This is a genomic window from Rhodospirillales bacterium (genome assembly GCA_014323865.1).
Taxonomy (GTDB): Bacteria; Pseudomonadota; Alphaproteobacteria; order SP197; family SP197; genus SP197.
Genome location: JACONG010000013.1, coordinates 57,672 through 168,572, shown reverse-complemented (window position 1 = coordinate 168,572; position 110,901 = coordinate 57,672). Strand labels below are relative to the sequence as shown.

Annotated in this window: 117 protein-coding genes, 1 tRNA gene, 1 other RNA gene and 3 pseudogenes (1 of these 122 cut by a window edge); 56 read left to right on the top strand and 66 right to left on the bottom strand. The window is 64.1% G+C overall.

The window, feature by feature from the left end; all coding sequences use genetic code 11:
- Nucleotides 1–162, top strand: the 3' end of a protein-coding gene (locus GDA49_07585; GenBank protein ID MBC6440258.1) for a quinone-dependent dihydroorotate dehydrogenase. 903 nt of this gene lie to the left of the window's left edge; 162 of the gene's 1,065 nt are visible here — the last part of the coding sequence; its start codon lies off the left edge, out of view; the stop codon is at nt 160–162.
- A 185-nt stretch (nt 163–347) separates the two neighbouring features.
- On the top strand, nt 348–989 hold the full coding sequence (locus GDA49_07580; protein ID MBC6440257.1) for a LysE family translocator: 642 nt from the start codon (nt 348–350) through the stop codon (nt 987–989).
- A gap of 13 nt (nt 990–1,002) precedes the next feature.
- Here GDA49_07580 and GDA49_07575 read toward each other — a convergent pair whose 3' ends face one another.
- Nucleotides 1,003–1,578: a uracil-DNA glycosylase family protein gene (locus GDA49_07575; protein MBC6440256.1), complete on the bottom strand. Its 576-nt coding sequence runs from the start codon at nt 1,576–1,578 to the stop codon at nt 1,003–1,005.
- 83 nt (nt 1,579–1,661) lie between these two features.
- Here GDA49_07575 and GDA49_07570 point away from each other — a divergent pair, with 83 nt between their 5' ends.
- From GDA49_07570 to fghA, 4 genes are all read left to right on the top strand, one after another.
- On the top strand, nt 1,662–2,537 hold the full coding sequence (locus tag GDA49_07570; GenBank protein MBC6440255.1) for a phosphotransferase: 876 nt from the start codon (nt 1,662–1,664) through the stop codon (nt 2,535–2,537).
- A 33-nt stretch (nt 2,538–2,570) separates the two neighbouring features.
- Entirely contained in the window at nt 2,571–3,305 is a 735-nt protein-coding gene (locus tag GDA49_07565; protein MBC6440254.1) for an HAD family hydrolase, read from the top strand.
- A 203-nt stretch (nt 3,306–3,508) separates the two neighbouring features.
- Nucleotides 3,509–4,618: an S-(hydroxymethyl)glutathione dehydrogenase/class III alcohol dehydrogenase gene (locus GDA49_07560; GenBank protein MBC6440253.1), complete on the top strand. Its 1,110-nt coding sequence runs from the start codon at nt 3,509–3,511 to the stop codon at nt 4,616–4,618.
- A gap of 5 nt (nt 4,619–4,623) precedes the next feature.
- Entirely contained in the window at nt 4,624–5,463 is an 840-nt protein-coding gene (fghA, locus tag GDA49_07555) for an S-formylglutathione hydrolase (protein MBC6440252.1), read from the top strand.
- On the opposite strand, the gene GDA49_07550 is transcribed toward fghA, so the two are convergent.
- From GDA49_07550 to GDA49_07540, 3 genes are all read right to left on the bottom strand, one after another.
- Entirely contained in the window at nt 5,460–5,834 is a 375-nt protein-coding gene (locus GDA49_07550; GenBank protein MBC6440251.1) for a hypothetical protein, read from the bottom strand. The two genes, fghA and GDA49_07550, sit on opposite strands and share 4 nt — an antisense overlap.
- A gap of 225 nt (nt 5,835–6,059) precedes the next feature.
- Nucleotides 6,060–7,808, bottom strand: a complete 1,749-nt coding sequence (locus tag GDA49_07545) for a stimulus-sensing domain-containing protein (GenBank protein MBC6440250.1) — start codon at nt 7,806–7,808, stop codon at nt 6,060–6,062.
- Nucleotides 7,777–8,481 carry a response regulator transcription factor gene (locus GDA49_07540; GenBank protein MBC6440249.1) on the bottom strand — a complete coding sequence of 235 codons (705 nt, stop codon included), beginning with the start codon at nt 8,479–8,481 and terminating at the stop codon, nt 7,777–7,779. Before GDA49_07540 ends, GDA49_07545 begins: the two co-directional genes overlap by 32 nt.
- 128 nt (nt 8,482–8,609) lie before the next feature.
- Between GDA49_07540 and GDA49_07535 the strand changes: the two genes are divergently transcribed.
- The 3 genes from GDA49_07535 (at nt 8,610) to GDA49_07525 (ending at nt 11,441) form a co-directional block, all read left to right on the top strand.
- Nucleotides 8,610–9,308 carry a pyridoxamine 5'-phosphate oxidase family protein gene (locus GDA49_07535; GenBank protein ID MBC6440248.1) on the top strand — a complete coding sequence of 233 codons (699 nt, stop codon included), beginning with the start codon at nt 8,610–8,612 and terminating at the stop codon, nt 9,306–9,308.
- A 134-nt stretch (nt 9,309–9,442) separates the two neighbouring features.
- Nucleotides 9,443–11,053, top strand: a complete 1,611-nt coding sequence (locus GDA49_07530) for a phosphoenolpyruvate carboxykinase (protein ID MBC6440247.1) — start codon at nt 9,443–9,445, stop codon at nt 11,051–11,053.
- 73 nt (nt 11,054–11,126) lie between these two features.
- Nucleotides 11,127–11,441 carry an enoyl-CoA hydratase/isomerase family protein gene (locus GDA49_07525; GenBank protein MBC6440246.1) on the top strand — a complete coding sequence of 105 codons (315 nt, stop codon included), beginning with the start codon at nt 11,127–11,129 and terminating at the stop codon, nt 11,439–11,441.
- Nucleotides 11,442–11,517: 76 nt separating this feature from the next.
- Here the strand turns inward: GDA49_07525 and GDA49_07520 are convergent, their stop codons facing one another.
- The 3 genes from GDA49_07520 to GDA49_07510 form a co-directional block, all read right to left on the bottom strand.
- Entirely contained in the window at nt 11,518–11,724 is a 207-nt protein-coding gene (locus tag GDA49_07520) for a cold-shock protein (GenBank protein MBC6440245.1), read from the bottom strand.
- Between the two features lie 203 nt (nt 11,725–11,927).
- Nucleotides 11,928–14,663: a DNA polymerase I gene (gene polA, locus GDA49_07515; GenBank protein MBC6440244.1), complete on the bottom strand. Its 2,736-nt coding sequence runs from the start codon at nt 14,661–14,663 to the stop codon at nt 11,928–11,930.
- 46 nt (nt 14,664–14,709) lie between these two features.
- Nucleotides 14,710–14,952 carry a zinc-finger domain-containing protein gene (locus tag GDA49_07510; GenBank protein ID MBC6440243.1) on the bottom strand — a complete coding sequence of 81 codons (243 nt, stop codon included), beginning with the start codon at nt 14,950–14,952 and terminating at the stop codon, nt 14,710–14,712.
- Nucleotides 14,953–14,997: 45 nt separating this feature from the next.
- Between GDA49_07510 and GDA49_07505 the strand changes: the two genes are divergently transcribed.
- From GDA49_07505 to GDA49_07480, 6 genes are all read left to right on the top strand, one after another.
- On the top strand, nt 14,998–15,945 hold the full coding sequence (locus GDA49_07505) for an ABC transporter ATP-binding protein (GenBank protein ID MBC6440242.1): 948 nt from the start codon (nt 14,998–15,000) through the stop codon (nt 15,943–15,945).
- A gap of 20 nt (nt 15,946–15,965) precedes the next feature.
- On the top strand, nt 15,966–16,463 hold the full coding sequence (locus GDA49_07500) for a methylated-DNA--[protein]-cysteine S-methyltransferase (GenBank protein MBC6440241.1): 498 nt from the start codon (nt 15,966–15,968) through the stop codon (nt 16,461–16,463).
- Between the two features lie 102 nt (nt 16,464–16,565).
- A tRNA-Arg gene (locus GDA49_07495) sits at nt 16,566–16,642 on the top strand.
- 276 nt (nt 16,643–16,918) lie between these two features.
- On the top strand, nt 16,919–17,407 hold the full coding sequence (locus GDA49_07490) for a cytochrome c (protein ID MBC6440240.1): 489 nt from the start codon (nt 16,919–16,921) through the stop codon (nt 17,405–17,407).
- Between the two features lie 55 nt (nt 17,408–17,462).
- Nucleotides 17,463–18,401, top strand: coding sequence for a cytochrome c (locus GDA49_07485; protein MBC6440239.1), 939 nt, complete (start codon nt 17,463–17,465; stop codon nt 18,399–18,401).
- A gap of 583 nt (nt 18,402–18,984) precedes the next feature.
- On the top strand, nt 18,985–20,193 hold the full coding sequence (locus GDA49_07480; GenBank protein MBC6440238.1) for an aminopeptidase P family protein: 1,209 nt from the start codon (nt 18,985–18,987) through the stop codon (nt 20,191–20,193).
- Between the two features lie 324 nt (nt 20,194–20,517).
- Here the strand turns inward: GDA49_07480 and GDA49_07475 are convergent, their stop codons facing one another.
- Together GDA49_07475 and GDA49_07470 are read right to left on the bottom strand one after the other, a co-directional pair.
- Entirely contained in the window at nt 20,518–21,057 is a 540-nt protein-coding gene (locus GDA49_07475; GenBank protein MBC6440237.1) for a MunI family type II restriction endonuclease, read from the bottom strand.
- Entirely contained in the window at nt 21,047–21,694 is a 648-nt protein-coding gene (locus GDA49_07470; GenBank protein ID MBC6440236.1) for a transcriptional regulator, read from the bottom strand. The genes GDA49_07475 and GDA49_07470 overlap by 11 nt, the downstream gene beginning before the upstream one ends.
- A 478-nt stretch (nt 21,695–22,172) precedes the next feature.
- Here GDA49_07470 and GDA49_07465 point away from each other — a divergent pair, with 478 nt between their 5' ends.
- The gene (locus GDA49_07465) at nt 22,173–23,669 is read left to right on the top strand and encodes a pentapeptide repeat-containing protein (protein ID MBC6440235.1); all 1,497 of its coding nucleotides are present in this window, start codon (nt 22,173–22,175) and stop codon (nt 23,667–23,669) included.
- Nucleotides 23,670–23,725: 56 nt separating this feature from the next.
- On the top strand, nt 23,726–24,925 hold the full coding sequence (locus tag GDA49_07460; protein MBC6440234.1) for a pentapeptide repeat-containing protein: 1,200 nt from the start codon (nt 23,726–23,728) through the stop codon (nt 24,923–24,925).
- A gap of 268 nt (nt 24,926–25,193) precedes the next feature.
- Here the strand turns inward: GDA49_07460 and caiD are convergent, their stop codons facing one another.
- The 3 genes from caiD to GDA49_07445 are packed head-to-tail and all read right to left on the bottom strand — an operon-like array spanning nt 25,194 to nt 28,358.
- Complete coding sequence (gene caiD, locus GDA49_07455; protein MBC6440233.1) at nt 25,194–25,994, bottom strand: crotonobetainyl-CoA hydratase; 801 nt, start codon at nt 25,992–25,994, stop codon at nt 25,194–25,196.
- Nucleotides 25,979–27,148: an acyl-CoA dehydrogenase family protein gene (locus GDA49_07450; GenBank protein MBC6440232.1), complete on the bottom strand. Its 1,170-nt coding sequence runs from the start codon at nt 27,146–27,148 to the stop codon at nt 25,979–25,981. Before GDA49_07450 ends, caiD begins: the two co-directional genes overlap by 16 nt.
- Nucleotides 27,149–27,155: 7 nt before the next feature.
- Nucleotides 27,156–28,358 carry an acyl-CoA dehydrogenase family protein gene (locus GDA49_07445; protein MBC6440231.1) on the bottom strand — a complete coding sequence of 401 codons (1,203 nt, stop codon included), beginning with the start codon at nt 28,356–28,358 and terminating at the stop codon, nt 27,156–27,158.
- A gap of 256 nt (nt 28,359–28,614) precedes the next feature.
- Here GDA49_07445 and GDA49_07440 point away from each other — a divergent pair, with 256 nt between their 5' ends.
- Nucleotides 28,615–30,729, top strand: a complete 2,115-nt coding sequence (locus tag GDA49_07440) for an acetate--CoA ligase family protein (protein ID MBC6440230.1) — start codon at nt 28,615–28,617, stop codon at nt 30,727–30,729.
- A gap of 60 nt (nt 30,730–30,789) precedes the next feature.
- Here GDA49_07440 and GDA49_07435 read toward each other — a convergent pair whose 3' ends face one another.
- On the bottom strand, nt 30,790–30,978 hold the full coding sequence (locus tag GDA49_07435; protein MBC6440229.1) for a hypothetical protein: 189 nt from the start codon (nt 30,976–30,978) through the stop codon (nt 30,790–30,792).
- 117 nt (nt 30,979–31,095) lie between these two features.
- On the opposite strand from GDA49_07435, the gene GDA49_07430 reads away from it, so the two are divergent.
- Both GDA49_07430 and GDA49_07425 read left to right on the top strand, forming a co-directional pair.
- Complete coding sequence (locus GDA49_07430; GenBank protein MBC6440228.1) at nt 31,096–32,217, top strand: cell division protein ZapE; 1,122 nt, start codon at nt 31,096–31,098, stop codon at nt 32,215–32,217.
- On the top strand, nt 32,214–32,375 hold the full coding sequence (locus tag GDA49_07425) for a hypothetical protein (GenBank protein MBC6440227.1): 162 nt from the start codon (nt 32,214–32,216) through the stop codon (nt 32,373–32,375). Before GDA49_07430 ends, GDA49_07425 begins: the two co-directional genes overlap by 4 nt.
- Before the next feature lie 37 nt (nt 32,376–32,412).
- Here the strand turns inward: GDA49_07425 and GDA49_07420 are convergent, their stop codons facing one another.
- Together GDA49_07420 and GDA49_07415 are read right to left on the bottom strand one after the other, a co-directional pair.
- The gene (locus GDA49_07420; protein MBC6440226.1) at nt 32,413–33,306 is read right to left on the bottom strand and encodes a bifunctional 5,10-methylenetetrahydrofolate dehydrogenase/5,10-methenyltetrahydrofolate cyclohydrolase; all 894 of its coding nucleotides are present in this window, start codon (nt 33,304–33,306) and stop codon (nt 32,413–32,415) included.
- Between the two features lie 106 nt (nt 33,307–33,412).
- Nucleotides 33,413–34,510, bottom strand: a complete 1,098-nt coding sequence (locus GDA49_07415; GenBank protein MBC6440225.1) for a c-type cytochrome — start codon at nt 34,508–34,510, stop codon at nt 33,413–33,415.
- Nucleotides 34,511–34,622: 112 nt separating this feature from the next.
- Here GDA49_07415 and GDA49_07410 point away from each other — a divergent pair, with 112 nt between their 5' ends.
- Nucleotides 34,623–35,357 carry a 3-deoxy-manno-octulosonate cytidylyltransferase gene (locus tag GDA49_07410; protein ID MBC6440224.1) on the top strand — a complete coding sequence of 245 codons (735 nt, stop codon included), beginning with the start codon at nt 34,623–34,625 and terminating at the stop codon, nt 35,355–35,357.
- A gap of 28 nt (nt 35,358–35,385) precedes the next feature.
- Nucleotides 35,386–36,255 (top strand): prephenate dehydratase, encoded by an 870-nt coding sequence (locus tag GDA49_07405; GenBank protein ID MBC6440223.1) that lies wholly within the window; start codon nt 35,386–35,388, stop codon nt 36,253–36,255.
- A gap of 196 nt (nt 36,256–36,451) precedes the next feature.
- Here GDA49_07405 and gloB read toward each other — a convergent pair whose 3' ends face one another.
- Together gloB and GDA49_07395 are read right to left on the bottom strand one after the other, a co-directional pair.
- Complete coding sequence (gloB, locus tag GDA49_07400; protein MBC6440222.1) at nt 36,452–37,222, bottom strand: hydroxyacylglutathione hydrolase; 771 nt, start codon at nt 37,220–37,222, stop codon at nt 36,452–36,454.
- Nucleotides 37,223–37,287: 65 nt separating this feature from the next.
- Nucleotides 37,288–37,446: a hypothetical protein gene (locus tag GDA49_07395; protein MBC6440221.1), complete on the bottom strand. Its 159-nt coding sequence runs from the start codon at nt 37,444–37,446 to the stop codon at nt 37,288–37,290.
- Between the two features lie 300 nt (nt 37,447–37,746).
- Here GDA49_07395 and ffs point away from each other — a divergent pair.
- The 4 genes and pseudogenes from ffs (at nt 37,747) to recR (ending at nt 40,509) form a co-directional block, all read left to right on the top strand.
- Nucleotides 37,747–37,842, top strand: an RNA gene (ffs, locus tag GDA49_07390) — signal recognition particle sRNA small type.
- 39 nt (nt 37,843–37,881) lie between these two features.
- A pseudogene (locus tag GDA49_07385) lies at nt 37,882–39,594 on the top strand (DNA polymerase III subunit gamma/tau).
- The gene (locus GDA49_07380) at nt 39,591–39,911 is read left to right on the top strand and encodes a YbaB/EbfC family nucleoid-associated protein (protein MBC6440220.1); all 321 of its coding nucleotides are present in this window, start codon (nt 39,591–39,593) and stop codon (nt 39,909–39,911) included. Before GDA49_07385 ends, GDA49_07380 begins: the two are co-directional and overlap by 4 nt.
- Before the next feature lie 4 nt (nt 39,912–39,915).
- Nucleotides 39,916–40,509: a recombination protein RecR gene (recR, locus tag GDA49_07375; GenBank protein ID MBC6440219.1), complete on the top strand. Its 594-nt coding sequence runs from the start codon at nt 39,916–39,918 to the stop codon at nt 40,507–40,509.
- 12 nt (nt 40,510–40,521) lie between these two features.
- Here recR and GDA49_07370 read toward each other — a convergent pair whose 3' ends face one another.
- The 4 genes from GDA49_07370 to rmuC form a co-directional block, all read right to left on the bottom strand.
- On the bottom strand, nt 40,522–40,971 hold the full coding sequence (locus GDA49_07370; protein MBC6440218.1) for an NfeD family protein: 450 nt from the start codon (nt 40,969–40,971) through the stop codon (nt 40,522–40,524).
- 17 nt (nt 40,972–40,988) lie between these two features.
- A complete protein-coding gene (locus GDA49_07365) occupies nt 40,989–42,044 on the bottom strand; it encodes an SPFH/Band 7/PHB domain protein (GenBank protein ID MBC6440217.1) in 1,056 nt (351 codons plus the stop codon).
- 3 nt (nt 42,045–42,047) lie between these two features.
- On the bottom strand, nt 42,048–42,938 hold the full coding sequence (locus GDA49_07360) for an SPFH/Band 7/PHB domain protein (protein MBC6440216.1): 891 nt from the start codon (nt 42,936–42,938) through the stop codon (nt 42,048–42,050).
- Between the two features lie 237 nt (nt 42,939–43,175).
- Entirely contained in the window at nt 43,176–44,264 is a 1,089-nt protein-coding gene (gene rmuC, locus GDA49_07355) for a DNA recombination protein RmuC (GenBank protein MBC6440215.1), read from the bottom strand.
- A gap of 177 nt (nt 44,265–44,441) precedes the next feature.
- Between rmuC and GDA49_07350 the strand changes: the two genes are divergently transcribed.
- Genes GDA49_07350 through truA form a run of 3 tightly spaced genes read left to right on the top strand, consistent with a single transcriptional unit; the run spans nt 44,442 to nt 46,634 of the window.
- On the top strand, nt 44,442–44,966 hold the full coding sequence (locus GDA49_07350) for a peptide deformylase (protein ID MBC6440214.1): 525 nt from the start codon (nt 44,442–44,444) through the stop codon (nt 44,964–44,966).
- Nucleotides 44,963–45,886, top strand: coding sequence for a methionyl-tRNA formyltransferase (locus GDA49_07345; protein MBC6440213.1), 924 nt, complete (start codon nt 44,963–44,965; stop codon nt 45,884–45,886). The genes GDA49_07350 and GDA49_07345 overlap by 4 nt, the downstream gene beginning before the upstream one ends.
- 4 nt (nt 45,887–45,890) lie before the next feature.
- Entirely contained in the window at nt 45,891–46,634 is a 744-nt protein-coding gene (gene truA, locus GDA49_07340) for a tRNA pseudouridine(38-40) synthase TruA (GenBank protein ID MBC6440212.1), read from the top strand.
- A gap of 109 nt (nt 46,635–46,743) precedes the next feature.
- On the opposite strand, the gene GDA49_07335 is transcribed toward truA, so the two are convergent.
- The 19 genes and pseudogenes from GDA49_07335 to GDA49_07245 all read right to left on the bottom strand — a co-directional run bounded on the left by GDA49_07335 (nt 46,744) and on the right by GDA49_07245 (nt 64,896).
- Complete coding sequence (locus tag GDA49_07335; GenBank protein MBC6440211.1) at nt 46,744–47,502, bottom strand: class II aldolase/adducin family protein; 759 nt, start codon at nt 47,500–47,502, stop codon at nt 46,744–46,746.
- Between the two features lie 63 nt (nt 47,503–47,565).
- The gene (locus GDA49_07330; GenBank protein ID MBC6440210.1) at nt 47,566–48,108 is read right to left on the bottom strand and encodes a hypothetical protein; all 543 of its coding nucleotides are present in this window, start codon (nt 48,106–48,108) and stop codon (nt 47,566–47,568) included.
- Nucleotides 48,109–48,131: 23 nt separating this feature from the next.
- Nucleotides 48,132–49,280, bottom strand: a complete 1,149-nt coding sequence (dapE, locus tag GDA49_07325; protein MBC6440209.1) for a succinyl-diaminopimelate desuccinylase — start codon at nt 49,278–49,280, stop codon at nt 48,132–48,134.
- Nucleotides 49,280–50,107 carry a 2,3,4,5-tetrahydropyridine-2,6-dicarboxylate N-succinyltransferase gene (dapD, locus tag GDA49_07320; GenBank protein MBC6440208.1) on the bottom strand — a complete coding sequence of 276 codons (828 nt, stop codon included), beginning with the start codon at nt 50,105–50,107 and terminating at the stop codon, nt 49,280–49,282. Before dapD ends, dapE begins: the two co-directional genes overlap by 1 nt.
- Before the next feature lie 153 nt (nt 50,108–50,260).
- Entirely contained in the window at nt 50,261–50,959 is a 699-nt protein-coding gene (locus GDA49_07315; protein ID MBC6440207.1) for a pyrimidine 5'-nucleotidase, read from the bottom strand.
- The gene (argB, locus tag GDA49_07310) at nt 50,956–51,876 is read right to left on the bottom strand and encodes an acetylglutamate kinase (GenBank protein ID MBC6440206.1); all 921 of its coding nucleotides are present in this window, start codon (nt 51,874–51,876) and stop codon (nt 50,956–50,958) included. Before argB ends, GDA49_07315 begins: the two co-directional genes overlap by 4 nt.
- Nucleotides 51,877–51,886: 10 nt before the next feature.
- Nucleotides 51,887–52,540: a YihA family ribosome biogenesis GTP-binding protein gene (locus tag GDA49_07305; GenBank protein MBC6440205.1), complete on the bottom strand. Its 654-nt coding sequence runs from the start codon at nt 52,538–52,540 to the stop codon at nt 51,887–51,889.
- 173 nt (nt 52,541–52,713) lie between these two features.
- Nucleotides 52,714–53,450, bottom strand: a pseudogene (locus tag GDA49_07300) (restriction endonuclease).
- On the bottom strand, nt 53,450–55,174 hold the full coding sequence (locus GDA49_07295; protein ID MBC6440204.1) for an Eco57I restriction-modification methylase domain-containing protein: 1,725 nt from the start codon (nt 55,172–55,174) through the stop codon (nt 53,450–53,452). Before GDA49_07295 ends, GDA49_07300 begins: the two are co-directional and overlap by 1 nt.
- A 595-nt stretch (nt 55,175–55,769) precedes the next feature.
- On the bottom strand, nt 55,770–57,398 hold the full coding sequence (locus GDA49_07290) for a dihydroxyacetone kinase subunit DhaK (GenBank protein ID MBC6440203.1): 1,629 nt from the start codon (nt 57,396–57,398) through the stop codon (nt 55,770–55,772).
- 11 nt (nt 57,399–57,409) lie between these two features.
- On the bottom strand, nt 57,410–58,405 hold the full coding sequence (locus GDA49_07285; GenBank protein MBC6440202.1) for an ABC transporter ATP-binding protein: 996 nt from the start codon (nt 58,403–58,405) through the stop codon (nt 57,410–57,412).
- Entirely contained in the window at nt 58,398–59,495 is a 1,098-nt protein-coding gene (locus tag GDA49_07280; GenBank protein MBC6440201.1) for an ABC transporter ATP-binding protein, read from the bottom strand. The genes GDA49_07285 and GDA49_07280 overlap by 8 nt, the downstream gene beginning before the upstream one ends.
- The gene (locus GDA49_07275; GenBank protein MBC6440200.1) at nt 59,488–59,901 is read right to left on the bottom strand and encodes a methylglyoxal synthase; all 414 of its coding nucleotides are present in this window, start codon (nt 59,899–59,901) and stop codon (nt 59,488–59,490) included. The genes GDA49_07280 and GDA49_07275 overlap by 8 nt, the downstream gene beginning before the upstream one ends.
- A 31-nt stretch (nt 59,902–59,932) precedes the next feature.
- The gene (locus tag GDA49_07270; GenBank protein MBC6440199.1) at nt 59,933–60,121 is read right to left on the bottom strand and encodes a hypothetical protein; all 189 of its coding nucleotides are present in this window, start codon (nt 60,119–60,121) and stop codon (nt 59,933–59,935) included.
- On the bottom strand, nt 60,118–61,056 hold the full coding sequence (locus GDA49_07265; GenBank protein MBC6440198.1) for a carbohydrate ABC transporter permease: 939 nt from the start codon (nt 61,054–61,056) through the stop codon (nt 60,118–60,120). Before GDA49_07265 ends, GDA49_07270 begins: the two co-directional genes overlap by 4 nt.
- Nucleotides 61,053–62,000 carry a sugar ABC transporter permease gene (locus tag GDA49_07260; GenBank protein MBC6440197.1) on the bottom strand — a complete coding sequence of 316 codons (948 nt, stop codon included), beginning with the start codon at nt 61,998–62,000 and terminating at the stop codon, nt 61,053–61,055. Before GDA49_07260 ends, GDA49_07265 begins: the two co-directional genes overlap by 4 nt.
- Nucleotides 62,001–62,112: 112 nt before the next feature.
- Nucleotides 62,113–63,435, bottom strand: coding sequence for a carbohydrate ABC transporter substrate-binding protein (locus GDA49_07255; GenBank protein ID MBC6440196.1), 1,323 nt, complete (start codon nt 63,433–63,435; stop codon nt 62,113–62,115).
- Between the two features lie 189 nt (nt 63,436–63,624).
- Nucleotides 63,625–64,656: a LacI family DNA-binding transcriptional regulator gene (locus GDA49_07250; GenBank protein ID MBC6440195.1), complete on the bottom strand. Its 1,032-nt coding sequence runs from the start codon at nt 64,654–64,656 to the stop codon at nt 63,625–63,627.
- A 42-nt stretch (nt 64,657–64,698) separates the two neighbouring features.
- Nucleotides 64,699–64,896, bottom strand: a complete 198-nt coding sequence (locus GDA49_07245) for a hypothetical protein (protein ID MBC6440194.1) — start codon at nt 64,894–64,896, stop codon at nt 64,699–64,701.
- 481 nt (nt 64,897–65,377) lie between these two features.
- Between GDA49_07245 and GDA49_07240 the strand changes: the two genes are divergently transcribed.
- The gene (locus GDA49_07240; protein MBC6440193.1) at nt 65,378–68,977 is read left to right on the top strand and encodes an ABC transporter ATP-binding protein; all 3,600 of its coding nucleotides are present in this window, start codon (nt 65,378–65,380) and stop codon (nt 68,975–68,977) included.
- Here the strand turns inward: GDA49_07240 and GDA49_07235 are convergent.
- Together GDA49_07235 and GDA49_07230 are read right to left on the bottom strand one after the other, a co-directional pair.
- Complete coding sequence (locus tag GDA49_07235; protein ID MBC6440192.1) at nt 68,974–69,129, bottom strand: hypothetical protein; 156 nt, start codon at nt 69,127–69,129, stop codon at nt 68,974–68,976. The two genes, GDA49_07240 and GDA49_07235, sit on opposite strands and share 4 nt — an antisense overlap.
- Nucleotides 69,130–69,158: 29 nt before the next feature.
- Nucleotides 69,159–69,428: a hypothetical protein gene (locus GDA49_07230; protein MBC6440191.1), complete on the bottom strand. Its 270-nt coding sequence runs from the start codon at nt 69,426–69,428 to the stop codon at nt 69,159–69,161.
- A gap of 161 nt (nt 69,429–69,589) precedes the next feature.
- Here GDA49_07230 and GDA49_07225 point away from each other — a divergent pair, with 161 nt between their 5' ends.
- Nucleotides 69,590–70,363: an MBL fold metallo-hydrolase gene (locus GDA49_07225; GenBank protein ID MBC6440190.1), complete on the top strand. Its 774-nt coding sequence runs from the start codon at nt 69,590–69,592 to the stop codon at nt 70,361–70,363.
- Nucleotides 70,364–70,373: 10 nt separating this feature from the next.
- Complete coding sequence (locus tag GDA49_07220) at nt 70,374–72,023, top strand: tetratricopeptide repeat protein (protein ID MBC6440189.1); 1,650 nt, start codon at nt 70,374–70,376, stop codon at nt 72,021–72,023.
- Nucleotides 72,024–72,025: 2 nt separating this feature from the next.
- Here the strand turns inward: GDA49_07220 and GDA49_07215 are convergent, their stop codons facing one another.
- A complete protein-coding gene (locus GDA49_07215) occupies nt 72,026–72,727 on the bottom strand; it encodes a ribonuclease activity regulator RraA (protein ID MBC6440188.1) in 702 nt (233 codons plus the stop codon).
- An 82-nt stretch (nt 72,728–72,809) separates the two neighbouring features.
- On the opposite strand from GDA49_07215, the gene GDA49_07210 reads away from it, so the two are divergent.
- The 4 genes from GDA49_07210 to GDA49_07195 are packed head-to-tail and all read left to right on the top strand — an operon-like array spanning nt 72,810 to nt 75,107.
- Nucleotides 72,810–73,244: a hypothetical protein gene (locus tag GDA49_07210; protein MBC6440187.1), complete on the top strand. Its 435-nt coding sequence runs from the start codon at nt 72,810–72,812 to the stop codon at nt 73,242–73,244.
- A complete protein-coding gene (locus GDA49_07205) occupies nt 73,244–73,390 on the top strand; it encodes a hypothetical protein (protein MBC6440186.1) in 147 nt (48 codons plus the stop codon). The genes GDA49_07210 and GDA49_07205 overlap by 1 nt, the downstream gene beginning before the upstream one ends.
- Nucleotides 73,387–74,250 carry a MaoC family dehydratase N-terminal domain-containing protein gene (locus GDA49_07200; protein ID MBC6440185.1) on the top strand — a complete coding sequence of 288 codons (864 nt, stop codon included), beginning with the start codon at nt 73,387–73,389 and terminating at the stop codon, nt 74,248–74,250. Before GDA49_07205 ends, GDA49_07200 begins: the two co-directional genes overlap by 4 nt.
- A complete protein-coding gene (locus tag GDA49_07195) occupies nt 74,250–75,107 on the top strand; it encodes a MaoC family dehydratase N-terminal domain-containing protein (protein ID MBC6440184.1) in 858 nt (285 codons plus the stop codon). Before GDA49_07200 ends, GDA49_07195 begins: the two co-directional genes overlap by 1 nt.
- 462 nt (nt 75,108–75,569) lie before the next feature.
- On the opposite strand, the gene GDA49_07190 is transcribed toward GDA49_07195, so the two are convergent.
- From GDA49_07190 to GDA49_07175, 4 genes are read right to left on the bottom strand one after another with little or no spacing between them, the layout of a single operon-like run.
- Nucleotides 75,570–76,580, bottom strand: coding sequence for an alpha/beta fold hydrolase (locus tag GDA49_07190; protein MBC6440183.1), 1,011 nt, complete (start codon nt 76,578–76,580; stop codon nt 75,570–75,572).
- Nucleotides 76,580–78,004, bottom strand: a complete 1,425-nt coding sequence (locus tag GDA49_07185) for a glutamine synthetase (protein ID MBC6440182.1) — start codon at nt 78,002–78,004, stop codon at nt 76,580–76,582. The genes GDA49_07190 and GDA49_07185 overlap by 1 nt, the downstream gene beginning before the upstream one ends.
- Before the next feature lie 22 nt (nt 78,005–78,026).
- Entirely contained in the window at nt 78,027–79,043 is a 1,017-nt protein-coding gene (locus GDA49_07180; GenBank protein MBC6440181.1) for a D-2-hydroxyacid dehydrogenase, read from the bottom strand.
- Nucleotides 79,040–80,386, bottom strand: a complete 1,347-nt coding sequence (locus GDA49_07175) for an aromatic ring-hydroxylating dioxygenase subunit alpha (GenBank protein MBC6440180.1) — start codon at nt 80,384–80,386, stop codon at nt 79,040–79,042. Before GDA49_07175 ends, GDA49_07180 begins: the two co-directional genes overlap by 4 nt.
- A gap of 84 nt (nt 80,387–80,470) precedes the next feature.
- Here GDA49_07175 and GDA49_07170 point away from each other — a divergent pair, with 84 nt between their 5' ends.
- Both GDA49_07170 and GDA49_07165 read left to right on the top strand, forming a co-directional pair.
- Complete coding sequence (locus tag GDA49_07170; GenBank protein ID MBC6440179.1) at nt 80,471–81,364, top strand: LysR family transcriptional regulator; 894 nt, start codon at nt 80,471–80,473, stop codon at nt 81,362–81,364.
- A gap of 65 nt (nt 81,365–81,429) precedes the next feature.
- A complete protein-coding gene (locus tag GDA49_07165; protein ID MBC6440178.1) occupies nt 81,430–83,505 on the top strand; it encodes an FAD-dependent oxidoreductase in 2,076 nt (691 codons plus the stop codon).
- Nucleotides 83,506–83,694: 189 nt separating this feature from the next.
- On the opposite strand, the gene GDA49_07160 is transcribed toward GDA49_07165, so the two are convergent.
- Nucleotides 83,695–84,657 (bottom strand): ABC transporter substrate-binding protein, encoded by a 963-nt coding sequence (locus GDA49_07160; GenBank protein MBC6440177.1) that lies wholly within the window; start codon nt 84,655–84,657, stop codon nt 83,695–83,697.
- Nucleotides 84,658–84,797: 140 nt separating this feature from the next.
- Here GDA49_07160 and GDA49_07155 point away from each other — a divergent pair, with 140 nt between their 5' ends.
- Genes GDA49_07155 through GDA49_07145 form a run of 3 tightly spaced genes read left to right on the top strand, consistent with a single transcriptional unit; the run spans nt 84,798 to nt 87,441 of the window.
- Nucleotides 84,798–85,166 (top strand): hypothetical protein, encoded by a 369-nt coding sequence (locus GDA49_07155; GenBank protein ID MBC6440176.1) that lies wholly within the window; start codon nt 84,798–84,800, stop codon nt 85,164–85,166.
- A 7-nt stretch (nt 85,167–85,173) separates the two neighbouring features.
- Entirely contained in the window at nt 85,174–86,310 is a 1,137-nt protein-coding gene (locus GDA49_07150; protein MBC6440175.1) for a mandelate racemase/muconate lactonizing enzyme family protein, read from the top strand.
- Between the two features lie 3 nt (nt 86,311–86,313).
- A complete protein-coding gene (locus tag GDA49_07145) occupies nt 86,314–87,441 on the top strand; it encodes a mandelate racemase/muconate lactonizing enzyme family protein (GenBank protein MBC6440174.1) in 1,128 nt (375 codons plus the stop codon).
- Between the two features lie 52 nt (nt 87,442–87,493).
- Here the strand turns inward: GDA49_07145 and GDA49_07140 are convergent, their stop codons facing one another.
- From GDA49_07140 to GDA49_07120, 5 genes are all read right to left on the bottom strand, one after another.
- Nucleotides 87,494–87,679 (bottom strand): hypothetical protein, encoded by a 186-nt coding sequence (locus tag GDA49_07140; protein MBC6440173.1) that lies wholly within the window; start codon nt 87,677–87,679, stop codon nt 87,494–87,496.
- Entirely contained in the window at nt 87,676–87,909 is a 234-nt protein-coding gene (locus GDA49_07135; protein MBC6440172.1) for a hypothetical protein, read from the bottom strand. The genes GDA49_07140 and GDA49_07135 overlap by 4 nt, the downstream gene beginning before the upstream one ends.
- A gap of 87 nt (nt 87,910–87,996) precedes the next feature.
- Nucleotides 87,997–88,419, bottom strand: coding sequence for a hypothetical protein (locus GDA49_07130; GenBank protein MBC6440171.1), 423 nt, complete (start codon nt 88,417–88,419; stop codon nt 87,997–87,999).
- 9 nt (nt 88,420–88,428) lie between these two features.
- Entirely contained in the window at nt 88,429–88,653 is a 225-nt protein-coding gene (locus GDA49_07125) for a hypothetical protein (GenBank protein MBC6440170.1), read from the bottom strand.
- The gene (locus GDA49_07120) at nt 88,608–88,802 is read right to left on the bottom strand and encodes a hypothetical protein (protein MBC6440169.1); all 195 of its coding nucleotides are present in this window, start codon (nt 88,800–88,802) and stop codon (nt 88,608–88,610) included. The genes GDA49_07125 and GDA49_07120 overlap by 46 nt, the downstream gene beginning before the upstream one ends.
- A 97-nt stretch (nt 88,803–88,899) precedes the next feature.
- On the opposite strand from GDA49_07120, the gene GDA49_07115 reads away from it, so the two are divergent.
- Nucleotides 88,900–89,688: a DUF861 domain-containing protein gene (locus GDA49_07115; protein ID MBC6440168.1), complete on the top strand. Its 789-nt coding sequence runs from the start codon at nt 88,900–88,902 to the stop codon at nt 89,686–89,688.
- 64 nt (nt 89,689–89,752) lie between these two features.
- On the opposite strand, the gene GDA49_07110 is transcribed toward GDA49_07115, so the two are convergent.
- Nucleotides 89,753–90,022 carry a YbaN family protein gene (locus GDA49_07110; GenBank protein ID MBC6440167.1) on the bottom strand — a complete coding sequence of 90 codons (270 nt, stop codon included), beginning with the start codon at nt 90,020–90,022 and terminating at the stop codon, nt 89,753–89,755.
- 63 nt (nt 90,023–90,085) lie between these two features.
- Nucleotides 90,086–90,430 carry a DUF1989 domain-containing protein gene (locus GDA49_07105; protein ID MBC6440166.1) on the bottom strand — a complete coding sequence of 115 codons (345 nt, stop codon included), beginning with the start codon at nt 90,428–90,430 and terminating at the stop codon, nt 90,086–90,088.
- Nucleotides 90,431–90,518: 88 nt separating this feature from the next.
- On the opposite strand from GDA49_07105, the gene GDA49_07100 reads away from it, so the two are divergent.
- From GDA49_07100 to GDA49_07090, 3 genes are read left to right on the top strand one after another with little or no spacing between them, the layout of a single operon-like run.
- Complete coding sequence (locus GDA49_07100) at nt 90,519–91,151, top strand: DNA-3-methyladenine glycosylase 2 family protein (GenBank protein ID MBC6440165.1); 633 nt, start codon at nt 90,519–90,521, stop codon at nt 91,149–91,151.
- Nucleotides 91,152–91,154: 3 nt separating this feature from the next.
- A complete protein-coding gene (locus tag GDA49_07095; GenBank protein ID MBC6440164.1) occupies nt 91,155–91,832 on the top strand; it encodes a hypothetical protein in 678 nt (225 codons plus the stop codon).
- Entirely contained in the window at nt 91,754–92,224 is a 471-nt protein-coding gene (locus GDA49_07090; GenBank protein ID MBC6440163.1) for a hypothetical protein, read from the top strand. The genes GDA49_07095 and GDA49_07090 overlap by 79 nt, the downstream gene beginning before the upstream one ends.
- A gap of 22 nt (nt 92,225–92,246) precedes the next feature.
- Here GDA49_07090 and GDA49_07085 read toward each other — a convergent pair whose 3' ends face one another.
- The 4 genes from GDA49_07085 to GDA49_07070 form a co-directional block, all read right to left on the bottom strand.
- Nucleotides 92,247–92,525, bottom strand: a complete 279-nt coding sequence (locus tag GDA49_07085) for a hypothetical protein (GenBank protein ID MBC6440162.1) — start codon at nt 92,523–92,525, stop codon at nt 92,247–92,249.
- Nucleotides 92,526–92,702: 177 nt separating this feature from the next.
- Nucleotides 92,703–94,082 carry an MATE family efflux transporter gene (locus tag GDA49_07080; GenBank protein MBC6440161.1) on the bottom strand — a complete coding sequence of 460 codons (1,380 nt, stop codon included), beginning with the start codon at nt 94,080–94,082 and terminating at the stop codon, nt 92,703–92,705.
- A gap of 67 nt (nt 94,083–94,149) precedes the next feature.
- On the bottom strand, nt 94,150–94,299 hold the full coding sequence (locus tag GDA49_07075; protein MBC6440160.1) for a hypothetical protein: 150 nt from the start codon (nt 94,297–94,299) through the stop codon (nt 94,150–94,152).
- A 280-nt stretch (nt 94,300–94,579) separates the two neighbouring features.
- Nucleotides 94,580–94,984 carry a hypothetical protein gene (locus GDA49_07070; protein ID MBC6440159.1) on the bottom strand — a complete coding sequence of 135 codons (405 nt, stop codon included), beginning with the start codon at nt 94,982–94,984 and terminating at the stop codon, nt 94,580–94,582.
- Between the two features lie 170 nt (nt 94,985–95,154).
- Between GDA49_07070 and GDA49_07065 the strand changes: the two genes are divergently transcribed.
- From GDA49_07065 to GDA49_07050, 4 genes are all read left to right on the top strand, one after another.
- Nucleotides 95,155–96,177, top strand: coding sequence for a succinylglutamate desuccinylase/aspartoacylase family protein (locus GDA49_07065; protein MBC6440158.1), 1,023 nt, complete (start codon nt 95,155–95,157; stop codon nt 96,175–96,177).
- 63 nt (nt 96,178–96,240) lie between these two features.
- A complete protein-coding gene (locus tag GDA49_07060) occupies nt 96,241–96,924 on the top strand; it encodes a FadR family transcriptional regulator (GenBank protein ID MBC6440157.1) in 684 nt (227 codons plus the stop codon).
- A gap of 354 nt (nt 96,925–97,278) precedes the next feature.
- Complete coding sequence (locus GDA49_07055) at nt 97,279–97,734, top strand: hypothetical protein (GenBank protein ID MBC6440156.1); 456 nt, start codon at nt 97,279–97,281, stop codon at nt 97,732–97,734.
- A 222-nt stretch (nt 97,735–97,956) separates the two neighbouring features.
- Nucleotides 97,957–98,367, top strand: coding sequence for a hypothetical protein (locus GDA49_07050; GenBank protein MBC6440155.1), 411 nt, complete (start codon nt 97,957–97,959; stop codon nt 98,365–98,367).
- Here the strand turns inward: GDA49_07050 and GDA49_07045 are convergent.
- Nucleotides 98,328–98,672: a hypothetical protein gene (locus GDA49_07045; protein MBC6440154.1), complete on the bottom strand. Its 345-nt coding sequence runs from the start codon at nt 98,670–98,672 to the stop codon at nt 98,328–98,330. The genes GDA49_07050 and GDA49_07045 overlap by 40 nt on opposite strands.
- A gap of 62 nt (nt 98,673–98,734) precedes the next feature.
- Nucleotides 98,735–99,136 (bottom strand): hypothetical protein, encoded by a 402-nt coding sequence (locus GDA49_07040; GenBank protein ID MBC6440153.1) that lies wholly within the window; start codon nt 99,134–99,136, stop codon nt 98,735–98,737.
- Between GDA49_07040 and GDA49_07035 the strand changes: the two genes are divergently transcribed.
- Complete coding sequence (locus GDA49_07035) at nt 99,135–99,440, top strand: hypothetical protein (GenBank protein ID MBC6440152.1); 306 nt, start codon at nt 99,135–99,137, stop codon at nt 99,438–99,440. The two genes, GDA49_07040 and GDA49_07035, sit on opposite strands and share 2 nt — an antisense overlap.
- A 24-nt stretch (nt 99,441–99,464) precedes the next feature.
- Here GDA49_07035 and GDA49_07030 read toward each other — a convergent pair whose 3' ends face one another.
- Nucleotides 99,465–100,721, bottom strand: a complete 1,257-nt coding sequence (locus GDA49_07030; protein MBC6440151.1) for an FAD-dependent oxidoreductase — start codon at nt 100,719–100,721, stop codon at nt 99,465–99,467.
- A gap of 126 nt (nt 100,722–100,847) precedes the next feature.
- Here GDA49_07030 and GDA49_07025 point away from each other — a divergent pair, with 126 nt between their 5' ends.
- From GDA49_07025 to GDA49_07005, 5 genes are all read left to right on the top strand, one after another.
- Nucleotides 100,848–101,912 carry an AI-2E family transporter gene (locus GDA49_07025; GenBank protein ID MBC6440150.1) on the top strand — a complete coding sequence of 355 codons (1,065 nt, stop codon included), beginning with the start codon at nt 100,848–100,850 and terminating at the stop codon, nt 101,910–101,912.
- 139 nt (nt 101,913–102,051) lie between these two features.
- On the top strand, nt 102,052–102,999 hold the full coding sequence (locus GDA49_07020) for an ABC transporter permease (GenBank protein ID MBC6440149.1): 948 nt from the start codon (nt 102,052–102,054) through the stop codon (nt 102,997–102,999).
- On the top strand, nt 102,996–103,871 hold the full coding sequence (locus GDA49_07015; protein ID MBC6440148.1) for an ABC transporter permease: 876 nt from the start codon (nt 102,996–102,998) through the stop codon (nt 103,869–103,871). Before GDA49_07020 ends, GDA49_07015 begins: the two co-directional genes overlap by 4 nt.
- Complete coding sequence (locus tag GDA49_07010; GenBank protein ID MBC6440147.1) at nt 103,871–105,715, top strand: ABC transporter ATP-binding protein; 1,845 nt, start codon at nt 103,871–103,873, stop codon at nt 105,713–105,715. Before GDA49_07015 ends, GDA49_07010 begins: the two co-directional genes overlap by 1 nt.
- Nucleotides 105,709–106,134, top strand: a complete 426-nt coding sequence (locus GDA49_07005) for a hypothetical protein (GenBank protein MBC6440146.1) — start codon at nt 105,709–105,711, stop codon at nt 106,132–106,134. The genes GDA49_07010 and GDA49_07005 overlap by 7 nt, the downstream gene beginning before the upstream one ends.
- Here the strand turns inward: GDA49_07005 and GDA49_07000 are convergent.
- Together GDA49_07000 and GDA49_06995 are read right to left on the bottom strand one after the other, a co-directional pair.
- Nucleotides 106,077–106,523, bottom strand: coding sequence for a hypothetical protein (locus GDA49_07000; GenBank protein MBC6440145.1), 447 nt, complete (start codon nt 106,521–106,523; stop codon nt 106,077–106,079). The genes GDA49_07005 and GDA49_07000 overlap by 58 nt on opposite strands.
- A gap of 153 nt (nt 106,524–106,676) precedes the next feature.
- A pseudogene (locus tag GDA49_06995) lies at nt 106,677–106,760 on the bottom strand (hypothetical protein).
- Between the two features lie 157 nt (nt 106,761–106,917).
- Between GDA49_06995 and GDA49_06990 the strand changes: the two are divergent.
- Nucleotides 106,918–107,586 carry an aquaporin family protein gene (locus GDA49_06990; protein MBC6440144.1) on the top strand — a complete coding sequence of 223 codons (669 nt, stop codon included), beginning with the start codon at nt 106,918–106,920 and terminating at the stop codon, nt 107,584–107,586.
- On the opposite strand, the gene GDA49_06985 is transcribed toward GDA49_06990, so the two are convergent.
- Nucleotides 107,583–109,625, bottom strand: coding sequence for a CocE/NonD family hydrolase (locus tag GDA49_06985; GenBank protein MBC6440143.1), 2,043 nt, complete (start codon nt 109,623–109,625; stop codon nt 107,583–107,585). The genes GDA49_06990 and GDA49_06985 overlap by 4 nt on opposite strands.
- Nucleotides 109,626–109,668: 43 nt before the next feature.
- Nucleotides 109,669–110,481, bottom strand: coding sequence for an ABC transporter permease (locus GDA49_06980; GenBank protein ID MBC6440142.1), 813 nt, complete (start codon nt 110,479–110,481; stop codon nt 109,669–109,671).
- Nucleotides 110,482–110,901: the final 420 nt, after the last annotated feature.

Sequence of the window (110,901 nt, the reverse complement as noted above, 5' to 3'; positions counted from 1 at the left end):
GCCTATGCGAAGATTTGTGCGGGCGCATCGCTGATTCAGCTTTACACGGGCATGGCCTACGGAGGGCCAGCACTTGTCGCGGAGATTCTCGACGGCCTGGTACATCGCCTCAATCGAGACGGATTGTCGACAATCGGCGAAGCCGTGGGTCGTGACGCCTAGCGATCACGTGTGACGCAGCGCCTGCGAGCCCAGAGGAATTGACGGCCGCTCCTTGGAACAGCTTTGCAGATCGCAGGCTCTGCTGCCTCGGTCCAGCGCAACCGTGGATCGATCGGTTTGCGCCCCCTTGTCCGAGGCGCTAAACCAAAGCCGCCGGCTTGGAAGGGCGATTGCGGGGCAAACGTATGGACCTGGTCCTTTTGTTTACGGGGGTCGTCGTCGGTTTTTTTGTTGCTGCGCCGGTCGGACCTGTTGCGGTCCTTTGCATTCAGCGAACCTTGCTCGATGGACGGATTGTCGGCTTCGGAACCGGATTGGGTGCCGCGGTCGGCGACGCGGTTTTTGGTGCCCTGGCGATTTTTTTCGTGGCCGTCGTGGAGAGCTTTCTTCAGGAGCACCGCCCCGTCATTCAGGCTCTCGGATCGTTCGTCCTGATCGGCATCGGCGTGCGGACCGTTGCAACGCGCAACAATCGGGCTGTCATGGCTGACGGCGCCTCATCGAAACTGTACCACGAGACGCTTCTTCACGCTTTCGGCTCGGCGTTCGCGGTGACGATCGTCAATCCGATCACGATTCTCGCCTTCCTGGCGATCCTTGCGCAGTTTCATATCTCCGAAACAACCGACGGCTTGCTTGATTCATGGCTCGTCATTGTTGGTATCTTCGTCGGTGCAGCGGCATGGTGGTTTTTACTCGCGAGCGTGGCATCGGTGTTTCGACAGCGATTCACGCAGAAGGGCCTGAAGTGGATGAATGCCATCTCCGGCATGGTGATCCTCGGATTCGGACTGTACGGTCTGCTCGATTTTGCTTGGCGCCTCTGACGTGTTCGACGGCTCAGGCGAGAACCTCGGAGACGCGCTGTCGAAGTTCCGGAACCAGTTCGGCCTCGAACCACGGATTGCGCTTCAACCAGGCGGTGTTGCGCCAGGAAGGATGGGGCAGGGGGATGATATCGGGAAGGTAGTCCGTCCATGCGGCGACCGTTTCGGTCATCGTTTTTCTGCGCCGAGCGCCGAGATGATAGGTCTGTGCGTAACCTCCGATGAGCAGCGTGAGGCTGATCTCGCCGAGACGGCTCAGCAGGGCTTCATGCCAGAGCGGTGCGCACTCCGGTCGTGGCGGGTAATCCCCGCCCTTCGGATCGGTGCCGGGAAAGCAGAACCCCATGGGCACGATGGCAACCCGGGATTCGTCATAGAAGACATCGGGGTCAATGCCGGTCCATGCGCGCAAGCGTTCACCGCTCCGGTCGTTCCACGGGATGCCGCTTTCATGAACCCGGAGACCCGGGGCCTGGCCGATCAGAAGGAGACGGGCGGTCGGATTGGCGCGCACCACAGGACGCGGACCATGGGAAAGATGTCGGGCGCAGACCGTACACGTCCGAATCTTTCGCAGCAGGCGCTGCATGTCGTTCCTGGAGCGGGCCATCGCACCCGACTGTGTCGATCGACGGTGCGATCGGCAAGCCGGAGCATCACATGGAGCATCACATGTTGAGTCATCTCGGCGATGTTCTCGGGCGTCTCGGTCTGGACCCGGAGCTCGAGTCCCGGACGCGCTTGCTCTCGGGCACGGGAAACCGCAGCCATTTTGTTCCAGCGGATGGAACAGGGATCGTCGTCCGGATCGAAGGCGAAGAGACCCATGGCCTGGTGAACCGCCGCAACGAGCATCAAAACCTGATGCTGGCTGCAAACCGCGGGCTTGCGCCCGACGTCGTGTTGTCCGATCCTGCTGCCGGCTGCCTCGTCACGGGCTTTGTTTCCGGCCCTACTCTGGATCGGCTGCCTCGCCCCTACACACCTGCCGTATTCGTGCGGCTTGCCGCCGTGTTGGAGGATCTGAAGGCGATGTCCGGCTTTCAGGGCAGTATGGATCCTTGGCAGAAGATCGCGCGTTATCTGGCGGACGCGTCGATCCCGGTGCCAGAGGATGACCGCGCGGTTGGTCCGGCATGGCATGGGGTCGAGCGATTGCGAGCGGCGGCTGCTCCCGATGGCGATGAACGGGTCTGCGCTCACGTCGATCCGGTTCCGCAGAACCTGATCGATACCGGCGATCGGATCGTCATGTTGGACTGGGAGTATTCGGCGCGCAGCCATGCGATGTGGGACCCGGCCTATTTTGCCGAGGAGGCGGACCTGTCCGCCGAAGAAGAGAATGCTCTGTTCGACGCGTTCGGCTGGGAGCGGAGCGACAGAGACAGGTTCGCCGCCTGGCGCGCCGTGTGCTGCCTCGTATCGTTGACGTGGTGTCTTGCCCGACGTCGGCGGTCTGACGGCCACGGCGTTGACTGGACGCCGGAGATCAACGCGCGTCGCGAACGGTTCGGTGCGCGACTCCATGTTGCGCTGGAGGGACGCTGAGATGGTTCCGGCGGCGCTTGGAGGATGAGTCGCATGATCGACTGGAGCACGATCAAGGGGCTGCTGTTCGACAAGGACGGAACCCTGATCGATTTCCTTGCCACGTGGATGCCTGCTTGCTGCCAACTGGCCGACGAGCTTGCGCGGACCTATGCGACAGCCGACGTCGCCGACCGCATGTTGCTGGAATCCGGCTATGACCGGGTTGCCGACAAACTCAGCCCTGCATCCATCCTTGCCGGTGGAACGAACCAGGAGCTGATCGGGATCTGGCGTGACGTTCTGGGCGATCGTGCGCCATCGGACATCGACGAGATCGTCCTCACCACGTTCGCGCAACATGCTACTGGCGAGGTCGTTCCGACGGCCGAGATGCAGCCCTTGATGTCAACCCTGAGGGACCGCGGACTGATCCTGGGCATCGCGACCAACGACGACACCGAATCGGCCCTGTGGACTGCCGAGTTCCTGGGTGTCGCCGGTATGATGGCGTTTGTCACCGGCGCCGATGCCGGACACGGTGGCAAGCCGGGGCCCGGCATGGGCCTGGCGTTCTGCCGGGCAGCCGGGATCGCGCCGGAGCATGCCGCCATGGTGGGCGATTCCGCTGCCGACGCCAACATGGCTCTGGCCGCAGGTTTCGGCGCTGCGATCGGCGTCTGCACCGGTGCAGCACCGGCTCACGAACTTGCCGATCACTTCGACGTCGTGATCGACAGCGTTGCCGACCTGCCTGATCTCTTGTCGGGCAGGCCCGCCGCTTCGTGATGACTGGCTGAGCGGCGAAAGCGCTTCTTCGGCCGCCTCGAGCGCGAACGAGCGCGAACGAGCGCGAATCTGGGGGCCGAGGATTATGGTGGACGCAAGCGCGTCGAAGACCTTTCGCGTCACACCGGCTTGAATTCATGTGTTCGCGCCGTCACGATACCGGCTGATTAACTTTCATGTCTTGAGTTTCAGGGGAAATGGCCATGAAGACCCGCGCTGCTGTTGCATACGAAGCCGGTAAGCCGCTCACCATCGAGGAAGTCGATCTGGAGGGGCCTCGTGAGGGTGAAGTCCTGATCGAGGTCAAGGCGACCGGTATTTGCCACACAGACCACTTCACGCTGTCGGGCGCTGACCCGGAAGGCATTTTCCCGGCGATCCTGGGCCATGAGGGTGCCGGTGTGGTGGTCGATGTGGGGTCGAACGTTTCGAGCCTGAAGAAGGGCGATCATGTCATCCCGCTCTACACGCCGGAATGCCGTCAGTGCGCGTACTGCACCTCGGGCAAGACCAATCTCTGCCAGGCCATTCGTGTCACGCAGGGCCAGGGCCTGATGCCCGATGGTTCCAGCCGCTTCTCCATCGGTGGCAAGAAGCTCTTCCACTACATGGGAACATCGACGTTTGCCAACCACACGGTGGTGCCCGAGATCGCTGTAGCCAAGGTCCGCGAGGACGCGCCGTTCGACAAGATCTGTTACATCGGTTGCGGCGTGACGACCGGTATCGGTGCCGTGATCAACACGGCCAAGGTCGAGCCCGGCACGAACTGTGTCGTCTTCGGCCTCGGCGGCATCGGCCTCAACGTGATCCAGGGCCTGCGCCTGGTCGGTGCGAACATGATCGTCGGTGTCGACCTCAACCCCGCCCGCGAGGCGCTCGGCAAGAAGTTCGGCATGACCCACTTCGTCAATCCGAAGGAGATCGACGGCGACATCGTGGCCCATCTGGTCGCGCTTACGAAGGGTGGTGCCGACTACAGCTTCGAGTGCATCGGCAACGTCAGGACGATGCGTCAGGCGCTGGAATGCGCGCACAAGGGATGGGGCGAGTCCATCATCATTGGCGTTGCCGGTGCGGGCGAGGAGATATCGACCCGGCCGTTCCAGCTGGTCACCGGTCGTGTCTGGCGTGGCACGGCCTTCGGTGGTGCCAGGGGCCGCACTGACGTGCCGAAGATCGTCGACTGGTACATGGATGGGAAGATCAACATCGACGACATGATCACGCACACCATGCCGCTCGAAGACATCAATCACGGCTTCCATCTGATGCATGAAGGTGAGTCGATTCGCTCCGTGGTGGTCTACTGACCGTGATGGCGCTCGACACGGTCTCGAAGAATCGCTGCTACGGCGGCACACAAGGCATCTACAGCCATCGCTCGGCCGAAATCGGTCTGCCGATGCGGTTCGCCGTTTACGAGCCGCCCGCGGCGGCGAACGGCAAGGTGCCGTTGCTGATCTACCTCTCCGGACTGACCTGCACGGAAGAGAACTTCACGATCAAGGCCGGTGCCCAGCGTCTTGCGTCGGAACACGGTATGATCGTTGTCGCGCCCGATACCAGCCCGCGCAGCACGGGGATCGACGGCGAGGACGACGATTGGGCGTTCGGCACCGGCGCGGGGTTCTATCTCGATGCCACGGTCGAGCCGTGGTCGCGGCACTACCGCATGGAAAGCTACATCGTGAAGGAGCTTCCCAAGGTCATCTGCGAGAACTTCCCTGCCGACGGGGGACGGATGAGTGTGTTCGGGCATTCCATGGGCGGGCACGGTGCGATCTCGCTCGCGCTCAAAAACCCCGGGATGTATCAGTCGGTGTCGGCGTTTGCGCCGATGAACTCGTTAATGAACTGCGAGCCCGGCGTGAATGCGCTCACCGGATATCTCGGTGACGACCGCGATGCCTGGCGACGCTACGACGTGGTCGACCTGATCGAGTCAGGCCATCGTTGTCCGCCGTTGCTGGTCGACCAGGGTTCGATCGACGAGTTTCTTCCGAACCTTCTGCCGGAGAAGCTGCAGGCGGCATGTGACGCTGCGGGGCAGCCTCTCACGCTGAACATGCGCGAGGGCTACGACCACAGCTACTGGTTCGTCCAGAGCTTCATGGCCGACCATTTCGCCCATCACGCCGAGGTTCTTTGCGGCTAGCTCGCCTCGCGGCGCTCATCGGCCCGGTCTGGCTGCTGGCGGCCTGCGAAATCGCGGCTCCGCCCGGCTCGTCGGTCGCGATCGAGAGCGCCGGTGTCGCGGCCAGCGATCGGGCCATCCAGTTCCTGCTCGCTGCGATGTGACGGCTTGGACGACAGCAAGTCCTTGAAATTGCGATATAATCTCACCAGATTGATGTCACCGGCGCAATGTGAGTATTGCGTGAACCCGCCGTTGCCGTGATCCCATCGAACGCCATTGCCTGCGTCCTTGCCGTCCAGCGCATCGACACCGATGTTACCGACGAAGACGTTGTTCATGTCGTTGCGCGTGCCGACGACCACACCATCTGCCGCGGCGACAACGGGCACGCCCTGTCATATCCCGGGGAGCGTTCCGGGCCGCATGTCGAGGCCATCACGGTTGTCGCAGGTGCGGGTGCCACACCATGGTCGATCACCTCAGGACCCGGGTCGTGATCACAGTTGGTTCTGCACGAAACAGGCGCCGCCCATGGAGCAGTCCACCGGAGGGCCGGGAACGGGGTTGCCCGGCACTGACACCGGAAACGGGGACAACCCCCGACACGGTGTGCTTCATGGTGTCATCGATGCCGGTAGACGAACCGCGAATCTGGCACCGATCGTCTGTTCGTCCTCATCGAGGATGTTCGAGGCCTGGATCGTTCCGCCATGGGCCTCGACGATCTGGCGCGAGATGCTGAGGCCGAGACCGGAGTGGGTACCGAACTTCTCGCCCTCGGGACGGTCGCTGTAGAAACGGCCGAAGATCGCCTCTTCCTTGCCGGACGGTATGCCGGGGCCCTGGTCCGCGACGGTGATATCCAGCCAGCGGCCGGACCGGCGGCAGCCGATGGTGACGGTGCCACCGGCCGGGCTGAACGAGCGGGCGTTGCCGAGAAGGTTGCGGATCACCTGGACCAGGCGGTCCTCCACGCCCTGCACAATGAAGCGGCCGCCGGGCTCGCCCCGATCGAGGTCGGGCCCGAGTTCGAGAAAAGGTCCGTCGTCGCTCCATGTCGTCCTGAGTACGGTCGACAAGGAATCGAGCAGGCGTCCGATGTCGACCGGTGCCGTGGTGGCCCGGTTCAGCTCCGCATCCAGCCGCGAGGCGTCCGAAATGTCGGTGATCAGGCGGTCGATGCGGCGCAGGTCGTCGGTGGCGATACGCAGGAGCGTTTCGTGGCGCTCGTCGTCGGCGATCTTCGGGAGGATCTCGATCGCGCTCTTCAGCGACGAGAGCGGGTTCTTGATCTCGTGTGCGACGTCTGCGGCGAACTGCTCGGTCGCCACCATGCGCTGCTCCAGCGAATGGGTCATGTCGATCAACGCCCGCGACAATTCTCCGATTTCGTCGCCACGGTTGCGGAAATCCGGGATCGAGACCGCCTTGCCAACACCGAAACGCACGTCGTCGGCGGCGTCGGCAAGACGCCGGACCGGACGCGCGATCGTGCCGGCCAGATAGATCGAGAGCAGCACCGTCGCGACAAAGGCGATCAGCGCCAGCGTCAGGATGTCGCTGCGCACCTCGCGCAGCTCCGCTTCGACATCCTCCAGCGTCGACGAAAGCAGCAGCGCCCCCTGGACCTGGCGGTAATGGCTGACCGGCACGGCCACCGTCAGCATCAGGCCGTCGCGACCAGCATCGCGCAGGGCGTGGCCGGTTTCTCCGACCAGCGCCGTGCCGAGCTCCGGATAGTCCGAAGCGGTCTGTACGGCGTGTTCGATGTAGGGCTCGTAGTCGCCGAAGACGGGCGTCACACCCAGAACGACGCGGTCGATCTTGCGCAGCCAGCCTTCAATGCCGGGTTCGTCGCCGGGCGGCGGCAGGACTTCCGCCTGCACGAGCCCGCCCGCACTGATCAGATTGCGGCTGTCGGCGATCATCTCGCCTGTCGTCTGGAAAAGCCGCGCCCGGACGCTGCCGGCCACCACAAGGCGGCGCACCAGCGAGCGTGCCTGGGTTTCCATGATGTGGGTGATCGGCGGCTGGGTGGTGTCGTCGAGACCCACAGCCACGACTGTTTCGCCCAAGGCACCGGCAATCACCTCGCCATGCGCCTTTAGCGAATCGGTCTTCGCGGCGATCAGGCCTTCGCGGTAGTTGTCGAGATAAAGAACGCCCGCCAGAAACAGCGCGAGCGGCATCACGTTGATCGCCAGCAGCTTGCGGGTCAGCGATGGCGTTGGCCTGCGGTCGATCGCATCGTCTTGCCCGCCATCCTCTGCGGTGGCGGCGCCGCTGCGCCCGTCGTCGTTTGCAGCCCCCTGGAAGCCCGTCAGACGCGGTTCACGCCTCCTTGTACCGATAGCCGACGCCATAGAGTGTTTCGATGTGCGAGAACGTATCGTCGACCGCGCGGAACTTCTTCCGGATCCGCTTGATGTGACTGTCGATCGTACGGTCGTCGACATAAATGTTATCGTCGTAGGCCGTGTCCAGAAGCTGTTCGCGGCTCTTCACGTGTCCCGGCCGCTGGGCGAGTGACTTCAGGATCAGAAATTCGGTGACGGTCAACGTGACATCGTCGCCTTTCCAGGTGCAGCGATGGCGTGCCGGGTCGAGCGCCAGCTCGCCGCGCACCATGGGCGGCTCGTCTTCATCGTCTTCATCACGCATGCCCGACGCCAGCTCCATGCGGCGCAGGACGGCGCGGATGCGCTCGGTCAGCAGACGCAGGGAGAAAGGCTTGGTGATGTAGTCGTCTGCACCCATCCGCAGACCGAGGGCCTCGTCTGTCTCTTCTGCAAGCGAGGTGAGGAAGATGACAGGCAGGTCCTGTTCGCGACGCAGTCGGGCGAGCAGCTCCATGCCGTCCATGCGCGGCATCTTGATGTCGAGCACCGCGAGATCGGGCGGGGTATTGCCGATCGCCCGCAGCGCCTCAACGCTGTCGGAGTAGCAGGTGACCTTGTACCCCTCCGTCTCGAGTGCCATCGAAACGGACGTCAGGATGTTCCGGTCATCGTCGACAAGTGCGATGGTTTGGCTCACAGGAAGAAAGCTCGCGCGCGTGGTTGTTGAATGAGTGGCAAGCATCAGTCTAGCACCCCCTTGGGCGGAGTTGGAATTGGCGTCTTTTGCGCCCGCTTGCCGGTTTGGGGTCGGACAAAGGCAGGACTATGACCGAACCGGGACCAATTGCGGGCGCGCGGCTGCTGCTGCGCGGGGCCTCACATGCCACGCTGGCGACGCTCACGCCCGAGGGTGCGCCGTTTGTCAGCTTTGTCGCCATGGCGACTGACGCGCAGGGTGCGCCGCTGTTCCTGCTCTCTGACCTTGCCCGCCACACCCGGCATCTGAAGGCCGATGCACGCGCCTCTCTGCTGATCGACGGGACGGCTGGGCATGCCGATCGGCTGACGGGTGCACGCCTGACCCTGAGCGGCATGGTCGAACCCTGCGGGACGGAGATGCGTCGCCGCTACCTTGCGTGCCATCCCGAGGCCGCGATGCTGCTCGATTTGGCGGACTTTCGGTTCTATCGGATGACCGTCCGGGACGGCCATCAGGTCGCCGGGTTCGGGCACATTGATACGATCCTGCCTGACGACCTTCTCGTTCCTGAGGACGTGGCCAGCGCCGTCGCTGCGATCGAGGCGAGCGCCATTGAGCATATGCACGAGGATCACGCCGATGCTGTCGCGTTGCTCGGCGCGGATCAGAACGCAAGGTTCACCGCCATCGATGCCGACGGCCTGGTTGTTCAGAGTGGCGACCGCGCCCGACATGTTCCGTTCGCGGCGCGGTTGAGTGCGGCTGGCGATCTGAGGTCGGCTGTCGTGGAAGTTATCGGACAGATTGGCCGCAAATCGGAATGATTCTCACAGCCTGAACCGATTCGAGGGTTGCCTTGCCTCGATTGATCGGCTTTGAATCGATCGATTTCGGGGGCAGTCTGGCAGAGGGCTCCGTCCCACCGTTGACACAGGACGACCGGGAGGTCGAAGCAGGCATGGCAATCCACGGCCCAGTCCACAGTTCTGTCGGGCTGGAGACGGTTGGCTTTACGAATTTGGCTGACGAGTTCTGGAACGTCGGTGCAGCCGGACTTTACGAGCGCGCGATCATCAACGGCGAGGGCGATATCTCCGCCGATGGTGCCCTGGTCGTCTTGACGGGCCATCACACGGGCCGTTCGGCAAGCGACAAGTTCATTGTGCGCGATGCGGTGACCGAAAACACGGTCAACTGGGGCAAGGTCAACGTGGCCATGGAGCCCGGTTCGTTCCAGACGCTCAAGCGTCGCATCCTGGCCTACTACCAGGGTCGCGATGCCTATGTTCAGGACCTCTACGGCGGGGCCGATCCTGACTTCCGGGTCAAGGTTCGCGTGGTGACCGAGCAGGCTTGGCACAATCTCTTCGCCAACCATCTCCTGATCGCGCCGTCACGCGACGATCGTTGCGACTTCGCGCCGGAGTTCACGATCATCCAGGCGCCCGGCTTCCTCGCCGATCCGGAGATCGACGGCTGCCGTTCGCAGACCGTGATTGCCATGGACTTCACCGAACGGCTCGTTCTGATCGCAGGCACGTCCTATGCCGGCGAGATCAAGAAGTCGGTCTTTTCGATCCTCAACTTCCTCCTGCCGCCGCGTGACGTGCTGCCGATGCATTGTTCGGTCAATGTGGGCGAGGCAGGCGACTCCGCCGTGTTCTTCGGGCTTTCCGGCACGGGCAAGACAACGCTCTCGGCCGATCCGAACCGCATGCTGGTCGGCGACGATGAACACGGCTGGGGCGAGAACGGACTCTTCAACTTCGAGGGCGGCTGTTACGCCAAGGTGATCCGCTTGTCCGAGGAGGCCGAACCGGAGATCCACGCGACGACCCGGCGCTTCGGCGCGGTGCTCGAAAACGTCGTGATGGATTCCGACACGCGACTGCTCGATCTTGACGACAACCGTTACACCGAAAACACCCGGGCGGCTTACCCGCTCGACTTCATCCCGAATGCATCACCGACGGGTCACGCCGGCCATCCCGACAATGTTGTCATGCTCACGGCCGATGCCTTCGGCGTCCTCCCGCCGATCTCGAAGCTGACCGCCGAGCAGGCGATGTACCACTTCCTGTCGGGTTACACGGCCAAGGTGGCCGGCACCGAAAAGGGTCTGGGCAACGAGCCGCAGGCGACGTTCTCGACCTGCTTCGGCGCGCCCTTCATGCCGCGCCATCCCAGCGTTTATGCCCGCATGCTGGCCGACAAGATCAACCGCCACGGCTCCGACTGCTGGCTGGTGAACACCGGCTGGTCGGGCGGTTCCTACGGTGTCGGCAAGCGTATGCCGATCCGCCACACCCGTGCGCTGCTCAACGCCGCGCTCGACGGCAGCCTTGCCAAGGCAAGCTTCCGCCAGGATGAGAACTTCGGCGTGCTTGTGCCGAATGCCTGCCCCGATGTGCCCGACGATGTGCTGAACCCGCGGGCGACCTGGTCCGACAAGGGTGCCTATGACGATCAGGCTCGCGATCTTTGCGGCCGCTTCCATCGGAACTTCGAGATCTTCACCGATTACGTCGATCAGCCGGTGCGCGAGGCTGGTCCCCGACCGGCGTTCTGAGAAAGGCCCCGATCCCATGTCATAGGCTCCTCACAGGCTCCCGCCGGACAGCAACACGGCGGGAGCCTGTGTCATGTCTGACGAACCGGTCCTTCTCGAACGCATCGCGCCCGTGGGCTATCTGACGCTCAACCGGCCCGACAAGCTGAACGCAATCGGCGAAGAGAGGCGCAAGCTCCTTGTCGAACGAATCGACGGGGCCGACGCCGATCCCGATAGCTGCGACGTCGTCATTCGCGGCGGGGGCCGCGCGTTCTGCCCGGGCGATGGCATCCCGGGCGACGGTGCCGAGGATGCGCACGACCGGGAGTGGCGAGAGGTTCCAGCAGATCCCCGGGGCCGAGGGCCTCGATGCGGCGCTCAAATGGCGCAACAGTCCGTTCAGTGAGGCCGAATAGAACAGGGCCGGTCACATGGGACCGGCCCTCTCTACGTCCCCATGCGGGGCGAAACTGTCTGCCGGATCAGGCGAGCGACAGGTTGTCGGCGGCGCTTCGTCCGTCCCGCCCGGGAACGACTTCGAACGCAACCTTCTGTCCTTCCTGGAGTGAACCGAGACCGGCGCGCTCGACGGCGCTGATGTGAACGAACACGTCCTTGCCGCCCTGATCCGGGGCGATAAAGCCGTAACCTTTTGTGGCGTTGAACCACTTGATGGTACCCGTAGGCATGGGAACACACGTCTCCTTGGGGTCCGCGACGGATTGGCCGTCACGAGTCGTTGACAGAAATCGGATGTTGGGAAAGGTTGCCGGAAATCACCGGCCTTCGCGCATAAACGCTCACTGCTGCATGGCGACAGACCAAACCGTCCGTCCGACGCGGCGGACTGTGGGCCGGAATCGCCGTCATTGCCAGCAAAATCGTGCACAAATCAGTGCGCCTCGTTCCAGTTGTGGCCTGCGCCGGTCTCGACCGTCAGCGGGACAGAGAGGTGGGCGGCACGTTCCATCACAGTCTTCACGCAGGCCGCCGTGGCCTCGGCCTCGGTTTCGGTCACCTCGAACAGGAGTTCGTCGTGGACCTGCAGCAACATCTTCGCGGAGAGACCGGCCTCGGTCAGCGCACCGGGCATGCGGATCATGGCGCGCTTGATGATGTCGGCGGCCGCACCCTGGAGCGGGGCGTTGATCGCTGCCCGTTCGTAGAAGCCGCGGGTTGAGGGATTGCGATCGTTGATGCCGGGCACGTGGCACTTCCGGCCGAACAGCGTTGTGACGTAACCCAGTTCCCTGGCGGTCTTCTTCGTGCGCTCCATGTAGTCCCGGATGCCGGGATACCGATCGAGGTAGGCGTCGATGTAGTCGCGTGCCTCGTCGCGGCCGATCGAGAGCTGGCGCGCAAGCCCGAAGGCGCTGATGCCATAGATGATGCCGAAGTTGATCGCCTTGGCATTACGCCGGGTGATCGGATCCATGTCCCCGAGCGGCACCGAGAAGACCTGGCTGGCCGTCATGGCGTGGATGTCGAGGCCCTCGTGGAAGGCCTGCTTCAGCGTGTCGATGTCGGCGACATGGGCAAGCAGTCTGAGCTCGATCTGTGAATAGTCGGCTGAGAGCAGAACATTGCCGGGCTCGGCCACGAAGGCGTCGCGGATGCGCCGACCCTCCTCGGTGCGGATCGGAATGTTCTGCAGATTGGGGTCCGACGACGCCAGCCGTCCGGTCGAGGCCGCGGCCATCGAGAATGACGTGTGGACACGCCCGGTCTCCGGGTTGATCTGCTCGACCAGCGTGTCGGTGTAGGTGCTCTTGAGCTTGGCGAGCTGCCGCCAGTCGAGGACCTTCTGCGGCAGCTCATGGCCCTGGGCGGCGAGGGCTTCCAGCACGTCCGCACCGGTGCCGTAGGCACCCGACCTGCCCTTCTTGCCGCCTTCGATTCCCATCTCGTCGAACATCACGGCGCCCAACTGCCTGGGCGAGCCGATGGCAAACGGGTGACCAGCGAGTGCGTGGATTTCCTTCTCCAGCACCTGGATGCGCGTGCCGAACTCACCCGACATCCGCTCCAGTTCGACGCGATCGACCTTCACGCCCGCCTGTTCCATCTCGGCGATGACGGGGATCAGTGGGCGTTCTACGGTCTCATAGATGCGCGTCACATGTTCGACCGCCAGGCGCGGTTTCAGCTTGCACCACAGGCGCAGGGTGATGTCGGCGTCCTCGGCGGCGTAGTCGCGAGCGCGGTCGAGCGGCACCAGATCGAAGGTCACCTGGTTCTTGCCGGTGCCGGCGATCTCCTTGTAGGGGATCGTCGTGTGACCCAGGAACAGCCGGGCCAGCGTGTCCATCCTCTGGTCGTGCTTGCCGCCTTCCAGGCAATAGCTCAGCAGCATGGTGTCGTCGACCGGGCTGACCGGCATGCCCGCGCGCGCCAGAACCACGCTGTCGTACTTGATGTTGTGGCCGATCTTGAGCACGGCCGGGTCGGCCAGCATGGGAGCCAGGACGGCACGCGCCTCGTCGAGCGGAATCTGGACCGGGCTGTCCGACAATGCATCGGGCGCCTGATGGCCCAGCGGGATGTAACAGCCGTTGCCCGGTGCAGTGGACATCGAGACGCCGACCAGGATCGCACTCATCTCATCGACGCTGGTTGTCTCTGTGTCGACCGCGACAAGGCCAAGCCGTGTCGCTTCGGCAACCCAGCGTTTCAGGGATTCGATGTCCTGGACGAGTGCATAACCGGCCGGTTCCTCCGGGGCCGCGCTTGCCGTCTCGGGGGTGTCGCTTCTGCCCATGGTCCCGAGCCAGGCCTCGACGCGCGCCGTGACTGTGCGGAACTCCTGCGCGCGCAGGAATGCGAGCAGCGAGTCCGGTTCCGGCTCCCGCCTGGTGAGCGCCTCCAGCCCCGCGTCGAGCGGCACATTCCGGTCGAGCGTCACCAGAACCTTCGAGATGCGCGCATCGTCAGCGTGCTCGATCAGCTTCTCGCGACGTTTGGGCTGTTTGATCTCTTCGGCGCGCTCCAGCAGCGTTTCGAGATCGCCATACTCGGTGATGAGCTGTGCTGCCGTCTTCACACCGATCCCCGGAACCCCGGGCACGTTGTCGACGGAATCGCCGGCGAGCGCCTGCACCTCGATCACCTTGTCGGGTGCCACGCCGAACTTCTCAAGGACCTCGCCCTCGCGGATCTCCCTGTTCTTCAGGCCGTCGAGCATCATCACGTTCTCGCCGACGAGCTGCATGAGATCCTTGTCGGACGAGACGATGGTGACCTCGGCACCGGCTTCCCTGGCCATGCGTGTGTAGGTTGCGATGATGTCATCGGCCTCGAAGCCTTCCTTCTCGACGACCGGCAGGTTGAACGCCAGCGCCGCCTCGCGGATCAGCGGGAACTGCGGCACCAGATCCTCGGGCGGATCGGGCCGCTGCGCCTTGTACCGGTCGTAGATCTCATTGCGGAAGGTCCTGGAGCTGTAGTCGAAGACACAGGCGATGTGGTCCGCGTCCGTGCCGTCGATCAGCTTCATGATCATGTTGCAGAAGCCCATCACCGCGTTGACCGGCGTGCCGTCCGAACGGGTCATGGGGGGAAGGGCATGGAAGGCCCGGAAGATGAATCCGGAGCCGTCGATCAGGTAGACGTGTCTGGGTGCCTCGGCCATGCGGCCAGCTTAGACGGATTCGCCCGCCGGCCGCACCCGCGAAAGGTCAGGCGGCCGTATTCTCTTCGACCGTCTCGCCCTTGAAGCCTGTCCAGACAAAGCGGCGGTCGCAATAGCCGCAGTCGATCACCCCGTGGGCGCTGAGATCGTAATAGACGCGCGGGTGGCCCAACGCGCCGCCGCCGCCATCGCAGCAGACCTTGGGGCTGTCGGAATGGATGACCTCGGGCGGATCGATGGGCATGGCGTCTCTCCTGTCAGGCGGATCATACGAATCGTTGGCCGCCATGCAATCGTCCTGTCGCGGCCCGACACGTGGTGTATAACGCACACAATGACACCCGACCTCGCGATCGACATCCGCGGCCTGCGCAAAACCTACGGCAAGGGCGACAAGGCCAGGGAAGCGCTCAAAGGCGTCGACCTCGACGTTCGGCGCGGCAGCTTCTTCGGTCTTCTCGGCCCCAACGGCGCCGGAAAGTCGACCATGATCAACATCCTCGCCGGTCTCGTGATCAAGACCGGCGGCGACGCTGCAATCTGGGGCTGGGACATCGAGCGCAACACGCGTGAGGCCAAACGCGCCATCGGCGTCGTGCCCCAGGAGCTCAACATCGATCCCTTCTTCACACCGCGCGAGGCGCTGGAACTCCAGGCCGGGCTCTATGGTGTGCACAGGAAGGACCGCCGCACCAACGAGATTCTCAAGGCCGTCGGTCTCACCGAGCAGGCTGACTCCCATGCGCGCAGCCTTTCGGGTGGCATGCGGCGGCGTCTTCTGGTCGCCAAGGCCATGGTGCACAGCCCGCCGGTGATCGTGCTCGACGAGCCGACCGCCGGCGTCGACGTGGAGTTGCGGCGCAGCTTCTGGTCCTACATCCGCAGGCTCAACGACGAGGGTGTGACGATCCTGCTGACAACCCACTATCTGGAGGAGGCGGAGCGCTTCTGCGACGAGATCGCCATTATCAATCGTGGTGAACTGGTGGCGCGCGATACGACCGAGGGGCTGAAGCGGCGTCTTGATCACAAGATGCTGACGCTGCGGACCGACGAGCTTCTCAGCGAGGTGCCCGACGCGCTCAAGGGCCTCGATTGTCGCGTCACGCCCAATGGCCGGCTCCAGATTCGCTATCGCTCGCGCGAGACCCATCTCGAAGACATTCTCGGCCGTGTCCGCCAGGCGGGCCTGACCATCGTCGATCTCTCGACCACCGAGGGCGATCTCGAGGATGTCTTCGTGGCCCTGACGACCAGCTCGTCGACCGAGGCCGCACAGTGACCGGTTGCTACCTGACGACCATGGCCTCGCCGATCGGCGAGATGGCCATGGTGATCACCGACGGTGCCCTCGAACTGCTTGACTTCCCTGATGAGAACGGCCGCTTCGACGCCTTTCTCGCGCGCCGCTACCCGAACGGCGCACCGCCGCGGGAGAGAGACACGTCGGGCATCCCGGAATCCCTCATGGCATACTTCGATGGTGACCTCGGTGCCATCGATGCGGTTCCGGCTCGGCCGCATGGCACTCCGTTCCAGCAGGCGGTCTGGACCGCCCTGCGCCGCGTGCCATGTGGCACCGCCATCACATACCGGGACCTCGCCGATCGGGCAGGGCGGCCTCGTGCGATCCGGGCCGCCGGTGCCGCCAATGGCCAAAACCCGGTGTCGATCGTCATCCCCTGTCACCGAATCATCGGAACCGACGGTTCGCTGACGGGTTACGGTGGCGGATTGGCGCGAAAAGCATGGCTGCTGGAGCACGAAGGGGCGAAAACAGCCGGAAACCTCCATTGCTGACGTCATGAAGGCTGCTGCGGTCATGAAGCCGACGGATGTTCGCTGCGACCCACCAGCCGCCTTGTTCCGGCAGACCAGAAACCCTATGGTCCGCGACCGTGCGGTCCCGTAGCTCAGCTGGATAGAGCGCTGCCCTCCGAAGGCAGAGGTCACAGGTTCGAATCCTGTCGGGACCGCCAGTTCCCCCGTTGCTTCCAGGACGAGGCAAGGGCGGGGCAGAAGAACAGGATCACCCGTCGCTGGGCCAGGCGCGGCACCCGTCCTCCCGCGCCACAGGATCAACGCACCCGATGGGCCTGCATCCTCGGTGCAATCTGTCCGGCGGCCTGTCCGGTCATGCCTTGTCAGGCAGGTGCCGGTGCTCACGTTCTCGTTATCGGTTCCATTGTCCGGGGCTGCCGGTTTTTCCCGGGATTTGCCCCGGTATAATTCTCGGGCATGGAAGGGAGACAGACATGGTTCAATCTGGTGTGCGTATGCTGACGGGAGCTGCTGCCGCCGGTGCTCTTCTGGTGGCATCGACGATTGCTCCGGGTCATGGAGACGAGAAGGTCGAACAGGCCATCGAGGCGCGCATGGGCTTCATGCAGGCCGTCACCTGGGAAGCGGGGCCGCTGTTCGGCATGGCTAGGGGCGACATGGCCTATGACGCCGAAGCTGCAATGGATTACGCCAACGCCCTGAATGCGCTCGTGCAATACGATGCCGGCCGCCTGTTCATCGAGGGTTCATCCCGGTCCGAAGTACCCGGCGAGACCCGCTCGCTGATGGCGATCTGGGAGAAGCCCGACGACTTCGCCAGGGCCTATTCCGACTTCCAGGCCGCCGCCGCCGGTGTCGCGGCCGTTGCCGGCGACGGGCAGGAGGCTCTGGCCGCCGCCGTCACCGCGCTCGGCAAGTCCTGCGGTACCTGCCACAAGCCGTTCCGCGCCGAAGCGTTCTGATCGCTTCAGGCCGGAACACCACCGCCGTGACCTGCGACGTGACGGGGGTAGCGTGATGCCGCTCCTGAAACGCCTGGTTCCCGCGTGCTGTGTCGCCGGGGCCGTTGCCGCGTCGGTCGCGTTGGTGCTGTGGATCGCCGCAACGCCGCGCGTGCTGACGGCCGCCGATCTGCCAGTCCATGAGGCAGACCCCGGGCATGGCCGTCTGGTCTATCACGCGGCGGGTTGCAATGCGTGTCACGCGACACCCGATGCCAGGGGCGACGACAAGCAGATCCTCGCCGGCGGTCACCGGCTGGAATCGCCTTACGGTGTCTTTGTGGCGCCCAATATCTCGCCCGATCCTGTCGATGGCATCGGTGACTGGACGGCGCTGGAGTTCGTCAACGCCGTGATGTACGGCGTGGCACCCGACGGCAGCCATTACTATCCGGCCTTTCCATATCTTTCCTATCAGCACATGACGATCGGGGATGTGCTCGATCTCAAGGCTTACATGGACACCCTGCCCGCCGTGACCGGACGCGCGGCGGACAACGAACTGCCCCTGCCGCTTCGCCTGCGCCGCGGCATCGGCCTCTGGAAACTTCTTTACATGGGCAAGGCGCTCCCGGCCCTGCCGGCCGGCGCGGACGCGGAGGTCATCCGCGGTGCCTATCTGGTCAACGGTCCCGGACATTGCGGCGCGTGCCACACGCCGCGCACGCCGTTCGGCGGGCTCGACGGGAACCTCGCCTTCTCCGGCGCGCCCGATCCCGCAGGCGAAGGCACCGTTCCGAACATCACGCCGAGCGACGACGGCATCGGCGACTGGTCAGTGAGCGACATCGAAGCGGCGTTGCGCACGGGCCTGCTGCCCGACTGGGATACCTTCGGCGGCACCATGATCGCGGTTCAGGAGAACATGGCCCAGTTGCCCGAAGAGGATCGTCTGGCGATTGCCGCCTACCTCCTGTCGCTGCCGCCGAAGCCGAACTCCTGGGCGGTCGAATAGCCGATCCGCCGCCGCAAACAGGCGATTGTGCCTGCTCGATTGTACCCGCCCGGGAATCCGGGAATACTTCAGGGAACACTTTCGGGAATACTTTACAGTGCCGCCGACCACGACGGACGGGAGCGAAGCCATGATCAGTGAATGTCCGCTGAGCGCGGAACAGGTCGCCACTTTCCACCGCGACGGGGACATGGCGCTTCCCGGTTTCCCCGATGTCGGGGCGTTCCAGCCGGCGCACGACGCCATGGACAGCGATCCCGACTTCGGCGGCATGACGATCGACCGCAAGGAGCCTTCGACGGCATCCCCGGCAAGACCCCCTTTCGTCGATACCGCGCCCAAAGCCCGATACCCCGCCCGATACCGCGCCCAAAGCCCAGGCCGAAGCCCAGGACCAAGGGATTGAGGCGATGCGCGAGACCATCTGCAACACCATCTGCAACACCATCTGCAACCCGGTGGCAAAGCGGCCACCTTGCATCGCGAACGCGCCGGGACGCTCCGACGCGCCTGACCCAACACCCGGGAGCGGCGCTCTCCCGGACCTGGAGTGTACCCGATGAACCGGATGACTCCCGACCGGCTGGTCGCCAATGACGGCTGGAGCGATCTGCGCGGCTTCCTGCCGTTGCCCGATATCGATCTCGACACGCTCCACGCCTACCGGGCCGAACGGCTGCGCGCGGAGATGAGGAAGGCCGATGTCGCGGCGCTCGTCATGTTCAATCCGATCAGCCTGCGCTACGCCGTCGACTACAGCACCTATGCGCTGTTCCAGTCGCGCATCCCGTCGGTCTATCTGTTCATGGCGCAGGACGGCCCGACCGTGATGTTCGGTGCCTATGGCGATACGCCGCTGATCGACCGCTACGAGACCGCCGACTTCGTCACCTTCTTCGATGCCGGCGACAACATGGCCGACAACGCGCGGTTGCTGGCCGACAGCCTGGTGCGTTACCTCGACGAACTCGGCACCGACAACCGCCGTGTTGCGATCGAACTGAGCAATCCCAGCGTCACCCAGGCCTGTCTGCAGCGTGGCCTGGAGGTGCTCGACGGCATTGCCCTGTCGGAGAAGGCGCGCCTCATCAAGTCGGACGAGGAGATTGCCTGTATCCGCTGGGCCACGGCCGTCGCCGAACTCGGTATGGCCAAGATGAGGGAAGCCCTGCAGCCCGGCGTGACCGAGCTCCAGCTCTGGGGCCTCCTCAACTACACGAACCTCGCCAACCACGGCGAATGGCACGAAGGCCGGATGCTGGCCTCGGGCGACCGCATCAATCCCTGGCTTCAGGAGGCGACGCAGCGGGTCATCGAGTCCGGCGACCTCGTCGGCTTCGACACCGACATGGTCGGCCCGAAGGGCTATTTCTGCGATATCTCGCGCACCTTCCACTGCGGGCCCGCCGCACCGACGAAACGCCAGAAGGAAATCTACCGGATGGCCTATGACGAGGTGCAGCACAACATGGCTCTCGTGCGCGCAGGCATCTCGTTCCGCGAGTTGCAGCAGCAGTCCTGTCCGATACCCGAGAACTGTCAGGAAAACGCCTACGCCTGCATCTATCACGGCGTCGGCATGTGCGATGAGTACCCGCGCATCAATCCGATGTTCCGTGGGCCCAACCCCTGCGATGGCCGGCTTGAGGCCGGCATGGTGATCACCGTCGAGAGCTACATGGGCCCGAAGGGCGAGCGCGACGGCGTGAAGCTGGAGGAGCAGGTCCTGGTCACCGAAGACGGCTACGAGCCGATCTCGACCTTCCCGTTCGAGGAATCGCTCCTCGACTGACCGGCCTGCCCGGTCGACCGCCCGGCAGGTCGTCATCGCCCCGACCCTGCCGCTGCCCGCACCCGGAGCATATCCCGTTCGGATCGAATCGATCTGAACGGGTGAAGATGCTCCAGAGGATTTTCATCTTGACCCGAATCGAACAAGGGGATTCCCATTCGTTCCACCGGATGATTCTGTACACGCAGGTGCTTCGCGAGGCAGATATGGGGCGTCGGGACGGATTGAACCTGCGCCGCCGGGACGGGTGCGAGAGGCGCGCCGGGCTTCAGGGGGCTGAAGCGTCCAGCTTCGGTTTGGGGATTATATGCTTGACGCCACAGGTCATTCCAACAGAGGCCTGATGTGCTTCTCAAAGTGTTCGATGACCACCTGTCGTTCTCGTAGCTTAGGCCAGAACAGGCAGTGACCCTCTATCCGTTGGAACCAATGCGCAATCTCCTGCCGGTAGTAGCGATCCTTCGCCAGTCCGTTGGTAAATACCCACCAGAAAGGAACCACGTCGGCCTTCTGCCTGGCGATCTTTCGAGCAGAGGCCAGAATCCCCGGCATCATGTATTTGCAAGCACGTTCATGAGCGTTGCCAGCCGCTCTTTGCCGCTTGATCTCGACGTAGATTGACTTGCCGGTGGTCGTGTTCTTGATTGCGTATTCGGGATGAATGCCGTGTAGGCGTGATCTTCCATCTTTGCCGGTACGCCGCCCGTAGATACCCGCCAGATCCTTCGGCTTATGAACCGTGCTGAACCCTGTGTTCTCAAGGTGGGCCTCCATGATCACGCTGAACACGTCCTCGGCCACAGCGCCGCGAGAACCGGCAAGGTCTTGCCATGGCTTCCTACCCTCTAAATGCTCACGCGCCATGTGCTTCAAGCCCCCACATGGCCCAATCCCCGGCGTTGCGGGATCGAGAAAACAGTTCGATCTTTCGCGCATCCGGGAACATGGCTTCGATCCTGTGACGGACTTCGGCAGGCTTTTCGGAATGACCAGTCCGTTTTGCGCTCACAAACTGGCGAATGTTCCGCGCCCCTCTTGGGCTTGGTATTTTACCGCGCTTGAATACCAGACACAGTTCGCATTGGCTCATGGTGTAAAAGCCCGGATTGACCCGAACCTTGTCCCACACAAACGCGACGGTCGCCCACGCGAAGCCCCACGCCTTGCCCAACTCGATAGCCTGATCGAGATGCGGGTTTGTTGCCCACATGAAGAGCAGCGAGTCCACGGCGGAAATTTTGGGGACGGCCAGTTTTTTCAGCCCGTCCAGTGTCACCGTCGGATAATGGTGTTCCGCGCCGCCTGTGTCCCTGCTGCCCGGCCCTGCGTGCTGCAATTGTCCTTTGTAGTCCCACGGCGGATCGGCATAGATGATGTCGAACGTCTTTTCCGGCAAGTCCGGGAACATCGGCCTTGCCATGTCGTTCATGAGCGTCAGCGCTAGCTGGTTTGGGGTGAGGCTGTTCGGCGAAACGATGCAGTTCCCTCTTGCAGGGCTCATTGGTCATTCCCTTTCCGTATGTTACTCGCAAGTAAGAGCGTCGTAGGTCAGGCACTTCCCGATCATGGCGGCGACAAATGCCTGCATCTGCGCCAGCGTATCAAGCTCGCGCATGTTGTACCGTGCGGCGAACTCCTGCACCTACTTTTGCAGGTGCTTGGCGCTAATCTTGTGGAAGGTGCCGACATAGCCCCGCTTGAGCATGGACCAGAAAGAGAGTGAGGCCTTTGCGGGTGCCTTGCCGGGTCCTTTGTGCGCCACGTCCTGTTTCCCTGTGTGCTGCATTCTGCACAGGGTGCCCAGCCTGTGGCGTCAAGTAATGTAATTCCCTTCGGTTTCATGTATGGACAAGAGGGGCGTTTCCCATCAAACATGGTCCCGCCTCGTGCGAGGCGGCGGGGGATTGTTTTCGCAAGGGGCCCTGCCGGTCGCGCCTTGTGCAGCGGACCATGGTCCACAAGAGAGGGAAGGTGACAGGATGACGAGACTTCGGGACCTTTGGGGGAAGCTTCAGGGCTGGTGGCGCCAGCTGCCGGCATGGCGCAAGTGGTTTCCTGTGGCACTGCTGTTGCTGGCCATTCCGGCGGCGCTGCTGGCGTTGCCGGCCATTCAGTGGGCGCTGTGCACGGGGTGGGGTTTGTTTGACGACAAGAATGGGGGTGATGCCGTATGCAAAATCAACTCCCTGTCCGACCTGGTGCTGATACTTGCGGCTGTCATCGGCCTGCCGCTGGCCTTATGGCGGAGTGTCGTCGCTCACAGACAGGCGAAAACCTCCGAGCGCGGTCTGTGGAACGAGCGCTATCAGAAGGGCGCGGACATGCTGGGCAGTGACACGCTGGCCACCCGCATGGGCGGCATCTACGCACTGGAGCGGCTGGCTCAAGACCATCCCGGGGACTATCACGTTCAGATCATGCAGCTGCTTTGCGCGCTCGCGAGGCATCCGACCGCGCCCGGAGCGGCAAGGCTGGCCGATAAAGCCGGCGATGCAACAGACCCGGAACACCCGGAACAAGGGTGCCCGACGGATGTCGAAGCGGCGGCAAGGGCGGTGGCGGAATGCCGCAAGCGTCTGTCCAGTCAAGGCAGATTGACTGACATCGCAGCTTCCTGGAGGCCCGATCTCTCCGGCGCGAACCTCTCCGACACGTACCTCTCCGACACGTACCTCACCAACGCGAACCTCACCAACGCGAAGCTCTCCGGCGCGAAGCTCTCCGGCGCGAACCTCTCCGACACGTACCTCACCAACGCGAACCTCTCCGGCGCGGACCTCTCCGGCGCGGACCTCTCCGGCGCGAACCTCTCCGGCGCGGACCTCCCCGACGCGCACCTCAAGGACGCGGACCTCACCGGCGCGGACCTCTCCGGCGCACACCTCACCGGCGCGGACCTCCCCGACGCGAACCTCACCAACGCGAAGCTCTCCGGCGCGAACCTCTCCGGCGCGAACCTCACCGACACGTACCTCACCGACACGAACCTCGCCCGCGCGGACCTCAACGGCGCGAACCTCACCGATGCGCACCTCAAGGGCGCACGCCTCTCCGGCGCGGACCTCTCCGGCGCGGACCTCTCCGGCGCACACCTCACCGGCGCGGACCTCCCCGACGCGAACCTCACCAACGCGAATCTCTCCGGCGTGGACCTCTCCGGCGCGAACCTCACCAACGCGAAGCTCTCCGGCGCGAATCTCTCCGGCGCGGACCTCACCGGCGCGAACCTCACCGACACGAACCTCGCCCGCGCGGACCTCACCGGCGCGAACCTCGCCCGCGCGGACCTCACCGGCGCGAACCTCACCGATGCGGACCTCACCGGCGCGGACCTCACCGGCGTGACCGGTCTGACGCAGGAGAGGCTGCGCAGCGCCCGGCCCTCGCCACCGCCGGAAAGTCTGCCGGCGGGCTTGGTTTGGCCGTTCGAGGAGGGCGAGGAGGGCGAGGACAGCGAGTGGCGACCGAAGCCGTGAAGCCAGAGCCCTGATCGCTTGTGGATCATGGTCCGGCGGGGAGGGACGGTGACAGGATGACGAGACTTCGGAACCTTTGGGGAAAGATTCAGGGCCGGGGCTGGCTGCTGGTGCTACTGGCCATTCCGGCGGTGCTGCTGGCGTTGCCGGCCATTCAGGAGGCGCTGTGCTCGGGGTGGGGTTTGTTTGACGAAAAGGCGAGGGATGAAGGCGCATGCAAAAGCGACTCCCTGTCCGACCTGGTGCTCGTACTTGCGGCTGTCATCGGCCTGCTGCTGGCTGGATGGCGGAGTGTCGTCGCTAACGAGCAGGCGAAAATCGCTAACGAGCAGGCGAAAATCGCCAACAGGCAGGCGGAAACCGCTAACGAGCAGGCGAAAATCGCCAACAGGCAGGCGGACACCTCCGAGCGCGGCCTTCGGAACGAGCGCTACCAGAAGGGCGCGGACATGCTGGGCAGTGCCACGCTGGCCACCCGCATGGGCGGCATCTACGCACTGGAGCGGCTGGCTCAAGACCATCCCGAGGACTATCACGTCCAGATCATGCAGCTGCTTTGCGCGTTCGCGAGGCACCCGACCGAGTCCGAAGGGGCAAGGGCGGTCGATAGCGCCAACGATGCAACAAACTCGAAACACGCGGACCAAGGGTGCCCGACGGATGTTGAAGCGGCAATAAGGGCGGTGTCGGAATGCCGAAAGCGTCTGTCCGGTCAAGGCGGATTGGCTGACATCGAAGCTTCCTTGAGGCTCAATCTCTCCGGCGCGAACCTTTCCGGCGCGAACCTTTCCGGCGCGGATCTCACCAACGCGAACCTCCCCGATGCGAACCTCTCCCGCGCGAACCTTAGAGACGCGATCCTCTACAACACGATCCTCCACCACGCGAACCTTTCCGGCGCGGACCTCACCGACGCGAACCTCTCACGCGCGAACTTCTTAGGCGCGGCTCTCTTAGGCGCGAACCTCACCGACGCGAACCTCAACGGCGCGAACCTCAACGGCGCGCTCCTCGACGGCGCGAACCTCAACGGCGCGGCCCTCTTCGGCGCGGACTTCAACGGCGCGGCCCTCGGTGGAGCGGATCTCACCGGAGCAGGTCTCACCGAAGCGGACCTCTCCGGCGCGCTCGGTCTGACGCAGGAGATGCTGCGCAGCGCCCAGCCCTTTCCACCGCCGAAGAGCCTGCCGGAGGGCCTTGTTTGGCCGTTGGAGAAGGGCGAGGACGGCGCGTGGCGATTGAAGCCGGTGCCTTGACCGCTTGCGGACCGTGGTCCGGCGGGGAGCGATGGTCCGTGAGCAGCGTTTCGGAGGGGTAGCGGAGCGGTTCCAGCCAGGGGCGATCCGCTCTGCATCCTGAAGACTCATAGCATCGTCACCCGTTCGGATTGGTTCGCTCCAAACGGGATGGGCTCCGGGCCGTATCGATGGCATCGCTCATCAGTTCGCTCATCCGTTCGCTCATCTGTTGTGGCGTCATCGTCGTCGCGGCGTCACGCGTGGCCTCCGCGTCACGTGCGGTCTGTCAGCGCCCTTTCCAGTTCGGCTTGCGCTTCTCGGCAAAGGCGCGGGGGCCCTCGATCGCGTCCTCGGAAGCCATCATGCGCTCGTAGACGTCGACGCCGGAGTTGCCGGGCCTGGTCCTGTGCATGGCCTGGTCGAGCGGCAGGGTCATGATCGCGGGCATGATCGCCTTCATGCCCTGGAGCGCGAGCGGCGCACCTTCGCTCAGCTTTTCGGCGAGCGCGCGGGTGTGGTCCATAAGCCGGTCGGCCGGGACGACATCGCGCACCAGGCCCCAGTGCCTGGCCTCGGCGGCATCCATGTGCCGACCCGTGAAGAAGAGGTCCATGGCGACGTTGTAGGGGATGCGGCGTGGCAGACGCTGGATGGCGCCCGCGCTCGCCAGAAACCCGCGCTCCATCTCCGGCAGCCAGAACTCGGCATGCTCGGCAGCAATGACGATGTCGGCCGACAGGGCGAGCTCGAACCCGCCGCCGATGGCAAAGCCGTTGACCGCGGCGAAGACCGGTTTCGTGAGATCCCAGAACTCGGTCAGGCCGGCGAACCCCCCGGGCGATTCCTCGACGTCGACCTCATCGAGCCTGTCGGCGGCTGCCACGGCCTTGAGGTCCCAGCCTGCGGAGAAGGCGCGGTCGCCGGTGCCGGTGATAATGCCGACGAGCAGGCTGTCGTCGTCCTGAAGCTCGCGAAAGGCATTGTAGAGCGCCATCGACGTCGCCGCATCGATCGCATTGACCGGCGGCCGGTCGAGCGTGACCTCCAGAACCTTGCCGCGTCGTTCCGTCCTCAGGATATCGGACATGATCGTTCCTCCGCTTGTCCGCTGCGGGCCCGGCCCGCACAGGCCTCGAGATGATGACGGACATCGCCCAGCGTCGCGTTCATGACCATCGCGCGCTTGAGGTGATGGCCAAGGGGCATGTCGAACGTCATGCCGATGCCGCCGTGAAGCTGCACGCCTTCCTCGGCGACCTTGCGTACGGCCTCGCCGACCGCGACCTTGGCGGCCGATGCGGCATGGCTGCGTGTTGCCGCGTCCTTGTCGAGGTTGAGCGTTGCCTCAAGCACCATCGACTGGGCGAGTTCGCAGCTCATGTAGACATCGACCATGCGGTGCTGGAGTGCCTGGAAGGAACCGAGGGTCTGGCCGAACTGCTGGCGTGTCTTGAGGTATTCGAGCGTGGTCTCGTGGACCTGCCACATCGACCCCACCGCATCGGCGCACAGAAAGGCGATGCCGTGGTCGCGCACGCGTTCGAGCACGGGCAGCCCGGCGTCGGCCTCACCGAGGAGCGCATGGTCTGCCACGCGCACGTTATCGAAACGGATGTTGGCCGCGCGCCCGCCGTCGTGCAGGGCAAAGCCCGACAGCGTGACGCCGGGCCCCGATGCCGGCACGGCAAACAGGCCGATCCCGTCCCGGTCGTTCCGGTCCCCCGCTGTGCGTGCGGAGACAATCAGGGTGTCGGCAGCCTGGCCGTAAAGGACCATGTCCTTCCGGCCTGCGATGACCCAGCCATCGCCGTCCGCCAGGGCCCGGGTCGCCACATCGGCGAGATCGAAACCGGACTGACGCTCCGCGACCGCCAGGGCAAGCCGGACCGAACCGTCGGCGACGGCGGGAAGGATGGCCTGGCGCCGGTCGTCGCGGGTGCCGAACAGCACGGCATGGCCGCCCAGCACGACGCTGGCAAAAAACGGCAGGTTGACCAGATGACGGCCCATGCTTTCGGCCACCAGCATGAGCGCCTCGGGTCCGCCGTCGAGCCCGCCGCAATCTTCCGGAAAGGCGGCGGCCATGCAGCCGAGTTCGGCGAGCTGCGACCAGTCTTCCGCGCGGAAGCCTTCGGCGCTCGCGACCGCCGCCTGGCGCCGTTCGAAGGGGAAGAGATCGGCGACGACACGACCGATCGTGTCGCGGAACAGGGTCTGGTCTTCGGTCAGCGAGAAATCCATGCCCGCCTCACAGACCCAGAACGGCCTTGGCAATGATGTTCTTCTGCACCTCTGTCGAGCCGCCCCAGATGGTCGATTTGCGGATGTTGTAGAAGATGTCCGCCGCATGGACCGCAGCATCCGGTCCCAGCGGTTCGGCGTTGTCGCCGCCGGGCGCGATCCCATCGGTGTCGATCGCACCGTAGCTGCCCAGCGCTTCGACCATCAGGCCCATGACCTGCTGCTGCACCTCGGTGCCACGTACCTTCAGGAGCGAGGCCTCGAAGCCCATCGCGTCGGGACCGCCGGGGCCGAAGAGCATGCGCTGCTCGGTCAGCTCGACCGCACGCAGGGCGATTTCGGCGCGCGCCAGGTCGAGCGCGAATCGGGGATCGTCGATCACCCGGCGATCGCCGCGCGGCTCCTCCGCCGCAATGGCCTTCAGCCGGCGCATCATGCCCCTGGTCCGGCTCACCTCCGCCGAACCGAAGCGTTCCATGCCCAGGATGTACTTGCCGATGCCCCAGCCCCGATGCTCCTCACCGATACGATTCTCGACCGGCACGCGGACGTTCTCGAAATAGGTCTGGTTGACCTCGTGGTTGCCCTCGAAGGTCAGCACCGGGCTCAGCGTGATGCCGGGTGTGGACATGTCGAGCAGCAGGAGCGTGATGCCGTGCTGTTTCCTGCCCGAGCTGTCGGTGCGAAACAGGCCGAACATCCAGTTCGCGTGATGGGCGTCGGTGGTCCAGATCTTCGTGCCGTTGATGATGTAGCGATCGCCGTCGCGTTCGGCACGGCACCTGAGCGAGGCGAGATCGGACCCTGCGTCGGGTTCCGAATAGCCCTGGCAGAGCATGATGTCGCCGTTGGCCAGACCGGGCAGGAAGCGCGCCTTCTGGTCCTCGGTGCCGAACGCGATCAGGGCCGGGCCGACCATGCCCGCCGAGAAGATGTTGAGCGGCGGCGCCTCGCAGTCGGCGAGTGTCCGTTCGAACAGGTATTGCTGCGGCCAGGTCCAGCCGGGCCCGCCATGTTCAACGGGCCAGCCCGGAACCGACCAGCCGCCCTGCTCCCAGAGGATGCGGGTCCAGCGGCCGGTGTCGCGGTAGTCGAGTCCGCGATGCTCGCGCCGGATCTTGTCGCGCAGATCGTCGGGAAGGATGGCGCGAATGCGTTCGCCGATCCCGGTGCGAAAGGCCTCGAGATCGTGGCCGTAGTCGATATCCAACTGCTCTTCCCCGCTTCAGGTATCGGGAGGCTAGAGCATATCCCGTTCAGATTGAATCAATCTGAACGGGATATGCTCTGAGTCTTTAAAGATGCAGAGCGGATTCACGCACTTCGTTGGAACCGCTTGCGGTTCCAACGAAGTGCGATCCGCTCAAGGGCCGGGATCGTGGCAGTGCAACTATCACCGGACGTTGACCTCCGCGCGGGCTGGCCGTAACGACGCGGGCACGCCTGTGTCCGTCGGAGTCTGCCCCATGGCCCTCGACAGCCTGCTCAACCCGATGTCCATTGCAGTCGTCGGTGCTTCGGACCGAATCTCGATCGGCCGCACGATTGTCGAATCGCTGGGTGCGCTCGGCTTTGGCGGCGCGATCCACCCGGTGCATCCCGGGCGCGCCGAGGTGCTGGGGCACGCCTGCCATCGGAACCTCGCGGCGATCGGGTCGCCGGTCGACCTGGCCGCCATCTGTCTCGGGCAGGAACGCGTGCTGACAGCGGTTGAGGAGGCCGCCGGGATCGGCGTGGGCGCGCTTGTGATCTTCGCCGGCGGTTTCGCCGAAGCGGGCGAGGACGGCGCACGCCAGCAGGCGCGCATCGTCGAGATCTGCCGCGAGAACGGCATCGTTCTGTGCGGACCCAATTGCATGGGCGCGATGAGCCTCGCCAACCGCAGCCATGCCTACATGATGGACGTGCTCGACCGTGAACGCCTGACCGGCAAGGTCGGCTTCGTGTCGCAGTCGGGCTCGATCTCGATCGGCATGCTGACCGACACCCGGCGCTACGGCTTCAGCCATGTCGTCTCGACCGGCAACGAGGCGGTCACAACAAGCGCCATGTTCGTCGAACACATGATCGACGATCCCGCGACCGGGATCATCGCGCTCTTCACCGAGACCATCCGCGATCCCGAGCGTTTCGTCGCCGCACTCGACCGGGCAGCCGATGCCGGCAAGCCCGTGGTCGTGCTCAAGGCGGGACAATCGGCCCGCGCCCAGACGGCGATCGCGACACACACCGGCGGCATGGCAGGCGAGGCGCGTGTCTTCTCGGCAATGCTGCGCGCGCACCGCGCGATCGAGGTCGAGAGCATGGAGGAGATGACCGAGGTGCTCGCCGTTCTGCACGGCAGGAACCTGCCGCGCGGCAAGCGGCTCAGCGTTGTCACAGGTTCGGGCGGCCACGCCGGGCTTTTGCTCGACATGGCTGAACGCGCCGGCTTCGACTTTCCGCCGCTCCGGCCCGAGATCCGCCAGAGGATCGAGAGCGGGATCGGCCCGCTGACCGGCGACGGCAACCCGGCCGATTCCTGGGGCCAGGGCGACTTCGCCGCCAACTTCAGCGTCACGCTCAACCAGCTCTTTACCTGCGGCGACTACGACGCTGTCGGCGTCCTGCTCGATGCCAACGACGGCCAGGCGGTCGACTACCTCGGCCAGGACGAGATCGTGCGCGGCATGATGGAACGGAATTTCGAGGGACGCGACCTGCCCTTCTATCTCATGAGTTCGCGCCACGGCGTGATGAAGACACACCAGGTCGAGGAGATGACGAAGCTCGGCATCGCCATGCTGTCGGGTCTGACCCAGGGACTGAGCGCCGTGTGCAAGGTGGCGGACTGGGTCAATGGCCGCACCTTCGGAAGCAACGCCGAAACCGCGCACGGCGAGGCACCGTCTTGGTCCGGACGCGCCTCGGTCCATGAGATTGACGCCAAGCGGCTGCTCGCCTCAGCCGGCCTGCCCGCGTCCCCGGAGCGGATCGCGACCGATGTTGACGACGCCGTCGTGGCGGCCGGCGAGATCGGCTACCCGGCGGTCATGAAGGCGGTGGGCGATGCCATCCCCCACCGCAGCGAACACGGCCTGATCGAATTGCGGCTCGGCGACGCCGATGCCGTGCGCGCGGCCTGGGGTCGCCTCACGGAGAAGCTCGGTGCCATGGATGCCGCAGCCGGTGAGACTGCGATCGCAGTGCAAGCGATGGCCGGACCGGGCGTCGAGGTCATCGCCGGCATCGCCCGCGATCCGGCCTTCGGCCTCGTGCTTGCGGTCGGACCGGGCGGCGTGCTGGCCGAGCTCTTCGACGAGGTCAAAATGTGTTGCCTGCCGCCCGCACCCGGCGACTTCGAAGCACTGATCGAGGGCGGGCGTCTGGCAACGCTGCTCGATGGCTTCCGGGGTGCACCGCCGGCCGATCGCGCCGCCCTCATCACCGCACTCAGGGCGCTGTCCGACTTCGCCGTTGCCCATGCCCCCTGGATCGAGGGCATCGACATCAATCCGCTGATCGTTCACACCGAGGGCTGCACATCCGTCGACGCCCTGATCGTGCCTCGCCGCCAGAGCGGATTCACCCGCTCAGACTGATTCGATCCGAACGGGATATCCTCCAGGGCAGGCTACCGGACAGCCAATCAGCGCCGCCAGCTAAGCAGCCGGGCACGGCCAAGGGGTGATCGGCATCAACGGCTCCCTCGCCGCTACGCGCGAAGCCTGGACGAAGTACCGGAAGGTCGCTTCACGACTCTCGACGATCTCGACGGGCGATATCTCCCTGGTCGGGATGCGGCGGGCGAGTTCGGTGGCGGATGTGAAACAGGGATCGGGATCGGCCATGGCGTGGTCCACCTTGTCGAAACGATCCCACGCCAGCCCCGGCGCAGGGTCATGGCTCGCCGTGACAGAACCCCGAAATCCGGTCTACACGGAAGCCTCTCTCGCGCCGGTCTCCATATGTCCAAGGGTCCTCTCGACCGCTACAACGCACTCTGCGGGCCAGGTGGGCTGACGCCCGATCCCGTGCAGGAAGCGGCGATGGTCCGGCTCGATCGGCTGATGCGCGAGCTCGGCGCACCGGTCAAGGTCGCGGGCGGGCTGCTGTCCCGTCTGTTCGGCCGCACCGAGGCGCCGCCCGCACCGCGCGGTGTCTATCTCCACGGTGGCGTCGGGCGCGGGAAATCGATGCTGATGGATCTGTTCTACGAGACCGTCGAGGGTGTGGCCAAGCGCCGGGTGCACTTTCACGCTTTCATGCAGGAGGTGCACCGGACGATCCATGTGGAGCGGCAGTCCGGCGGTCACGGCAGCGATTCCGATACGATCGAGGCAGTCGCGAACCACCTGAGCCGGCCGGGCATGCTGCTCTGTTTCGACGAATTCCATGTCACCGATATCGCTGACGCTATGATCCTGGGCCGGCTGTTCGAAAAGCTCTTCGCCCGCGGCGTCGTGATGGTGGCAACCTCGAACCGCCACCCGAAGGATCTCTACGCCGGCGGTATCAACCGCCAGCTTTTCCTGCCCTTCATCGCCATGCTGGAGGAACGGCTCGACATCGTCGCGGTCGATGCCGACCGGGACTACCGCATGGCCTTCCTTGCGGGCGCGGATCTCTATGTCGTCCCGGCCGACGCCATGGCGCGCCAGGTGCTCGACAAGGCCTTCGCCCGGCTGGTGGGCGATGCCGATATCGAGGCCATGGAGATCGAGGTTCAGGGCCGAGTGCACCATGTGGCGCAGCAGGCCCGCCAGATCGCCCGCTTCGACTTCGCCGAACTCTGCGAAAGGCCTCTGGGCAGCGCGGACTACCTCGCGATTGCCGAGGCTTTTCACACGGTGATCATTGACGGCATCCCGGCCATGACATGGGAGCAGCGCAACGAGGCCAAGCGCTTCGTCACGCTGATCGACATTTTCTATGAGAACCGGGTCGGGTTGATCTGCTCGGCCGACGCGACGCCGGATCGGCTCTACCCCATGGGCGACGGCAGCTTCGAGTTCCAGCGAACGGCCTCGCGCCTGGTCGAGATGCAATCTGTCGCGTACCTGGAAGCACGACAGGGGAATGCGCCATGACGATTGATGCCTTTTCGACCTCCTGCGCCATGCGCTCAAGGCTGGCACGATCCCGGCGATCGGAGCTGGTCGGCCTTGAGCCCGTCGGCCCCTGTCTCGCACACGACCTCAGGGATCACACGACGATCCGCTTCGCGGCACTGAGTTGGCAGCACTGATGAAGCGGAAGATCAGCGGTTTCGCGGGACCAGACGGCTACGACGTCTGACGCCAGGCCGATGCTGCTGCGTCGGGTCCCGTCGTCCAGGCATCGGCGGTGAAGGTGGAGGAGTAGAACTCTTTCTGGCGCTTGGCACCGGTCACCGTGTTGTGCATCAGGATGGCGACGGTGACAGGGCCGACGCCGCCGGGGACCGGTGTGATCCAGCCCGCGATCTCGCGGCAGCTCTCGAAATCGCAGTCGCCTACGGTGCGCTCGGTGCCGTCGTCCTCGACGACGCGGTTGATGCCGATGTCGATCACCGCCGCACCCGGCTTGATCATGTTGCCGATGACCAGTCCGGGACGGCCGACCGCGACGAAGACAGCATCCGCCTGGCGGCAATGGACGGCGAGGTTGCGCGTCATGTGATGGCAGACGGTGACCGTTGCGCCCTCGGCCATCAGCAGGAAGGCGATGGGCTTGCCGACGATTTCGGAATGGCCGACCACGACCACCTCAAGGCCCGAGAGCGAAAGGCCCGTGTTCCTGAGCATGTGGACCGAGGCCATGGCTGTGCAGGGGCCAAGCTCGATCTCGTTGTAGACGATATTGCCGATCGAGGTCGGATGCAGGCCCTCGACATCCTTGAGGGGATGAATCGCGCTCTGCAGGCGCTTGACGTTGATCTGCGGCGGCACCGGGCGCTGGATGATGATGCCCGTCACGCGGGGATCGGCGTTCATCGCCTGGATCGCGGCGATCATTTCCGGTTCGGTGACATCGGCCGGGAAGTTCCGCTCGTCGAACGCGATACCAACCTTCCCGGCGGTACGGCGCTGGTTGCGCACATAGATCTCGACAGCGGCGGTGTCGCCGATCACGATGGAGATCAGACGCGGATCCCAGCCGGCGTCCTTGAGCGCGGCGACTTCGGCAGCTGTTTCCATCCGCAATTCAGCCGCGATCCTGCGCCCGTCGAGCTCCTTGTGTTTCAGGTCCTGCTCGTCGGTCACATCCGTTCTCCGAAGTCCTGAGTGTTCTGGCCTGCCGCACTCACTTCAGCGTCGAGAGATAGGCAATCAGTGCCGCGAGGTCTTCCTCGTCGGCGATGCCGCGGAAGCCCATCCTGGTGCCCGGGATGTCGCCCTTGGGATCCATGATGTAGCTCCACATCCTGTCGACCGTCCAGGTACCCGGCTCCGAGGCCATCGCATCGGAGTAGCTGTAGCCTTCCACGCTGCCGATGTCCTGATTCATGATGCCCCAGAGGTTGGGCCCGACGCGGTTCGCGCCGCCCTCATCGAAGGTGTGGCAGCTGCTGCACTTCCGCGCGACGCCCCGACCGTCCTGGGCCGAGGCGGCGGCCACCGCTGTCATCGCCGCGCTGCCACCGGCCGCTTCGTCGACCATGTCCCCGGCAGCGTTCGTCGCCTGGTCCATGACCTCACCGGTTGCATCGATGGTCCCGTCGACCGTGTCGCCGTGAACTTCGGCGTCCTGCGCCGCGAGCTTTTCGGCGGTCATGGTGTCGGCGGCCATGGCCTCGTCGCTCATGGCCTCGTCGCCCATCGCTTCGGCGTCGTCTTCGGCGGGCATCTCTTCGACCGCCGGCAGGTCCACCGGCGCATCGCTCCGGGTGTTGAGCCAGGCAATCAGGTTTGCGCGATCCTCGGCGTCAGGCAGGCCGGCAAAGCCCATGCTGGTGCCCGGCGCATAACCCCTGGGGTTCTCGAGGAAGGCGTTCATGTTTTCGAACGACCAAGAGTCGACGACGCTGGAGATCGCACCGGAATAGTTGCCGAAGTCGGCGCTGTGTTCAGCGGACGCGCCGATGATTCCATAGAGGTTCGGGCCCACCTTGTTGCCGCCACCCGACTCGATCGTGTGACAGGTCGCGCAGCGGCGGAAAAGACCTTCGCCATCGGCGGGATCGGCAGAAGCCAGCAACATCCCGAAGGGAACGGCAGCCTGTTCGGTCGCCCCGTCGCCGCCGACATCCGTGTCCGAATGGGCGTCAGCCACGGTCTCCACAGCGGCGTGTTCGGGAAGATACGGCGCATAGAGGATGCTGCCGAGCTTGCCGATGCCCACGGCCAGAAGCAGACCGACCAGAAGACCGCCGGCAATTTTGTTGAATTCAAGGGAATCCATGTGTACCGACCTTGCGGAAGAGGAGGGCCCGCCTGCCTCGGCAGACCCCGGAAAAGCGCGGCGAGATTAGCCATGTCACGGTCGCGTGTTCAACCCCTGAAAGGGTTTAAACATGGCCGCGATTGTCTTGATTCCGGCGCGTTTGGCGTCCACGCGCCTTCCCGGCAAGCCTTTGGCGGAGATCGCGGGGGCACCCATGATCGTGCAGGTCTGGCGTCGTGCCATGGAGGCCGATTGCGGTCGCGTCGCAGTCGCTGCGGCGGAGCCCGAAATCGCCGACGCCGTGGCGGCTGCCGGTGGCGAGGCCGTGCTCACCGATCCCGACCTTCCGTCGGGCTCCGACCGCATCTTCCAGGCCTTGCAGCGTCTCGATCCCGACGGCGAAGCCGACACGGTCATCAACGTTCAGGGCGACCTTCCGACACTCGATCCCCAGGCGATCCGAAGCGCCGTGGACGCGCTCGCCGCCGGCAACGCCGATCTCGCAACCCTTGTCGCCGAAATCGATGACGCCGCCGAACGGACGGATCCCAGTGTGGTCAAGGCCGTGGTGAGCTGGCAGGACAGCGGCTACGGCCGTGCGCTCTATTTCACACGCGCCACCGCGCCAACGGGTGAGGGGCCGCTGTGGCATCACGTGGGGCTTTATGTCTACCGGCGCGCGGCGCTGGAAGAATTCGTCGGACTGCCCGTGAGCGATCTCGAACGGCGCGAACGGCTGGAGCAGTTGCGTGCGCTCGAAGCGGGCATGACGATCGCCGTGGCGCGCGTTGACTCGATTCCGCCCGGTGTCGATACTCCGGCCGATCTTGAGCGGGCACGCGCCATTCTGGCGCCGGTTGCCTGAACGCCCCGAAGCCGACACTGACACCTCCATGACTGCCGACAACACCATTGCCTTCCAGGGCAAGCCCGGAGCCTATTCGCACCTGGCTTGCCGCGAGGTCCATCCTGAGATGGCGGTGCTGCCGTGTGCATCGTTCGAGGACGTGTTCCAGGCGGTCGAGAGCGGCGCGGCGCGGCTCGCCATGATGCCGATCGAGAATTCGCTCGCCGGGCGCGTTGCCGATGTCCATCGCCTGATGCCGCATTCCTCGCTCCACATCGTGGGTGAGCACTTCCAGCGGGTGAACCACCATCTTCTGGCCGTGCCCGGTGCAACGGTCGATTCGCTGGTAACTGTTCATTCGCACGTCCAGGCGCTCGACCAGTGTCGCAGCCGCCTGCGCACCATGGGGCTGACGCCCATGGTTCATGCCGACACGGCCGGTGCCGCGCGCGACATCACCGAGCGCGGTGACCCGTCACATGGCGCGATCGCGTCGGAACTGGCCGGCAAGATCTACGGTCTCGACGTTCTCGGCACAGAGATGGAAGACGGCGCGCACAACCACACCCGCTTCCTGATCCTCTCGCGCGAGGCGGTGGTGCCGGACCCCGGCCCGGAGCCTCTGATCACCAGCATGGTGTTCCGCGTGCGCAGCGTGCCCGCCGCCCTCTACAAGGCGCTCGGCGGGTTCGCGACAAACGGCGTGAACCTGACAAAGATCGAGAGCTACATGCTCGACGGCACGTTCAGCGCCGCCCAGTTCTATGCCGACGCCGACGGGCATCCCGATGAACGCCTGATGCGCCTGGCTCTGGAAGAGCTCGAATTCCATGCCCGCGAGGTGCGCATCCTCGGGACCTACCCGGCGCACCATTACCGCGACGAAGCCCAGAAGCGCGTGGCGGGCGATGACTGAGGGCCGGCCAGTGCCCCCAATGTCCAGTACCCCAGTGCATGTTCCACATATCGCGGTGCATCAGCCAGACCCTCGGGGACCTCGTCGACACCCAGACCCCCGAGCTTCAGGTCGCTGCGCCGCTCGAACGATCAAGCGACAACCGCGCGTCATCATGCGGATGACCCGCCGACCGCTTCAACGTTGGGCCGGGCTCCTAGAAGTTGTCCTTCCGGAGGCGGGTTTCGGCGAACACGGCGACGGGATCGCCGCCGACCATACCGATGGTCTTTTGCAGCAGCGGGCTTTCGGGCCTGAGGAAGGGGTTCGTGGCGCGTTCCTCGGCGAGCGTCGAAGGCACGGTGGGGATATCCTGCTCGCGTTTGGCGTCGACCTCGGTTATGCGCTGAATGAGGTCCCGGTTGTCGGGCTCGACCGAGAGCGCGAAGCGGCCGTTGGCCTGGGTGTACTCGTGGGCGCAGTAGATGCGGGTCTCTCCGGGCAGTTTCATGAACTTCTGCAGCGAGGTCCACATCTGGGCCGGGGTGCCTTCGAACAGGCGGCCGCAGCCCATGGCGAACATGGTGTCGCCGCAGAACAGCGCATCGGAATCAGCAAACCAGAAGGCGATATGGCCCCGGGTATGGCCCGGGCAGAAAAAGACCTTCGCCTCGGCATTGCCCAGCGTGCAGATGTCACCCTCGTCGATCCCGATATCGATGCCGGGAATGCGGTCGCGGTCGGCTCCGGGACCGACGATCGTGCAGCCGGTGGCATTCTTGATCCCGATGTTGCCGCCGGTGTGGTCGCCGTGGTGGTGAGTGTTGAGGATGTGCGTGATCTGCCAGCCCTTTTGCGCGGCTGCCTCCAGCACAGGGCCGGTCACGGCGGGATCGACGACGCCCGTCGCGCCGGTCTCGGGACAATGGGCGAGGTAAACGTAGTTGTCCGACAGAACGGGGATCTGGTGGATTTCGAGACGGCTCATGGCTGTTGCCCTGGGTTCGGCTGCCCCAGGTTCGACTGCCCCGGGTTCGGCTGATTGAGCGCATCCTAACCCGACGCGACCCAATGGTCGATCAGGCGACGGGGGATGGAATCGCGATGCGGCAGCGCGATATCGAGGTCGGGCGCGGCGGGCTCCGCCCGGGTGAACCGGTGCGCCTCGGCCAGTTCCTCATCGTCGAGCGTGATCGCCGCGGACCTGTGCATGGAACCTGGCCTGTGCATGGAACCGAGCATCAGGGGCCAGGGCCAGGGTTGGGTCGGGAAACAGCTGACATCGCCGACATCGACGCCCGATTCCTCCTCCGCCGACTCGCGGGGTTCGTAAAGGCGCGCAGGTGTCCAGCCTCAAGCATCGTCCTTGCGTCGTGCGCCGGCACGTTCGATCGCCTGTCCGCTGTGATGGATGAGATCGGCCATGCCGGAAACGCTGGCATGCGGCCCATTACCGTGCAATCGCACGGCGTGGGGTTGCGCGGCAGCCTAGTCGCTCGATACTGTCACCCTGGAAGGCCGGCTTGGACGGGCTGACTCGTGAACCCGGTCAGGTCCGGAAGGAAGCAGCCGTAGCGGGATTCACTCGGGTCGAGCCGGTCTTCCACGCCGCCCGCCGGGCCCGGACGGGCGTTTGGCCCACCGACAGCCGGAGCCCAGGCCGTAGCCAACGACGCCGCCACCGAGTATCGCGTTCTCGCGCGCAAGTACCGCCCGACCGGTCTTGAGGGGCTGCGCGGGCAGGATGCCTTGGTGCGCACCCTGCGCAATGCCGTGTCGAGCGGCCGGATTGCCCAGGCCTTCCTGCTGACCGGCGTGCGTGGTGTGGGCAAGACCACGACGGCGCGCATTCTCGCACGCATCCTGAACTGCGTCGGACCCGACGGGCAGGGCGGCGTGACGGCCGAACCCTGCGGCGTGTGCGAGCCGTGTGTCGCGATCGCCGAGGACCGGCATGTCGATGTGCTTGAGATCGATGCGGCCAGCCACACCGGCATCGACAACATGCGCGATCTGCTTGAGGCGGCGCGTTATCGGCCGGTCATGGGTCGCTACAAGATCTATGTCATGGACGAGGTCCACATGCTGTCAAACGCGGCGTTCAACGCGCTGTTGAAGACGCTGGAGGAGCCGCCCGAGCACCTGAAGTTCGTCTTCGCGACGACCGAACTGCGCAGGATTCCCGCGACCATCCTGTCGCGCTGCCAGCGTTTCGACCTGCGCCGCATCGACGCCGCAGAGCTCGCGACCCATTTCGCCGAACTTGTCGAGAAGGAGGGTGCCGAAGCTTCTGAAGAGGCGCTGGCGCTGATTGCGCGCGCCGCGGACGGATCGGCGCGCGACGGCCTCTCGATTCTCGACCAGGCAATCGCCCAGGGTCAGGGCAAGGTTGCCGAGACCGACGTGCGCGAGATGCTGGGTCTGGCCGACCGGGGTCTGGTCTTTGACCTGTTTGAGGCTGTGATGTCGGGCGACATCGCCGCGGCGTTCGGCAACCTGGGGAACCAGTACGCGGCGGGCGTCGACCCCGTGGTCGTCCTTGAGGATCTGCTGGAGTTCACGCACTGGCTGACGCGCTACAAGGCAACGCCGGATGCCGCGCGTTATGCCGCGCCGGAGTTCGAGCGGGTGCGCGGCGGCGCCATGGCCGAGCGCCTCGCCGTGCCACAGCTGACGCGCGCCTGGCAGATTCTGCTCAAAGGCATCTCCGAGGCGCGCATGGCGCCCGACAGCCTGCTGGCCGTCGAGATGACGCTCGTGCGCCTCGCTCACAGCGCCGACCTGCCGACGCCGGAGGACGCGCTCAAGGTGCTGCAGGATGCACCGCCGCAGTCGGGCACGCCGCAGTCGGGCACGCCGCCTGCCGCGCCGCAGGACGCACCGAGCGTCGCTCAGGCGATGGCCGCAGCGCCGCCGCCGGAACCTGCCGCAGCGCCGCCCGTGTCCGGGTCGCCCTCGCATGTGCCGATGCCCGGGACCTTCGAGGCCCTGGTCGAGCTTGTCGGTGAGCAGGGCGGCATGATCCGGCGCACGCAGCTGCGCAACAACGTCCGGCTGGTGTCCTACCGGCCAGGCCAGATCGACATCATGGTCGACGACCAGTTGCCGTCGGACTTTTCGCGCATCCTGGCGCGCGACCTCGAGACCTGGACGGGCGAACGATGGGTCGTCGCCACGTCGAGGGACAACGGCGATGCATCGAAGACGCTCATCGAGCAGGAAGAAGAGCGCCGCAGCGCCCGCCTTGCCGAGGCCGCATCCGACCCCGGCGTCGCGCGCATTCTCGAAGCCTTTCCCGGCGCGGAGGTCGTCGACGTCCTCGATGCCGACAACGCCCAGATGGAGAACACCGGTTCATGAACCTCGCCAAGATGATGAAGCAGGCCCAGGAGCTCCAGGGCAGGATGGCCGCCGTGCAGGAGGAGCTCGCCCAGACCGAGATTGAGGGCAGTGCCGGTGCGGGCATGGTAAAGGCCATGATGAGCGGCAAGCATGAGCTGAAATCGCTGACCATCGACCCGTCGCTGGTCACGCCTGACGACACCGAGGTGCTTGAGGACCTGATCGTCGCAGCTGTCAACGACGCGCGCACCAGGGTCGAGGCTCATGTGAAGGAAGAAATGGGCAAGCTCACCGGCGGCCTCAATCTGCCCGCAGGCATGAACCTGCCGTTCTGACCCCATGGGCGGACCCGAGATCGATCGTCTGGCCGCGTTGCTGGCCCGCCTTCCGGGTCTGGGTCGGCGTTCGGCACGGCGTGCGGTGCTGCATCTCCTGAAGAACCGGGAGACCTTGCTGGGTCCGCTCGCCGCGGCTCTCGACGAGACGGCCGAAGCCGTGAGGGTGTGCCCGATCTGCGGTAACCTCGACACCGTCGAGCCGTGCTCCGTCTGCACCGACCCCAGGCGAGACCGATCGGTGCTGTGCGTGATCGAGGAGGTCGGCGACCTCTGGGCGCTGGAGCGCGCCGGGGTGTTCGGCGGGCTCTATCACGTTCTTGGCGGGACGCTCTCGGCGCTCGACGGTGTCGGGCCCGAAGACCTGCGGATTGCCGATCTGGTTGGCCGGGCCTCCGATTCATCCGTCGAGGAAGTCATCCTCGCGACCAATGCCACCGTCGACGGCCAGACCACCGCCCACTACGTGACCGACCGCCTCGAAGACGCCGACGTGAAGGTCTCGCGCCTTGCGCTTGGCGTGCCGCTGGGCGGTGAACTGGACTATCTCGACGAAGGTACCCTGGGCGCGGCACTCAAGGCACGACGGGCGGTTTAATCATTCAGGTTGTCAGCCCGCTTCGGCCCCGGTCTTCTCCACCCGCAACGCCGTTCCCACCACTTCGACGACGGTCACCTGGGTGCCCGACGGCAGGTCGGGACCGGTGATCTTCCATGTGGTGTCAGCGACGATCAGCTTTCCGGTGTTGTTGACGATCGGCTCACCCAGGGTGAACTGACGGTCGATGTACTGATGGCCCCGCTTGTTGAGCGTGGGGTGTTCGCTTTCCCGCGGTTTGGGTTTCCACTTGCGCCAGGAGAACACCGAGACGATCGACAGTGTCGCGAAGAGAAAGAGCTGAATCTCCCACGTCACGCCGGGGATCATGGCGGCCAGTCCCACGATGACGGCCGCACCGCCGAGGAACAGGAAGAAGAAGGTGCCGGAGATCGTCAGTTCCAGGATGATCAGAACGACGGCCAGGATCCACCAGTGCCAGTAGAGCAGTGTGTCGAACATGTCTCAGCGTCCTCCGCTCACGGGTCCCAGGGGCTGCGCGAGGGTCGTGACTCGTACGAGCGGGTGGCTGGTTCGGGCGCGGGTGGTGGCTGGACCGGCTGCGGACGTGTGTGCGGGGCGCTGCGCGTGGCGGTGCTTGCCGGCGGTTGACTCGGTGACGCGCCGGACCCGCCGCCGAAGGCCTCGCGGACGATCTCGGTCACGCTGCCGATGGCGCCGATCGTGTCCGCGGCCTCAAGCGGCAGGAAAAGGATCTTCTGGTTGGGCGCATCGGCGAGCGCCTTGAGCGCATCGACATACTTCTGTGCCACGAAGTAGTTGATCGCCTGCAGATCGCCGCGAGCGATGGCCCCGGAGACGTCGCGGGTGGCCTTGGCCTCGGCCTGGGCAGCACGCTCCCGCGCCTCGGCCTCGCGGAAGGCGGCTTCGCGGCGTCCCTCGGCCTCCAGGATCAGCGATCGCTTCTGACCTTCGGCGACCAGGATGTCCGACTGCTTCACGCCCTCGGCATCCAGGATGGTCGCGCGACGGTCACGCTCGGCCTTCATCTGACGCGCCATGGCATCGACCAGGTCGCGAGGCGGCTCGATGTTCTTGATCTCGACGCGGGTGACCTTCACGCCCCAGGTCGAGGTCGCCTCGTCGACCACGCCCAGGATCGTCTGGTTAATCCGGTCGCGCTGGCTCAGCAGTTCGTCGAGCGCCATTGAACCCATGACGGTACGGATGTTGGTCATGGCGAGGTTTGTGATCGCCCGATGAAGATCGTTGACCTCGTAGGCCGCACTGGCCGGTTCCATGACCTGAAAGAACACCACGCCGTCGACCGCGACCATGGCGTTGTCCTGGGTGATGACGTCCTGTTCCGGTACCTCCAGCACGTTTTCCATCACGTTGATGCGTGCGCCAATGCGATCGATGAACGGCACGATCACTGTGAGGCCGGGCGTCAGCGTGCGGATGAAACGTCCGAAGCGCTCGACGGTGAAGCAGTTGCCCTGGGGCACGATCTTGACCGCCTTGAAGACCAGAATGATGGCGAGGACGGCAAAGACACCGATGACATAGATCATGGCTCAGCCCTCCCCACCGCGGTTGTTGCGTGCGGCATTGGCAAGGTCGCCGATACCGCCCACCGTGCCGACGACGGTCGAGGCTTCGAGCGGCAGGAAAAGCACCTTCTCGCCGTGCGAGCGTGTGTAGGCCATCAGCGCATCGACATAGCGCTGGGCGACGAAGTAGTTGATCGCCTGGATGTTGCCTTCAGCGATGGCCTGGCTCACCTCGTTGGTGGCGAAGGCTTCGGCCTCGGCCAGACGCTCGCGGGCCTCGGCGTCGCGGAAAGCCGCTTCGCGCTCGCCCTCGGCCTTCAGGATGGCAGACTGCTTCTCGCCTTCAGATTTCAGAATGTCGGCCTGCCGCACGCCTTCGGCTTCCAGGATGTTCGCGCGCTTCTCGCGCTCGGCTTTCATCTGACGCGCCATCGACATGACGAGATCGTTGGGCGGCTGAATCTTGAGAATTTCGATACGGGTGACCTTCACGCCCCAGACCGAGGTTGCCTCGTCGACCACTTTCAGAAGCTGGGCGTTGATCCGATCGCGGTGGCTCAGCAGCTCGTCGAGATCCATCGAGCCCATGACCGTCCGGATGTTGGTCATCGAGAGGTTGATGATCGCCCCTTCGAGGTCGGTGACCTCGTAGGCCGCCTTGGCCGCTTCCAGAACCTGGAAGAACATCACGCCATCGACCGTAACCATCGCATTGTCGCGGGTGATGACCTCCTGTTCGGGCACGTTGATGACCGTCTCCATCATATTCATGCGCCGCCCGATGCGGTCGATGAACGGCACGATGACATTGAGGCCGGGCCGCAGCGTGCGTGTGTAACGACCGAAGCGCACGAGGGTGTGCTCGTAGCCTTGGCGCACGGTCACCACGGACATGTAAACGACAATCATGGCCATGATGGCCAGGACGATCACGAAGACGGCTGCGCCGCCGATCGCTACTGCAGGATCCAAGTCAACTCCTCCCCGTCGCTCCCGACGCGGTCAAGAAATGGCGGCGGACTCGGCCCGACCGGGTCCAATCCGCGATCATCACCCTCAATGGAACGGCGTGGGGACCGGACATCGGATTGCCATTCCCGACAAACTTTGGCCGACCCCTCGTCGCCATCCGCCCCTCGTCGCCATCCACCCCTAGTCACCATCCGATTGTCCCACAAGGCGCGGTCCGGCCACAACGGCCTCGTCGCTCTCCTCCTCCATCTCCAGTTCGGCGATCTTCTCGGCCTTTCCGGCGATCTTGTCGGTGGAGATGCGGATCTGGCGGACGTCTTCGCCGGCCTGGTTGAAGTGGCGGTCGAGCTTTTCGACGCGCTCGCCCAGGCGGCGCACGTCGTCGAGCATGCGGGTCAGCTCGTGTTGGATCACGCCGGCCTGTTCGCGCATGCGGGCATCCTTCAGGACGGCACGGATGGTGTTGAGGGTCGCCATGAGCGTGGTCGGTGAGACGATGAACACCCTGTGGCGATAGGAATCCTCGACCACGGCTTCGAAGTTGGCGTGAAGCTCGGCGTAGACCGCCTCGCTGGGCAGGAACATGATCGCCGATTCGGCCGTCTCGCCTGCGAGGATGTACTTCTCGGCAATATCCCGGATGTGTTTGGTGATGTCGTCGCGGAACTGCCGCTGGGCCTTCAGCGTGTCGTCGTGCGTGGTCGCGTCGCGCAGGGCGCGATAGCCGTCGAGCGGGAACTTGGCGTCGACCACGATACTGCCGGGCGGATTGGGCAGGTCGAGGAGGCAATCGGCCCGGTTGCCGTTCGACAGCGTGGCCTGGAAGCGGTAGGCGCTGGGCGGCAGGATCGTTCTGACGAGATCGTTGAGTTGGAGTTCGCCGAAGGCGCCGCGACTCTGCTTGTTGGAGAGAATGTCCTGCAGCCCCACGATCTGACTGCCGAGTGTTGCAATGTTGCGTTGCGCTTCGTCGATCACGGCAAGGCGCTCCTGCACCTTGCCCATCGTCTCAAGCGTCTGTTTCGTGGATTCCTGCAGGGAGTTGCCAACCCGCTGCTGGATTGCGTCGAGACGCTGGTTAAGCTCTGCCGTGAGCTTCTTTTCCTGCTCGTTGAGACGGGTTGCCAGGACGTCCTGGGCCGACTGGCTCGTTTGTTCGATCTGACCGAGGCGGTCGGTCAGCACGGCCTGGCTGGAGGTCATCAGGGTCGCCATATCGGTCACGCGCCGGGCCAGTTCGGCCTGGGCCGGGTCGTCGCGTCGGCGCATGTTGATGACAAGAAGAGTGGCCACACCGGCCAAGGCTGCAAGAACGATGATATCGACGGGTTCCACGGGTCGTTCGGCTCCTTCGGCAGGCTTGAACCGCCCCGATGGCGGCCTTACCTAAGTCTTTGCGTGCTCAGTATAGTGCGTTTGCCCGACGCCACGAAGCGAACCATCCCCATGGCTATCCTGCCGATCATCCGGGCTCCGGACCCGCGTCTCAAGGTCGTCTCCGAACCCGTTGCGGAAGTGGACGACGAGATGCGCAAGCTGATGGCCGGCATGCTGCAGACCATGTACGACGAGCCCGGTGTGGGGCTCTCGGCGATCCAGGTAGGTGTGCCGAAACGCATCGTGGTGGTCGACGTTTCGCGCAAGGACGAACCACGACAGCCGATCCGGATGGTGAATCCGGAGATCACCGCTGAGTCTGAGGAGATCGCCGTGTTTGACGAGGGCTGTCTGTCGCTGCCCGAGCATTTTGCGGAGGTCGAGCGTCCGGCGGAGTGCGATGTTCGCTTTCTCGACGAGAACGGCGAGGAGCAGACGCTGCATGCCAACGGCCTTCTGGCCCGCTGCATCCAGCATGAGCTGGACCACCTCGACGGGATCCTCTTCGTCGATCATCTCTCGGCGCTGAAGCGTGGCATCATCCTGCGCAAACTCTCCAAGCAGAAGAAGGCGCGGCTGCGCGACAGCGCGTGACCCGGTTGCGCCTGGCGTTCATGGGGGCGGCGGCTTTTGCCGTGCCCGCGCTCAATGCCGTTCATGGCGCCGGACACAGGATTGCTGCCGTCTACAGCCAACCGCCGAGACCCGCCGGGCGCGGCCGCAAGGAGCGGCCGACACCGGTTCATGCCCGGGCCGACGAACTCGGCATCACCGTGGCGACACCGCGTTCCCTCAAGGGCGAGGAGAAGCAGGCAGCCTTCGCCGCGCTGAACCTCGATGTCGCTGTCGTGGCGGCCTATGGCCTGCTCCTGCCGCGGACGATCCTAGACGCGCCGCGCCTGGGTTGCGTCAACATTCACCCGTCTCTCTTGCCGCGCTGGCGCGGTGCCGCACCGGCGGCCCACGCAATTCTCTCCGGCGATACCGAAACCGGTATGACCATCATGCTGATGGACGAAGGTCTCGACACGGGTCCGATCCTGGCCCAGCGCCGTGTTCCGGTGCCGCCGCGCGCGACCACGGCAAGCCTTGAGGCGGAGCTCTCCGATCTTGGTGCCTTAATGCTGCTCGACGTCTTGTCCGAGCTGGCCTCCGGCGTGTCGACAGCCGTGCCCCAGGCTGCCGAGGGCGCCACCTACGCGTCCAGGTTCGCCAAGGAAGACGGGCGTCTCGACTGGTCCCGACCGGCTGCCGATCTCGATCGTATCGTCCGCGCGCTTTCGCCCTGGCCGGGAGCGTTCTCCGGCCTGGACGATACGACGGTGAAGGTGCTCGAGGCTGAGCCGGTCGATGGTTCGGGCGCGCCCGGTACGCTGCTCGACCGGGACATGACCGTGGCCTGCGGTCGGGGTGCCCTGCGACTGGTGAAGGTGCAGCGGGCCGGCAAGCCCACCACGGACGGTGCGGCCCTCCTGCGTGGCCTGCGTCTCGATCCCGGCGCATCGCTGGGCTGATGCCATGCCGCGCTACCGCCTGATCCTGGAGTACGACGGCACCGACTATGTCGGTTGGCAGCGTCAGGACAACGGACCTTCGGTCCAGCAGGCTCTGGAGGAGGCGATTCACAGTTTCTGCGGCGAGAGCGTCACGCTCACGGCGGCCGGCCGGACCGATTCCGGGGTGCATGCACTCGGTCAGGTCGCCCATGTCGACCTGGCGAAAGACTGGCCTGAAGAGACGGTGCGCAACGCCATCAACCAGCATCTGCGGCCGCAGCCGATCGCCGTCCTTGATGCCGCCCTCGTTGCCGACGACTTCGGTGCCCGCTTTGACGCCACGGAACGGCTCTATCGCTATCGCATTATCGCGCGCCGTGCGCCGCTCGCCCTGGAGCAGAACAGGGCCTGGCACCTGTCGCGTGACCTCGATGCCGAAGCGATGCATGACGCCGCGCAGGTGCTTGTCGGCCACCACGATTTCTCGACCTTCCGTGACGCCCGGTGCCAGGCCAGGTCACCGGTCAGGACGCTCGATGAACTTTCCGTCAGCCGAGACGGCGATCTGGTCGTCGTGACGGCCCGCGCCCGCTCGTTTCTGCACCGTCAGGTCCGCAGCATGGTCGGGTCCCTTGGTCATGTCGGCGAAGGCAAGTGGCGTGCAGACGACCTCAAGGCGTCCCTCGATGCCTGCGACCGCAAGGCCTGCGGTGTCATCGCACCGGCCTGCGGTCTCTATCTGGCCGCTGTGCGTTACCCTCTCTGATTGTCATCCCGGGCGCCCGCAAGGAGACTCGGGACCGGAGACACACGCGCCGGCCTGTCGCGGTCCCGGCTCGTCGCTTCGCTCCGGCCGGGATGACAGCGTTTCGCGTCTAGTTCCGGTAGTCGGGCTCTTCCTCGTCGAGGATTTCCTTGAGCGCCTTGAAGTGATTCTCGGTGAGATCGGGATACTCCGCCCACTGGCGCGCCATCTTCGAAGCGACGGCGTGGCTGACAACGCTCAACTCACGACCGGTCTGCATGGCGATGATCAGGGTCTCGCAGGCGCGCTCGAAGTAATAGAGGTCGTCGAGCGCCTGGGCCATGTCTTGCCCCAGGACCATGACACCGTGGTTGCCCAGAAGCAGGATCGGCTTGTCGCCGGCGATCGCGGCGACCCGTTCGGCCTCGTCGCCCACACCCATGCCGTCGAACATGAGGTCGTAGGCGATACGTTCGTGGAACCGCATCGTGTTGTTCTCGATCGGCAGCATCATCGGGTCCTTCAGCGATGCCAGCGCCGTGGCGTACTTCGAGTGTACGTGAAGAATCGCACGCGCATGGGGAACACGCCGGTGGATTCCGCCGTGCAGCGCCCAGGCCGAGGGATCCGGTGCGTCCGGACGGTCCATGACGGACGGGTCGTTGGCGTCGGTCAGCAGCAGTTCGCTGGCCCGGACGCGGCTGAAATGGCGGCCGCGCGGATTGACCAGGAACCGGGACCCGTCCTCGCTCACGGCATAGCTGAAATGGTTGGCGACGCTCTCGTGCATGTTCCAGCGCGCGGCCCAGCGGAAGGCGCAGGCAAGGTCGATACGTTCGTCGCGATGCTCGATGCCGGCGTGCGCGGCGGCGAGGGTGCTGACGGCCATGGCGGGCCTCCGACAAGGTGGTCTTTCTTCAACCTGCGCATCGTGCGTCGCGCTTGCAAGCGTTCAGACAGGCTGGATGAAAGCCGAGAAGATCACGAGATCGACCAGTTCGGCAACGACCGCGAAACCCGCCGCCAACCAGGGTCCGGTGCCCAGCGCGATGCGGGCGATGGCCCAGCTGTACCACATGACGAAGAAGAACAGTGGTGGTTGGATCAGCTCGTGGAGCTCCATCGGCATCATGCCGACCTGAAAGAGGAGTTGCAGGACCAGCAGCGGTTGCGCCAGCAGGGCACTGGCCCAGTTCCAGGCGACGATGTAGCCGACGTAGCTATGGGTTAACGCGAACAGGCGGGCGAGCAGGGCCGCGACCACCGGGAAGACGACCCAGCTCAGGCCATAGCCGACAAGGGCCAGGACCGGATCGTACGCCCATGTCATCGCTTCCTGGGTCGCATGGGATGGCCACAGCAGCAACGACAGAAAGTAGGGCAGCGCCAGGAACACCGCGAAAAACGAGCGAAAAAAGCCCTCGATCGTGATGTTGAAGTAGTGCATTGCCTCGGGATCAAGGCGAACGAGCCGCCAAGCCCCGTAGAGCGACATTGTGGTCTCTGCGGCGCCTGCGATCACGCGGTGAAGTACCGATCCAGCACCGCCCGGTAGACGGCGGTGAGGCGGTAGAGTTCGTTCACGGCGATCTGCTCGTCGACCTTGTGCATGGTCTGGCCGATCAGGCCGAACTCCGCGACGGGGCAGTGATCCTTGATGAAACGCGCATCGGATGTGCCGCCCGTGGTGCTGTATTCCGGTCGTCTGCCGAGCACCTGTTCGGCCGCATCGGCGACTACCACGGCGAACTCGTCGGGTTCCCTGAGGAAGGCCTCGCCGGAAACCGAGACATCAAGATCGACGTCACCGCCGACGCTGTCGCAGACACCGCGCAGGTGTTCGGTGAGCGACGCTCCGGAATGCCGGTCGTTGAAGCGAATGTTGAGGCCGGCCGTGGCCCTGGCGGGAATCACGTTGGTCACCGGATTGCCGACATCGACTGTGGTGACAGCCAGGGTCGAAGGCTGGAAATGTTCGCTGCCGTTGTCGAGAGGCCGCGACGTCAGCGCGTGCAGGATGGTGACGAGCCGGTCGATCGGATTGTCCGCAAGATGCGGGTAGGCCGAGTGTCCCTGAGTGCCGTTGACCGTGATGCGGGCGTTCAGCGAGCCGCGCCGGCCGATCTTGATCATCTCGCCCAGGACCGTCGGGTTGGTCGGTTCGCCCACCAGACAGGCATCCAGGGTCTCACCGCGTTCGGTGAGCCAGCCGAGCACCTTCTTCGTGCCGTTGACGGCCGGGCCTTCCTCGTCGCCGGTGATCAGCAGGCTGATGCTGTTCTCGCCGTCGAACGTTGCGGTGAACCGTTCGGCTGCGGCCACGAAACAGGCGATCGCCCCCTTCATGTCGACCGCACCCCGCCCGATCAGGACGCCGTCCAGCTGCGCCGCCTCGAAGGGATCGACCGACCACTCGTCCGTATTGCCGGGGGGGACGACGTCGGTGTGCCCGGCAAAGCAGAAGTTACGGCCGTTTGTACCGCGACGGGCGTAGAGATTGTCGACCTCTTCGGTGCCGTCTTCCGCGAACGGCAGGCGATGGCAAGTGAAGCCAAGGCCTTCCAAAGCCTCCTGCAGGATATCGAGCGCACCGGCGTCGACCGGCGTGACACTCGGCCGCCGCATCATTGCAGCGGCCAGCTCGACCGGATCGATGGAACCCGCCATCAGTCGCGCAGGAGGTCGTTGATCGAGGTCTTGGAACGGGTCTGTTCGTCGACGCGCTTGATGATCACCGCGCAATAGAGTAACGGTCCGCCGTCCTTGCCCGGCATCGAACCTGGCACGACGACCGAATAGGCCGGCACGCGGCCGCGGAAGACCTCGCCGCTCTCGCGATCGACGATCTTGGTCGAGGCACCGATGAAGACACCCATGGAGAGGACCGATCCGGTTTCGACGATGACACCCTCGACGACCTCGCTGCGGGCGCCGACGAAGCAGTTGTCCTCAATGATGACGGGGGCAGCCTGGAGCGGCTCCAGCACGCCGCCGAGACCGGCGCCACCGGAGATGTGGCAGTTCTTGCCGACCTGGGCACAGCTGCCGACGGTGGCCCAAGTGTCGATCATGGTCCCGGAATCGACAAAACCGCCGATGTTCACGAAACATGGCATCAGGACCACGCTCGGCGCAATGTGGGCGCCGTGTCGCACGATGGCATGTGGCACCGCGCGGAAGCCGGCTTCGCTGAAGCGCACGGCGTCCCAGCCCTCGAACTTGTTGTCGACCTTGTCCCACCAGCTGGCGTTGTGGCCGGGCGCGCCCGGCACGAGCTTCATGTCGGTCAGGCGGAAGCTGAGCAGCACCGCCTTCTTGAGCCATTCGTTGACGACCCAGCCGTCGATTCCCGGCTCGGCCACGCGCCGTTGACCGCTGTCGAGCAGATTGAGCGACTCGAACACGGCGTCACGGACCTCGCCCTGCGTGGCGGTGTCGATGGCTGCCCGGTTCTCCCAGGCGGTGTCGATGGCGGCTTGAAGATCGTCGGACATGGCTGCTCTCCGGTGTGCGGCGCGCACTGATCATGCCGCGGACCGGGCTGTCAACCGTCGCTCGGATGGTCCGGTTGCCGGTCGGGCCGTGCGCGGATGAAGGCGTCGAGCGCGGTACAGCGCCGGCCGGGTTCTGATAGCGCGTGTAGAGCTTCATCGGTTCAGCTCACCCTGTAGCGACCTGCTCAGTGCGATCAGCCAGGGTGTCAGTTCTTCGGCGCGATGGTCGATATGGCCGTCGTCGGCGCCGGCCCTGGCATAGACGCTCTCGCCCTCGATCCAGACCGTTATCATGCCGAGGTTCTTGGCAGGCTTCAGGTTGCGCGCGATGTCCTCGAAGAAGACGGCGCGACGGGGATCGATGTCGTGTTCTGCGACCAACACGTCGTAGACGACCGGTTCAGGCTTCGGGATGTAGTCGGATGCCACGATATCGAAGACGCCGTCGAAATGGTGCGCCACGCCGAGCCGCTCCATGGCGCGCTCGGCATGCGGTGCGTCGCCGTTGGTGAAGACAAGCTTGCGGCCGGGCAGGGCGTGGAGCGCGCGGTCGAGGTCGGGATCGGCGGGGATCGGCGAGTAGTCGATGTCGTGGACGTAGGCCAGGAAGGCTTCGGGCTTGCAGTCGTGCAGCTTCACCAGGCCGTTCAGCGTGGTACCGTGATCGCGGAAGTACTGCTTCTGCACCGTGCGCGCCTCGTCACGCGGCAGGTCGAGCAGTTCGACAACGTAGTCCGTGATCCGGCCCTCGACCTGGTCGAACAGGTTGTGCCGTGCGGCATAGAGCGTGTTGTCGAGATCGAAGATCCAGGTTTCGACCGAAGCCAGTCTCTCGAGGTCGTCGTCGGTCACGCGTTGATCTTGGTGCCGGTGCCGTCGGCGGTGAAGAGTTCGAGCAGCAGGACGTGGGGTATGCGCCCGTCGAGCACGTGGGCCGCTTCGACGCCGTTGTCGAGCGCCTTCAGGCAGGTCTCGAGCTTGGGGATCATGCCGTCGGTGATCGCACCGGTCTGGAACAGCTCCCTGGCCTCGGGCCTGGTCATCTCCGAGATCAGCGAGCCTTCGCTGTCGAGCACGCCGGCGATATCGGTCAGCATCAGGAGCTTGGAGGCATTGACCGCCTCCGCGATCGCGCCTGCGGCCGTATCGGCGTTGATATTGTAGGTGTCACCGTCGTTGCCTATCCCGATCGGTGCGATCACGGGGATCGCATCCGAGTTCTCGAACATGCGAAAGACCTCGGCGTTCACCTTGCGCGGCTCGCCGACGAACCCGAGATCAAGAATCTTCTCGATGTTGGAGTCGGTATCGCGCCGGGTCCGGCGCAGCTTGCGCGCCTCGATCAGCCGGCCGTCCTTGCCGGAGATACCGATGGCGCGGCCGCCTTCCTCATTGATCGCCGTAACAATCTGTTTGTTGATCGATCCCGCCAGAACCATCTCGACGACGTCGACCGATTCCCGGTCGGTCACGCGCAGGCCGTCGACGAACTCCGACTGGATGTTCATGCGCTTGAGCATGGCGCCGATCTGGGGGCCGCCGCCGTGCACGACGATCGGGTTGATGCCGACCTGTTTGATCAGGACGATGTCGCGGGCGAAGTCGCGCGCAAGCTCGTCGTCACCCATGGCATGTCCGCCGTACTTGATGACGAAGGTGTGGCCCGAGAACTGGCGCAGATAGGGCAGGGCCTCTGCCAGGGTCTGAGCGGTCCTGAGCCAGTGTTTGGTGACGCCGATGTTCTTGTCGGCGATGTCGCGCCTATCCATGGGGGGCACTTTATGTCACAGCCTCAGGCTCGGCCAAAGTGGCCAGTTCGTCGCGAAGATCAGCCATGCCCAGGCCGGTTCGGCTGCTGGTCGTCACCATCCTCGGAAAAGCCGCCGGGCGGGCCCCGAGATCGGTGCGGGCCTTCTCGATAACCGAATCCAGCTCATCCTTCTTCACCTTGTCGGCTTTGGTCAGTATGAGCTGATAGGTCGTGCTGATGATGTCGAGATGCTCGCAGGCTTCACGGTCGTTGTCGGTCGGGCCGCGACGGGCGTCGAGCAGCAGGCAGACGCGGCGCAGGGTGCTGCGATCGGCCAGGTAGGCATCCACGGTGCGCGACCAGCTCGCCACCTCGACCCGACCCGCCTTGGCGTAGCCGTAGCCCGGCAGATCGATCAGATGCAGGCGTCCGCCAAGGTTGAAGATGTTGACCGAACGGGTCCGGCCCGGCGTCTTTGATGCGTGTGCCAGGTCCTTGCGGTTGGTCAGCGCATTGATCAGCGACGATTTGCCCACGTTCGAGCGACCGGCGAAGGCGACCTCCGGCAGGGTCGGAGCCGGCAGGGCCCGCGGCGTCGGCGCAGCCGCGACGAAGCTGCACGCTTGCGCAAACAGCAGGCGGCCGACGCCGGGGATCAGGTCGTCGTTGTCGGTTGCGGTCATGGGAGGACGTTCGGTTCGGTGACAGACTGTTTAGCCCGGTGAGACGGCCGCCGGGTACCGCAAACTGCAGACGTCGTCGACACCAGCAACAAGGAGAAGATCGCATGACCATCGAACGCATATGCGGCCCGACGCGCGGACACTGTGCCGCGACATTCTTGTCTTCTACCCCCTTACCTCGCCGATACGGCCGCGATATGCCCTGCAAACTCGGTTACAAAGACCTTGAGCGATGTAAGGTCGCTAAGATGGCGATAGTTGCCATCGGTCGCTGCTTCTTTCGATGAGACCAGGAACGTAGCACTCGAATAGAGCCCCTCTTGCATAAGGCGCTTGCATAGTAAGTCGTAGCGCTGCGCGTAAGAAGTGCTCTTGAAGGCGCTATCCACAGGGAAGTGAGGTTCCTTGTCCTTCACAGGCGAATTGGACTTGTCGCAATCTTCGAGCAGCATGACCCAACCCAGGAAAGGGCGCGGTGCGTCTTCTCCGAACGCTCCTTCCCGATAAGCCGTCCAAAGGTCGTGTGCAGTGCCGATGGCCTCTTCGGAGCGGTTGTTGAAGTTGTTGCCGAAGGACGGTCCAACCTGGGACTTGAACTCGAGCGCCGCGACAAGCTCGCCACGATGCATCACTGGCATGTCCCAAACCTTCGTCGGACGGAAAAACCTGGCAGGGTCAAGACGCGCTGTTGCACGCAAATGTCGGCCAAGGCGAGTCCATTGGTTTTGATCAGCGATTGGGCAATGGCGAGAAAACCATCCATGTTCTTGCCAGCCGTCACCGCACCCCGTGATCCTGCATCTTGGTTGCCGGATTGAATCTGCTTGGCAAGTGCCGCCTCACGGTTGCCCCGGAAGAGCTTCACCGCTTCGCGGGCTTGGGTCTCATAATTGGCGAGATCAAGGGTCATTAAGCGTGCGCTCCTTCGATCAAGACCATTTCGTCAGTCGAAAGGCTGTAAAGGTTTGCTACGATCTCGTTGATCTGATGGCGATCGGTGGTTCCCGCGTAGCGCTTCATTTGTTCGCGGTTGGCTTCGCTGACGCTTTCCCAAAGTGGAAGTCTTATTCGCCTTAAGTATTGCGCCTGAAACCGCAAATATCCACCTCGCATCCTGGTCGAGTAGAGCGAGACAAACAGGCGGGCGATACCAGATCGCATGACAGCTTGCAGCGCGCGAACGTCCCATTCGTCAGACGTGATAAAATAGAGATTGTGGTGCGGGTAGAGCTTTCCACCCTCATAGACGATGGATGCATCGCCTTTGATATCGGGGATCAGGAGCTTTTTACGACACACCAGCTCGGGATAGATGCGGTCGATTGTGCGATACCAGTTTCGCGGGGCTTTGGTGGCAATATGGCGTCTTGCGATTTGCTCATACCGCTCGTCCAGGTATCGCTTGAGCTTTGGAAAATCCTCGAGGCTGACTAGCTTACCGTCGTCGCCGAACGGATTAATCACTCCCCTTCCTCGCCACTCAACATGCCCCTCCAGGATGTCCTTCGTCATAACGAGGGGAAGTTTTCGTGATGGCTCAACATCAAGCTCTGCGAATTCCCCAATGAAGGCCTTGTCCGCACCAGTCGCTACACCGATGCCGACCTTGCATCCGGCTTCTTCGAGCTTAGGAAACCTCGCCTCGAGACGTCGTACTAGCGTTACCGCGTCAAAGTTCTCGAGAATCCAAGGTTCTCCACCCGATGCGACGTTATCGACCTCTCGAACAGCACTCGAGGTCTTCAGCTTGGGCGATTTGAGTTCGCACGCGAGTTTATCCAATGCGCTCTTCTCAATCTCGGGGCGAGTAATCATGCGCGTAGTGTTTACGCTCTGACCAGACGTCCGATGTTCTATGACTGTGATAGCCGGATAAGCACTGACCTCTGAATGAAAGGCATCCGTTCCGACCATGTCAATGTACGTCACAAGGTGGTAGGCCTTACTGACGAGCTCGCGGAGCTTTTTGCCGTAGCGGTTCTTCATCCACCGATCAGCACAAATGAAGCTGAGCTTACCTCCTGCGACCAAAAGACGAAGGGATTGTTCGATAAATGGCACATAGATATCGGCGCGGTCGTAGATCGTGCTGTATCGCTTCCGGTATTCGCACATCAGTACATCGGGGATCACTTCCTGGCGCACATACGGTGGGTTGCCAACTGTGTGCGTAAATTCCTGATCAAAGTCACATAGGAGGAAGTCACCTTGTATGAGCCAAGTATCCAGAAGGGCCTCTATAGTTTCCTCGGTCACGCCGTGATCAATCATAAGCCCACGCATAGTCTTTCGGCTTCTTTCGAAAGTCTCTCGATGGAGCTCGACACCCCGGATCGCGGGAGCAAGTTGTTCCAAGGTAAAGCAGTAAGGTTCTCGCTGCGCTGCCGTCAATAACCGCTCGATCGCAGGAATCATGAAATCGCCATTTCCAAAAGATGGCTCGAGAAGGCGGAACTCCGGGAGAGGTTGATCAGCTGTGTACCCAACCAGATCAAGAATGAAGTCGACGACCTCTCGCTTGGTGTAGATGGCTCCACGCTGCTCGATACCGCTTTCGTTCGCTAGCAGCTCTACGGCTTCTGTGATTTGGCAAAAGCCCTGAAAGGATGGTTGAACGGATAGCGGTTGCGCCATTGAGACCTTCGGAGAATCAAGCATTGATGGAACATCCTTCTTTCTTTTAGCAAAGGTGCGCACGAATGTCGCCCTGTAGCGGAACGGAATTTCCTGGAGCGAAATCAGTTCAATCGGGGTCATATTCTGCGGCGGCGAAGGCGTTCTTGCCGTGCTGTGGCGTGAAGCTGTCGATGATCGTTGCGATGGCCTCCCGGAGGTCATCGACCCATGAGGTCGAAGTCATCGACGGTCCCGGCGGCGCTCATCCGGAGCAGGGCCTTGAGACTGCAGAACGCCATCCCGGCCCTGCCGTTCGGGCACCGGCGAGCCTGTCTCGCACCACCGCCGCAGACGCCGACATGCCGCCCTCGATCGCATCGACGACCCAGCGGCGAAGGTCCAATCCTTAGCAACAGCAACGCCCCATATCTCCCTCCCGAATCCCCTGCGGGCACAGAACCATGGGGTGGAACGAAGGGGAATCCCCTTGTTCGATTCAGATTGATGAGGAAGACGCTCCAGCATCAAGATAACCCATAGCGTGCAATCCATGAGGCGTGAACACGTGTGTCCACGCGCCGGCTGGAAACAGGGCGGCTGGAACGATCCGGGCTCAGTTCGTCTTTGCCGACAGGTGCTCGAACAGGAGAGCGACCGCCTCAGCGCCAGGGTCGTTATGGCCGATCAGGTTCTCCGAGGCGATGTAGCTTGCGCGTCCGGCGCGGGCCTTCTCGATTCGGGACGTGGCGTCTGCGCCATTGCGGGCGGCGCGCGCCGCTGCGGCCAGCCCAGCGTCAAGACTGTCGAGCGCAGGCGCCAGCGCATCGATCATGGTGCGGTCACCGGGCCGTGCGCCACCGACCTCCTGAACCCGTTCGAGAGCAGCCTTGAGCGAACCGATCGTGTCCTCGCCGCTGGCCGAGGCGTCGCCCGCCGCAGTGAAGAAGATCGCCAGCAGGACGCCTGACGAGCCGCCCATTGTCTGACTGAGCTCGAGCCCGACGGCACGGTAGAGCTGGGTGATGTCGGCCTGTGGCAAGCGATCGAGCGCGTCGATCAGCGCTCGCGCCGCCGTGGCCAGCGTGCTGCCGGTGTCGCCGTCGCCCGACTTCAGGTCGAGCGCGTTAAGATCATCCTCGGCCTTGATAAAGAGCCGGCAGCAGGTCTCGATGAAGGCGCGGTTGTCGGCATGGCTGGACGGCATCGGTGCAATCGGCGCCAAACCGTCAGGCAGCGGGAGAACCTCGATGTTGCCGACGGCGTGGCAGCCCGGCCAGGCCTCGCAGGCCACCGGGGCCATCAGCGCGGTTTCCTCGGCATTGCCAACGGGCAGCAACGACACCGAGAACCCCCGCATGTCGAGCGAGGTCATCAACGGCGCCGGCCCGATAACCCAGCGAATGCGGTCGGCGATCCGGGATGACAGAAGCTCCTCGGTGAGCACTGACATCTCGAGCGGTGTCGCGCTGCCGAGATTGTTGATGAGCGCAACATGCGGTCCCGGTGCCATGTCGGCAGCAAGGCGATCCACGACCATGTCGATCGCGGCCCCGGCGGTCGAGAAGTTGACTTGTTCGACACCGGGCTCCCCGTGAATGCCGAGGCCGAGCTCGGCCTTGCCCTCGGGAATGCGGTTGCCCTTGGCATTGCCGGGCACGGTGCAGGAATCGAGCGACATGCCGATCGACGAGACGCCGTCGATCACCTTGCGCGCGGCCCCTGTCACGGTCTCCAGGTCGGCACCCTGATCGGCGAGCGCTCCGGCGATCTTGTGGACGAAGAGCGTGCCCGCCACACCACGCGCCTGGGGCAAATCGGGCAAGGCGATGTCGTCATCGACGATCACCATGTTCACGTTCAGCCCGAAGGCGCGTGCCCGTTCGGCGGCGAGGCCGAAGTTGAGCCGGTCACCAGTGTAGTTCTTGACGATCAGCAGGCAGCCTGACTTGCCCGTGACCGTGAGAATGCCAGCGAGCACGGCGTCGACCGAGGGAGAGGCGAAGACCTCGCCACACACCGCGGCCGTCAGCATGCCCTGGCCGACAAAGCCGGCGTGGCTCGGCTCGTGACCCGATCCACCACCCGAGACCAGCGCCACCCTGGAGCGATCCCAATCGTTGCGGACGACCACCTTGATGTGCGGGTAGCCGTCCAGACGCGCGAGCCTGCCGCCTGCGTGTCGAAGCGCCCCGTCGACGGCCTCGGTGACAAGCGTTTCCCTGGAATTGATGAACTGGCTCATCGTGTCTCTCCTCAACGAATGCGGTTTCCGGCGGCGTCGAAGTAGAGCGCGCCGCGCGGTTCGATCTGGACGGTGTCGCCCGCCTCCAGGTTCGTTTGGACATCGGTTAGCGTGACGATGTCGTGGCCTTCGAGCTGAAGGTGCAGCCGGGTCTGGTCACCCAGGTGTTCGCGCCGGATCACCTGGGCCGGTTTGCCCTCGCCCTGCCGGACATGCTCGGGCCGCAGGCCGATCGTTGTGGCACCCGTCGGTGCGCCACCGAACAGATCGGCCGGCAAGGCATTGACACGCGGGATGCCGAGCCGTCCCGCGACATAGAGGCTGACCGGATCCTCGTAGATCTCACGCGGTGCGCCGAACTGCACCAGGCGTCCCTGATCGAGCACGCCAACACTGTCGGCCATCGTCATCGCCTCTATCTGGTCGTGCGTGACGTAGAGCAGCGTCGCGCCGAGATTGGCGTGAATGCGCTTGAGTTCGACTCGAAGCGTCGCCCGAAGCTTGGCGTCGAGCGAGCTCAGCGGTTCATCCATCAGAAAGATCGAGGGGTCCCGGACCAGGGCACGACCGATGGAGACACGCTGCATCTCGCCGCCCGAAAGCGCCGTCCCCTTGTTGTCGAGCTTGCCGGAGATGTGCAGCACATCCGCAACCTCCTGTACCCGACGCTCGATCTCCTCGGCGGGCGTCCTGAGGATCGGCGACTTGAGCGGGAAAGCGAGGTTCTCGCGCACACTCATGTGAGGGTAGAGCGAATACTGCTGGAAGACCATCGCCACGTTGCGCTGCGCCGGCGTGTCGCTCACCACGGACCGGCCGTCGATCATGATGTCGCCGCCGTCCGGCTTTTCCAGGCCGGCGATCAGGCGCAGGGTCGTGGTCTTGCCGGCACCGGTCGGTCCGAGCAGAACCACAAAGGCGCCATCGGTAATCTCCATATCGAGGCCTTCGACCGCGCCTGTCGACCCGAAGGCCTTGGAGACATTCCGGAGCACCACGTCAGCCATCGGACAGCACTCCTTCGTTGAGCGCGGAGCGAATAGCGCGGCCGGACTGGTTGTCGAACAGGGTCACGGTCGATACGTCGAAGCTGAGGCCGACCGTGTCGCCGACACGCACCGCCCGATCGGACGGCACACGTGCCTTGACGTCACCGTTGTGGGTCTTCAGCGACACGATCTGTGTCGTCCCCAGATACTCCGATGCGACAATCTCCGCGCGATAGCCGGCCACGTCGGTGAGGCGGACATGCTCGGGGCGTACGCCAAAGACCATGTCTCCGGTAAAGGCTTCGCGCAGAGCAGGCACACCGAAGATCTGGTGGTTGAATTCGACGCTTGTCGCATCGGGAGCCACGCTGCCGTGGAACTTCAGGAAGTTCATCGACGGCGACCCCACAAAGTCTGCGACGAACATGGTGGCGGGCTTGTCGTAGATGTCCTGAGGCGTGCCGAACTGCTCGATCACGCCGTGGTTCATCACCACGATCTTGTCGCCCATCTGCATGGCTTCGAGCTGGTCGTGGGTGACATAGACGGTCGTCGCGCCCATGCGGTCATGAAGGGCGCGCAGCTCCTCGGCCATGTGCTCCCGGAACTCGGCATCAAGCGCACCCAACGGTTCATCCATCAGGAAACATTTCGGATTGCGCACGATCGCACGCCCCAGCGCGACGCGCTGTCGATCGCCGCCGGAGAGCCCGCTGACCGGCGAATCCAGAATGTCTTCGATGCCCAGGATACCAGCGACTTCGGCCACCTTTTGCTTGATCTGGTCGCGCGGCATGCCCTGGCTTGCGAGCGGGTAGCTGATGTTCTTGCGCACATTCATGTGCGGGTAGAGTGCAAACATCTGGAACACGAAGGCGATGTCGCGGTGGCTCGCGGGTTTCTGCCCGACCTCCTCGTCATTGATGAAGATCTCGCCCGAGGTCGGCAACTCGAGACCGGCGATCATGCGCAGCGTGGTCGTCTTGCCGCAGCCCGACGGGCCCAGCAGCATGAAGAACTCGCCGTCCTCGATCTTGAACGAGGAGGACTGCACGGCGACGAAATCGCCGAACGCCTTGCACAGGTTCTGGATGCGGATATCAGCCAACGACCCTGACTTCCGCTTCGCCCGACGGTGCGTCCATCAGGCTCGAGTTGAAGATGAAGTCTGCCGTCGCGCGGTTGCAGGCGACGACAGTCTGCATGAGCGTCGAGATACGCAGCAGGGCCTTGACGTCGACATCGTGCGGCATTGAGGTCAGTGGATCGGAGAAGAAGACAAGGATGTCGAGCTGTCCCTCGGCGATCATCGCGCCGAGTTGCTGATCGCCGCCAAGGGGACCGCTCTTCAGAAGCTTGATCTCGAGGCCCGTCTCATCGGCAACGAGCTGTCCGGTCGTGCCGGTCGCCCAGATAGCGTGGTGGCGCAGGGCCTCCATATTGTCGCGCGCCCAAGCGACTATTTCGTCCTTTTGCGCGTCGTGCGCGACAAGGGCGATCCGCTTCGGCGTCATGGCAGATATCTCGTTCACCGCTGTAACCACCTCATTCCGGGAAGTGGCTGACCACGATGAACATCACCGTGCCGACCAGCGTGACGATGAACGAATAGGTGAAGGCGACCAGGAAGAAGGGCTGCATCAGCATGATCACGCCGACCGCGATCAAGATGGAAGCCACCATCTCCCATGGCCCGCGCCTGAGGCGCAGGATGTCGTTGAAGAAGCCGCTCATTTGCGCACCGCCCCGAAGGTGATGCCGCGCAGCAGGTGCTTGCGAAGCAGGATCGTGAAGACCATGACCGGCAGCAGGAAGAGCGTGGCACCGGCGGCCACGGCGGGCCAGTCCTGGCCGGCGACCCCGATGATGGTCGGGATGAACGGTGGTGCGGTCTGTGCCGTGCCGGAGGTCAGCAGGACCGCAAAGGCGTATTCGTTCCAGGAGAAGATCAGGCAGAACACGGCGGTCGCGGCGATACCGGTCGCCGCTTGCGGCAGAACGACCTTGTAGAACGCCTGGAAGCGTGTGTAGCCGTCGATCAGCGCGGCCTCTTCGTACTCGCGCGGGATCTCGTCGATGAAGCCCTTCAGCAGCCAGACCGACAGCGACAGGTTCACCGCAGTGTAGAGCATGATCATGCCGAGGTGCGTGTCCGACAGGCCGACCTCGCGAAACATCAGGAAGATCGGAATGGCGACCGCGATCGGCGGCATCATGCGTGTCGACAGGATGAAGAAGAGCAGGTCGTCCTTCAGTGGCACCCGGTAGCGCGAGAAGGCGTAGGCCGCGAGCGTCCCGAGGAAAACCGACAGGAAGGTCGAACCGAAGCCGATGATCGTGGAGTTCAGGAAGCGCTCGCCGAAGCGCGACGGGCCGGCGATAACCATGCCCTTCTCGTGCACGATCTCCTCGTACCAGGTCTGCGGCGGGTTCTCGGCGAGGTACTCCTCGGTCTGCCGGGTTTGGGTAGTAAAGAGATTGATGTAACCTTCCAGGCTCGGCTCGAAGGTGATCTCCGGCGGATAGGCGATCGCATCCGACGAGGTCTTGAAGCCTGTGGTGAAGATCCACAGCAGCGGCATCAGCGTGACCAGCGCGTAGATGACCACGAGTGCGCCTGCGAACCGCTTCTGCCGGCTCGACGGCTCGGTGATGGAATAGTTGCTCATCGGTCCTTAACCTTGTTGAGCGCCTTCACATAAATCGAGGCAAGGCCGAACACGGTGACGAAGAGGATGATGGCGTAGGCTGAGGAGTAGCCCGTGCGCCATTTCTCAAAGGCCTCGCGCTTGAGGTTGATCGAGGTGAGCTCGGTGACGGAGCCGGGACCGCCGCCGGTCAACTGCACAACTAGGTCGAACATCTTGAAGTTCTCGATGCCTCGGAAGAGCACCGCGAGCATCAGGAAGGGCAGCACCATCGGGACCGTAATCGTCCAGAACTGCCGCCACTTCGAGGCGCGGTCGCATTCGGCCGCTTCGTAGATGTAGTCGGGGATCGAACGCAGGCCCGCGAGGCAGATCAGCATCACGAAGGGTGTCCACATCCAGGTGTCGACGATGACGATCGCCCAGGGTGCGAGGCCGACATCGCCGATCATGGAGAAGCTTGTGGGATCGCCGCCAGTGAAGAAGGCGACGACGTAGTTGAAGAGGCCGATCTGGGGCTGGTAGAGGAAGGTCCAGAAGTTGCCGACCACGGCGGGTGACAACATCATCGGCAGCACGATGATCGTCGTCCACAGATCGTTGCCGCGGAACTTGCGGTTGATCAGCCAGGCCAGCGTGAAGCCGATCAGTACCTGCAGGATGATCGTCCAGATCAGGAAGTGCGCCGTGGCCTGCATCGTGAGCCAGATGTCGCTGTCGGTGAGGATCCGCTCGTAGTTGCGAAGCCCGATCCAGTCGACCTCGGCGTTGGGCCTGTTGGCGCGGTAATTGGTAAAGCTGAGCTGGATCGTCCAGACCAGCGGAAAGATGTTGATCGCGAGAAGCAGGGCGATCGTCGGGGCTACGAAGAGCCAGGCGGTCGTGCGGTCGGATAACCCCCTGATCTGCCTCGCCAGATGCGGCGGCGTCGCCTTGGCGATACGATCCATCGCGTTGTCGGACATAACCCGTCAATCCCAGAGGCACGTTTCGGTGAAGAAGCGGGGCCGCGGGGAGGCTGCGGCCCCGCTCCATCACCACCTGCCCATCATCCTGGGCGGGCTCAAGGAGCTCTGCTCAGAGCTTGCCTTCGTCCTCGAAAACCTCGGTCCAGTCTTCGACCAGGCCATCGAGCGCTTCCTGCGCCGTGCCTTCACCGGCAACCACATACTTGTGGACGCGGTCCTGCATCGGCAGCAGCAGCGAGGCGTAAGCCGGTTCGGCCCAGAAGTCCTTCACGATCGCCATGGAGTCAAGGAAGGTCTGAGCATAGGGCTGGCTCGACGCGAAGCCGGGATCCTCGACCACGGCACGAAGGGCCGAGTAGCCGCCAAGCTCCCACCACTTCTTCTGGATCCGGGGCTGCGCGAACCACTGGATGTACTCCAGCGCTGCATCCTGGCTGTCGGAGTAGGCAACGACCGAAATGCCCTGGCCGCCAAGCTGGGCGAAGTGACCGCCCGGACCCGCGGGGTTCGGGAAGTAGCCCGACTTGTCACCACCGACGTTCGGGTCGTTGTGCACGCCTGGCCAGATGAAGGCGAAGTTCATCTGCAGCGCGACCTGGCCCGACTTGTAGGCATCAATGTTCTGCGACATGTACCAGTCCGACGATCCCGGAGGCGTGCAGCAGTCATAGAGCTCCTTGTAGAACTCGAGACCAGCCACGGCACCGGGCGAGTTCACGTAACCCTCGAGCTCATAGGGATTGTCGGGGTTCTCGTAGAGGAAGCCGTAGTTGTAGAGCGCGTTGGTCACGCCCATCGTGATGCCTTCGGAACCACGCTCGGTGTAGATCGCCGCACCGTAGACCGTGGTGCCGTCGATCTCGCGGCTCTGGAAGAACTCGGCGATGTCCTTGAGCTCCTCAAGCGTCGCTGGGACGTCGAGGGCGCGACCGTAGGTCTCCTTGAACTCGGCCTGCAGTTCCGGACGCTCGAACCAGTCCTTGCGGTAGGTCCAGCCGACCACGTCGCCGAATGCCGGCAGCGCCCAGTAGTTCGGCGTGCCCTTCGGCCATTCGGCGTAACCGGTGACGGTCGCCGGAATGAAATCGTCCATCGTGATGCCCTGAGCATCGAAGAAGTCGTTCATTTTGATGTAGTGGCCGGCTTCGGCACCCAAACCGATCCACTGGCTGTCACCGATCATCAGATCGCACAGCTGACCACCCGAATTGAGCTCGTTGAGCATGCGGTCGGCGAAATTCGGCCAGGGCACGAACTCGAAGCTCATGTTGTGGCCTGATTTCTCCTCGAAATCCTTCGAGAGCTCAATCAGGGCATTCGCCGGATCCCATGCTGCCCAGCAGAGCGTCAGATCGTCTGCCTGGGCCGATGTGCTGTGCATTACGGCTGCCGTGGCGACCGATAGGGTCGCCGCTAGGGTTCTCAACTTCATTGGGTGTCTCCTCCTGTCCAGACCGGATTGTCCCGAACCTCACTGCCTGCGCCGACGCGTCGGTTTCAGCCCATCGTGAAGCGCAGAATCGAACGCTAGGCGATGTACCTGACGCCTGTAAACACTTTTCTGATGTACGTACGTCAGAACATTGCGCCACAAGTCCTTCGCGGCGCGACCGGAGACCGTCTACTCCGGCAGGTTCTCTCGTGTGACGATGTCGATACGGATGCGTTCTTGCGCCTCGAAGATCGCAACGCCATCGCATTTCGCGCGCAGAACCCGCAGCGCGCTGCGTGCCAGATGGCCAACGTTCTGGGCGATGATGGCATCGACCTCGCCGGCCAGAAGCGCATCACGCGTATGCGGCGTCAGCTCGTGGCCGATGTAGACGAGGTCGTCCACGCGGCCGGTTGCCCGGAACGCCTCGAGCAGGAACCGGTTGCCCGGACCCATCGAATAGACGCCGACGAGATCCTCGTGGCCCCCGACGATCCGCTGAAGAATTGCATGCGCCCGCTCAGGGTCGTTTTGGGTCTCGATCGAGGGCAGAACATTGATGTTCGGAAACTCCCGCAGCATGACCGAGTCGAATCCGAGACGGCGGTCGATGCTGTCGCGGGAGATCATGGAGTTGGTCAGAACGACGACCTTTCCCTCGGTTTCCTTGACAAATCGCCCCATCAGCAATGCCGCCGTGCGGCCCGCCTGTTCGCTGTTCACACCAACGAAGAAGTCACGCTCGGAGCTCGGCAGGTCGGAGATCAGCGCCGCCACCGCGATCCCGTCGGCCTTGAGCCGGGCGACCGCGTCACGCACCTGCGGGGTCTCTCGTGCCATGATCGCGACGCCGTCTGGCTTCGAAGTCCGCAAGTTGTGGAGGGCCCGCGCGATGGCGTGGGGGTCGTCCGGCAGGACCGGCACGATCTTGACCGACGTCCGTTCGGTGTGTTGCGCCTTGCCGGCTTCAAGCAGCGCATGGCACAGGGTTTCGGCAAACTGGCTGGAATCCTCCGGCAGCAGGACGGCAAAGCGATACTCGCGCTGGCGGGCGAGGTTTGCGGCCGAGGTATCGCGCACAAACCCAAGCTTGCGAACAGCGGCCTGGACGCGCTCAGCCGTCTTGGCCCGGACCCCGGTCCGGCCGTTCAGAACGCGGTCGACCGTGGCCAAGCTCACGCCAGCCTCATGCGCCACATCATGGACTGTCGGTCTCGCCATGAGCCCTCCGGACGCAACCCTAACGAACCATTTTGAGGTACGTCAATCAGATGGTGTTCGGCCCGTTTCGCCCTTGCGGGACACAACACAGCACGTCCAGGACTTGTCAAAGAACACGGCAATGCCCTCCTGCGCATCGGGCGTTTCCCAAGTGTCAGCCAGGAGATTGGCCGTGCGGTCGATGGTTTCGTCGTCGATCGCCGGCCCGAGGGACCGCGCCAGAGCCTTGGCCGCTGCCACTGTCTCTCAAATCGCGTCTTCGCAAGCGGCGACGATATCGTGGCGAACTGTTGCGAGGCTTGGAACAGGTTGATCAATGAACCTGAGCGCATGACCTCAATCGCATCAACGGCCCGGCGGCGAAGGTCCAATCCGTAACAACGCGCCATATCTGCCTCCCGTGTCACTTGCGGGCACAGAATCACGTGGTGGAACGAATGGGAATCCCCTTTTGCGATTCAACTCAAGATGAAAACGCTCCAGCAGCCGCTGGCCCATGCGATCGGCGGGCTCACCGTGGTGACGGTCGTGACCTTGCTGCTGGTCCCGATGTTCCATTCCTTCTTCGTTCAGGACTTGAAGATCGTCACCTGGTCGACTGCGGACGCCGACCTTTGTGACCAAGCTCGTCTGCAGCCGAAGCCAGTCTGCGCGAGTTCAAATGACGCAACGCGAGAAGTTCGCGATCGCACTTCGCCGGGACAGCCGATAGTCTCCACGCATGTACCTCGACAAACGCCTCTGGGCGTTCACGGCAGGTGTTCGTGGACGCATCGCTCTCTCGGTTGGCATCGGGCTCTCGGCTGCCGTGGTGGGTATCGCGCGCCTGGCTCTGCTGGGCTGGCTCATCGCTCTGGTCTTCGAGGGTGCCTTGATGGCCGAGCTGGTCGGACCCATTGTTCTGGTCGCGGTCATCATGGTGCTGCGCGGCGGGTTGGAGTATCTGCGCGTCATGGTCGCGCACGAGACCGCGGCCCGGGTGCAGGTCGCGATCCGCAAGGCGATCTACGACAAGGCCGTGGCCCTGGGTCCGGCCTGGTTCGGGCGTGAGCGCACGGGCGATGTGATCCTCTCGGTCGTTGACGGTGTCGAACAGCTCGAGACCTATTTCGGCGAGTTTCTGCCGACGCTGCTGATTGCGGTGCTGACGCCGATCGGCATCTTCTGCTTCGTCGCCTTCCTTGATCTGCCGTTGGCGGCCGTTCTGGTCGGTGCCGCGCTCATCGCGCTCATCCTGCCGATGGCGTTTCACCACATGGATCGCAAGGCGAGCATCGAACGTTCGAAGACCTACGCCGACTTCGGTGCGGAGTTCCTTGATGCGGTGCAGGGGCTCGCGACGCTCAAGGCGTTCGGTCAGAGCGCGGCCAAGGCGGCTTCGCTCGCCGCGCGTGCCTCAAAGCTCGCCTACGGTACCATGTGGGTGAATGCAACCAACGCGCTGGGTCGCGGCATCACCGACACCGCCATCGCGATTGGTGCGGCCGCCGCCCTGGTGTTCGGCGCATGGCGTGTCGAGGCCGGCCAGATGGAAATGGCGACGCTGCTGATTGTCCTGATGATGGGCGTCGAGCTCTTCCGTCCGTTGCGGGAACTGCGCGCCCAGCTTCACACCGGGATGTTGGGCCAGGCCGCGGCCGAATCGATCTTCCGTGTGCTCGAGGCCAAGCCCATGGTCGAGGAAACGACCAACCCTGTGAGCGCCGACGCCGTGGAGGACGCACCGGCGATCCAGTTCGACAACGTCGGCTTTGCCTATCCCGGCAATGAGGATCGCGCGCACGAGGGTCTGAGTTTCGCGCTCAAGCCGGGCGAGCGAGTCGGTGTGGTGGGCCCGTCAGGGGCGGGCAAGTCGTCGATCGTGCGGCTCCTGCTGCGCTTCTACGACCCACAGGAGGGCGCGGTCCGGATCAGCGGCCATGATCTGCGCGACCTCTCGTTCGACGACCTGCGCGGCAAGATCGCCGTGGTCAACCAGGACACCTACCTGTTCCACGGCACGGTCGAGGACAACCTGCGCTTCGGCAAGCCCGAGGCGACGCAGGAGGAGCTGGAGGCGGTCTGCCGCGCCGCCAACGCCCACGACTTCATCATGAGCCTGCCCGGCGGCTACGGCACGGTGGTGGGCGAGCGTGGCATCCGGCTCTCGGGCGGCCAGCGCCAGCGCATCGCGATCGCACGGGCCCTGCTGCGCGACGCGCCGATCCTGGTGCTCGACGAGGCGCTCTCGGCGGTCGATGCGGAGAACGAATCCGTCATCCAGCAGGCGCTCGACCGCCTGATGCAGGGCCGCACGACGCTGATCTTCGCTCACCGCCTTTCCAGTGTGATCGATGCCGATCGCATTCTCGCCCTGGACCACGGCCACATCGCCGAGGAGGGCACCCACGACAACCTCATGGCACGGCGCGGCGTCTACTGGGCGCTGATGAACGAGCAGGCACGCGAAACCGGCGACCGTCGGGCAGACATGTTCGATGACGAGGTCCGCGTATCTGAGACCCGCGACCGGGATATCGCGGCGCAAGCCGCAGCCGATGCGGAACCGACCGACGCCATCCTGCGGGCCGAGGGCCTGGGCTGGAGCGGCGCGGCGCGTGTGTTGCTGGCCTTCGTGACCGTTGAGCGTCTGAAGCTTGTCTTCACCTTCGTTTTCGGTGTCGCGCGGGTCGTGGCCTTCATCGGTGTCGGCGCGCTCTCGGCCCTGGTCGTGGCGCGCGTGAAGGCGGGTGAACCCTTTGACGATCTCATCGTCTGGCTTGCCATCTCGGCCCCGCTCGCCGGCATCCTGCACTGGCTCGAAAGCTGGTTCGCCCACGATATGGCATTCAAGCTCCTGGCCGAGATCCGCGGCCGGCTGTTCGACAAGCTTGACCGCCTGGCGCCGGCCTATCTGTTGCACCGGCGCACCGGCGATCTCTCGGCCATGGCGACCCAGGACATCGAGACGATCGAGTACTTCTATGCTCACACGATCGCGCCGGCCTTCGTCGCCGTGCTGGTGCCGACTATCGTGATCGCCGTCCTGCTGTGGTTCGGCTGGCCCATGGCGGTGGCGCTGATCCCGTTCCTCGCCATCGTGGCGCTCTCCCCGTTTCTGCTCAGGAAGCGGCTCGACCGGCTGGGATCCCGGGCGCGCGAGGCGCTGGGCGAACTCAATGCCTTTACCGTCGACTCGATCCAGGGTCTCGCCGAGATCATCGCCTTTCGGCAGATTGAGCGGCGCGGTGCGGCATTCCTCAAGATCGCCCGGACCGTACAGCAGGTCCGCCTGCCGTTTTTCCGCGATCTCACGGTCCAGATGGCGCTGCTCGAGATCGCCACGGGCCTGGGCGGCCTCGCGATCATCGTGGCGGGTGCCATGATGGTGGTGTCAGGCGATCTCGACGTTGGTCTGTTGCCGCTCTTCACCCTGCTCGCCATGTCGAGCTTCCTGCCGGTCAGCGAGATTGCCCACATCGGCCGACAGCTTGCCGACACACTGGGTGCGGCGCGGCGACTCCATGCTGTCAACGTTGAAACCGTTCTGGTCGACGATGGACCCGGCGTGCCCGAACGGCCCCATCCCGGCGGTGCGGCGATTACGCTGGAAGCGGTGACCTATACCTATCGCGGCCGCCGCAAACCGGCGCTCGACGCGATCAATCTCGAGATTCCGGCCGGCGTGACCGTGGCCTTGGTCGGTCCCTCGGGTGCCGGCAAGACAACACTGGCGCACCTTCTGATGCGCTTCTGGGATCCCGACAGCGGGCGTATCGTGCTCGACGATCACGATATCCGCGACCAGAAGATCGACGACCTGCGCCGCCACACCGCACTCGTCGCCCAGGACACCTTCCTGTTCAACGACACCCTGCGGTCCAACATCATGATCGCCCGGCCGGACGCCAGCGACGAGGGTCTCGCCGCCGCGATACGTCGCGCGTCCCTCGACGTCGTCGTCGAGGGCCTGCCGGGCGGGCTCGAGACGCCGGTCGGTGAGCGCGGTATGCGGTTGTCAGGCGGTCAGCGCCAGCGGGTCGCCATCGCGCGCGCCTTCCTGAAGGATGCTCCGATCCTGATCCTCGACGAAGCCACCAGCCACCTCGACGCTGTCAACGAGATGGCCGTGCGCCAGGCCCTCGCTGAGCTGATGGCCGACCGCACCACGGTCGTCATCGCTCACCGCCTTTCGACCGTGCGCAATGCCGATCTGATCGTTGCCATGGAGGGTGGCAGGATCCTGGAGCAGGGCAGGCATGACGATCTGGTCGCGCACGGCGGGCTCTACGCCCGGCTTGTCCGGCACCAGATGGCCGCGGCGGTGGCGGCGGTGCGTTAGGCCGCCGCCCGCATCACCCGCCGCCCGCGGTCTATCATCAGAACGGCCGTCGCGCACAAGCCTGCCGTGATGCCCCACCGGATTCCGTTGCCGGCGAGATCGGTGAAGAGGCCAAATGCGATGGCGAGGCCGACGAGCCAGTAGCCGATCATGGCGTGGATCATGGGGCGGCGGATGTCTTTCAGACCGCCCAGCCCGTATTGTCGGTGACGCCGTAGCGTGTGCCATCGTTGAGGTTCTGCGCGATGCGCTCGACCGTCACCATGGCACGTCCGCTGAGCCCGCCCATCATGACGACCGCTTCGGGCTCGACTTCGGCGATCGCTGTCTTCGCCTCGTCGATGCATGTGAAGAAGGTGTTCGTTACGATTCGAGAGACGACGGCCATACCCTGGACATTCGCGCCATCAAGCCGACGTACGACCAGCTCCTCCGGGTTGACCGATGCCATGGCGTCACGCTCGAAACATGTGAGGAGAATGCGGTTTGTGGTGTCTCATTCACCTCTCGCGAGACGGTGCTCCGAACGGTCAACCTATCGGAATGAAGGCTTATCCTCGAGCACATGCGCCCGTTATCATGATCATGCCGATAAAGCCGGGGGAGACGGCCATGACCTTCGAGATTGCCGAGCGGTGGTTCGAGCGGAAGCGGATTGATGATGACATCACGCTGATCTGGGAGCCGCATGTCGATCCCTTGGGGCGCTGCAACATCTGGCATGTGAGGGGCTCGGAGACCGATCTCCTGGTCGATACCGGCATGGGCGTGGCGGAGTTGAAGCCTGCGATCGAGGACCTGTTCGGTCATGGCGTGATCGCCTTTGCGACCCATACCCACTTCGACCACGTCGGCAGCCTGCACGAGTTCGAGCATCGCATTGTGGGGCGTCATGAGGCCGCGAACATGGAGGATGGCGACCAGCGCTTTTCGCTCTATCGCGAGGATATGGACCCCGATATCGTCAAGTGCATTGAGGACTCGGGCTATGAGCTCTCGGAGTGTCTGATCGATGCTCTGCCGTGGCCTGGCTATGACGCGCGGGCCTATCGGGTGGAGCCCGCCAAGGCGACGCGGCTCGTGGACGAGGGCGACGAGGTCTCGATCGGTAACCGCTACTTCGAGGTGATGGAGCTGCCGGGGCACTCGCCAGGCAGTATCGGCCTCTGGGAGGCGGAGACCGGAACGTTGTTCTCCGGTGATGCGGCCTACGACGGTCCGCTGCTCGACATGCTGCCCGAGAGCAACATCGCGGTTTACTGCAAGACGATGGAACGGCTGATGGAGCTGCCTGTCACCGTCGTCCACGCCGGCCACGACCCAAGTTTCGGCCGCGAGCGGCTGCGTGAGATGTGTCGCGACTATCTTGATCGGCATGCGGCCTGAGGAGGACGCCATGGACGACTACTTCGATCTCGGCACGCACAGCTGCCCTGTCACGACGTCCTCCGCTGACGCCCAGCTTTGGTTCGATCGTGGGCTGGCTTGGTGCTACGGCTTCAATCATGAGGAGGCCGTGGCGTGTTTCGAACGGGCCGAGGCAGCCGACCCCGGTTGCGTCATGGCGGTCTGGGGCATCGCCTATGCCACAGGTCCCAACTACAACAAGCAGTGGATCGATTTCGGCGAGGAGGAACGGCCAGCCTGTCTGGAGCGCTGCCGGACCGAAAGCCGACGCGCCCTCGCGATGGCAGCCGATGTGTCGCCGATGGAGCAGGCGTTGTGCGTCGCGCTGGTCGAGCGTTACCCGCTCGACGGCGAGGACTATGGCACCTGGAACGACGCCTTCGCCGATGCCATGCGGCCGATCTACGCTGCGCATGGCGACCACCTCGACATCGTCACCTTCTTCGCGGACGCCATGATGAACCGTACGCCTTGGGCGTTGTGGGATCTGGAGACCGGTGAGATGGCGGAGGGCGCGTCAACAGCGGATATCATCGCCGTGCTGGAGGGGGCGCTCGATCGCGACGAGGACGCCTGGCGGCATCCCGGCCTGCTGCACATGCATGTCCATGTGATGGAGATGTCGCCACATCCCGAACGGGCGCTCAAGACCGGTGATGCGCTCTACGACACCATGCCGGACTCGGGCCATCTGCGGCACATGCCGACCCATATCGACGTTCTGTGTGGGAACTATCGCGCCGTGGTGGAGCGTAATCACGCGGCGGTTGTGGCTGACCGGATGTTCGTCGAGCGCGAAGGCGTGATGAACTTCTACACCGGCTATCGGGCGCACGATTATCACTTCAAGGCCTATGGCGCGATGTTCCTGGGCCAGTACAAGCCCGCGATCGAGGCCGCCGAAGAGCTGCTCGCCACCTCGCCAAGGGAGCTGCTTGAGGTCGGCAATCCGCCCTATGCCGACTGGCTCGAGGCCTACATTCCGATCAAGCAGCACGTGCTGATCCGCTTCGGCAAGTGGCAGGAGATCCTGGACGAGCCGATTCCCGACGATCCCGATCTCTACTGCGTCACGACCGCGACGATCCGCTACACCCGTGCAGTGGCCTATGCGGCGACGGACCGCGTGGCAGAGGCCGAAGCCGAACGCGATCTCTTCTACGAAGCCTTCGCGCGGGTGCCGGAGAGCCGCCGGCTGTTCAACAACACCGCGCGCGACATCCTGTTGGTCGCCGAGCAGATGCTGCTGGGCGAGCTGGAGTATCGCAAGGGCAACTACGATGTCGCCTTCGATCACCTGCGCAAGTCGGTCGAGATCGACGATCACCTGCCCTACGACGAACCTTGGGCCTGGATGCAGCCGACACGCCATGCGCTCGGCGCACTCCTGATGGAGCAGGGCCATTACGAGGAGGCCGAAGCGGTCTACCGCGCGGACCTGGGGCTCGACGACACACTGCGGCGGCCCTGCCAGCACCCGGACAACGTCTGGAGCCTGCACGGCCTGCACGAGTGCCTGGTACGGCGCGGCGAGAAAGCCGAGGCCCGGATCATCAAGCAACGCCTTGATCTCGCCGCGGCCCGCTGCGACGTCCCGGTCCGCGCCTCCTGCTACTGCCGCATGCAACACGCGGCGTAGGATCAGTCGTCGTTGCGTTCGGCTTCGTATCGTGCGCGGGTTTCCGCGTCGGGCGGATAGAGGCCTGGGACGGGCGTGTCGGCCTCAGCCTGTTTGAGCACCCAGGCCTCGAGGCATTCCTGCTCCTCGCCATCGGTCACCACGGCCGCGACGAGGTTGGCGGGAATGACAATGGCGCCATCGCCGTCGGCAATGACGGCGTCGCCAGGCCGGACCGTGACGCCACCGCAGGCGATATCGAGATCGAGACCGCCGTCGCTGAATGCAGCTGGGTTGGCCGGTGCTGCCGCACCGGCGCAGACGACGGGCAGGCCCGATGCGGCGATACCCGCATGGTCACGAACCGCGCCGTCGGTAACAACGCCTGCTACGCCGCGCACGCGCAGCCGGGTCGCCAGGATGTCGCCCAGTACGGCAGCCGCGAGGTTGCCGCCGGTTTCAATCACGACGACGCTGCCCTCCGGTGCCTCCTCGACCATGCGCCGCTGGCTGCTCCTGGGATCGCCGAACCGGGCAGGGTCGTAGAGGTCTTCGCGATAGGGCAGGCAGCGCAGGGTGTAGGCCGGCCCGGCGATGGTCGGCTGGTCCGGCCTGACCGGAGCGATACCACCGATAAAGACGGCACGCAGACCGCGCTTCAGAAGCTGGGTCGAGACGGTCGCGGTGGAGAGCTGTGCGAGGCGGCGGTAGAGGTCGTCGGCCATGGCTGGGTCCTTGTCGGTGCATCGCCATCATTGACCTTATCGCCGTGCGGCGGAACAGTATCGCGCAACAGGGGAGGACCGTATGGCCGACAAGGCGGTGCTGGTGACCGGTGCGGTGCCCGATGTTCATCTGCGCGGCAGCTTCAACACCAGCCAGGCGGCGTCCAGCCTGTTCCGGGAACAGGGTTCGGGCGCTTTCGTGTACTTCACCTCGACCTCGGGCCTGATCGGCAATGTGGGCCAAGTCAACCATGCCGCAGCGAAAATGGGGGGCGTCGAGTTCAGTCGCGGCATCGGCATGGCGTGCTTCGGGGGCCGGTCGAACTGCATCGCGCTGTTTGCCTGGTCGCGCATGATCGGCTTGATCCCGACCGAGACGGAGGATCAGCAGGCGTGTGTCGAGAAGCGGAAGTCTCTGACGCCAGCCAAGATCGCACCGATGGTCATGTTCTGGCGTCCGCCGCCGCCAAGGTCACGGGCCAGATCTTCTGCGTGCGCGGCAGCAAGGTGTTCCTGATGAGCCAGCCGCGCCCAGTGTGCTCGCTGCACCGCGACGGCGGCTGGACGCCCGGGGCGCTGGCCGATCAGATGGTGCCTGCCTTTGCAAGCGATCTCTATGATCTCGCCGTGTCCGCCGATGTCTTCCTGTGGGGTCCCGTATGATCAAGCCCGATCCCCAGAAGATCGCTGCCTACCGCAGTCCCGCCCGCACGGTCAGCTACGGTGCACGCGAAACCGTACTCCATGCGTTGGGTCTCGGTCTCGGGGCGGATCCCGTCAATCGTGACGAGCTGGCGTTTGTCTACGAAGAGTGGGGACCGAAGGTGGTGCCGAGTTTTGCCTCGATCATCGGGCACGACACCGCCTGGTTTCTCGACGATGATTCCGGTGTGGGCGACGCCCCCAATGTTCATGGCGACGAGACGATCACGTTTCACAAGCCTCTGGCCTCAGAGGGCACCGTGATGTGCCAGTCGCGCTTCACGGGTCTTTACGACTGGGGCGAGGGCCGCCACGCGATCCTGACCTTGGAGGACACGGTCGCCGATGCCGCGAGCGGAGACCTCCTCGTCACACTGAAGCAGACCTGTGTGCTGCTTGGCGCCGGAGGCTTCGGTGGCGAGCCGCCGAAGCGACGCGAGAGAGCGACAGCACCCGACCGGGTGCCGGACCACATCGTCACCCGGTCGGTCATGCCGCAGGCCGCGCTGCTCTATCGTCTGAGTGGCGACACCTATGAGCTGCACACCGATCCGGCGTTCGCGCGCGATTCCGGTTTCGACGGACCGATCCTGCACGGCCTCGCGACCTATGGCATGGCCTGCTATGCGGTGGTTGCCTCCTGCTGTGCCCATGACCCCAACGGCCTCGCAGGTTTTCACGGTCGTTTCACCGTACCGGTCTATCCCGGCGAGACGCTCGAGACGGTGATCTGGCAGGACGGTTCTGATGTGCTGCATCGGACCCGGTCGATTGAGCGTGACGTCGTGGTGCTCGATCACGGCAAGGCGGAGCTGTGCTGATGACAATCGACTACGATGCCCTGAAGGCTTGGGACTTCGGCGAACACCATGTCGACTGGATGTGGCAGGACTCGGCGCTCTATGCGCTCGGCTGCGGGCTGGGTCACGATCCGCTCGATCCCGACCAGCTCCGCTTCACCTGCGAGAAGAACATGCTCGCGCTGCCGACAATGGCGGTGGTCATGTCGCCGTCCGGCTTCTGGCTGCACGATCCCGCCACCGGCGTTGACTGGAAGCGTGTCGTGCATGGCGAGGAGAGTCTGATCCTTTACAGGCCGTTGCCGCCCGAGGGACAGTTCGTGACCCGCAGCCGCATTGACGAGATCATCGACAAGGGCGAGGGTCGCGGCGCGTTGATCTACATCACGCGCGAGGTCTCCGATGCGAAGAGCGGTGACCTCATGGCTACCGTGCGGCGCACGACCTTCGCACGCGGAGACGGCGGCTTTGGGGGACCCGATGGGCCGGTACGCCCGGTTCACACGTTGCCCGATCGCGAACCCGACCATGTCTGCGACCTGTCGACTCTGCCGCAGCATGCCCTGATCTATCGCATGAGCGGCGATTTGAATCCGCTGCATGCCGACCCCGATGTCGCGAGGGAGGCCGGGTTCGACCGGCCGATCCTTCACGGTCTCTGTACTTTTGGCGTGGCAGGCCACGCGGTGGTCAAGACGCTATGCGGCTACGATCCGTCGCGATTGAGGCGATTCGACGTCCGTTTCTCCGCACCCGTTTTCCCTGGCGAGACCATTCGGACGGAGATGTGGGTCGACGGCACCACGGTGTCGTTTCGCGCGCGCATTGCCGACCGTGATGCCGTGGTCCTGAACAACGGCCTCGCCGAGGTGGCATGAGGAGAGCGCCATGAGATCGCTAGGCATTACCGATGCGTTGCTTCCGGGTTTCGTCCTGACCGTTGTCGAATTGCGTGCAGAGGATCCGATCACCGCGTAGGAACAACGTGTCGCGGGCGTGGGGGCGCGGCATGACGATCTGCGCGGCGCGATCTTCAGAACCATCGGACCGCACACCACCGTGTTGACGACGGCGACGTCAAACCCGTTGGCCGGCATGGCGTTGCGGATTTCGACACCCCGGCTGCGATCGGCGGCGCGCATCGGTGTTTCCTCGACCTCGTGGCAGGCCACCGTCACGGAATGACCCTGGCTGCGCATGACGTCACACAGGCTGAACGGCATCAGGGCCGCTCTGCTCACCGAAAACTCCTGATTGACGAGCCGCACATTCATGCGGCACCCGCAACTTCCAGCTTGCGCCCGGACCTTGCCCGCGACCGGGCGCCAGTTCCAGAGATACTAGGGCAGCAGGTCGCGCACGGCCGCGTCGAAGAAGGTATGGAACGCCGGCTCGTTGGTGCCGCTGGCGCAGCAATGACCCCACACCGTGTCGAACACGCGGATCTCAGCATTTGACATGTGAGAGACCTCGATCTCGCTGTCTTCAGGCGGGAAGTAGAGGTCGGTGGCCGCGGGCATGACGATGGCCTTCGCCCTGATCGCGCCGAGCGCCGCGGCGAAGTCGCCGCCATAGCGGTCGTTGGCGCTGATATTGCTGTTCTGCCAAGTCCAGATCTTGTGCAGCAGGTTATTGGCATCCCAGCCGTTGACGTGATCGGCCTCCCAGTCGAGCAGCAGGTCCTCGAAGGTTTCGAAGCCAAGCTCGCGGTAGCGGTGTTCGCGGTACCAGGTCTGCGAGAACGCCCAGCCGGCATAGACGCGGCCGAAGGCCTTGAGCCCCTCCACCGGCTTCGCGAGATAGTCGCCGCCGTTCCAGTTGGCATCCGCGCAGAGTGCCGCCTTCACGCCTTCCAGGAAGACGATGTTATGCGGCGAGGTCCTGGCCGAACCGCAGAACGGCAGGATCGCCGTCACCATGTCGGGATACTGCGCGCCCCACTGGAAGGACTGGCAGGCGGCCATGGACCAGCCGGTCACCAGCGCGATGTGCTCAATGCCCAGGTGTTCGGTCAGCAGACGGTGCTGGCAGGCGACATTGTCGAAAAACGACGTCCGGGGAAAGCGTGGGCCGTCCTGGGGTGCGGCCGTGTTCGACGGCGACGACGAGATCGCGTTGCCGAAGAGGTTCGGCGTGACGATGAAATGGCGCTCCGGATCGATCGCCCGGCCGGAACCGAAGTAGGCCTCGTTGCGCGTGTGTGTGCCCGTGTAGAAGGTCGGGATCACCACCACGTTGTCGCGCGCCGCGTTCAGCGTGCCCCAGGTCTTGTAGGCGAGCCTTGCGTCCTGCAGCACCGCACCCGACTGCAGGGTGACGTCGCCGAGTGCGAAGACCTCGTGGTCGGCCATCAGTAGAGACGCAGGTACTCCTGCACCTCCCAGTCGGTGATCGCCTGGTGATAGCGCTCCCACTCGTCGACCTTGTAGGCGATGAAGCTCGCGGCCATCTGCTCGCCCATAACGCCCTTCACGTCGTCGTCGTCGCGCAGGGTCTCGATCGCCTCCAGCAGATTGCGCGGTAGGCGCTGGGCGCCCGAGGCGACGATCTCGTCTTCGGAGAGCTCGTAGAGGTCCTGGTTGAGTGGACGGCCGGGATCGTGCTTGTTGACCACACCGTCGGTCATGCAGGCGGCCGAGATGCCGAGCCCGAGGTAGGGGTTCATGCACATGTCGGCGGCTCGGTTCTCGATGCAGAACCGGGCTTGTGGCAGGCGCAGCATGGCCGAGCGGTTGTTGAAGCCATAGGTCATATGGGTCGGCGCCCAGGTGACGGTGCCGCCCTCGAAGCCGCCGACGCGCGGTACCAGGCCGTTGTAGGAGTTGACCGTGCAGCAGGTGACCGCCGTCAGCGCGCCGCCATGGCGCAGCAGGCCGCCGACTGCGCCGTAGACCCGGTCGTCCCACTCGCCGTTGGCTGTCTCGAAGATGTTGGTCTCGGAGTCGTCGACGTGACGCATGGAGATGTTCATGTGTGCGCCCGAACGCCAGTCGCCGATCGTCGGCTTCGGCATGAAGGTCACGAACATGCCGTGCTTTTTGGCGATCTCCTTCAGCAGGATGCGCAGAAAGACCAGTCGATCAGCCATGGCGAGCACGTCGGTGTAGCCGAAATCGAGCTCGAACTGGCTGTAGGCACCCTCGGCCACGACGTCGTGGAGGTCCCAGTCGAGTTCGTTGTCGAGGATGTCGATCAGCTCGCCGAGGAAGCCCATGGAGTCGATCGAGAACTCCACGTCATAACCGAACGCCTGGCGGCGCGGGCGGATGCCTTCGCCGGGCTGCGGGTCGTTGTCCATCGCCTTCACTGGCCGGCCGTCCTTCCAGCGCATGACGATGAACTCTGGCTCGACACCGGCGTAGACATGGTAACCCTTGGACTCGCAGTCGCGCACGATGCGCTTCATCGCCGAGCGTGGGCAAAGATTGTAGGGCTTGTCCGACCACCAGAGGTCGGCGAAGACCCAGGCGCAGCTCTTGTCCCACGGACAGATCAGCAGGCTGTCGAGGTCGGGCACCATGATCTGGTCGGGATCGGCCGGGCCGAGCTCAGGCACGAAGCTGACCGAATGCACGGCGAACTGCGGGCCCTTGCCGATACACAGACGCCCCCAATCGGAAACCGGCACGGGCTTGGTCTTTGGCACGCCCAGCATGTCGATCCAGCAGCACAGGATGTACTTCACGCCCTTTTCGACAAGCCATTCGCCGGTTTCGCGGATGCGCTCGGGTGACGCGATCGCCTCCCTCAGCGACTGCGGATCAGGAAGTGTCATGACGAATGCCCCCGTTTGTCTGTCAGTATCCCAGCTCGGGCCGGACCAGATTGTGAAGTTCCTCGCCGGCAACGAAGCGGCGCATGTTGTTGAGGAAGATGGTCAGCGTGGTCTCGACATAGGTGTCACCGTCATCAGCTGAGATATGTGGCATGACCATGAGATTCGGTGTCGTCCAGAGCGGTGACTCCGGCGGCAGCGGTTCGGGATCGAAGACGTCCAGGATGGCGCCGTCGAGATGGCCGCTTTCCAGCAGGTCCACCAGCGCGTCGTAGTCCATGGTAGCGGCGCGGCCGATGTTGATGATTCCCGAACCGGGCTTCATCGAAGCCAGCCGGTCCCGGTTCAACAGGTTGACCGTTTCCGGCGTCGTCGGGACCGAGGCAAAGACATAGTCGGCCCGCGGCAGAAAGGCATTGAGATCGGCCATGGTACCCATCTCATCGACATTCGGGTGAGGCCGGCCGTGGCGGCTGACACCCAGCACGTGGATGCCGAGCTTCCCAAGTTGTTTCGCTGCACCGCCGCCCAAGCTGCCGACGCCAACGATCAGCACTGTGCGGCCCTTGATCGGCGTCGAGTAGAGCGAATTCCAGGTGTTGCTGCGCTGGTTGGTGGCGATCGCGGGGATGTGGCTGTGGAGCATCATCACGGCCATCAGGCCGAAATCGCCGGCCTTGGCCGCCTGCGCCCCCTTGTTGTTGGTCACCACGACGCCTTCGGGCACCCAGTCCATCGGGCAGAGGTGTTCGACACCCGCGCCGATGATGTGAATCCAGCGCAGGTTCGGCGCCACCTCCGACAGGTTCTCGGTCGGCAGGTCCCAGCACATCAGCGCTTCGGCCGTTTGCATGGATTCGGCGAAGTTGTCGGTGTCCCAGTCGATCACGGTGTCTAGCTGGCCTGCGAGATCGGGATAGTCGGCCAGCACGGCGTCGTAGCGTTCCTGTGTCGTCGTGAAGACGGGTTCGGACTCTGGGGTCGGCGGAAACGTGTCCGGATGGGCATGATTGTTCTTGATGTGAACCCGGACAGTCATGCGGGGAGACCTTCCTCTTCCAGTGCCTTGAGACCGGCGATCACCTGGGCCGTGCGTTCGTCCTCTGGCAGGCCTTCGGCAGCGAACTGGATCTCCATCACGGCCATACCGACCTTCTGCAGGAGGGCGCGATCGTCGCCGTTGGAGGGCATCCGCAACACGGTATCGCCACCGTAGGTCGGCACTGGGTTGGCGAAGTGTGCGGTCGTCGCGAGCGGTTCGTCGCCGTTCTCCAAGGCGCGGATCAGCTCCCGCAGGCGGCGGCGGTACATCTGAATGCCCTTGTCGCTGGGCACGAGGTTCTCGAGCGTGTGCTCGGAGATCGTGCCCATACCTTCGCAGGCCTCGACATCGGCGGGATAGCGCTGGCGCTCTTCGTACGGCCGGTCGAAGACCTCGCCCTGTTCGATCAGTTCCGGGCCCTCGGGCGTATTGTAGCTCTCGGGATCGCCGCGCTCGCCGAAGATCGCCCAAGCGAAGCACATGGTTTCGTGATCGTCGATCGGCACGACCCAGCGAGCAAAGGAGGTGCGGCCGAAGTAACGCTGCTGCGTGCCGTCGGCGGCGAAGGCCGCGCCGGCCTGGGTGTAGTTCGGCAGGACCAGCTCGTTGACCCGGATCCAGACGTTGTCATCGACCCGCCTGGTCGCCGTGCCGAAGAATCCGGTCGGGCGCTCGTAGAACTTGAACTCGCCGATCTCGCCAAAGCCGTGGCTGAACTGCTCGCGGCTCATGCGCGAGTGCAGGAAGGCGGTGTGGAGCGGATCGAGGATCGCGTCGAGAACCTGGATCCAGTTGCAGCCGAAGGGCGCCTTGTAGGGCACCGTCGTGTGGTCCGGCATGTCGAGCGTGTCGTAGAGCGGGAACTCCGGCTCGCCCTCCGGCGGACCGAGATAGGCGAAGATCAGGCCCTTGTACTCACGGACCGGATAGGCCCCCAGCCGAGTCGCGGCGCGCAGGCGTTCCTCGACATCGTCGGGCTGGCCGGGCGCTTCGAGGATCGTGCCGTCCACGTCAAACAGCCAGCCATGATAGCAGCAGCGGATGCCACGGGTTTCGCAGACGCCAAACTCCATCGAAGCGCGACGATGGGGGCAGTTCTTGTGGACCAGGCCGATACGTCCGCTCTTGTCGCGGAACAGCACGAGTTGTTCGCCCAGAACCCGGATCAGCTTGGGCATGACGCCGAGCTCGTCGGCGATGTTAACCGGCTGCCAGTAGCGACGTAGGTATTCGCCCGCCGGTGTGCCGGGTCCGACGCGGACCAGGAGTTCGTCGTGCCCGCCGGGTCTGGTCTGGTGATAGCCCGCGTAGTCAGCGGCTGAGGATGCTTGCGTCGCCATGGCGCACGATGGAATCGCTGGTGAATTGACGGCAAGCGATCATTTTGCACGATGCTTGTGAACTGAACTCACACCAGTCATGCCATGAACCGCAGCGCCCTCCATCTCAACGCCCTTCGCACCTTCGAGGCCGCGGCACGCCATCTCAGCTTCTCGCGTGCTGCAGAGGAACTGCACGTCACGCACAGCGCCATCAGCCATCAGATCCGGCGACTTGAGGAGACGCTGGGCCACGCGCTGTTTGTGCGCACCAACCGTGGGGTTTCTTTGACCGAGGCCGGTGCGACGCTCCTGCCGGTTCTGGGTGATGCCTTCGACTGCATCGGCACCACGCTCGACGGGCTCGCCGGGCCGCCCGACGGCACCGCGATCAAGGTCACGACCACGCCGACTTTCGCGGCCAAGTGGTTGATCCCGCACCTGGCCGACTGGTCGCGGCAGGAGCCCACGGCACCGGTTCACTTGGACCCGACCCTGAGTTTTGTCGAGCCCGCCGGGCTCGCCGCCGATGTGGCAATCCGCAGCGGCATTCCGCCCTGGCCCGGCCTTGAAGCAGAGCTGGTGCGGCCGATCACGCTCAGCCCCGTGTGTCGGCTCGATGTCGCCCAACGCCTGGGGTCTGAACCCGACGCCGGTGATCTCCTCAGCCAGACGCTGATCCATGCCGACATCGCCGGTCACGACCTGGGCGAAGAGTGGCGCTGGTGGCTGGAGGCACAGGGGGTCACGGTACCCACCGACCTCCCCGGACTGTCGTTCCGCGATCCGAACCTCGCCTTTCAGGCGGCGATCGACGGCGTCGGGCTGGCGATGGGTTATCTCGAACTGGCCGCGCGTGACCTCGACGACGGCCGTCTTGTCCGTCCCTTCGCCGCGAGCGTCCGGCACCCGTTCTCCTACTACCTCGTCTATCGCGATGATCGGATCGGCAAACCGACTCTGGCAGCATTCCGTAACTGGTTGTGCCAAGTTGCCTGAACGGGGGATGGCGCAAGGGCGACGCGCCAGCCTAGACTTGGCGCAACAACGACAAGAGGGGCTCCATGGCCCGCGACCCCCGCTACGACATCTTGTTCGAGCCCGTTCAGATCGGGCCCGTCACGGCGAAGAACCGATTCTACCAGGTGCCCCACTGCAACGGAATGGGCCGCACCTTCCCGTCCAGCATGGCAGCGATGCGCGGCGTCAAGGCCGAGGGCGGCTGGGCGGTGGTGTCGACCGAGCAGATCGACATCCACCCCACTTCCGATATCACCGGCGCGACTGAGGGCCGCCTGTGGTCTGACCAGGACATCCCTTATCTCGCTCGTATGTGTGATGCCGTTCATGAGCACGGCGCGCTCGCCCTGATCGAACCAACCCACAACGGCAAGTTCGTCGCCAACGCCTACAGTCGCGAGGTGCCGATCTTCCCGTCGCACATGCCCGTGGTCGGCAACAATCCGCTGCAGTGCCGTGCCATGGACAAGCAGGACATCCGCGACTATCGGCGCTGGCATCTCGATGCCGTGAAGCGTTCGAAGATGGCAGGGTTCGACATCGTCTGCTGTTACGCCGCGCACAATTTGTCGCTCGCTGGCCAGTTCATGCTGCCGCGCTACAATCAGCGGACCGACGAGTATGGCGGTAGCCTCGAGAACCGCGTTCGCCTGTTCCGCGAATTGATCGAGGACGCCAAGGAGGCGGTGGGTGACACAATGGGCGTGGTGGTGCGGTTCGCGGTCGATGAGCTGCGCGGCGCCGGGGGCCTGGAGTTCGACAAGGAAGGCCGAGAGATCGTCGAGATGCTGGCCGAACTGCCCGATCTCTGGGACGTCAATGTCGCCGAGTGGGAGAACGACAGCGTCACAAGTCGGTTTGCCGAAGAGGGTTTCCAGGAGCCGTTCATCAGCTTCGTGAAACAGGTGACGACGAAACCGGTCGTGGCTGTCGGGCGTTATACCACGCCGGACCGCATGGTCTCGCTGGTCAAGAACGGGGTGCTCGACATGATCGGTGCGGCCCGCCCATCAATCGCCGACCCGTTCTTGCCCAGGAAGATTGAGGAAGGCCGGATCGAGGACATCCGGGAGTGCATCGGCTGCAACATCTGTGTCGGTTGGGACGGCCTTCTGGCGCCGATGCGCTGTACCCAGAACCCGACCAAGGGCGAGGAGTGGCGCAAGGGCTGGCACCCCGAACGGATTGCGCCGAAGGCGGACGACGACTCCGTGCTGATCGTCGGCGCAGGCCCGGCAGGACTCGAAGCCGCCCGGGCCGCCGCCGAACGCGGCTACAACGTCACGCTGGCGGAAGCCGAAGAGGAACTGGGTGGCCGTGTGACACGCGAGGCAGGTCTGCCGGGGCTCTCTGCCTGGGGCCGAGTGCGCGACTACCGCGTCCACCAGATCCGGCAGAAGGGCAATGTGGAGGTCTTTCCGGCCAGTCGCCTGACGGCTGAACAGGTCTTGGAGTTCGGCGCCAAGCGCATCGCGATCGCGACGGGCGCGCGCTGGCGCGGCGACGCCTATGGCCGTGCGCACCAGTTTCCGATCCCCGGGCTGGCCGATGCAAACGTGCTGACGCCCGATGACATCATGGACGGTGTCGTGCCGCAGGACCCGGTCGTCATCTATGACGACGACCACTACTACATGGGTGGCGTGCTGGCCGAGAAGCTGCGCGGCGACGGGCTTGATGTGATGCTGGTGACGCCTGACTCCCTGGTCTCGTCCTGGACCAGCTACACGCTCGAACAGGCGCGCATTCAGGCGCGCATGATCGATCTTGATGTCGAGCTCGCCGTGAGCCACAAGCTCAGCCGGGTCGACGGCAACACGGTGACGCTGGCCTGCGCCTTCACAGAGCGGACGCGCACGGTCGATGCCGCTGCCATCGTGATGGTGACGTCGCGTGTTCCGGTCAGCGCTCTCTACGATGCGCTGGCAGGTGATGCCGAAAAGCTTGCGGACGCAGGCGTGGCGTCGATCCATCGCATCGGCGACTGCCACGGGCCGGCGACGATCGCCGCGGCGGTCTACGAAGGCCACCGCTTCGCCCGCGAGCTCGGCACCGAGCCCAAGGAAATCCCCTACAAGCGCGAACTGACCGAACTATCGCCCGAGTTCGCGCTGCCGTGAGGCACTCCAGCTGTCTTGTCATCCCGGCCGGAGCCCGCAGGGCGAAAAGCCGGGACATCGACAGGTCATCGTACGTCTCTCGGGGTCCCGGATCGGCGGCTCGCGTTGCGAGCCTTGTCCGGCATGAGAATTGAAGAAGAAAGGCCAGACGTTGCCGCCCAGCCTTTCGGGACCGTATCCCGGAAGGGATTACATCGTGGCCTGATCCATCCACGCCTGAACCTTGTCAGGGTTGTTGTCGAGCCACTCGTTCACGACCTCGACGAGATCACGACCCTTGTCGTCAATCTCCGACATCATCTGGGCCTGCTCGAGGTTGGTGATCGAGTAGGCCTTGATGAGGCCCCAGGCCTGCGGATGGCTGTTCTTCAGCGCAGCATTGGCGACCTTCCAGATCTCTGCACCGGACCAGTCGCAGTCATGGGTCATGTCGGGATTGATGCCGAGCGACGCATCGGTCTCGCAGCCTTCGAAGTACTCGGGCAGCATCACGCGCACCAGGTCGTACTGGGCGTGAATCCAATGCGGCTCCCAGAACATGGCGAGCAGCGGGGCTTCACGCTCATAGGCCGACTTGATCTCGGCGATGATGGCACCCTCGCCGCCGGAGCGGACGTTCACGAAGTCAAGGCCCAGGGCCGCGATGCGCGGCGCATTCTTGTCGCCCCAGTCGGCGGGATAGTCGAGGAAGCGGCCCGACGGCAGCGTCTCAGGCGTGGCGAACATGTCGGCGCAATCGTTCAGCGCTTCCCAGCTGTTTTTCAGGCCAGGGCACTGATCCATGACGTAAGCCGGAACATACCAGGTTTCCTGCGGCTTCAGACCGGACAGAGCCACGATCTCAACGGCACCGGAATCGAAGTGCTCGTCCCAGCCTTCGCCGATGTTCGAACTCCAGATTTCGAGTGTGGCGTGAAGGTCGCCGTCGGCGATCGCCGTAATCTGCGGATTGTAACCCGCGGTCACATACTCGACGTTGTAGCCCATGCGCTTGAGAACCTCGCCCGCAACCATCGTCGAGATGTGCTGACCGGTCCATTCGTTCATCGCGAGCCGGATCGGCTCGTCATTGTCGGCGCTCTGCGCCGAAACTGCGCCAAGAGCCAGCGTACCGACCGCTACCGCAGACAGAAACGTCTTCTTCAAACTCATTGATGAGTCTCCCGTGATTCTTGCCCTCAAACGCCGTTCTCCGGCACTTAGAACCAATCCTACGCTACAGATTCTATACGACATATGCAAACTGTTCGCAAGTTTATCTCCAGCGGTCAGACGCGGGCGTTTCCCGATGGATGGCTTCTTATAATGTGGCGATGGAACTTTTCCTGACCGGCCGGCGCATGGGTGCCGCGGAGGCCAAGCACCGGGGACTGGTCCACGCCGTCGTGCCGGCCGATCAGCTGGTCGACAAGGCACGCGCCTTGGCCGATGCCATCGCAGATTGTGCGCCACTCGCCTTGCAGGCCCCTCAAGGAGGCGCTGGTTGCGATGATGCACTTGCCGCTGGAAGAGGCCTTCGATGTTACGTGATGGGCCATCGAGGCGGGGGAGACGGCTGCAGCGTCTTGCCGATCTACGAGAAGATGCTCTACTCCGATGACTTCATGGCGGACGCTCGCGCCTTCGCCGATCAACCCGTGCCCAATTTCAAAGGCAAGTAACGCCACCTTGTCCCGTGATCTCGACATCGTTCGGGTGCGCATCTATGCGACTGCACCCGCCACCACGCCGCCCTACCGATGGACCGGCCAGGAAGGTTTCGTGCGTGTCACCGACAACACCCTGCGCCTGACCGCGGCGAACGGACTGGAGGGATGGTCCTCGAACACGTCGCATGCACCTGCCGAGGATAACGCTCCGGGGCGTGACCTCGCCGATCGTCTGCATGAGATTGCCCCGCAGATCCTGGGAGCCTCGGCCCTGGAGCGGGAGGCGGTGAACGAACGACTGCTGCGGCGCTGCGACGATCCGCGCAAACGGGCGGAATCCCTGATCGACATCGCCCTGTGGGATCTGGCGGCTCGCGCCAACGGCGAACCGCTCTGGCGTCTTCTGGGGGGGGCGAACGCGGCGATCCGGGCCTACGTCAGCACACCGGTGCTGGCCGAGATTGAGGACTATGTCGCCTTTGTTGGTGACCTCGCCGATCGCAGCTACCGCGCCGTGAAGCTTCACACACGCTGCGATCCTGACTGGGATCTTGCGATGGTCGAGGCCGTGCATGCGGCCCATGGCGAGCGTATCGGCTTCATGCTGGATGTCGAGCAGCGCTACGACCTCAGGACGGCCGTCCGGGTGGGCCGCAGGCTGGCCGAACTGGGCTTTCACTGGTTGGAGGCACCGCTACCCGATGAGGATCTGGTGGCCTATGCCGAACTGCGCCGCGCGGTGAACGTGCCGATCATTCCGGCGGGCAACACGTTGACCGATCTTGCGTCCCTGCGGGACGGTCTGGAGACCGGTTCGTGGGACATGGTCCGCACGGGTCCGACCCACAACGGCGGTATTGGCGCATCCGTTCGCGCGATGGCCTTGGCCAGGGCTCATGGCACCACGGTGGAACTGCAGTCGTACGGTTATGGGGGACGCAAGCTTGCCGCGCTGCACCTTGCGCTTGGCGTTGGCACCTGCGGCTGGTTCGAGCAACCGGTACCCGAGCAGGACTACAGCGACGAACTCGGTGACCTGCCGGTGATCGATGCCGAGGGCCTGGTTCACGCGCCGTTGGGACCGGGTCTTGGCGCCGTTCCCGACTGGGACAGGATCGCAGCCGACGCGTTCCTCAACTTCGATGCGGGGCACTGACCCGTGACCCATGACACAACCATTTCCCGCATCCGGGCCTATGCCTGCGAACCCGCTGCGACACCCCCGATCCGCTTCACGGGACGCGATCCGCTAGAACATCTCACCATCGAGTTCCTTCGCCTGACACTCGCCAACGGCGTCGAGGGGATCGGGTCGTCGACGAGCGGGCGGTTGGGTACGGAGCCGGTCGTCGCGGCCGAAATCGAGGCGATCGCCGACCGTGTCCTGGGTTTCGATACGGCCAACCGTTCCGTGTTGACCGACGAACTCCTGGACGAAGCGTGCCCCGGGCCGTGGAAAAGCCTCTCGATCCTCGATTGTGCGATGTGGGACGGCTACGCGCAGTCGGTCGGAACGCCGCTCTGGCGCCTTCTGGGAGGATACCGCGAGCGTATCCCGACCTACGCCAGCACCGAGGCGTTCCTGACCATTGAGGAGTATCTCGATGCGGCCAGGCGCTTCATCGCCATTGGCTATCCGGCGATCAAGTTCCACATGAACACCGATGTCGGGGTTGATCTCGAACTGATCGCGTTGATCACCGAGATCTATGGCGACGGCCGTGTCCGCTTCATGACCGATCACGAGCAGTGCTGTACCTTCGACGAGGCGCTGCGCATTGGTGAAGCCATGAGCCGCGGACCCTTCGACTGGTTCGAGGCGCCTCTGACCGACACCGACCTTGACGCCTATGTCGAGCTCAACCAGGCGGTTGACGTCGACATCCTCTGTGCCGGCAACATCCTGATGGGAGTCAATGCCTGGCGCGAGGGGCTCGCATGCAAGGCCTGGTCACGCCTGCGCTTCGATGCCAGCAACTCGGGCGGCATCAGCAACGCGATCAAGGCCATGGGGCTCGCCCGCGCCTATGAGGTGCCCGTAGAAATCCAGTCTTATGGTTTCGCACCGGCCCAGTTCGCGAATCTGCACGTCATGCTTGGCATGCCCGGCGCGACATGGTTCGAACAGCCGGCACCGTCGGAACCTTACGACGTCCACATCACCAACCCGCTCGCAATCGATGCCCATGGCTGTGTCGCGGCGCCGGACGGACCGGGTCTCGGCATCGCGATCGACTGGTATGCGGTCGAGGCCGAAGCCACCGTGACCTTCGACAGCGCGGGCTAGGCTCTCCGTTCCTGTCGGATGCGTGCGAAGGCGCGCGCGATGGTCGAGGCGATCACGATGACGCTGCTGATGAGGGAATGGTCTGTCGGCACCTCGCTATGGCCGTGCCCACGAGATTGCCGCCGCCCAAGTTGCCCACGACCATCACGGCGATTCCCGTGAGCGCACCTGCCATGGCGAACCAGGTGAACTGATAGACCGTCTCACGCAGCACGACCCGGCCGAGAACGGCGGTCATGAACGGCACGACGGATCAGCACGAACATGACATCGGCGACCGGCGCGTTGTGAAGCGCCAGCGTCACCAGGAACGTACTGAGGACCGAAGGCGACACCACCCAGAATCCCGCCCCAGCCCATGTGGCGGAGCACGCCGCCCAGCCGTGAGCGGTAGTGCACGGCGAGGCCCAACGACAGCGCAATACCGAGCAGCAGATGGTGCCAGAAGACGATCTGCCAGTCGGTCATGTCCGTTGAAGGAGCGCATAAAGAGCCCGTTGAAGCTCGACATCGACCGCGCAATGAGAACCAGGCCGAAGGCCGTGCCGTCGCGCATCAGACGGGGTTCATCCGGTGTTCGGCACGCATGTCGGTGACCGCGAAGCCGATGATCGACACCAGCACCAATGCGCCGCCGTAGAAGGTTACCTCGGTCGGGACCTCGTCTTGGGCGAGCCAGACCCAGAGCGGCCCCGGAACCGCCTCAATGGCGACGAAGAGCATCATCTCGCCGCCTGGCACGATGCATGAGGCAAGCAGGAAGAACACGGTGAGCACCGTGCTGAGTTCCGCGCCCCAGACCACGAGCAGGATGAAATCGTGCAGGTTGACGTCGAACGGCTGCAATGTGCCGATCAAAGCCGCCAGAAACGTGGCCACCAGGCTTGCGAAGGCTATGGCGGGTGTCATGTCGCCGCCGCGTCCCCAGCGCAGTCCGAGCGCGAAGTAGGTCATGGTCGCTACCGTCGCGACCGCCATGAGAAATCCTTAGAGGCTGCCGCCCTCGAAGATGCTGCCGGCTATGATCACGATGCCGATCATGGAGCCTGCCATGGCGAACTGGGCGCTGGGCCAGACCGATTCCTTGAGGACGATCCGGGCCATGATCGCCGTGGTCACCGGTAGCGCCGTGATGATGAGCAGGGTCTGCGCGACCGTCGTGTGGCTCAGCGCCAGGATGAACGTGATGCTGCCGATGCCGGGCAGGCCCAAGGCGTCGCGACGATACGGCAGTCGGAGCGGTTGCGCAACGCGGTGAAGGCGAAGAGCGCGAACGCCAGAAAGAGGTAGCGAATCACCACGATCTGGTAGGGGGCGGCCGCCTTGATTGAGCGCACGATCAGACCTTTGAAGTCCGCCATCGTCGTGGCCGTGGTAAGCAGCAGGAGGTCAGTACAATATGGCCCGTGTCGCGGCCGCGGACGAGTAACCGAGAACGGGACTGAAGAGGAAAGATTCATGGGCGCCCTGACCCCCATCACCTATTCCACCCATGGGCCTGCCGACACCGGCATGCCGGAGTGGGAGAAAATCCCCGCCGACGCGCTGCTCGCGGGCGACCCCGTACAGTCAGGTCACAACTACTTCACCGACGAGACGGGTACGCTCACCAGTGGTGTCTGGCACTGCACGCCGATGACCTCGAAGACCGGTCCCTACGACGTAAACGAGTACATGCTGGTGCTCGAAGGCGCGGTCACCATGATCCACGATGACGGCACCCGCGACACGGTGTGCGCCGGCGAGAGCTTCGTGATCCCCAAGGGCACGCCGTGCGTCTGGGAGCAGACCGAGGACATCCGCAAGTTCTACGTCATCCACGACGATCCCTCGGGTGAGACGCTGGATGCCGATGGTCTGAAGGTCCGCACCTTCGCGCACGACCAGGCGCTTGATCCCGTGGGCGAGCAGGACACCTCACGCTACATCGGCGATGTGCCCGAGCAAACCATCAAGATCTTCTTCGAGGATGCAACCAAGCAGATGACCGTGGGCCTGTGGACCACCACCGAGATGCACACCAAACCCGCGCCGTTCGGCCGCAACGAGCTGATGCACATCCTGGAAGGCGAGGTCACGATCACTGACGGCACCGGCCAGGCCACGACCTATAAGGCCGGCGACACCTTCATGGTGCCCAAGGGCATGATCTACCAGTGGGACAGCGTCGGCACGGTCCGCAAGATCTTCTGCATCTTCCAGCCCAAGGAAGTGGCCGCAGCGGCCCAGCCGGAAGCAGCGCAGTAGCAACAACCGCAGTTGTGGTGACGGAAAGGGTATGGCCTCGGCCGCCCCTTTTTCGTTTAGATGGTCATGGCGGCTCGGGACGCGACAAGACGAACGCTCCGGCGCATGTCAGCGCGATGGTCTGGATCACCAAAACGGTGGTGCCGCCGCCGAGTGCCAGAGAAATGATGAACACGGCGACCATTGAGAGAAACCCGACCGTATTCGCGCGGCGATCGATGGCACCATGACGGTGCCAGTCGCTGATCAGGGGGCCGAAGACGCAATGGCCGACAAACCAGGCGTGCACACAGTCCGAGGACTTGGCAAAGGTGAAGGCGGCGACAAGCAGAATAGAGTGCCGTCGGGCTGCTAGAGGATGTTCATGAACAGATTCAGCGGTGCCAGCGTGTGGGTTTCACTGAGACCGAGTCCGGTCAGGCCCGAGGTCAGATTGTCGGCGCAGTTGTCGTGATCGTCCTCGGCTCCAAGCAGGTGACAGCGCCAGCGGTCGCAGGCGGCCAGGCGAGGTGTCTTCCACCAGCTTGAGGATGGGTCGGTGCTTGTTCGTGACGAGATCGTCGCCGACCAAGGGCGACATGCGCTGGTTGTAGGCGCGTGTGGTGTCCATCGCCATATATTCGGCGATGTCCTCGGCATTGAAGGCCCCGGTGTCGACCACCTCGCCGTGGGTGTTGATGATCTTGATGCGCCGGCCCACCTTGACGTGAGCAGCCTTGCGAACCGTCTGCTGCTCTGCCATGTTGTTCTCCCCAATTCGGCCGGATCGCCCAAAACCGCCCGGGATTGTGGGCATCCTGGGTGCCGACAGAATGGCCGGACGGAGCGGCATGGGCCGACCCGCAACGATCAGGACACGCAAGGCGTTGAGCCATTGTGTCGACGAACTGGTGGCGCTTGAACCGCGTTTCGGCGATGTGCATGCCGCCATCGGCGATCCTCCGCTGCGGCTCTCGAAGCCCGGGCTTGCCACCATGCTACGCGTGATCACCGAACAGTCGATCTCGCTCAAGGCCGCGGCGGCGATCTGGTCGCGCCTGATCGCGGAGCTTGATCCGCACGATCCCGCAACGATCACCGCCGTGTCCGTCGACCGCCTGCGCGAACTCGGGTTGACCCGCGCCAAGGGCCGGGCTTTTCATGGTGTGGCCGGTGCCTGCCATGACGGCCTGTTCAAGGAACTCGCTAGCCACGATGACGACAGTGTGCGCAAGGCGCTGATCGCTCTGCCGGGGATCGGCCCCTGGACGGCGGAGATCTATCTGCTTGCCTGTCTGGCGCGGGCTGATGCCTGGCCTGCCGGCGATGTGGCCTTGCAGATCGCGGCAGGCCGCGTCTTTGGCCTCGACCCGCGTCCGACCCAGAAGGAACTGGAGGCCATGGCCGAAGCATGGCGGCCCTGGCGTGCGGTAGCGGCCCGGATGCTCTGGGCCTACTACCGCCATCCCGCGACCGGAGCCTGAACGTTGGCCTATGAACTCAAGAACTGGTTCGATCCCGCCTTCTTCGAGGATCTCGCGTCGGCGCTCGCCGACGCGCACAAGGGGTTCGACCGTGCTTCCTTCGTCGCCGCGGCATGTGAGGGGCTGGGGCGGCTCTCCATCATGGAGCGCCTGCAGCGCACAGCCGACCTCTGCGCAGCGCATCTGCCGGACGACTATGCAACGGCTCTCGCCGTCGTCTCGGTGGTCGCGCCGCGTTATGAAGGGCACTTCCGGGCGTCGTTCGGCCCGGAGTTCGTCGCGCGTTACGGACGCGGTGATCGCAAGCGTTCGATGAAGGCGCTCAAGAGTCTGACCCGGTACGGCTCTGCCGAGTTCGCGGTGCGCCACTTCTTCCTGGACGACCCCAACGACACGTTGAAGCACATGCGGGCCTGGGCCAAAGACCGAAACCACCATGTCCGGCGGCTGGCGAGCGAGGGGTCGCGGCCCCGTCTGCCCTGGTCGCCGATCCATCACCGGCGTTTCCCATCCTCGAGCCGCTCAGGGCCGATCCCGAACCCTATGTTCGCAAATCGGTCGCCAACCATCTCAACGACATCGGCAAGGATCATCCCGAGACCATGCTCGACCTGGTCGAGGGCTGGGACAGGGACAATGAGCACACGACCTGGATCATGCGCCACGCCTGCCGAAGCCTGATCAAGGCCGGTCATCCCAAGGCGCTGGCGATGTTCGGATTCGGTGACACGCCGCGCGTCCGGTTGGAGAACGTGTCGGTCACGCCTGACCCGGTGTCGTGGGAAGGCACGGTGGCGATCGCCTTCGATCTCGTCTCGACCGCAAGGAAAGCCCAGAACCTGATGGTCGACTATGTTGTCCATTACCGCACGGCCAACGGCAGCACCGCACCCAAGGTCTTCAAGCTGAAGGAGATCACCCTGGAGGCTGGCGAGCGGACATCAATTGCGACGAAGCGCTCGCTTCAGGAGCGCACGACCAGAAGGCACCACCCGGGTGGGCATGCGGTCGAAATCCAGATCAACGGCCAGGCCTGTGGCTGCGCCGATTTCGAGCTTCTGGGCCCGACCTAGAGCATATCCCGTTCAGATTGGATCAATCTGAACGAGTGAAAATGCACTGGGTCCTTGAGCTGGAGCGGACGAGATTGGCGACGGCCGCGACCTCGGCACCGGGCGCAGTGCCGAGCAGGATGGCATCCATCCCGGGTGCACGGGTGGCGGCGATGTCGGTCTCCGGTTTGTCGATGATGGTGGTTCGAGCATCGGGTGCGCAGGAGCGGACCGCGGCGAACAGCGCGCCGGTTTCCGGTATGACGCGGTCGTGCTTACCCGGATGGCTGAGATCGGGATTGGCGGCGACGAGTTCGGTCACTGAGGTGAGATCCTGCACGACGCGTGCCTGATGCAGGCGATCGATCGCGCCGGTGAGTGGAAGTCCGAGGGTGGAATCGGTTAGCATGAGATTTAGCATGGCCGCGAATGTGAATCGATCTGGCAACGCCACGATGAAGCAAATGTCTCACCAGCATGACGGCGTAGTGGGGGCGTCTCAGGCGAAGGGCCTGATGTCGCGTCGTGAAATCACCAGAAACCGGAGGCCGAAGAAGAGTGCTGCGGCCGAAAGTCCGATCAGCTGGGCCCAGAGGAGACCGGGAAGGCCGAGGCCTGCCTGATGCCCCAGGTACCAGGCAGACGGCACCATGATGATCCAGAAGGAGAGGAAGCCGAGCGCTGTCGTGGGCCAGACATCGGCCGCACCGCGCAGGGCGCCGAGCAGGACGCCCTGAAGGCCGTCACCGGGGATGAGCAGCGCCGCGACGGTGAGTGTCGCCACGATCAGGGCGGCGACCTCGGCATCGCTGGTGTAGATGCCGGCAAGAGTCTGTGGGAAGAGCGCAACGATGATCGCGAGCGGGATCATGGCCGTGAGGATCAGGCCGGTGCCGGTCCAGCCTGCCATCGCCATGCCGGTCCGGTCGCGCCGCCCGATAGCGTTGCCGACACGCACCGAGGTGGCCGTCGACATACCGATCGCGATCATGAAACAGAACGCCACGACGTTGAGCGAGGCCTGGTAAGCGGCGACCTGCGTGGCGCCCAGCCATCCCGCCATGATGGTGATCGACAGGAAGGCCGTGGTTTCGAAGGCGTAGGACAGCGACATCGGCACGCCCAGACGCAGGAAACGGCGTTGCAGCATCCAGAACCCGCGAAGCGGCGCGAGCACACCGTAGGCATGCCGGTCGGCCATGAGCAGAATGTAACCTAGGATGCAGCCGAACATGAGCCACCGGGTGATGCTGGTCGCCAGCACGGCGCCGGCTGCGCCACCGGGTTCGAAGCCCAGATGGCCGTAGATCAGAACCCAGTTGAGCCCGGCGTTGGCGACATTTGCCAGCAGCATGATGATCATGCCGGGTTTTACCCGGCCGATGCCTTCCAGGAACATCGAGGCGGCGGTGAAGAGATAGATCGCCGGCATACCCCAGGCGAACATCGTGAGCGCGTGGCCGCCGCCACGGGCGAGATAGGGGTCCTGGCCTGTCAGCAGAAGCAGACGTTCGCCCTCAAACAGCAGCGCCGCCCAGAGCAGGCCCATGACCGCCGCGTCGAACAGCGCGATCCAGAGCACACGTCCGCAGTCGCGGATACGCCCGGCACCGTCGGCTTGCGACACCAGGATCACGGTGCCTGAAAGCAGGCCGATGCCGATCACCAGCATGGTGAGATGGGGGGCAAAGGCGATGCCCAGATAGGCAAGCTCCTGCCCGCCCGCCTGACCGGTCATGATGGTATCGACTGTCACCATGATCAGAAGGCCGCAGCGAGCGACGATCACAGGGACCGCGAGTATCAACGTGCGGACGATATGGTCGCGCAGGTTGGCAGGCGGCGGACGTGTCGCCAGATCGGGTGGAACAAGCGGCATGGGAGAAACTGGTGAGTCGGACGCTGTTTAGCCCAGTCCGACCCCCGGTGCTACGATGGAGACCCAGCTACTCCGGTGCGACGTACTCCTCTTCACGAACGACTTGGCTGTTGTGGTCGAGCCAGTAGATCATCGACCTGTTGACCACGACCTGGAAACAGCCAGTCGCCCCGCCGACCCAGATGTTCCAACGGCGGCAGAAGAAGTCGTCCTTCATCCATCACTCGCTCGTGTCTGCGTACTCGTCGTCGTGCCCGGCGATCCCGTTCAGCCTGCCCCTGGGCAGGAACCAGACAGTATAGGGTTTGCCCGTATTCGTTGACGCCCATTGATGCGCTCCCGGTCAACGCCGCTTCGATCGTTTCGGCGTTCAATGTTTCGCCGGCCTCGGTCATCTCGGCGTGGGCGGTATGGCCCAATCCAGCGGTGCGAACGAAGGCACACAAGAGGCCTCTCAGAATTCACTGTCCTGTGCCCATGTCGTCCTCCTCCTAAATTCACGCCTGTTGCAGTGACGGGAAAGGCCCTGACGCGTTCGACGCTGTCGAGATAGGCGGCCTCGTCATAGACCAGTCTGTGCCCGTAGTAGGTGCCGTGGCGCCTTTGTAGACCACCAGCTCGACCGGGGCCGAACTCTCGGAAACGCGTTCGGTGAGCGCCACGCAAAGATTGGCTGGTGTCCAGTTGTCGGCATCGCCGATCAGAATCAGCACAGGCGAGCGGTACATCAGGGTTTGATAGACCAGCCCGAGGCCGCGCGCCGGGATACCCAGAACAATATAGGGGTTCACGCTGTCGAAGGTGCCGACCTTGGCCAGATTCAGGGTCCCGCCGACGGGTGCGTCGGGGGTTGGTCCAAGGAAACGAGGCGGGCGGTCCGTCGGGAAAAGCCGCCTCGCCATGCATCGCGAGGGCGCGCTGAAGACCGCAGTCCGCATATGCCGGAAACGACAACATGGATACGAGAACGACAAGTTGAAAGGTTCTTATGGCGATCCTGGACGGTTTTGACTGATTCATCTGCGTAGTATGCGCGCCCACTTTAGTCCGCCATCGAAACTCTGGAGGCCCGATCGCCGTGTCGGTCTTCGCCACCAGTATTACCACTGAAATCGACTTCGAACGCGACGGAAAACAGGTCGGGCGTCTCCACCTGCCGTACTCCGTGACGCGCTCGGCCTATGGCGTGATTCCGATCCCGATCTGTGTCGTGAAGAACGGCGAGGGGCCGACCGTGCTGCTGATGGCTGGCAATCACGGCGACGAGTACGAAGGGCAGATCGCGCTTGGCAACCTCATTCGTTCGCTGGAGCCCGGCGACGTGGCAGGTCGTATGATCATCCTGCCTTCGGCGAACCTGCCCGCCGCGCGCGCAGGCCAGCGAACCTCGCCCTTCGACGATGCCAACCTAAACCGCATCTTTCCGGCCGACCCGAAGCTCGGTCCGACGTATGAGATTGCGCACTACATTGAGCATACGCTGATGCCGATGGCCGATATCTACGTCGACCTGCATTCCGGTGGCGGCTCCCTGACGTACATTCCGTTTGTTGGCGTCACCCTCTCTGGCGATCCGGCGTTCGACCGCAAGTCCTACGCGCTGATGCGGGCTTTCGGCGGCCCCTATGGTCAGCTTTGGAATGCCACCTTCTCGTCCAACGCCGCAGGCGGGGCGGCCGTGCGCCAAGGGCGGATCGATATCGGCGGGGAGTTCGGCGGCTTCGGGATCGTCGACCCCCGCTGTCTCGGGCTCGTCGAGCGTGGCGTTCGCAACCTGCTCGCAGCGGCCGACGTGCTGCCGGATGTGGCGGTTGAGGACACGGGGCCGATGCGACTGATGTCGAGTGATCCCGATGAGCTCTACCTGTTTGCGCCAGACTATGGCGTCTTTGTGCCGACTGCCCAACTGGGCGATGAGGCCCAGGCCGGCCAGCTCGCCGGCACTGTCCACAACCTTGAGCATCCGGAACGGGATCCCATTCCTGTCCATTTTCGCGCTGATGGCCTGGTGATCTGCATGCGCGCCATTGGCCGGGTCGAACCCGGCGACTGCCTGTTCCATCAGGCAATTGACACTGACGAACCCAATTTCTGAAGAGACATGACGAAGACTGACAAGTCCGACACCGCAGAGGTGTCCTGGCCGCGGCGTTCCCCGTTGCGTGCATCCAAACTGGGCGATCGCGTCTACGAGCAGATCGTCGAACGAATTGTCGACAGCACTCTTGCCGAGGGCGAGCGATTGCCCAGCGAGCACGATTTCTGTCGCATGTTCGAGGTCTCCCGACCGGTGGTGCGCGAGGCGCTCGCGCGTTTGCGGGCCGACGGCATCATCGATTCGCGCCAAGGCTCAGGCTCTTATGTGCGGCATCGCCCGGTTCGTGATATGCTGCGCTACGGCACCGCATCGGACGCGGTGCAGTTGCTCCGCTGTTTCGAGTTTCGTATCGCGCTCGAGTGCGAGGCTGCCGCGTTGGCCGCCCTGCGCCGCTCGGTCGAGGATCTGCGCGCGATCCGTGTCGCCAACGACGCCTGCAACAAGGTGGCCAAGGCCGGCCGGCTGGGCAAGCAGGAGGATCTCGCGTTTCACATGGCGATCGCGCGGGCCGCGGGCAACGACCTCTTCGCCAAGACCATGGAGAGTTTGCACGACGACATCCAGGACGGCATGAATATGGCGCGCAGCCTGAGCAGGGACGAGCAGCGCGCGCGCGTGCGCATCCTCCGCGACGAGCACGAGGCCGTCTTCGAGGCGATTGCCGATCATGACAGTGATCGCGCACGGGTCGCCATGCGCGCCCACCTGCAGAACGCCCAGCGCCGCATCGTCGGTTCGCGTTAGCTCTCCTCGGCGATGCCCGGCGGCTATCGTGGCCGCCGGGAGGCGTTGCCATGGTCAATCTTGTTGCCGCCGGGGGGCGGGCTTGCGGTCAGAACCGCGTTTCCGCGCAAGGTCCGGACGATCGAGCATCAGTGGATACCGCTGCCGGATGGCACACGTTTGGCCGCCAGAATCTGATTACCCGGGGACGCCGAGGACGATCCGGTTCCAGCGATCATCGAATACATGCCCCCTATCGCCAGCGTGATTTCACCCTGCCTCGGGATGAGCTGATCCATCAGCTGGTTCGCTGGACATGGCTACGCCGCCATCCGGCTCGACATTCGTGGCTCCGGTAATGACGAAGGTGCACCGATGGATGAGTACGTCCGGCAGGAGCAGGACAACATGCTCGCAGCATTTGCCTGGATCGCGGAGCAGCCGTGGTGCACCGGCGCCTGCGGCATGATCGGCATCTCCTGGGGCGGACAGGCCCAGGCCTACTTCGCCCGTCCGCCTGATCCGGACGTGGTCTGCGAGGCCTGGCGCACGTTGTGGCAGGAGCGCCTGACAAACCTGCCGTTCCCGACCGCCACGTGGCTGAGCCATCAGCGGCGTGACGACTATTGGAAACATGGCTCGGTGTGCGAGGACTGGGACGCCATCGAATGCCCTGTCTATGCGGTGACCGGCTGGGCTGATGGTTACACCAACACGGCCCTGAAGTTGATGGCCGGGCTGAAGGTGCCGCGCCGATGTCTGATCGGACCCCTGAGCCCATGGCTATCCGCACCTTGCCGCACCCGGGCCCGCGATCGGCTTTCTGCATGATTGCCTGCGCTGATGGGATCGCTGGCTGAAGGGCGTCGAAAACAGTATCGATGCGGAACCGATGGTTCGTCTGTGGCTCCATGATTCCGTCAAGCCGGCGAGCGAGCATGCCATGAGGCCTGGCCGCTGCTCTGGCAGGCGCCGGAATGCGCGAGTCTGACTGTCGACTGCTGAGCGAGCGCTCTCGACCTTCCGGTCAGAGAGAACGGCGAACTTGATGCGATGCTCCCCGCGTTCGAGGAGCCGGAGATCCCGCAGCCCACGGATGTGACCCGGCTGCGTCCGCTCGGTCGGTCCCGCAGTGTCGTGACCGATCTCGCCAGCGGTCGAACTGACTTCGTCCTCGACGAGGACGATGGCGTCTATCGCATCGAAAGCCACGGCACGACCGTCGACCAGTTGGGCTGGGAACGCCAATCAATCGTCGATGGTGATCCGCTCTCCTATCGGGGTGAGGTCGGTTGGCGCATCGTGCAGGAACGGGATGACTGGAAGACCATGGTTGAAGCGGTGACCGTCGTGACCTGCGACGCCGTGTCGTTCCATGTCGAAACCCGGATCGTTGCGGAGGACGCCGGCCAAGCCGTCCTCGATCAGACCTTCCAACGAGCCATTCCGCGCGACCTGATGTGAAAGGCGAAGGGCCGCTCCGTTGCGGGAATGGCCATTCTTCTTTGGCATGAAACACCGATCAGGCGGTGCCTTCGTCGAGCCAGACGTCTTACCCGGTACATACAGCGGGCAGAGCCATGCGGATGACCATTGAGGTCCTTCACGTGGGTCGAGTAGGTGTCGAGCCAATTGGTGAAGACCGGCATGACCGACAAGCTCTTGTCGCGCATGACGTTCTGGATCTCACGATAGAGCTCCCTGCGCAGGTCCGTATCGAAGGTCTTGCGGGCTTCCAGAACGAGGTTGTCGAAGCTCTCGTTCGACACAGCAGTGCATTCACGCGGACCGAGCTGTCGGGAATGTCGAAGGTCTCGATCTCGTCGGCCTTTCAGGTGCCGGTGCCGATCGCTTCGCCTTCGACGCAGCTCGCCACATCTGCGCCCTCGGGCTGCACCGTGAAGTGATACTCCGACAGCAAATAGGGGACGTCGGCTCTCCGCGCCTTGATGTTGAAGACGACCACGTTGTCGCCGTCGGCGACGATGTTGTCGACGTTACCGAGACAGGCGTTTGCCGGCGAACCGCCTTCGGGGTCGAGATGACGGTTGAACGAATAGGCCGCATCGGCCGCTGTCATGGTCTTGCCGTTGTGGAACTCGACGCCGTCCAGAAGGGTGATGCGCCACTGTATCGCGTCGGCGGCCGCTCCCCATTCGGTCGCAAGATTGCCAACCGGGTCCTGGTCCGGCAGGTCGTCGATCAGGCGATTGCAGAGCAGGCCCGAACGCATGATGTCCACGCTGGCCGTGATCAGCGCGGAATCGAACGTGTCGTCAGCGCTGCTGTCAGTCGAGGCTGCTGCCCGACTGGAGCGTCGCGGCCTGTGCTTTCTTGATCGTGCTCTCCACCAGGTGCCGACCGCTACCGCGGCCAGAGCCATGCCGACAAGACCGTTCTGGAAGTCGCGGCGTGAGACCTTGCCCTTCAGAAACTCGCGGATGAGGACGTCTTTTTTGCCTATTGTCTATGGTCTTCATCCCATTGTTGGCGCGATCTCTGTTATCTGGATCGCAGACAACCGAACAGTAGCGTGACCGATCCCAAAGGGGCCAACAGAATCAGCCGTCGGTGCCGAGCGCCCCTGCGACTTCGTCGATTGCACGAATGCCGGTCAGGTAGGCGCCGTGACAGGTCGCGAAGAACTCGCCGGATGTCGCCTCGCCGGCGAAGAAGATGTGGTCGTCGACGGGCCGGGCGAGTTCCGCGCGCTGGTGGGCGTTGCCCGGCGTTGCGGCGGAGTAGGAGCCCAGCGTCCAGGGATCGCCTTCCCAGGCGGTGACGATCACACGGTCGGTGACCTGCTTGACGAGATCATTGCCCCAGACCGCTCGCATGCACTCGACCAGATGCTCGACCGAGGCGGCCTGGCCGGCGCGCTCGAGCCAGGATCCGAAACGGCCGCCGGTCACGCCCGTGACATAGGAAAAGCCGTAGGGGCAGACATCGACGGCGAAGGGAACGGCCTTGCCGTCCAGCAGGATGGTCGCGTGATTCTGCGCGTCGGGTGGGAGCGGGTTCTCGTGCAGCATGATGCCGATCCGGTTGTGAACGCCGAGTGGCAACTCACGCGCGGCATCCAGTTTCCATTCGGGCAGGCCCGGCTCGAACGCGATACGACCCGACGACAGCATGTTGGTCGAGACCGTGATCAGCGCTGTCTTGCCGCGCACCGTGCCTTGCGCCGTCGTGACCTCGACGCCATCGGATGTCATGGCAACCTGTTCGACTGCGGCGTTGAGTGTAACCGGCACATCGGCGGCCCAAGTGGCCACAAGCGCGCCATACCCGGCAGGGAGCGGCCAGTTCTCGTCGGTATCGTTGTAGTTCGTGACATCGCGCACGTCGGTCTGATCAATGTCGCGCGAGAGGCCCAGGGAGTGCCAGTACGCCATGTAGGGTGCCCAGGGATTGTCGAGATCGACCACCTCGGCGATCGAGCAGGTCTTACCGTCGGCGACGGCCTTCTCGATCGCTTCTTCAAATGCTTCGGAGGCTTGATTGAGTTCCCCGTCCTGCTCCGGGGTCAGAAACGCGCCCTTTTGGAAGACGCCGCGCTGCCAGCGGCCGTCGCGGCGATAGGCGAAGTTGTGCTCCTCCGCGATGGCGACAAAAGGATTCAGGCTCGCCGAGTGCATCCAGTGGCAGCCGAGATCGTAGGGTTGACCTTGGGCGAACTCCTCGGTGTACGCGCGTCCGCCGATGCGATGCGAGGCTTCGAGAAGAACGAACGAAAGCCCCTTGTTCCGGGCGGCCTTGGCGGCGGACAGGCCGGCCGAACCGGCGCCAACGATCACGACATCAACGTCACTGGACACCTGCTTCTCCGACGCAGCTTCGAATGAAACCTACACTGCAGAGGGTCGCCCGGGCAAAGCCGCCGTATTGCCGGACGGCGGTCGTCTCCCTATGGTCACTCGGCTTACCTGTCATCAAGGCCGCCGATGAAACCCATCCGCGATTGGTTCCACCAGACATTCTCCGATCCCCAGGTCCTGATTCTGACCTGCGTGCTGCTGATCGCGGTGGCCGGCATCATTTTCGTTGCCGACATGGTCGCGCCGGTGATTGCGGCGATCGTGATCGCTTTCCTGCTCGATGGCCTCGTGCAGTGGCTCAAGCAACGCGGCATCGGACACCTTGTCGCCGTGAACACCGTCTTTGTCGGCTTCTTGCTTGCCAGCCTGCTGTTTCTTCTGGTGCTGATGCCGATCATCTTCAGCCAGACCGGTGAGTTCGTCGCGCAGTTGCCGCAACTGACTCAGGAGTTGCAAGGCCATCTCCTGGCATTGCCCGAAGAGTATCCTGACCTCGTCACCGAATCGCAGGTGCGTGACCTGATGGCGCAGATGGGATCGGGTGTCGTCGAGGTCGCCGCACTGATGCCGTCGTTCGCCGGCGCATCGATCGTCGGACTGCTGACGGTGATCGTCTATCTTATCCTGGTTTTGCTGCTCGTCTTCTTCATGATCAAGGACAAGACGAAGATCACCGCGTGGGTCGTGAGCTTCTTACCGCGGGACCGCGAACTGACCAGCACCGTCTGGCACGAGGTCAACGAGCAGATCTACAACTACGTGCGCGGCAAGTTCTGGGAAATCCTGATTGTCGGTGGCGTGACCTATGTCGTCTTCGCCATGCTCGGGGTGAACTTCTCGATCCTCCTTGCCGTGATCACGGGCCTTTCGGTTCTGATTCCATACGTCGGCGCGGCCGCGGTGACGGTTCCGGTCGCTGTGGTCGCCTTCCTTCAGCACGGTACGAACTGGGAGTTCGCTTATGTCGTCATCGCCTACGGTGTGATCCAGGCGCTTGACGGCAATGTGCTGGCGCCGCTGCTGTTCAGCGAGGTGGTCGACCTCCATCCCGTCGCCATCATCGTGGCAATTCTGATTTTCGGTGGTCTCTGGGGACTCTGGGGCGTGTTCTTCGCCATTCCTCTGGCGACGGTCGTGCAGGCGGTGCTGCGTGCCTGGCCGCGCTCATCGGTATGGCGAAAACCGATCTGAAAGCGAATTTGTCCAGACGTTGAAATGAGCTTCCTTGCGTTTCAGTTTGGCTTCCCTACGATGAAAATGTCGGCGCGCGAAAAACGATAACGCTTGATGCGACGCACAACCGGCAGGGGGCTAGGAGGAGGCGCTTGGCGTGTTCAAGCTGATCGTCAGACGCTTGCTGTTGGGACTGCTCACGCTGTGGGCGATTTCCATCATGGTGTTTCTGGGCACCGAGATCCTGCCCGGCGACGTGGCCGAAGCGATCCTCGGCCAGTCCGCGACGCCGGAGAATGTCGCCGCGCTGCGTGAGAAACTTGGGCTGAACGCGCCGTCCTGGGAGCGCTATTTCAGCTGGCTTGGCGGCGTTTTGACCGGTGATCTCGGTGCGTCGCTCACCAATGGGGTGGCTGTGGACCGTATCATCGGCCAGCGCATCTGGAACACGATCAATCTTGCGCTCTATGCCACCGTGGTGGCGCTGCCGCTCTCATTGATGCTTGGCCTGATGTGCGCGGCATGGCCCGAAGGCACCTTCGACCGCACGACCTCGTCGACCACGGTGTTCTTCATCTCAATCCCGGATTTCGTGATCGCGATCCTGCTGATCATCATCTTCGCCCGTGAGCTCGGCTGGTTCCCGTCGGTGATCCATCGACCGCGCTGGAGCAACTTTTTCGAGACGCTTGGTGACACCTTCCTGCCGATGCTGACGCTGGTGCTGACGATTCTGGCCCATATCATCCGCATGACACGCGCCGCCGTGCTCGATGTGCTCAAGCAGGCCTACATCGAAATGGCTTTGCTCAAGGGCGTGTCGAAGTGGCGGATCATCATGCGCCACGCCATTCCCAATGCGCTGGGACCGATCGTCAACGTCGTCGCCCTGAACCTGGGTTACCTCGTCAGCGGCGTCGTCATCATTGAAGTGATCTTCACCTATCCGGGCCTCGGCCGCCTGATGGTCGACTCCGTCGTGTTTCGCGATCTGCCGCAGATTCAGGCCGTGGCCCTGATCTTCTGCGGCTTCTATATCGCGCTCAACATCTGCGCCGACATCGGCGCAATCATGGCCAACCCGCGCTTGAGGTATGCGAAATGACCGATGCTGTCGCTCCTGTCGCCGCACCGCGCAAGCGCAGCAAGCGCGCCCGTCCGAAACCCGATCGTTGGGCTTGGGCGGGCATCATCATCGTCGTGGTCGGCCTCGTCCTGGCCATTATCGGCTCCTTGCTGGCACCCTACGGTGTCGGCGAGATCGTCTCGGATTCGCCCTTCGAGGAGCCCGGCGAGACCATAATGGGTACCGACGCGCTCGGTCGTGACCTGTTCTCGCGTCTGCTCTACGGTGCACGACTCACGGTCGGTGTGGCGCTCGCCGCAACCGTGCTCGGCTTTCTGCTGGGCATGGTGGTCGGTTTCTCCGCCGCCGAGATCAAGGGTCGCTACGACGACTTCACGCTCTGGCTGGTTGACATGATGCTGTCGTTCCCGCCGCTGCTTCTGGCGCTGATCGTGATCGCTTCATTGGGATCCAGCCTGCCGGTTCTGATCGGCACGATTGCCGTACTGCACGCGTCACGCGTCGCGCGTGTCGGGCGGGCGGTGGCGATGAACATCGCGGCCCTGGAGTTCGTCGAGGTGGCGCGTGCCCGCGGTGAGGCGTTGTTCTCGATCCTGTTCCGCGAAATCTGGCCGTCCACGATCCGCCCGCTTGCAGTCGAGTTCGGCCTGCGGCTGACCTACTCCATTCTCTTCCTGTCGAGCCTGAGCTTCCTCGGTCTCGGCATTCAGCCCCCCGAGGCCGACTGGGGCTCGATGGTACGCGAAAACCTCAACGCCTTGCAGACCGGCGCTTACGTTGCCGTGCTCGCACCGGCCTTCGCCATCGCTATCCTGACCGTCGGCGTCAATCTCATCGTTGACTGGCTGGGCGCACAGTCCGGCCGAGCCATTTCCGAGGAACTCACCTAGTGACGGCCCTGTTGCGGATCGAGGACCTGATCGTCGAAGGCAGGCCTCCCTCCGGTATCTGGATCGAGACGGTGCACCAGTGCAGCGTCGACGTGAACGCCGGTGAGGTCGTCGCGTTGATCGGCGAATCCGGGGCCGGAAAGACCACAGTTGCGCTCGCCTCGCTCGGCTACACACGGCCGGGCACGCGCTTCAAGCAAGGCCGTGTCTTCCTGGAGGATCGCAACGTTCTCCAGATGTCGGCCAAGGACAAGCGCGATCTGCGCGGCAAGGAAGTGGCCTATGTCGCCCAGAGTGCCCAGGCGGCGCTTAACCCTGCGATTCCGATCGGCGATCAGATCGTCGAAAGCCTGGTGCTGCACGGCTTCGCCGAAGGCGCCGCGGCGCAGAAGCGGGCCGTGGAGTTGCTTGACCTGCTCGACCTGCCGCATCCGGAGGTCATCGCGCACCGCTATCCACATCAGACGTCAGGCGGGCAGCAGCAGCGCATTATGATGGCGATGGCCATGGCCTGCCGACCAAAGCTGCTGGTGCTCGACGAGCCGACGACCGCGCTCGACGTGACGACGCAAATCGAGGTGCTCAAGGCGATCAAGGATGTCATTCGCGAGCACAATACCGCGGCCATCTATGTCAGCCACGATCTCTCCGTTGTGGCGCAGGTGTCTGACCGCATCCTCGTGATGAACCAAGGTTATGTCGTTGAAGAGAACGACACCGGCAACATCCTGAACAACGCGAAGGAAGAGTACACCCGCACGCTGCTGGGCGCCGTGAAGCCCAAGCCCACACGTGAGACGGCGGTGTCCGATTGGGACCCGGCCGTCGATGAGATGCCGATCATGACCGTGAAGCAGGTCGATGCGACCTACGAGCGCCCGAAGATGTTCCAGACGATTGAGCGCGAGCAGTACGTGCTGCACGACATTGACATCGGCGTCTACCCGCGCGAGGTGCTGGCGGTGGTCGGCGAGTCCGGAAGTGGCAAGTCGACGCTCGCGCGTGTGATGGCGGGCCTGCATCCATCGCTCGCCGGCGAGGTGACGCTCTCGGGCGAGACGCTGCCGACCCATGCCCGCACCCGCACCAAGGAGCAGCTTCGCCGCATCCAGATCATCTTCCAGAGCCCGGACCAGTCGATCAATCCGGAGAAGCGGATCGACGATGCCATCGGCCGCCCGCTGGAGCTTTATTTTGGCATGCGCGGATCCGAGAAGCATGACCGTGTTGCCGAACTGCTCGAGATGGTCGGTCTTGATCCCGACTACGCCGGCCGGTTCCCGTCCGAACTCTCGGGCGGTCAGCGCCAGCGTGTCTCGATCGCGCGCGCCTTCGCCGCCCGGCCTGACGTGATCCTGTGCGACGAGGTGCTGTCGGCGCTCGACACGGTCGTCGCCGCGCGCGTACTCGATCTGATGAAGCAGCTGCGTGAGGAGCACAAGGTCGCCTATGTCTTCATCAGCCATGACCTCTCGACGGTCGCCTCACTGGCCGACCGTGTGGCGGTGATGTACGCTGGCCGCATCATTGATGCGGGTCTGACCAAGGAGGTCTTCGCGCCGCCGCACCATCCCTACACGCAGCTGCTGATCAACTCGGTTCCGGCACTGCGGCAGGGCTGGCTCGAAGAAATCATCGGCACCCAGGAGGCCGAGGCCGGTATGCGCAGCAATGTGATGCTGCACGACGAGCCGTGCCCGTTCCGTATGCGCTGCCCGATGATGATTCCCGGCACCTGCGACACGCAGCCCGCGCCGCGCCAGCAAATGGGCAGCGGTCACGTCATCTATTGCCAGCATAACGACCGAGAACTCCTGAAGGCTCAGAGCACGCCTGATTGCTGACGGAGGTTCGCCATGGTGTCCAGTTCCGGCTGTTCGACAGGAATCACCGGCGCAATTTTGCGTACATCCTGTTCAATGGCGACTTTGATCCCGTGAACGATCAGGTCAAAGAGCAGCTCAAGCAGATGGTAATGGGCGCGTTGATGGGCGCGGACATGAACGGTGTGAACCTGTTCCCTGCCGTTCCGCTCGACGATGATCTCGCCGGCGACATGGCAATCAGCAACACGATGGACCTGGGCACGGCCCACGGTCTGATGCTGGTCGAGTTTCTCGGTGTCGGTCAGGACGGTGAATGCGTTCACAGGATCAGCTACACCGAGATTGTCGCCTCCCACGGGGCGGTCGACAGCGCTCGGCGTCAGTACTGGCGCATCCCGGGCATCTTCGGGGACACGCTGGTCGCATCGGCGAACTGAACGTCAGAGTTCCGTTCGAGGTGCGCCCGGCCAAAGAGCGGCAGAGTGTTTTCAAGCGCAGCAGCCACGCGAAAGACCGTCGTGCCGTCGTAAGGATTGCCCAAGAGCTGAACGCCGTTGAGCACGCCGTTCGGTGCGAAGCCCGACAGCACGGCGAGGGCCTGGCAACGGCTGAAGCTGTTGAGAAGTGCGGTCATGACGGTGTCGTGGATCTCCACCTCTCTGCCGTTGACTATGACGGGCTGCTCCCAATCCGGCCACTCGGCGGGAATCTCCGTCGTGCCGATGGCGGAGCAGATGAAGGCGCCGAACCGTGCGATCTCGGGACCGAACGCGGCCCGGCTCTCGCCAATGGTCTGAACGCAGTGATGGAACATGCGTGAGGTCACGCTCTCGTTTTCGCGATCGAAGACGGGCGTGTAGGCGCGGACCAGATCGGGATGGTTGTTGGCGGCGTCCGAGAACTCGTCGGCATAGATCAGCCCACCCCAGGTGCCGTAGGCGTGGGCCAGGTCGGGCGCTCAAGGAGTCTTGATCTCCGTCACGGTCGCACCGGCCCCGCCGGATGAGGCACCGCAGGTGACGTCGAGATTCCAGGGGTTGCGTGTCGTGCCGTGCAGTCTGGTCATGCAGGTCCAGGGACAGACAAGTTCCGGGCAGGTAGCAGATGTCGAGATTGGCCATGGCGGGATTCCGGGGATGGTTGAGGTGCGGACGCTGATGTGTCACGAAACGGTCGCGTCTTCGTTGCATGATGCGCGCTGTTTGCGGGGACACCAAAGCATGACCGATTTGACACGCAGGCTGGCGGCGGAGTTCGTTGGTACGGCCTTCCTGCTCGCGACCGTTGTGGGATCGGGCATCATGGCCGAGACGCAGTCGCCGTATAACGCGGGCGTGGCACTGCTGGGCAACACCATTGCGACCGGAGCCATCCTGGCCGTTCTGATCCTGGTCTACGGCCCCGTCTCGGGCGCGCATTTCAATCCCGCGGTCACGATCGCCTTTGCGATCCGCAAGGAAATCACGCCGAGCGATTGCGCAATCTACATCGTGGTCCAGATCATCGGCGCCCTGGTCGGCACGATTGTCGCGCACATCATGTTCAAACAGCCGTTGCTGTTCGCCTCGACGACAGAACGGACCGGTGCGAGCCAGTGGGTCGGTGAGCTGGTGGCGACCTTCAGCCTGCTTGCGGCGATCCTGGGTTGCCTGCGCTGGCGTCCCGAGGCAATCCCGTACGCCGTCGGCCTCGTGATCACGGCGGGCTACTGGTACACGTCCTCGACCAGCTTCGCGAACCCCGCCGTCACGATCGCGCGCAGCTTCACCGACACGTTCTCGGGCATCGTGCCCGCACACATGCCGGCCTTCATCGTGTCCCAGATCGTGGGTGCCGTGATGGCGGTCTATTTCTTCCGCTGGCTGCTACCGCCGGCCGACAAGGACTAGAGCAGGTCGCGCCTGAACCCGCGGCTCCAGCGGCGCGAGGAGATCTTTCTGTCGCCGTGGAAGGCATCGACCTCGGCCTCGTGATGGATGTGCTCGGCCGTCGACCACTGGTGCGACCGGATGTCGACTCTGACCTCCCAGTCGCCGCGTTTGAGCGTTGTCGACTGTTCGTGGTGGCTACTGGCGCAGAGCGGGTCGCCGTCATGGATCGTGGAGCGCCGCCGCAGCTGATGCGAGACCTCGGTGTCGATCGGATCGATACGGATCGTGCCCTCGTTGCCGAAGAACCCGCCGTCAGCATCGACATGCGATGAAATCTCGCCCGTGATCAGGCTGCGTTCGATCCAGCGGTGAAAGTGGCCGTCGCTGACCTGCGAGATCGGCACATCCGGCGCGGTTTCGGGCTCTTCGAAGGCCGGCAGGTCATCGTCCGAGGCGCGGGGCGCGCGCACCGGCAACTCGAACAGCGATGAACCCGCCTGCAGCGTCAGGGTGGCGGCTTCCGGCGCGGGCCAGATCATCGGCCAGTAGCACGACGAGATCGCCACGCGGATGCGATGACCGGCGGGGAAGGCGTGCGCAATGTCGTTGAGCGCCACACGGACCGTGTAGGTCTTGCCGGGTTTGAGCTTGCGGGGCCGTTCGTGGCTGTCGCGGTGCGTCAGGTTCAGCGCACCATAGGTCACACGCGTCGACGCACCGTCGGGTGCGATGTCGTTCAGGCGCACGGCGACCTGTGCCACGGGCTTGTCGCTGGCGATCTTCAGCACTGCGACGGGTTGGCCGAGAACCTCGACACGATCAGACAACGGTTCGCTGTCGAAACACACGCTCTTGCCGTCATCGGCCTGCTGATCGCCGGCCAGTTCGGCTGCCATGCCGAAGGCGCACCACTCGCCGCCGTCGAGTCCGGTCGAAGCCGGCGAGCAAAAGACAATGGGACCACGCCTGCGCATCTTGTCTGCCAGCGACCGGTCGCCGTTCAGGTGGAGCGTCCGGGGCTCGATCTGAGCCGACGGCCAGGTGTCCTCGGCGACCCAGCGGCCTGGGCGCTCCCCGTAGTCGGTCGCGGGTCTCACGCTCTCCTGCATCCAGACACGGTAGTTGGGTTCGTTCTCGATGCCGTTCTCGATGCCCTTAAGCCAGCGGTCCCACCAGCGCAGCGCGTCCTGAAGGAAACCGATCGCCGGGCCTGGTGCGCCGTCCTGCGGATAGACGTGGGCCCAAGGGCCGATGATGCCCCGGCGCGGAACATCGAGACCTGCCATGAGGCGGGGGATGGCATTGGTGTAGGCATCGGCCCAGCCGGCGATCGTGTAGACGGGAACCTTGATCGCGGCGTAGTCCTCGCAGACTGAGCCATGCTTCCAGTAGGCGTCCCGCCTGGGGTGACGCAGCCATTCGAAGGCCCAGGGCTGGTCGCGGTCCAAGCGCTCCTTCCACATGTCGAGCCAGCGGTCGCCGACGATCTCGGGGTCCGGCGGGCGGTTGTTGAACAGCATCATGGTCGCCGACCACATCTGGTTTGCGTCCAGCAGACAGCCGCCCATGTAGTGCACGTCATCGGCATAGCGGTCGTCGGTGGCGCAGACGGCGATGATTGTCTTCAGTGCCTCGGGCTGCAGCGCTGCCGTCTGCAGTGCGTTAAACCCGCCCCAGGACTTGCCCATCATGCCGACGTTGCCGTCACACCATGGCTGCGTGGCGATCCAGGCGATGACCTCAAGCGCATCGTCGAGTTCGTGGACCTGAAGATACTCGTCGTTGAGTTCACCTTCGCTATCGCCCGCACCGCGGATGTCGACACGCAGGCAGGCGTAGCCGTGACCCGCAAAGTAGCGGTGCATCGGCTCGTCCCGGCACCGTGTCGACTCCCGCTTGCGGTAGGGGATATATTCCAAGATGGCCGGTACCGGGCTCTTTTCGGCATCGTCCGGCATCCAGATGCGCGTGGCCAGCCGTGTGCCGTCCGACAGCGGAATCCAGATGTTCTCGATGTCGCGCACCGCATTGGAGAACCGTTCGACAATGCGTTTCATGACGTTGTCCCCTCCGAACCCGCGCGCATCGTGGTCGATCACGTCACTGTTTGACCTTGTAGCCGGTAGCGACGATGCGTTGGCAGAGCAAGGCCATCAGTCCCGTCACGATCATCAGAGGCAGGAGCGTTGAGAGAACCGTTCCCTCTGCGACGCCGACATGGCCGTTGCGCACACCGTCGATGATCCAGAACGCCGGGCTCAGGCGTGCCAGGGTGTCGAATCCCCAGCCGTAGGCCGTGATTGGAAAGAAGACGCCGGAGAGAAAGATCAGGGGTCCGACAACCAGTCCCGCCATATTGCCGACGTGGTCGAATCTGGTGGCCCAGAAACCGGTCGCGAGGCCGGTCGCAGCCCCCAGAACACTGCCTGGCACGCCGTAGACGATCATCAGAACGACTGACGCCGGCACGATCGGAATGAAGAGCGAGAGCCCGATCAAGGCCAGTGTGCCTGTCGCAAGGCCGGCTGTTGTGCCGGCGGCGAGCAAGACAGCGGTCAGCTCGATGGGACGCAACGGAGCCCCGAGCAGCGCTGCGAGCGTTCCCCGGATCTTGGAGTCGATCGTCGCCCAGGCCGTCATCTCGTAGGACGTCTGGACGGTGACCATCGTGACGAGACCGGAGACGACGTAGTGCGTGAAGGGGATGCCGCGGACGTCGGCGCGCAGTCCGCCGAGTGCAAGCCCGAAGATCGCCAGAAACAGCAGCGTCGTGCCCACCGGTCCGACGACCGAATGCTGCCAGCCCTTGAGGTAACGCCGCACCTCCCAGCGATAGAGCGATGCCATCGCCACGGTGTTGATACGTGGCATGGGACGGGTGGCATCAGGGTTGATCACCGGAGTGTCGCTCATGGTACTGCTCTATCGCCGGAAGCACGCGCGAGCAAGAACGGGCTATGAAGGTTTCGAACAGGCGGGGGACAGGCGTGAGCGATTTGAAGATTGCCTCCATACCCGGCGACGGGATCGGGCAGGAGGTGATGGCCGAAGGCATCCAGGCGGTGGAGACCGCCGGTGCGCAGCAGGGACTCAGCTTCGCCTGGTCGTGCGAGGTCTACCCTCACCCCAACCCTCTACCGGTCCCGGGAGAGAGCCTCCTGCCGAGGGCGTCGCGGCCCGGGGCGGCACCATACGCTTGCCAACCTCGCTGGCGTTGCCGAGCAGGTTGGGCACGAGACGCTGGGTAAAGAGCATCTGCACTTCGGTGCCGTCGGGCAACGAACCCGAGGATGCACATACGGTTGTGGATCGGCATGTAGGGCACGGCGAACT

Coding starts and splice junctions, on each gene's coding strand:
- GDA49_07580 (MBC6440257.1), top strand. CDS start 348: ATGGACCTGGTCCTTTTGTTTACGGGGGTCGTCGTCGGTTTTTTTGTT.
- GDA49_07575 (MBC6440256.1), bottom strand. CDS start 1,578: ATGCAGCGCCTGCTGCGAAAGATTCGGACGTGTACGGTCTGCGCCCGA.
- GDA49_07570 (MBC6440255.1), top strand. CDS start 1,662: ATGTTGAGTCATCTCGGCGATGTTCTCGGGCGTCTCGGTCTGGACCCG.
- GDA49_07565 (MBC6440254.1), top strand. CDS start 2,571: ATGATCGACTGGAGCACGATCAAGGGGCTGCTGTTCGACAAGGACGGA.
- GDA49_07560 (MBC6440253.1), top strand. CDS start 3,509: ATGAAGACCCGCGCTGCTGTTGCATACGAAGCCGGTAAGCCGCTCACC.
- fghA (MBC6440252.1), top strand. CDS start 4,624: ATGGCGCTCGACACGGTCTCGAAGAATCGCTGCTACGGCGGCACACAA.
- GDA49_07545 (MBC6440250.1), bottom strand. CDS start 7,808: ATGGCGTCGGCTATCGGTACAAGGAGGCGTGAACCGCGTCTGACGGGC.
- GDA49_07535 (MBC6440248.1), top strand. CDS start 8,610: ATGACCGAACCGGGACCAATTGCGGGCGCGCGGCTGCTGCTGCGCGGG.
- GDA49_07530 (MBC6440247.1), top strand. CDS start 9,443: ATGGCAATCCACGGCCCAGTCCACAGTTCTGTCGGGCTGGAGACGGTT.
- GDA49_07525 (MBC6440246.1), top strand. CDS start 11,127: ATGTCTGACGAACCGGTCCTTCTCGAACGCATCGCGCCCGTGGGCTAT.
- GDA49_07520 (MBC6440245.1), bottom strand. CDS start 11,724: ATGCCTACGGGTACCATCAAGTGGTTCAACGCCACAAAAGGTTACGGC.
- polA (MBC6440244.1), bottom strand. CDS start 14,663: ATGGCCGAGGCACCCAGACACGTCTACCTGATCGACGGCTCCGGATTC.
- GDA49_07510 (MBC6440243.1), bottom strand. CDS start 14,952: ATGGCGGCCAACGATTCGTATGATCCGCCTGACAGGAGAGACGCCATG.
- GDA49_07505 (MBC6440242.1), top strand. CDS start 14,998: ATGACACCCGACCTCGCGATCGACATCCGCGGCCTGCGCAAAACCTAC.
- GDA49_07500 (MBC6440241.1), top strand. CDS start 15,966: ATGGCCTCGCCGATCGGCGAGATGGCCATGGTGATCACCGACGGTGCC.
- GDA49_07490 (MBC6440240.1), top strand. CDS start 16,919: ATGGTTCAATCTGGTGTGCGTATGCTGACGGGAGCTGCTGCCGCCGGT.
- GDA49_07485 (MBC6440239.1), top strand. CDS start 17,463: ATGCCGCTCCTGAAACGCCTGGTTCCCGCGTGCTGTGTCGCCGGGGCC.
- GDA49_07475 (MBC6440237.1), bottom strand. CDS start 21,057: ATGGCGCGTGAGCATTTAGAGGGTAGGAAGCCATGGCAAGACCTTGCC.
- GDA49_07470 (MBC6440236.1), bottom strand. CDS start 21,694: ATGAGCCCTGCAAGAGGGAACTGCATCGTTTCGCCGAACAGCCTCACC.
- GDA49_07465 (MBC6440235.1), top strand. CDS start 22,173: ATGACGAGACTTCGGGACCTTTGGGGGAAGCTTCAGGGCTGGTGGCGC.
- GDA49_07460 (MBC6440234.1), top strand. CDS start 23,726: ATGACGAGACTTCGGAACCTTTGGGGAAAGATTCAGGGCCGGGGCTGG.
- caiD (MBC6440233.1), bottom strand. CDS start 25,994: ATGTCCGATATCCTGAGGACGGAACGACGCGGCAAGGTTCTGGAGGTC.
- GDA49_07450 (MBC6440232.1), bottom strand. CDS start 27,148: ATGGATTTCTCGCTGACCGAAGACCAGACCCTGTTCCGCGACACGATC.
- GDA49_07440 (MBC6440230.1), top strand. CDS start 28,615: ATGGCCCTCGACAGCCTGCTCAACCCGATGTCCATTGCAGTCGTCGGT.
- GDA49_07435 (MBC6440229.1), bottom strand. CDS start 30,978: ATGGCCGATCCCGATCCCTGTTTCACATCCGCCACCGAACTCGCCCGC.
- GDA49_07430 (MBC6440228.1), top strand. CDS start 31,096: ATGTCCAAGGGTCCTCTCGACCGCTACAACGCACTCTGCGGGCCAGGT.
- GDA49_07425 (MBC6440227.1), top strand. CDS start 32,214: ATGACGATTGATGCCTTTTCGACCTCCTGCGCCATGCGCTCAAGGCTG.
- GDA49_07420 (MBC6440226.1), bottom strand. CDS start 33,306: ATGGAAACAGCTGCCGAAGTCGCCGCGCTCAAGGACGCCGGCTGGGAT.
- GDA49_07415 (MBC6440225.1), bottom strand. CDS start 34,510: ATGGATTCCCTTGAATTCAACAAAATTGCCGGCGGTCTTCTGGTCGGT.
- GDA49_07410 (MBC6440224.1), top strand. CDS start 34,623: ATGGCCGCGATTGTCTTGATTCCGGCGCGTTTGGCGTCCACGCGCCTT.
- GDA49_07405 (MBC6440223.1), top strand. CDS start 35,386: ATGACTGCCGACAACACCATTGCCTTCCAGGGCAAGCCCGGAGCCTAT.
- gloB (MBC6440222.1), bottom strand. CDS start 37,222: ATGAGCCGTCTCGAAATCCACCAGATCCCCGTTCTGTCGGACAACTAC.
- GDA49_07395 (MBC6440221.1), bottom strand. CDS start 37,446: ATGCACAGGTCCGCGGCGATCACGCTCGACGATGAGGAACTGGCCGAG.
- GDA49_07380 (MBC6440220.1), top strand. CDS start 39,591: ATGAACCTCGCCAAGATGATGAAGCAGGCCCAGGAGCTCCAGGGCAGG.
- recR (MBC6440219.1), top strand. CDS start 39,916: ATGGGCGGACCCGAGATCGATCGTCTGGCCGCGTTGCTGGCCCGCCTT.
- GDA49_07370 (MBC6440218.1), bottom strand. CDS start 40,971: ATGTTCGACACACTGCTCTACTGGCACTGGTGGATCCTGGCCGTCGTT.
- GDA49_07365 (MBC6440217.1), bottom strand. CDS start 42,044: ATGATCTATGTCATCGGTGTCTTTGCCGTCCTCGCCATCATTCTGGTC.
- GDA49_07360 (MBC6440216.1), bottom strand. CDS start 42,938: ATGGCCATGATTGTCGTTTACATGTCCGTGGTGACCGTGCGCCAAGGC.
- rmuC (MBC6440215.1), bottom strand. CDS start 44,264: ATGCGCCGACGCGACGACCCGGCCCAGGCCGAACTGGCCCGGCGCGTG.
- GDA49_07350 (MBC6440214.1), top strand. CDS start 44,442: ATGGCTATCCTGCCGATCATCCGGGCTCCGGACCCGCGTCTCAAGGTC.
- truA (MBC6440212.1), top strand. CDS start 45,891: ATGCCGCGCTACCGCCTGATCCTGGAGTACGACGGCACCGACTATGTC.
- GDA49_07335 (MBC6440211.1), bottom strand. CDS start 47,502: ATGGCCGTCAGCACCCTCGCCGCCGCGCACGCCGGCATCGAGCATCGC.
- GDA49_07330 (MBC6440210.1), bottom strand. CDS start 48,108: ATGTCGCTCTACGGGGCTTGGCGGCTCGTTCGCCTTGATCCCGAGGCA.
- dapE (MBC6440209.1), bottom strand. CDS start 49,280: ATGGCGGGTTCCATCGATCCGGTCGAGCTGGCCGCTGCAATGATGCGG.
- dapD (MBC6440208.1), bottom strand. CDS start 50,107: ATGTCCGACGATCTTCAAGCCGCCATCGACACCGCCTGGGAGAACCGG.
- argB (MBC6440206.1), bottom strand. CDS start 51,876: ATGGATAGGCGCGACATCGCCGACAAGAACATCGGCGTCACCAAACAC.
- GDA49_07305 (MBC6440205.1), bottom strand. CDS start 52,540: ATGACCGCAACCGACAACGACGACCTGATCCCCGGCGTCGGCCGCCTG.
- GDA49_07295 (MBC6440204.1), bottom strand. CDS start 55,174: ATGGCGCAACCGCTATCCGTTCAACCATCCTTTCAGGGCTTTTGCCAA.
- GDA49_07290 (MBC6440203.1), bottom strand. CDS start 57,398: ATGAGCCAGTTCATCAATTCCAGGGAAACGCTTGTCACCGAGGCCGTC.
- GDA49_07285 (MBC6440202.1), bottom strand. CDS start 58,405: ATGGCTGACGTGGTGCTCCGGAATGTCTCCAAGGCCTTCGGGTCGACA.
- GDA49_07275 (MBC6440200.1), bottom strand. CDS start 59,901: ATGACGCCGAAGCGGATCGCCCTTGTCGCGCACGACGCGCAAAAGGAC.
- GDA49_07270 (MBC6440199.1), bottom strand. CDS start 60,121: ATGAGCGGCTTCTTCAACGACATCCTGCGCCTCAGGCGCGGGCCATGG.
- GDA49_07265 (MBC6440198.1), bottom strand. CDS start 61,056: ATGAGCAACTATTCCATCACCGAGCCGTCGAGCCGGCAGAAGCGGTTC.
- GDA49_07260 (MBC6440197.1), bottom strand. CDS start 62,000: ATGTCCGACAACGCGATGGATCGTATCGCCAAGGCGACGCCGCCGCAT.
- GDA49_07255 (MBC6440196.1), bottom strand. CDS start 63,435: ATGAAGTTGAGAACCCTAGCGGCGACCCTATCGGTCGCCACGGCAGCC.
- GDA49_07250 (MBC6440195.1), bottom strand. CDS start 64,656: ATGGCGAGACCGACAGTCCATGATGTGGCGCATGAGGCTGGCGTGAGC.
- GDA49_07240 (MBC6440193.1), top strand. CDS start 65,378: ATGTACCTCGACAAACGCCTCTGGGCGTTCACGGCAGGTGTTCGTGGA.
- GDA49_07235 (MBC6440192.1), bottom strand. CDS start 69,129: ATGATCGGCTACTGGCTCGTCGGCCTCGCCATCGCATTTGGCCTCTTC.
- GDA49_07230 (MBC6440191.1), bottom strand. CDS start 69,428: ATGGCATCGGTCAACCCGGAGGAGCTGGTCGTACGTCGGCTTGATGGC.
- GDA49_07225 (MBC6440190.1), top strand. CDS start 69,590: ATGACCTTCGAGATTGCCGAGCGGTGGTTCGAGCGGAAGCGGATTGAT.
- GDA49_07220 (MBC6440189.1), top strand. CDS start 70,374: ATGGACGACTACTTCGATCTCGGCACGCACAGCTGCCCTGTCACGACG.
- GDA49_07215 (MBC6440188.1), bottom strand. CDS start 72,727: ATGGCCGACGACCTCTACCGCCGCCTCGCACAGCTCTCCACCGCGACC.
- GDA49_07210 (MBC6440187.1), top strand. CDS start 72,810: ATGGCCGACAAGGCGGTGCTGGTGACCGGTGCGGTGCCCGATGTTCAT.
- GDA49_07205 (MBC6440186.1), top strand. CDS start 73,244: ATGAGCCAGCCGCGCCCAGTGTGCTCGCTGCACCGCGACGGCGGCTGG.
- GDA49_07200 (MBC6440185.1), top strand. CDS start 73,387: ATGATCAAGCCCGATCCCCAGAAGATCGCTGCCTACCGCAGTCCCGCC.
- GDA49_07195 (MBC6440184.1), top strand. CDS start 74,250: ATGACAATCGACTACGATGCCCTGAAGGCTTGGGACTTCGGCGAACAC.
- GDA49_07190 (MBC6440183.1), bottom strand. CDS start 76,580: ATGGCCGACCACGAGGTCTTCGCACTCGGCGACGTCACCCTGCAGTCG.
- GDA49_07185 (MBC6440182.1), bottom strand. CDS start 78,004: ATGACACTTCCTGATCCGCAGTCGCTGAGGGAGGCGATCGCGTCACCC.
- GDA49_07180 (MBC6440181.1), bottom strand. CDS start 79,043: ATGACTGTCCGGGTTCACATCAAGAACAATCATGCCCATCCGGACACG.
- GDA49_07175 (MBC6440180.1), bottom strand. CDS start 80,386: ATGGCGACGCAAGCATCCTCAGCCGCTGACTACGCGGGCTATCACCAG.
- GDA49_07170 (MBC6440179.1), top strand. CDS start 80,471: ATGAACCGCAGCGCCCTCCATCTCAACGCCCTTCGCACCTTCGAGGCC.
- GDA49_07165 (MBC6440178.1), top strand. CDS start 81,430: ATGGCCCGCGACCCCCGCTACGACATCTTGTTCGAGCCCGTTCAGATC.
- GDA49_07160 (MBC6440177.1), bottom strand. CDS start 84,657: ATGAGTTTGAAGAAGACGTTTCTGTCTGCGGTAGCGGTCGGTACGCTG.
- GDA49_07155 (MBC6440176.1), top strand. CDS start 84,798: ATGGCTTCTTATAATGTGGCGATGGAACTTTTCCTGACCGGCCGGCGC.
- GDA49_07140 (MBC6440173.1), bottom strand. CDS start 87,679: ATGACCGCCGTTCTCGGCCGGGTCGTGCTGCGTGAGACGGTCTATCAG.
- GDA49_07135 (MBC6440172.1), bottom strand. CDS start 87,909: ATGACCGACTGGCAGATCGTCTTCTGGCACCATCTGCTGCTCGGTATT.
- GDA49_07130 (MBC6440171.1), bottom strand. CDS start 88,419: ATGGCGGTCGCGACGGTAGCGACCATGACCTACTTCGCGCTCGGACTG.
- GDA49_07120 (MBC6440169.1), bottom strand. CDS start 88,802: ATGGCGGACTTCAAAGGTCTGATCGTGCGCTCAATCAAGGCGGCCGCC.
- GDA49_07115 (MBC6440168.1), top strand. CDS start 88,900: ATGGGCGCCCTGACCCCCATCACCTATTCCACCCATGGGCCTGCCGAC.
- GDA49_07105 (MBC6440166.1), bottom strand. CDS start 90,430: ATGGCAGAGCAGCAGACGGTTCGCAAGGCTGCTCACGTCAAGGTGGGC.
- GDA49_07100 (MBC6440165.1), top strand. CDS start 90,519: ATGGGCCGACCCGCAACGATCAGGACACGCAAGGCGTTGAGCCATTGT.
- GDA49_07090 (MBC6440163.1), top strand. CDS start 91,754: ATGCTCGACCTGGTCGAGGGCTGGGACAGGGACAATGAGCACACGACC.
- GDA49_07080 (MBC6440161.1), bottom strand. CDS start 94,082: ATGCCGCTTGTTCCACCCGATCTGGCGACACGTCCGCCGCCTGCCAAC.
- GDA49_07075 (MBC6440160.1), bottom strand. CDS start 94,299: ATGAAGGACGACTTCTTCTGCCGCCGTTGGAACATCTGGGTCGGCGGG.
- GDA49_07070 (MBC6440159.1), bottom strand. CDS start 94,984: ATGGCGAGGCGGCTTTTCCCGACGGACCGCCCGCCTCGTTTCCTTGGA.
- GDA49_07055 (MBC6440156.1), top strand. CDS start 97,279: ATGGATGAGTACGTCCGGCAGGAGCAGGACAACATGCTCGCAGCATTT.
- GDA49_07050 (MBC6440155.1), top strand. CDS start 97,957: ATGCTCCCCGCGTTCGAGGAGCCGGAGATCCCGCAGCCCACGGATGTG.
- GDA49_07035 (MBC6440152.1), top strand. CDS start 99,135: ATGATGTCCACGCTGGCCGTGATCAGCGCGGAATCGAACGTGTCGTCA.
- GDA49_07040 (MBC6440153.1), bottom strand. CDS start 99,136: ATGCGTTCGGGCCTGCTCTGCAATCGCCTGATCGACGACCTGCCGGAC.
- GDA49_07025 (MBC6440150.1), top strand. CDS start 100,848: ATGAAACCCATCCGCGATTGGTTCCACCAGACATTCTCCGATCCCCAG.
- GDA49_07015 (MBC6440148.1), top strand. CDS start 102,996: ATGACCGATGCTGTCGCTCCTGTCGCCGCACCGCGCAAGCGCAGCAAG.
- GDA49_06990 (MBC6440144.1), top strand. CDS start 106,918: ATGACCGATTTGACACGCAGGCTGGCGGCGGAGTTCGTTGGTACGGCC.
- GDA49_06985 (MBC6440143.1), bottom strand. CDS start 109,625: ATGAAACGCATTGTCGAACGGTTCTCCAATGCGGTGCGCGACATCGAG.
- GDA49_06980 (MBC6440142.1), bottom strand. CDS start 110,481: ATGAGCGACACTCCGGTGATCAACCCTGATGCCACCCGTCCCATGCCA.